Origin of the sequence: Oceanobacter antarcticus, from assembly GCF_044962685.1 — a bacterium.
Lineage (GTDB): Bacteria > Pseudomonadota > Gammaproteobacteria > Pseudomonadales > Oceanobacteraceae > Oceanobacter > Oceanobacter antarcticus.
The window spans coordinates 57,672-172,140 of the sequence record NZ_JBBKTX010000002.1; the positions used below are offsets into that span (position 1 = coordinate 57,672).

The window sequence follows — 114,469 nt, forward strand, 5'->3', positions numbered from 1 at the left end:
TTTGTTGCCGGTGTCGATCGTTCTGGTATGCAATCGTTATGGACACCGAATACTCGCTGGACTGAAGTAACCGAAGAAGGTTTTCAGGGTGGGCCGGTGATTCCGGCTAATTACGACGGCAGCCAAGCCAGTGTCGAGCAAGTACGGCAGAATATTCTTAAATCGGGACAGGTCGGTCGGCTGGTTGCCAATGACTTTTCTTCCACCGTGATTAACGTCCCGCTGGTGGATATCAATCCGGAAACCGGTGAAAAGCTCAGTTACCAGGCGTTGTCACATCAGCTCGAAGACCGGATTCGCGATCAGTACAGCTCTGACAAAATACGCATCTACATCACCGGTACGCCAAAAAAGCTGGGTGATCTGCTGGATGGCGCGGTCTCCATTGGTTACTTCTTTCTGGCGGCGATGCTGATGACGGCGGTATTGCTGTATCTCTACTCTCGTTGTCCGAAAGGCACGCTGGTGCCAATCATTGCATCGCTGATTGCCGTGGTCTGGCAGCTCGGAGCACTGGCACTGCTGGGCTTCAGTATTGACCTTTATTCGGTGCTGGTGCCGTTTCTGGTGTTTGCCATCGGCATCAGTCATGGCGTACAGCTGATTAACGGCATTGCCATTCATTCTGGCCAGGGGCTGGATAAAATGTCTTCGGCGCGTCAGGCGTTTCGTGGCTTGTATGTACCGGGAATGCTGGCCTTGCTCAGTGATGCCATGGGTTTTCTGACATTGCTGTTTATCGATATCGGCGTGATTCAGGAGCTGGCTATTGCGGCCTCGGTCGGGGTTGCCATGATCATCGTGACCAACCTGGTGCTGGTGCCGATTGTCATGTCCTATATCGGCATCAGTCCCTCTGGCGTTGCGCAAGCGCAAAAGGCAGAAAAAGCCAACCCGGTGATCTGGCAGTGGCTCAGTCACTTTACTGAAAAACGCTATGCCGTCGTGGCAATCTCACTGGCGTTAGTGCTGGGAGCCTGCGGCTTTTATTACAGCCAGGATCTGGAAATTGGGGATCTGGACAAGGGCGCACCGGAATTACGTGCCGATTCCCGCTACAACCAGGATAACGATTTTATGGTGGCGAATTATTCCACCAGTTCGGATGTGATGGTAGTGATGGCCGAAACACCGATCGAAATGTGTAATACCTTCAAGGTTATGGATGTACTGGACCGGTTTATGTGGCAAATGGAAAACGTACCCGGCGTGCAATCTACGCTGTCGCTGGTCACGGTCTCCAAGCTGGTTACCAAGGCGATGAATGAAGGCAACCTCAACTGGTATGCCTTGTCACGCAACCAGACCATCCTGAATACCTCTATTCAGCGGGCGCCGAGTGGGCTGTTGAACGCTGACTGCTCCATGGCTCCGGTTATTATCTATCTGAATGATCACAAGGCCGAGACGCTGAAAACGGTGGTGAATGCGGTTGAAGCGTTCAAGGTCGAGTACGATGATCAGGTGGATGAAATCTATTTTGGTATGCGTGCCGATGCTATCGAAAACGCCATTGCCGAAGGCAAAATAGACGCGGTTCCGCTGCGTTTGCAATTGGCTTCCGGTAATGCCGGGATCGAAGCGGCCACTAACCAGGTGATCGCTGACGCCCAGGACACCATGCTGATCTTTGTTTACGTGGTGGTGTTTTGCCTGTGTCTGTTGACCTTCCGCTCGCTCACCGCCGTCGCCTGTATCCTGCTGCCATTAGCGCTGACATCGATACTGGGACAGGCGTTGATGACCTGGCTGGGGATTGGCGTCAAGGTCGCCACACTGCCAGTGATTGCCTTGGGTGTTGGTATTGGCGTTGACTACGGCATTTATATCTACAACCGGCTGGAGGCGCTGTTAATCTCTGGGTTGTCGCTCAAAGATGCCTACCTGGAAACCCTGCGCTCTACCGGCAAGGCGGTCAGCTTTACTGGCGTCACACTGGCCATTGGCGTTGCCACCTGGATGCTGTCACCGATCAAATTCCAGGCAGACATGGGCATTCTGCTGACCTTTATGTTCCTCTGGAACATGCTTGGAGCGCTGGTGCTACTGCCAGCACTGGCCAGAGTCTTGCTCAACCCGGAGCGGATTCGGGAGCGTCATCAGCGTGCTCACCAAGGCGTACCACCAGCGGTGTAACTAACACCCCTGCCTTTAATGATTTTAGACACCCATTATTGGCGTTATATTAGCGCCAGCGCCAATAATGGGTGTCTATGAGTCAAAACGTCAGTCCGTTGCAGTAGGATTGCAGCTCAAAAGACGTTGGTTACCGAAAAGGTTACTCGATTGCTGAAGCCTGTTTGGTATTAGGTCTGGAACCAAGTGTCTTGCGGCGTAGGGAGAAATAACTTGGTCAGGAGCTGACAGGTATTACCCCGCTTCAGAATAATGCAATGACACTGAAGCAAGACCCTATCCATAGATACCGTGGCAACGAATCCTAAAATAGCAAAGACAATGGATCTGCTGCTGGAATACAGCCATTCAAACATGGCGCACAATCTGGAGAGCTAGAACGACAAAAAATAGAACGAAACAAGGTGCTTTTGACGGAGAAACTCTCAAAAACAAGGCACCGTTGATATCTCTGATGAGTATGTCCCTTACAAAATGCGGGCTTCAGAGCGATTGGAAGATAAGAAAGCGGTGCTTCAATTGGTGTTTTCAGAGCCGTTAGGGTACGACCGGGAGGAAGGTTCTCGAACACCCGAATTTCTTTGCTTTTCAAAGCAGCAGAAAAACTTCAGAGTTGAATAATCAAATGGTGCCCAGGGGGAGACTCGAACTCCCACGAGCATAGCTCACTGCGACCTGAACACAGCGTGTCTACCAATTCCACCACCTGGGCATTTTTATTGACTGGTTATGTCCAGTCCCGAGGTTGGCTGCCTCGACCAGTCGTACGATTTATCGTGCTTTACCATTATTACATTAAGGGCAAACGACAGGGTCGTTGCTGATTTTGATAATGGTGCGACTGAGTAGTCAGTACTCGAACTCACTGGCGCGCATACTAATGGATTGGGATGACTTCCTCAAGCAAAATGTTTCAACTTATCAAACGAAGCTATCCGGCCCGGAACCGGGCTGAATTCGTGGCCTGTGAGCAACTCATAAATGGGAATTAAACAGGCCGCCAAAATGGATTGGCGACCTGTATGGTCTGTTCATACTGCCTTTGGAAGGTGAACTGAAGCCAGACGGTTTCTGGCCAAGGTGCAGTAGCCGGGCTCAAGCTCTATACCCAGATAGTCCCTTCCGGACAGTGCCGCTGCTATGGCTGTAGTGCCAGAGCCAGAGAACGGATCAAGCACCAGATCTCCAGGGCGTGAGAATGCCTGAATCAGAGGCTTAATGACCTGTACGGCTTTCTGCGTGGGGTGTGACGCATTCCCGGAGTAGATCCAGCGCTGAACATCGTTCAACGGCTTCTCAGGAAAGTCTGGATAGCCTTTTGCCAGAACGTAAGCGGCTTCATGGGCAAAACGCACATGACCGGCGCGTCTTGCATAGCCTTTCGGCCAGACCAGATGACCGACAATCCGAAGACCGGCCTCCTGCCAGCAGTTTACAAACTGCGCAATGGCTGACCAGCCGTAGAAGCTGATGCAGTAACTCTCAGGTTTCAGTACCCGTGCTATTTCATTGAACACGGGCAGAACCCCATCCGGGTTATCGTCATTACGAACCTTTCTGCCGAATGAATCCTTATAACTGATGAGGTAGGGCGGATCAGTAACCACCAGATCAACAGAGTTTTCTGGCAGCGCAGACAGCAGATGCTGTGATTCACCGCACATGATTTGATTTCTGAACATAGTGTTATCCTTTCTTCCTTGAAACGGGGTTTTACTCGTCATCGTTATTAAACGCATCATCCAACAGCTGAATGATGGCCTCAGGCAGGTACTGGCGGGGGGCGTCGTAGCCGTGATTATGCTTGGACGTATTGGATGGTATGTACTCAACCCCATCTTTCTGGATGGAGGTGATAACGGTATTGTGCAGCCCCCATGTATAAGATTGAACAAGGTATCCAGCTTTGGAGAGCACACTTTCAACTTGCCAGGTTTCGACTTGCCAGGTTTCGACTTGCCCATCACCGTCATTGAAGCCGAATTTGTAAAAAGCCTCTTCCCAGTGCCAGAGGTAAGAAGACCCGCAGTTGTCGCATATTGAAATTGGCATGATGATAATCCTTTCCTTGATATTGCCGGTCGAATCCATTTCGACCTTATGCCAAGCAAAGGTCAGGCAGGGATGAGGGGAAGCGTCCAGCCCTTTTGTGGGGGACCGCTCAGAGAGGCTTGGGCGCAGCCCTTAGACGAACGAGCGGGTAAAAGGGCTTGAAGCGACACGCCTGCCTGACAGCGTGGGCGCTAAGGTACGAAATGAAGGTGATTGGCAGAAAGGACAACGTCTGTAACACGCAGAACGATATGCAGGCGAAGGCTGATTGCATGCATTTGATTGACAATTGCAGTCATTTGGTGTACAAGTATATGAGGTAGTAATGATAAGTATGCAGAGGTTTGATATGGCTACTAACGATACAGTTCAAGCACGCGTTTCCGCAGAGTTGAAAGCAGATGCTGAGGCAATTTTTGCGTCCATAGGCTTAAAAACTTCGGATGCTATTCGGCTGTTTTTACAACAGGCTGTCAATAGTGGTGGGCTGCCGTTCCAGCCGAAAGCTAAAGTTCCCAATGCTGAAACACTGGAAGCGATGAAAGAAGCTGAGAACGGACAAGGTACACGCTATAAAAACACGGATGCCATGTTTGAAGATTTAGACGTCTGATGTACGAATTATTTGCAACGAATAAATTTAAGCGCGACCTTAAGAAGTGCAAGAGACAGAATAAAGACGTACAGAAGCTCCATGTCATATTGGAGCTTTTGATTGCGGAGGAAGCTCTGCCAGTAAGCAATCGAGATCATAATTTAACGGGCAACTATGTTGATCATCGAGAATTCCATATCGAACCTGATTGGTTATTGATTTATCGTGGTAACGAAAGAGAAAAACTAATTGAACTTGTTCGCACCGGTTCGCATTCGGAGTTATTTTCATGAGCAAATGCTTGCAACCTCCCAGTACCAGAGGCAAGAAGACCCGCAGTTGTCATATATTGAAATTGGCACGATGATAATCCTTTCCTTGATATTGCCGGTTAAATCATTTCGACCTTATGCCAAGCAAAGGTCAGGCAGGAATGAGGGGAAGCGTCCAGCCTTTTGTGTGGGGTTGGTATTATGACTTTTCTAAGTTACGAAACCACTCTGATTCTGTGAGTCCAACACGAGAAAGGTCACTTGCCAAACGTTCAACTGCTCTTTGCGCGTGATTATTCTTTAGCTGATCAACCCATCGATAATTGATGCCAGAAATATCAGTAAAAAAATGTGGTCGCCATTATCACCTCTTGCAACTACCTGCTTTTTAACACCCATATTCCTCTCTAAAAACACGCACATACCAATGCATTTAAAAAATAAACTAGGAATAAAATAGAGGCTTGTGCGGAGCATCAAGCTCAAAAATTTTATAGCGAGCAATTAAAAACTGCTTTATTCCCTCAAAGTTTGGGGTCTGCGTTGGAGACGCAGGTTCCAGGTACCAAGTTTTCATTATGCTAATAAAGCTTATTCTTTCCTGCATCTCCAGATCAAAAATTGGCACCTGACCGATATCGAAGTTCTGCAACAGATCATTCATCTCACCATCAAAGATAGAATACATAGCTTTTTGCGTTGCATCAGCAGTCGCTTTATCAACCGGGTTCAAACCCAGCCCTATATGCACGATATGATTACATACTGCATTACAGACGATGACTGAAATATGCCAATCGAGATAACCGTCATTATGCAGTTTCTCCACAAATGATCTGTGATGCTCACTCATCATGATTTTTGGCCATATGATATCCATCATACCAGCTAGACGCTCATACCGATTTTTGGCGTGCTCCCGCCCCTCATCTTCAGAGAAATTAGCCCCAGGACCATTTATCCACGCTAACTGCGCATGCTCTGAATAGCAGAATTCTTTGCCTGCCTCTTTTGCATCCAGCTTCTTTCTAAGTTCTTCATTAAATAAATCTTCCGTGATTATTTCTTTGTATAACTCTGGATATGGCCTACCAAAAAAGGTCTTGCTTGATAGGCCTTTGTTCATAGCTTTTCCCAGCTTAGACTGAAATTCATTTTGGCTAAGCATTGAGCAATACGCCAAAGCAGAAACCGTATAAGCAAAAACCTCATTGGTTCTTTTATCCATAGCGGATTGCTTTTGAGGCTTAAATGGAGGAATAAAAATATCCCACTTCAACTTATCGTTATCTGGCCGCTCTTTTACATCGAACTTACCATCTTTAGATAAAATCGCGTTAATTTCTATCTTAACTGGCAACAGCTGGAAGTCATCTTGCGCAAGATCGACTAGCGCTATTTGCAAAACAGCTACAAACTCCTCTGCAACCCTGGTAATTTCATAGGAGTTATCGAAATGCACTTCCCACTCAATACCCAGCGCTTTCCAAGAAATAATCCGTGTATCACCAATATCCGAAAAAGGAATTCCCGTGAGATTTTCTTCAAACTTTTGCCAAATATCTTCATAGGATGCCGAGTGCCAAAAATTATCTTTAGGCAAATCATCAGTTATCTGTTTGAGTTCTGTTCGCATTTGGTCATCTAATAAAAACTCGTCTAGGCACTGCTCTACGTATTCATAGGCGTCCGGCCAAAAGCGCTTGGATAATGACCTGATAACCACAGTGTAAAAGATGGCCCTTTGCAAGCTATTATGTTCTGTAAGGTCCAAAGGGATGTTATCAAAGTGATGGTGCGTATATAGCCCTAAGCGCATCATCGAAAAATATGAAAACCAATCACCAGCTCCATAAGTAACCTCGGATGCTTGAAAAATACACTTGCTAATTAATGGGTGTAAATCCTCATTATCTGATCGAAATGCCAAAATGAATGATGAAAGCAAGTAATATTTTGCAGCATATTGCATACCCAACTCATCGTAGCACTGAGCAATGAAACGGGATGCCACTATGGTTCCACCAAGTGCCTCAGCAGAAAACCAATTAATTTTTACACGATGAAGGTGTTCGATAGCCTGGATAATTTTCCCATTATCATAAAAAGCCATCGCCCGATCTCGACATTTATCAGCCGCAGCATGCCCACCCATGCGAGCAGCTAGTAAATCATCTAATTTATCGGTAATTTCTAAAAACCGTTCATCATCACCAATCATATTGGTTAATAAAACCATAACATCAGAAAACTGCTCTAAAGGAAATAACGGAGCCTTGTCAATATTATCAGCCAGCTTTCTCCACCATTTAAAAGCTGTATCTAAATCAAAATCTGGATCAACTCCCTTATAAAACTGTAATAGATAGGCCCTCGCCTTGGCTTCAATTAATAAACAGCGCGTATTATCACCAAGGTCACTATCCAAAAAGTGATCAATACGGGACATCAGGCGTTTGGAAAGACCATGCAAGTACTCGGCCTCGACTTCAAACTCACCGAGCATTTTTCCGGTAGAACAAAAACTTAGAAGCACGCACATATCCGGCAATTGCAGCGGGTCATCAATCTCATCTAAATTCGCAAAGTACTCTTCAACAATACTCTTATATTGAGTTAAGTTTTTTTGCCCTCGAAGACCAGCCACGCAGATTTCATACTGTATCTTACGCTTTATTGGATCACCAGTAGTTTCAATCATCATACTAATTGCTGAGATCCAACTAGGAATGTCGACTTTTAATTTTTCATTATAAGTAGCTTCACGCAGACCATATTTTATTTGGCAGAAATCAGAAATATTAATTGGTTGCTCGCCATTCTTTATCCAGCGATCTTTATATTCAGTGTAAGATTCATCATCTGTTCTGGGAGCAGGGTATATATCAGCAGGAATATGCAAAAACTCTTCTGCAATCCAAAAAATATCGGGGTCACTCAAATTCTCTGAAAGAGCCTGACCATCAAAGATTTGCAGCTCAACTCCATAGTTATTATTGCACCATTTTATTAGTTGATTCCGCTTTGCAACCGGGACATCCTCAACACAAAAAAAGAAAACAGGCCTTCTCTCATCTGTTTGGGAAAAAATAGACTTAATATCGGCGCGTATTTTGGCGACAATCTTTTCCTGAAGTGAGCAGGCAAAAAAGATATTTCCCTGTTTAGAGTTACCCTCGAACAGAGTAGTATTTTCAATAGGCGAATCGAGATAGGTTTTGAATGTTTCAAAATCTCTACCCTGGTCGCCGCCTGTCCCTACAGGCCCTGTTGCAGGTAATAGATTTCTGCAAATCCGCTGTCTAGTAAACTCTCGTGTAATATCTTCGAAGCCATGATGTTTGTTTTGCGGTTTTAGTTGTTCCAACGCAAAACGGATTTGTGCTCTGACAGCTTGTATGGACATTAAATATCTCTACTAGGCTCAATCTCGATCAATGGGGTCCGATCAATGGGGTCAGAGTAACCGAATTTGTGTTTTGGCGAGCCCAGCTCATTATTTCGTTACTTACGCTGCTCATGTCATTTATGAGCCCATTGATACATTATTCTGCCACATATACAATAAATGCGACACATCCTTTATATATGTCCGCTTTGGGTCGATGGCAGACAAGCCGCAACTCTCCGATCATTAAGGTAGCTATAAACACCATCACGAGCAATGATGACGGTAAATACAGTCATAAGTTATTCACATTCACCATGAAAATGACAGCTCACTTTGCCGTTTATAGAATGAATGGCATTAAAACTCAGAGCCAATAGGTATGTGATATATTGAGGGCACTTATTTTCTTTTCCCTGTTTATTTTTGCTTACACCGCCAATACCCACCCCGGATCGCACTGTTCCGCTTTTGCCAGCCCGGATGAGTCTCTGAAGGGCTGACCGCCATTGAGTACCTCATGGCCTGCTCGAACTCACTTGTTCCCATATTGGCTAAGGCCAGAGCACAGCCAGCCCAGGCATCAGCGCTCAGCTCTTGCTGCCAGTCAGTCATCCGGTTGTAACTGCTTGTGTTGAAGTCTATGTGATGACCCAGCTCATGAGCAAGGATGGCAAACGGTACGCTCTCCCCGTAAGTACGGGCAAGATAGCCCATCCACTCTGGATCATAGGAGATTTCTGTTTCCTGAGCACGCAGATACTTTGCCTGTGCGTTGTTACGGACACCTTCTGCTGAGATGGTAATGTGCCCACATTTGCTTGGACAGAGCAGTTTGTAGATCTGGCGAATGTCCTGAAGTGCGATATCAATATTGTAATAGCTAGTGCGAGCTATATCACATGGTTGAGCGGCTGCGGTAAAAACCGTCAGGCTCAGCAGCAGTGCTGACAGATATTTGAATGTCATACATTCCCCCCTGGCAAATGCCGGACTGGCCTTGATGATTTCGGATTGTCAGGGAGGGCCAGTCGTAATCTGGGAAACTTGGGGCAGACACAATGTGATTGAGCGGCATCACGCTCACGCGCATCCAAACCGCGCAGGGTTGGTTGATGGGAAGTCCAGAAGGGAGAGCCAACATCTCCCGTCTGGTCATGGGGTCGTCAGGGGAGCAGGAACGCGCCCCTGCTGGTGATCGAACGGCCAGACGTTTGTGCATGGTCTGGTGCAGGTGGAGAGGCAATTCTCCAGATCCTGCGAGTGGTCGGAGCGGCGATACGCTCACTGACACCAATCTGGCTCAATGCCTGAGAGGGTGTCACGGCTGGGGATCAAACGGGGGCGCAGCATCCCCTTTGCAAGCAGTATGGCAATGCCATACACAGCTTGCGTTCGGTGTTAGAGGTTAAAAGCGGAGTGGGTCACAGAAGGTCAGCCAGCGGGTCACGTCCGTACTACAGCAAGCCATGCTCAGCAAAGGAATAAGGCTGACCACTGCCAATGATGAAGTGATCCAGGGTACGGATATCAACAAGGCTGAGTGCCTGCTGCAATCGCTCCGTAATCAGCTTGTCCGCTTGACTGGGTTCAGAAATACCGGATGGGTGGTTATGGGCAAAGATCACCGCCGCCGCATTAAACTGCAGTGCCGCTTTCACGACCTCTCTGGGGTAGACGGAGGCCGCATCAATCGTGCCCCGGAACATCTGAGTCAAATTGATCATCCCGTTCTGGTTATCCAGATAAAGGACGGCAAAAACCTCATGTTCTTTATCCGCCAGATTGAGTCTCAGATAATTCCGGACATCGTGGGGATTCTTAAAAGTGTGCTGAGGCCTGTGCAGCCGTGATTCCAGAATAGTCAGGGCATCATCAATAATGGTTTGTTCGTCCATGTGCAATATCTCCTTGCGTTGTTTATCATGCTTTCTCCTTAGAGCATTCCTTCCTCGTTATTGGGAAATTCCACGCGCTTCTTGCCCGGAAAAAGAAACGGCGACCATGGGCCGCCGTTTTCACGCTGAGATATTGAAGACATCGAATCTAACGGGATCGATCCGGATGATAGATACGGACGTACAGATCCAATAACCTCAACCGGTCAAAGCTGCGGCTCTTTATCATGGGTTGCCGGTCTGTAGTATCGGCTTTCAGGTAATAGCTGAGCCAACGCATCCCCTCATCATTGCCGAAAACGTCATCGACCAGTGGAGTCCGGTAGGGCACACCGGGGGCATACTGAATGGCTCCGCCATAATCCCGCAGCATATCCGACAGTTTTTCCCGCCACTGCCTGCGGGAGTAGTTAAGGTTACGGACAGCTCGCCAGAGCCTGAGGTAGTAGTTTCTGTCCTGGAGTTGCCAGTTAGTGACCAGATAGATCACGGGATGGAGTGTCGTACTCATAGTGTTTCCCTTTCTGATTGAGTTGAACAACAGAAAAGCAACCTAAGGGTGATGTTTTAGTATTTTGGGAAAAAGTCAGATGAATAATCAAAAGGACGAATGTTGAATTCGTAAGTACTTACCCTTATGAAGAGTGGGCTGTTATCTTTTGTATGACAGTAGGCCCAAAGCTGATTTCCATCTGTCTTTGTTGGGGTTTGACTCCGAGGTAGGTATCTAATCGATGAAAAATGGGTGCTAAAGGAACAACCAGCCCTTCGGTAACGGTTTCACTCAGGCGAGAGTAAGAAACTTTTGCTTCGCCCGTCACGACTACTAAGCAAGCAAGTGGATCTACTTCTCGAGGTGACTGAAGTATTTCAAGAAGCAGTCCCAGAATCCCACCTATAGCAACCCGCTTAATGCCGTATCTTTGTTCCATATATGTGATAACGGCAATAGTTAGTAGCTCAACTCGTGTAAACACGCGGCTTCGTCCAGTGCCTTGATCGAGTGTAAAAGAGGGTAAATCACGTAATAGAGCCCGCATTTGGTCTCTCGTATAACCAGATACTGAGCAAGCATCGGCCATCTTCAGAGTTCGAACATCCATTAGATTTGTGGTTCGTTGTGGATACTGCTGCCCATTAAACCAGTTTTTGGGTTATCTTGGCAAATATGTGTGTCCAATAGACGCATGCATGTGCTAAGATGGCATAATTCTAGATGGACGTTCACTCTATTGGTCAATATTGAGTTCCTGTAGGATGTAACACTATTTTTGAATTGATTAAGTAGGGAAAGTCATGGCCACTGCGGATCAGATTAAGTCACTCATTCGCTCGTATTCTGAAGAAGATCGGGAGCGTTTTTACTCGATTGCACTTCAGATGGCGGCTCATGAGGCAAAACAAGGACATGCAACTCTTGCTCATGAGATTCGTGAGCTCGTGGACAATCATCGGAAGAGGACCCGCCAAGGTCTCAAGGTTGTCCCTTTTCCTCAAGATTTGAACGGTCTTGTTGCATCAGAATCTCCAGAAATACCATTCCAGTTTTTAGTTGCCCCTCAGGCCACCTTGGATCGATTCCATCGGGTGATCCAAGAGTACTATCAACGTGGCAAGTTGCAGCAACACGGTTTGTCTAATCGTAGGCGTATTCTGCTTGCTGGACCTCCAGGCACTGGTAAAACTATGTCGGCAAGGGTTTTGGCGCATGAGTTAAAATTACCGCTTTATACCGTTCAGGTAGATCGACTTGTGACGAAGTTCATGGGGGAAACTAGCGCCAAGCTTCGTCAAATATTTGACATCATGGGGCAAAAACAAGGAGTTTACTTCTTCGACGAATTCGATGCCATCGGTGGTGATCGTTCAATGGACAATGATGTTGGGGAGATGCGTCGGGTACTAAATGCTCTGCTGCAATTTATTGAGCAGGATCAATCAGACAGTATTATTGTTGCGGCGACCAATAATCCTAAGCTTTTGGATCAGGCACTGTTTCGTCGATTTGATGATGTACTCTACTACTCTTTGCCGGATGAAGGTGAGCGAAAGCACCTGATTGAACTGATCATGGGGACTTTTCTTGCCAGCCGTTTTGCATGGAAAAAAGTGTTGTCTGGCTGTGAGGGGTTGAGCCAGGCCGAAATTGGCTCAGCATGCCGGGACGCAATTAAAGAAGCGGTACTACATGATCGATCTAAGGTAACTGCCGCTGAGTTAATTGGTACTATAAATCAACGGAGACAGGTCTATTCAGGGCTCTGATACTCTCTTCTATAGCAGAATAAAATAGTTTATGGATAAGCTTCCCCATATCGTTCTACCTGATCAGCCTGAAACCCGCCCTTATACCAGTACCTCTTCTGCTGTCATCCCAAAGACCGTCATTCCCAGAAACCGAGCCCAGCATGGCCAATATTTGCAAGGCCAATTCAAAAAGGCGTGGGATGAATCCCAGAGCAGTCAGCTTGCTTTGGTGGGAACGCGCAATGGCGTGTATCTAGAGTTTGTCAGTGACCCAGATGCGGAGTTAGTGACCAAAAGTCTTGAGGATATGCGATCCAAAGAAATCAGATTGCTGAATGTACGCAAAGAGAAAAATGCGTCCGGTCAATTAGTCACGTTAGCAACTGTATATGTATCCAATCAGAAGAGAAAATATTTTGCCAAGAAATTGGAAGAATACCTGAGCCAGAATACCGATAAAGGAAATCCTAAACATCAGGATTTGGTGGCAAGCATATCGGATATCAGAAACGCCCTGTTAGTTGACTCGTTTTGGACAGATACCAATGCTCCAAAACCTGGGTCGGATAAAAAATGGGTTGAGGTATGGCTGCGAGGGGATTCTGATGAAGACGTAAAAGCCTTTGATAGGTTGCTTGCGCAGCTAAAGCTGGAAGCACGTCAAGGAGTTATAAAGTTCCCCGAACGGATGGTTAAGGTTGTTTTCGCCAGTTCCGCTGACCTGGAAAAGCTGACGCAGGCAAGCGACTTGATTGCGGAATACCGCCTGGCGAAAACGACCACTGCATTTTTTATGGAAATGGATGCAAAAGAGCAAGCTGATTGGGTCGATAACTTGCTGAATCGGATTGATCAACCCGAGAATCCAGTGTCATCGGTGTGTATTCTTGATACGGGTGTCAATAATGGGCACCCCTTGATTCAACCGTTTTTGTCTGTTGACGACTGCCAATCCGTTGACCCTTCTTGGGGTGCGCATGACCATGATCGTCATGGTACTCTCATGGCAGGAACCGCATTGTATGGGGATTTAACGTCATTGCTGGAAAGCAGCGATCCTGTTTCGGTTACTCATGTTTTGGAGTCGGTGAAAATCTTGCCGCATGATGGAGAAAACGAACCCGACCTCTGGGGATATATTACTGCTCAAGGCGTTAGCAGAGCTGAAATACAATCGCCAGACAGAAAACGGGCATACTGCATGGCCGTCACTGCGACGGATACTCGTGATCGAGGGCGTCCCAGCTCCTGGTCTGCGGAAATCGATCAGTTAGCCGCGACATGGGATGAGCAACGGCTATTTATCATCAGTGGCGGTAATTCCCTTCATACGATGGAAGTTAAAGAGGCTGCGCAACAATACCCTGATATTCAGGTGACAGAGTCAGTTCATGACCCAGCTCAGTCATGGAATGCACTGACAGTTGGTGCAATGACCAATCTGGTCGATATCGTGGACTCGAATCTAGCATCGTACAAGCCTGTAGCAGAGGCACAAACACTATCGCCATTTTCTACAACATCGAGTACTTGGGAAGAAAATAAATGGCCGATTAAACCTGAGTTGGTATTAGAGGGTGGCAATTTAGCAATAGACAATTCGGGATTTGCTACTGAGTGCGATGATCTTTCAATTCTTTCCACTACCTATCGACCAGATGCGCAAGGTTACTTTTACCCATTTAATATGACGAGTGCTGCCACAGCCCAGCTGGCGAGAATGGCGGGAGTCATCAGGGCTGAGTACCCTGACTATTGGGAAGAAACCATTCGTGCATTGCTGGTGCACTCAGCCAGCTGGCCGGAACCGCTTAAAAAACAGTTCATGGCTACAGACAAAAAGAGTGAGTATAAAAACTTACTTAAGATTTGCGGTTATGGAGTACCCAGTCTCGACAGAGCACTCTACAGTGCCAGAAATGCATTAACGCTGATTGCCCAAGCAGAGCTCCAGCCATACGATAAAAAATCTGGTGGTGGCATGCGCACTCACGATATGCATTTTTATGATCTTCCCTGGCCAGTGGAAGTGTTGCAGGCGCTTCCTGACGATGTACAGGTAAAAATGAAAGTCACGCTGTCATATTTTATTGAACCGGGGCCTGGTGAGATTGGCTGGAAAGATCGTTATCGTTATGCCTCTCATGCGTTGCGATTTGATATCAATAATCCAGGTGAATCCAAAGAGGAATTTATCAAGCGGATAAACAAGGCTGCCAGGGAAGAAGATGAGCAGCTGACGAGCACACAATCAGCTTCTGGGCATTGGTTGCTTGGTTCAACAGCCAGAGATCGGGGGTCTATTCATTCAGATACATGGACCGGCACATCTGCAGAATTAGCGACGTCCAATTTTATCTCTGTTATGCCTAAAATTGGTTGGTGGAGAGAACGCTCTCACCTAGGCTGTTGGAATCGGAAAACTCGTTATAGCTTAGTAGTTTCTATTGAAACAGAAAGCGCGCAAGCTGACGTTTATACTCCTATTGTTACTAAACTCAAATTGCCTATTTCAATTGAAATTCAATCTTAAGATTGAAATGGTGTTCAGATTATAAAAACACAGGTATCAATATTTGTTGATACAAAGCTGCTTTACTTTCCCACCTCAACTAAACAGCCCGTTCACAATGCCTCACTTCAGTCACTGAGTGAGGCTTTCTTATGCAACCCCAACAAAAACCAACGGCGCTGGAGCGCGCCATCAGCGGCTTTTCGGCCACTGTCGCTATCTTAGGCGCTGTGCTGTTACTGCCGGTTCTTGCCCAATATATCCGTCCGTTTGCGTTCGATTTTCTACGGCCTGATCTTGGTACAGAGCTGGCGCAATTCGGCTCTTGGGCCGTTATCCTGTTGATTTCCGTCAGTGTGTTTTTCGGCGCGTCGGCGCTGCTTCAGGTGCTGATCATGATGCTGTTCCGGCGCGGACATCACCATAACCGGGGGCCGTTCTGATGATCACAGAAGCACATTATCGCCAGTATCTCTACGGCTCTGCCCGACTGGGCACAATGAGGGACGCGCAGTACCTGACCGTAGGTGGCGGCCCGATTGGTGTGTTGGGGAATACCGTTCTCCGGCGACGGCTGGATGAGCCCACGCTGATTATCGGTGGGGCGGGGTCGGGCAAAGGGGCATCGCTGGGGTTGTATCAGCCGGTGCATCCCTCCACCGGCAGTTTTCTGCTGCTGGATATGGGCGGCCAGTATATGAGCACGACTTGGCACTATAACCTCGCTATGCAGCGCGAGGCTTATGCCCTGAATGTTGAGGGGGCAAGCGCCTACCCGGACATCAATCACAAGCTCAACCTCTGGGGCATCTTAAAACCTGACGATCCCTTGCTGCTGGACAATGCCCGGCGGATTGCGGCAATGGCCATTCGCAATGACAGCAAAGGCGATAATGCCTGGGTGGATAAAGGCGCGATGCGCTGGCTGGGCCGTATCCTGGCAGGACTGGTGCTGACCGAAGGACGCGTGACCCCCGCCCGGCTGTGGGCACATCTCAATCAGCTGGAAGTGGATAACGAGTATTTCAAAGCCTGGAGCCAACAGCTTGAGCCGTTCGGCGGCGATCTGTACAGCACTCTGGTCGAGATCTACAGCAAAAAGCACGGCTCAGAAAAAGAGTACGGCGCGATCATGGGCAAACTGCGCGATGATCTGGATTGGCTGTCCTCACCAGTAGTGGCAGAGTCGGTCAGTGGTGATGAGGATTATCTGGCCTATCTGACTGACCCGCGTAAAAAAGTCGGCATCTATTATGTGCTCAAAGGTGGTAGCGGCAAATTTATGGAAAGCCTGACGCGCATGGTGGTCGGGATTGCCAAACTGCACTGTATGCGCATGGTGAGAGGTGTACGCCCGCTGTTCTTTCTGGAAGAGGCTGCGACTTGCGGACGCGCGGACTTTATCAAAGAGCTGGTGAGTGAGTGTCGTAAGTACATTGATGTGGTGCTGGTCTATCAAAGCCAGGGGCAATTGGTGCTGTTGTTTGGTCAGGCCGGTGCACAGGAAATTCAGGAAAGCTGCGGTATGCAGATCATACTGGGCGGCGGTATCCGCGATATTGAAAGTGCCCGCCGTTATGCCGATATGGTCGGCAAGATGACCTTAGAGATGGATGATCCAATGGCGCAGGCCGAGCGTGCTTATCTGGCGGAAAGTGCACGCTATAACGCCCTGTGGCAAGGCGGGAATCCTCTGGATGCGGAGCGGGAATTTCAGCATCAGCAGGCGCAGAGTGAGCGCCGCCGCCAGACCGGGCGCTACGCCATCGACCCGGCAGAGATCATGCGCCTTAATCAACAGGTACTGATCTTTACCCCGGGTGCGGGCGTACCGCCCATTCTGGCGAACAAGCTGCCGCCGTACTGGAAAAACCCGGCCATGGCAGGGCGCTACGGCCCTGATCCTCTGTTCCCGCCACTGGATCGCGTCACGGTACAACACGCGTTCTGGGGCGCGAGACAAAAGCGGTTTATCCGCAAGCCTGTACCACAGAATCTGGCGCATTGGCCCAATCACATCAATGGCGAAATCGCCTATGTCGAAGGTTATAAGACGTGGTGAGTTTCCCACGTCACGTAAAAGACACGCGCACAATACCACCTCACCCCATGGTTAACCGGAGGACACCCCCATGAGTGATGACAAGAAATACCCCTCGCACCGGATCAGCTTCAGTGAAATCCGCGCCGATCAGTACGGCGAAGAAAAACTCGGCAAGCCGGTTGAAATCGCCAGTATATGGCCACGCAGTAACGGCAAGAAAGGCGGCCTGATTGAATGGCATATTGATCCTAAAAACTTGGGCGAAGGCGTGTACTACCACTTTGAGAATGAACGCGGCCAGCAACGTGAGGATCACGCAAAAGGACAGGGCAAGGATCAGGAGAAAGACGCTTTCGCTCAGGCTGAAAACCGCAAGCGGGAACGCGATGATCGTGGTAGCGGACGAGAACGCTAAGTCCTGGCCTGTTCGTAAAAGTGCGCGAACCAAGGCTCAATATTATCGTTGGCCAGCTGGTAGCGCACTTGCAGATAACTGCGGTAATTGCGGTAGATGTAATACATGAACAGCTCACGAAAGGCGGTCTCATGCTCCCAGTCTTCCTGAATCACGCTTTGCTCACTGAGCTGCAGAATATAGCTCAGGATCTCATCCAGACTGGGCGTATCCACCACCAGAAGCGTATACAGCTCCTGCCAGTAGCGCGGCGGGAGTGATAACAGGCGAGCCACGCCATCGGGGCATTCCAGAATACGGGATTCCATATCCCCACCGGCTGCCTCTCGAAGATCATGAATACTGCGCATACCACCAGTATGCGCCATCCGTGTTGGATAAAGCAAAATAATCCCATAACCCATTGATACCCTTGAGGTAATTCCTATGGAAGAACGGAAAGGAGAGGCAAAAAATGCCTTCACGCGCGCCACGAGCGCGCAATCTTACACAGCGGAACAGACAAAAAGCCCCGTACCGGAGATGATCAAGCAGGATGAACCTGTTCCACAGCCAACCCCGCCAGGACTGGGGCAGGATCTCGACAGGCAACGGTTCAATCAGCGCTGGCAAGCGCAAAAAGAACAATCCAAAGCGCTTGATCCGTTTGAAGCGATTGAGGCTAAAAAGCAAGGATTAACCCAAACCTTTAATGGTGAAGTTAAACAGCGCTCATCCGGTCGGGAGCGCGAATAATGGGGCGGGAAGTGCGCTACGTTCCCGTCGGCTGGCAGCATCCACAACGCGATGGGGTCTACACACCGCTCAGCCGTCTGGAGATACCCGCCTGTCAGGATGCTATTGCCCACCTGCAGATGTATGAAACCGACAGCAAAGGCACACCGATCTCACCGGTGATGCAGCATCCACAGATACTGGCGCGCTGGCTGGTAGATAACAACGTACCGGCCTATGGCAAGCAGACCACCAGTTACGAAGCCTGGCTGCTGGTCTGTCAGGGCAAAGCCATCATCCCCAATTACACCCAAACGGATATCATGGCGGATAAGGCTCAAACGCACGATCCGTTTAAAGCCGCCGAGCAGAAGCAACACAACAGAAAGCAAGAGATAGAACGGTAAAGCCCCGATTTCGGGGCTTGTTTTTGATCTCAAAAATTGAATGTTTATGATGCAACCGGAATGACAGAGCGCGGGTTAATCAGCAGAGTATAGGGTGATGGGTTACCACTGTTGATCACCTTTGTAACGTCTGCCCCTCCATTGCCCGAAGCGGCTGGCAGGGTATAGCGGGCCAGATAGGTCTGACCAGACACGGAGATACGGATATCAAACGGAATTCCTTTTGCCCGCTTACCTGCATAATGGTTGACTGCAATGGTCAGCGCATTGAGATCAACGGGTACATTCAACGCCACGGTTTCAAACCCGTTCAAACTAAGGCTGGCGGCATCAGTGTAGTCTTTGTATAGCATCCCTTCAGCCGTCTTGACGTTACGGAAGCTGATCACCTCCCCAGCGTCAGAAGGTCTTACGTGCAAATCCAGATCACAGGCGCAGCGCCAGCGGATATCAATTTCTACATCCTGCGCCCTTGCCAGCTCGTGATTAGACATCGGCTGGGTGGTCACAGGACGTTCAAATAGAGACTGGCGCAATACAGTCGGGCGCAGATAAAAGATCTCCAGCTTGTCAGAGGTCACACCGTCAAAGTTACTTTTAGGGGCTGGTAAGGCTAAGGCATTCTCCTCAATGTTTCTTAACAGCGTACTCAGATCATTGGCCCAACTGTTCAGTGTGCCGCCTTGACGGCTAATGAAGAGTTGCCAGAAGCGTTTCACATATACATCGTGAGGAGTGCCTTCCATGAAGGCACTGTCACCGAAGCCAATATGCACCTTCATGCCTGCCAGAGCATTCTCAGCCGTTGCTGAAAACGGTGAAAGATGACGCGGCGCTTTCAGATACGAGTCCGATGGAAAGTGCCCTTCACGCATGGACAACAGTGGATTGGCGGGGTTGTGATACAACACCGAACCCAGGATGAGAACATCTATTGGGTTGCCGCGGCTGATGTTTTCTCCGATATAGCGCAGCACATTCGGCAGTGAACTGGCAGGTGCATCCACTGCATGTGATTTTTTGGCAAAAGTCATCAAACGATTTGCCAAGGCTTTGTTATACGCGAAGCGAGCCTTTAGTTGACGTGGATCATTAAACGGTTCGACATCTGGGATCGTGAATACGCCCAACTGAACCAAGTCGTCTGCATCCAGAAACGTTGCAGTATCACCGGGCTTCTGCTTGGTCAAAAAGGTGATGGCCTGTTTAACCTGATCTTCAACGACGGATGGACTGGTCTGGCGCGTTAGCGCGAACACATAGTCACGGGCGAAAACCGGTGCGCTCAGGCAGATGAACATAACAAAGACAGATAAGGCTTTCAGATAAGTAGTCATAGGAAATCTCCTTTAATCTTCGGTCAGATGGTTGAGATGGGATTCGTAGTTTGAGAGAAACAGAAACTCGCAAAGCTTTTCTTCAATAACGAACTGGCGTGACACTTCAATAGTTCTAATGCGCCCACGACATACCGATAGCTCAGTCAGGATCGCCTGCTGTTTCTGAAATATGGCTTCAAATGCCATCTCGTTTTTGATGATTTCCGGACTGTCTGCATTACAGTCCGGCTCGTACTTGCGAACAATTTCATCCAGAGCCAGTCCGAGTGAGCTGGCAGTAAAAATTTCGAGCAGCAGCTGGCTTGCAATCATGAAGCTGCTTTTTCCTGTGACCAACGACCCCCAATCAGAAAGTGACGAAGCAGAGCCGTAATTCTGTGCAAACAGAACGGCCCACCCTGCGGCCACAACGCCCGTCGCGGCAAATACCGCGAAGGTGTATTTCCGGCGGGTGCTGTCGAGATCAAACAGCTGATTGATCCTTTCCAGTGCCAGTGATACCAGTGCAGGCACAGACGCCATGAGAACGGCAAGAGTCGGGTTGGTTAAAAAGGCGACATCGCCACTGCCCATGATCGCGGTATAGGCATTGGCAAAACCAATGCCCAGAGAAGTCAGTAATGCGACGATCAGGATAGGAATGCTCACTTTATCCTTGGTATGTAGCTGTCCCCAAAGGCTTGGTTGGTCAGAGCTGACTGTTTTGCGATAACGAGACGTGCCGTCCTTGCGGGTACGGGCTTCATCAATCGGCTTATTTAAGGCCTCATATTCTTTCTCAAGCGCGGACTCCCGCATTTGTAGTTCGGTTAGTTCTTGTATGTGCTCCCTATCAAACTGAGTGCCTGCATGTTCACGGACGACCTGAATCGCAAGCTCTCTATCACCGCACATCCGCATCTTGTGGATGAAGGGATCACCTTGGGTCTTGGAAGGCAGTGATGTTCCAACTTTGTTGGCCTGCACCAGCGATTGACCAACTTCTGGTTTCAATTTTCTACGAGACATAAGAGATCTCCTCTGTGATGAAATGACGTGATTTCATCGCCACGTACAGATGTAGTGAACGAATAACAGTCCGCCTTTTAGCCTCAAACCCTACGCGAGGCTGAGAGATGTTCTGGGAAACTGGATGGGCGTTGAGGTAAACATCAGGAGCTGCGAATGCAGCCCCAGAAGCAAATAGCCCCAGATTACAGATGTGGGCCATTAGCAATCCTCCTCATCGATGTCTACATTCAGCTGGGTTTCACACCAATCCTTGACGAAAGCAGCGTAGATATCGTCCAGATGCTGAAGGCAGAGTGAAAGGTATTGGAGCAAGTCGTATTCACGGATGAAGGATTTGGGCGTTCCGTCATCGTTAGTACGGAGCATGTTCCGAATCGTCCTGGAGTCATCATCGGTCATCTGATCCCAGTCAAGCACGAAGACACAGCCCATAGTTTCAGGCCGATGAATACGAGCCATCGTTTGTGTCATCAGTTCGGGGATCTCCCGACTGGAGCACTCCTGACGCAGTAAGGACGCGTGGAGATAGCTATAGCAGTGACGATCTTTAAAAAAATTCATTGGAAGTACCTTTATGTTCTTCATGTTTTCACCTATCGAGTAAGTGAAAACTGCGCAGTCTTCGTTTCTTAATGTTGAGTGTTTCAGCAATGGCCATAGCTGTTGCTCCCCCGAATTGGGAAGCTGAGCATCAATCTTGATAGCTCACGTTCATCAGAACAGCCGGAAAGAAACGGAAGAATCGGAAAACGAGGAAATATCAATTTTTCCGCCAGTGGGATCTGTAAGTTAATGATTTATAAAGGTTTGATGTGTACGTTAAGGGAGGTAAGGAAACGGATTTCAACAAAATGAAAGGAATATCCATGTCTACGCAAGGAGATAAAGCAAAGTACGAGACCAGTAAAATGGAAATTGAAGTGCCAACGGTTATAAAAGAAGGAATGGAAGAGTGGGCTACTCAGAACCTATTTGGCGATGATGATGAAAACCGCATGGCGAATTTGGTGACGGCTATGTTTGTGGGGTTGCACTGCTGGTTTTATCCGCAAAACCCGCAGGTCGGGTTGAACGAACTGGAGGATGAGTATGGCATTCGTGTTGCAACAGGGACTTATCACGGGAGGATTGTGATTGGGGAGGAGATTACACTGGATGGTTCGGAGCCAACTACACAGCGACCACGCCGGGATCACTCGGGCCCTTTTAATGACCTGTCATAACAGGCGAGCTCCTTGTTGCGGAGCTAGAAGTCTGAGGTTAAGTTTCGTAGTCTAATATCCTAAGACAAGTGAACGGAACCTTAGAGTATGTCGGATACTAGCAAAGGTAAAACTCAGTCATTAGCCGATCAATACAGCAAGCTGCTGGATTCAATGTGCTCTTCGGTTACCACTGGTGCTTACGAGGATGTAGGCAAAAAAAATAAAAAAGATTGGGATGGGCAAGCATTATGGGCGTTTTGTACCTCTAAAGAAAAGGTGGGTATACAAAGCAAACTGGAAGGCGATAGAACCCTTCCAGCGTGGAGTACTATGACCAAAATGGGCTCCAGTGGTGTTACGAAGGAGAATGCTGAAGCGTTTGTTCGAGCCTGTATCGATAAGAATCACGGAAGAAGTGTTAAGGATTTCCTAGATGGTTTTATAGTATTTGTTGAAAGTAGTAACAAATTTCAAATAGAAAAAATAAAATCCTTCGAGGGTTTTGATGACCTTATAGAAAAAGTTATAGCGCGGTGGAAAATAGAAAAAGCGATCGAAGCTCGCGAAAAAAGTGAAGACTTTCCAGAAGAAGATGCTATTGAGCTGAAATCCCCCTTTAAAAGCCTGAACCACTTTGATTTTGATGATGCCGAGCACTTCTTTGGGCGCAGAGAAGAAACCGCAGATATCGTCACAAACATAGATAATGTCGCCTTTTACGCGTTGATGGGGGCTTCGGGGACGGGCAAGTCATCTCTGGCGCTGGCTGGGGTAGCCTATGAGCTGGTAAGAACAAACACATGGAAGTATCTGAGCCTTCGGGTTTCCTCACCCAGTTTGAAAGAAAAAAGACCTTTCTATGCCTTGATTGGGGCATTACTTAAGCTTCATTCGCCTGGATTGCAAGGTGCGGAGTTTGAAGAATCTAAGCAGAAGATGGCGGATATGCTCTCGGGAAAAGAGGGCGCAGCAGCACTTGTTCAGTATATCGATACTGTCTGCCAGAATCTCCAGGGCAAGCGACTTCTTATTATTATTGATCAATTTGAAGAATTGTTTACCAAGGAAGTCGACAATGAGGATCGCAAAGGTTTTCTGGATTTACTGGTTTCAACACAGCAGAAATTGAAGAGTGCAAACCCGGATGGCAAACCTCGGGCTTGCTTCCTGTTAACTATCCGCAGTGACTTTCAGGAACAATTCAACCCTTATAGCGATTTCACCAACCTGATCAGTAACAATCACCATCATAGAATAATCACCCCGATATCCACGAAGGATCAGGTTGCAGATGTCATTTGCCTTCCATTAGAAGATAGTCCAGTCGCATTTGAAGAGGGGCTGTCAGAGCGATTGGTAGAGGATGCTGTGACAGCGATTAAACAAGCTTCTCATAGCAATGTTATTCCCTTGTTACAGTATACACTTGCCCAGCTATGGGAAAATAAAGAAACCATTACGATAACTTTTCAGTCATATCTGAGTATGGGCGGTCTATTTGGTGCATTGCCGAATAAAGCGAATGACTTTATCGAGAAATTGGGAAATGAGGCTGAGAAGGAAACCGTTAAGGATATATTTCTTAGACTAGTTGATTGGATCGAAACCTCTGATAACGGAAAGTTTTCTAGGCAACTAGGTTATAGGGGGAGATTTGGAGACAAAGAATGGGAGATTATCAAAAAACTCGCTGGAGAGAAGTACAGGCTATTAACGATTTCAGGAAATAAAAATATTACGAAAGACGTAGATGATGGTGATGTAACGGTTGAGATATCTCATGAAAGCCTTTTATCAGAATGGGATGTGCTTGCTGGTTGGTTGCAGCCCCTGCCAGAGTTCATTAAGTGGCGAAACCAAATTAAAGATAAAATTAATGACTGGGAAAAAAATGATAGAAGGAGTGACTACCTACTCACCAAGCCTTATTTAGAAGAAGCTCATAGGTGGCGGGGGGAAAGAAAGCTTGCAGACGATGAAAATTATTTCTTGCATGCGAGTTTAGAATATTATGACAAGATTTCTGAAAGAAAAAAAATAATAAAAAAATCTATAACTTTAGGATTTTTATTTCTGGTAGTGGCTCTGTCTGGGTTTGGATTTTATAGCTATTACCTTTCAACTGAAATAGTTGATGAGATGAAAAAATCTTCGATTAATAAAAAACTATATTGGTCTGAAAAAGCAAGGGATTTACTATCCTCTGGAGAGACGAGATTAGCTATTTTGTTAGCACTTAATGTTATAGATGAAACGGAAGAACTAGAAAATTTAGATCGGGCTTATAATAATTCAATTGAGTTGTTAAATGAGGCCATTGGAAATCATGTTGAGTCAGATGTTATAGAATTTAGTGAGCGTATAGATTATTTTGATGTGGCTAGTAGTGGAGAATACTTGGCAGTTGCATCCAAGGATGGCTTTGTTCTGGTTGAAGATGTTAATTCGGGCTATCAAAATTTTTTTGAAATTCCTGAAGTCGGAGAGTTGGTAGGTATTGATTTTTTTAGTAACGGGAATAATCTGCTTTTATCTGTAAGTGATGATGAATATTATTTTGTATATGATGTTAATACTCCTGAGTTGATAAGGATTGATGAAAGAATATTCGACGAGCCGATGATTGGCTATGAGGAGGATCGTGATCGTGGTGTGGTTATTCGAAAAAGCATGTCGGGTAAAATTAATTTGAATGGAATTGATTTTGATGTTTTTTCTGAGGGCGATATAGATGATATAGGCCTCGACTATTATTATGATTCTGAAAATGGTGTTTTTTCTGCTTTTGGAGATAGAGGAATAATCCGTTTAAATTTCAATAACGATAACAATAATAGACTAGAAACTTTTTTTCTTTTTGATAAATATTCGGGGTATAGCTTAAATAAAAATGCAACAGCGCTCTGTGCTAAAAATTTTGATTTAACTGTCGAATGCGGAAGCTTTGTGGGTTCTAAAAGCTCTGCATCCTTTAGCAATATAGATACAGATTTGCCAATCAAACTGAGTGGTTTTAATAAGACTAAAGAGGAATACGAGGAGGCTAGATATTTTTCTGTATTGTCCGTCAGTGATAGTGGAAAGTACGTCGGCGCTGGTAATGGTGGCCATGTTTCAATATTTGATTTACGAACAGGGCGTGAAATTCAAAAGCTTATGGATTCATACTCGGAACTTATGATTCCCAAGGTCTACTTCTCGCATGATGATTCCATGTTTTTAAGTCAAGACTGGGATGGAGGTATGCATTTATGGGATACCGCATATGGCAGCGTATATAATTCTTTTCGCGGAGGCGAAGGATATTCATATTGGACAAATGCTGATGATTATTTTGATCGTTTTGGTTTTTTAGGAAGAACTAAAGATTTTTATTCTTTTTCTAAACCCGATCAGATTAGAATTTATAGGCATATCCGTTTTCCTCAAGGAAGCTCCGTTTTTGATGGGTATGGAAAAACTATTTCATCTTTTGATATTGATCAAAATTTACAGTTGCTGATAATTGGGTATAAAGATGGAACTGTTAAGGTATGGGATGTCGACGATTATAAGTTGATTGATAGTTTTAATTTGGATGGCAATATCATTAGTATACAAATATCTCACGATCAAAGTAAGGTTATTTTTACATTCAGTAATGCCAAAAGCATATTTTGGGACATTGAAAATAGTATGCTATCTAGCTTTATTTCTAGTGATTTGCCATTGCAATTTGTTGGTTTTTCTAATGACGATTCAGTTGTTATGGCTGCTTCTCGGGAGGGAATGTACCATCATCTCTGGGTTTATCTAGTTGATGAAATTGGAAATAGCAACAGCTTTAAATATATTGGTGAGAGTTCGACGCATGATACTTACATTGACTTCTTTTTGAGTAATGGGAGTGATTTTAAAGATCAGATGTGGGATGCAAACTCATTTAAATGTGTTCGTAATGTTACTGATATGATGAAGGGGAACCTTGATATTGAGGGGAAGAGCGTTTCTGTTGGCTGTGAGGCGATGAGTACGAATTTTGAATTATTTTCTGTGTTTTTGACTTATAACACACCAAGTGATGATGGTAAGTATGCAACATTAGACCATTATGAAATATCGTTTAGAAGACTTGCTGACGGTGAGGTTGTTGACACAATTCGTTCTGATGTAGAAATATCGTCAATGGGCTTTAGTTTTGATTCTACTCAGTTCTTTACTCAAACTGAAGGTGAGATTTTGATTTACAATATGGAAGACACCAGTACTCCAGTTGTAAAATGGAAATCCATAGAAAATATAAGAAAAGAATACAGTGAATTTAGTCCGGATGGAAAATTATTTCTTCAAGTCGATTCAGATAGTCGTGTTGTCATTCGGTCAGTAGAGACGGGAAACGTTATGTTCGAGTATGATAATTCCGTAAGCGAAATAGAAGTGATTCTGTTCTCTAGTGATTCGAAGAATATTATCTGGAGTGATGCTTCAGGAAAAATCTCTATATTTCCTATAATATACTTTAGTGATGATGATGTTATTCAGTATTTTAAATCTTTGCGTATCCCTGAGATGACAGAAGAGGAAAAGAAAATTTTTCAGATTCAAGACTAGTTATATTTTAAAAGTTCCTCACAGGTTTTGTTACTAATGTAAAAATCATTGCTCCGTTGTGTAGAGTTCACCAATAGGATTAGAGATGTCTGGATTAAACGTTATTCCGCTCAGATGTGCTTTTTCACAGACCTTTTTTACTTCTTCACTGCAAAAAATACCTTTGTATGTATCAAGCTGAGCTTTGAAGATGGCAATGCCTTTTAATTTTTTTTCATGGAAACTGAAATATTCCAAATTGCCATTGTGATCATGGGTCGTTAGCTCTGTATCGAGAGCGTCCAACTGCTCTACGGTCAACAAAGGGTTAAAGATAAATCCTCGTTCACCTTCGCTATATGTGACAGGTAAAAATTCACCACACTCTGCCAATACGTCTTTTAGCACGGCATGAGCTTTGGTGGACAAAAACAATCTTCCGAAATTCTCTGATATGTCGGGGATGGCTTTGGTTTTGCTGCCAGTGCAGGGGCTAAAATCAATATGAAGCGCTTTCCACACATCCGTATAGGATTTGGGTTCGGCATTAAACGCAAAAACACCATGCTGCTCGCCAAGTTTGGTCATTGCCTCCAGAGGTGGCACCGAGTACATCAGATAGGCTTCATTGTGGTGAATACGATATATCATGGTAATTGATCTGCCCTTAACATCACAAAGCTCGGGAAAGTACAGGTTTCGAGCTTAAACCGTATTTCCCTGAGTGCCAACGCCAGTGATTTATCATCTTTAATACGCGATTGGTCAATAAGTGTACTGAGCCACTGGTAATAACCTTTCCTGTGGATGCGGCTGTGAGGAACAGCATTACTCAGGTGACGGGGCATTTGAGGCTTAGCTGCGGTGTTGTGGGGCAGCCAAGCGCCATTTGCGGGGAAATCGATCCGCATTTTTGCCCATGCCATGATGCCCCGCATCGGTATTGCGCGCGGATCTTTGCCTGCAATAATTGCATGGCAATCACAATGCTGGCTTGGACGAGGATCACCATTAGCGGTCATATGGCGAGCGAGCCGACTGGAATCATGCGCCTCATTGATCAGCTGTTCAAACGTCATGCCTTTTCCCTGAGCCTCATACGTGACTAAGCCTTGCTGTACCTGAGAGAGATTCTTGAGGTGATTAAAATCTAACAAGGTCGGGTTTTCTTTGCCTGCAAACCGGGTAATGGCGTGGTTGACGACATTGTCATAGGGTAAAGACATACAATGATCCTTATTGAGTTATCCAGGGGGCAGAGGGATTTGAGCCTATTGTAACGGAAAGAAGAGGCGCGATTCTGCGGTCATCAGCGCCATTCGCGCACCGTAAGCGCCGAGATTTATTACGCCAATGCCCTAATCAGGGTATGGCGCGAGCAACCATAGGATCGAGCGAGGCCTGCAATGGTCGTACTGGGTTCATGCTCCAGCAGGTAGCGAGCATAAGTGACATCTTTATCACTCAGCTTGCGGGGGCGGCCTAGCGTCTTGCCCCGTTTACGGGCGGCTTCCAGCCCTTGTTTCGTGCGTTCGCGCAGTGTGTCACGCTCGAACTCTGCCAGAGCAGCCAGCAATGTATAAACAAAACGGCCTGCGGGCGTTGACGTGTCCATGTGCAAGGTCACGATATACAGGTGAATTTCTCGCTGGCTGAGAGTTTTTGCCACCGTAATCGCATCCAATGACGAACGAAAAGCGCGGTCTAAATCCCAGACCACCAGAGTATCACCGGACTTCAAATCAGCCAGCAGGCGCTCAAAGACTGGGCGAGACTTCGCGCTGGCAGAGACGCCTTGTTCTATCCGCAGCTCATCACACTCGCTGTCCAGCCCATCAATCTGACGGTCAGGGCATTGCTCTCCTGTGGATACCCGCAGATAACCAATCTTGCGTCCCATATTGCCTCCTTACAGCGAGTTATGTGCCTAAGATGCATAGCATCTGCATGGACAAAAACGAACGTTTTTGATCCATAGGCTCATTTTGCACACTCCTGTATGCAAGTGATTGATTATAGGCAGGCAGATGACCCACAGATGGTCTAAAGTGATTAATATGGAAATAGTATCAATAACGTTCGTTTTCATACAGAAAAGCTATCAGTGACGATAACAATGCTATTGCTTGCGGGAATAGTAAATATGGCGCAGGCAGAGGATTTTACGAATAAAGACTTTCTGATGCTGCAAGAAGCGCATCAGAAATTCTGGATACAAGGAGCGGTAGATGCTCTGTCGCAAGTTGCAGCAGCCAAAGCCAATGAGACTGGCAGGTGTGTTATGGAGTGGTACTATGGCCCGAAGCATGCCGCACGCAATGGCCTCATCCTCGCCAGTATGGAGAAGTACCCTGATGCCCATCCACGAGCTATAGTACTAGCTCTGATTGAAAGGGCTTGTGGTGTTATCAGAAAGTAAATGTCAGGTTTGGAGCAACCTGAGGAGCTTCACGGTTTAGGTCGCTATCGTAGGATACTGTAGCTAAATCAAGAGAGTCATTTATTTTCAATGCTTCTTTTTCCATCGCCTGAATTTCATCAAGAGATAGCGGGCTACTCTTACCCGCCGTCATTTCCTCGCGGATTTCAACAAGGCGGTTGGAATGGCCGTTGATACGGTCAAATTCTTTTTGGGCGGTCGTCAGTGCATCCTGCCTGTGGGTCTGATCTTCCCTTGAAGGATCGTCACCGCGCCAGTCAATCTGCGCCGCTTCGTCTGCCGAGAGCTTGTCTCCGTCTTCGGTGTACACTTCGCCATGCTTGTCTTTAAACACCCGCTGACCATCATCGGTCAAAGCGGCTTTGTCTAATAGGTCTTGGTACTGACTCTGCGCTTCATGCAAAGTATCACTGGCCTGTATCAGGGCATGATATACGGCTTCTTCTGCTTGGTTGACCGCATTCATCGCGTTAGTCCAGGCTTCGCGGTAGACTGGATTCATCATCAACTGCTCAAAGGCAGATTGTTTACGTTTTTTGTCTTCGGTAGCGTCCTGACGAGCCTGATCAAAGCCAAAACGTTTTATGCGTCCGGTATCGCGTCCGGCCATTTCATTATTGAAATCATCTAAATTTTGCGTACGCCGTTGTTCATCAGCGGCTTTGTTAATGGCGTCAAATTCGCTGGTCATTGCGTAACCTCCCAGACGGGAAGTCCTTGCAAATCTACCGCTTTGCTTACGGGATTTTTATCACAGATAAAACTCCCGTAATGTTTATGTTTCCTGCGCATATCACGCCCCATAGCCCTACCATCCTGATTAAATCTATAGTTGTATTCTATAGCGCCAGTATTAAGAAACCGTAAATAGGAACCGCCTTAGCGGTTCCAGAATACATGCACCTCGTCATAAGCGGTTGTGACGGTGTAAACGTCATTGATTTCTAAGTCTCGTCCCATTTTCTCGTAGTCGATGTAATAAGCCAGATTTTCTGGAATGCTTGTACTTTCCTCGGTCAACGCCTGCGCGAAGTCGGGAAGGCTGGTGAAGCAGCCGTGATAATCATCGGACAAGGCCTGCTGTGCTTGGTCTATATCACTGCACCAATGAGATAATACGGCTTTGCCTAACTCACCGTGCTCTTCGAGAAATACGGCGATAGCATGAACATGCTCAAGGCTTTCATACTCACCTAAACCAAGCCCACCAAAACCGTCATAATCATGGATTGCCCATTCTTCACTGAACGGCTCAGGTGAGGCGGCTAACATCGCTTGAATAGCTTCTTGTATGTCGTCCAGCTCTTGGGTGGCATCGATCCACACCCCGTGCAGGATTCCGGCGTTGTAGGCGGCTAAATCGGCAACGTAAATATTGTAATCACTGTTCATGTCTTTGCTCCTTGTAAAAAACACACCCCTTTTGGGGTTGAAAACCCCAGAAAAAATAGGGAGCGGAGCGAGCGTAAAATCGCATGTTTTGACGCAATCCAGACAGGGGGAACCGCCCCATCTGCACAAACGCAGAGCGGAAGATTGGGGGATGTCTTGATGGAGACAAGTTATGTGATATTTTTAGGTCTACCCAAAAGGGGAAGAAATAATCAATGGACGAACACGGATGTGCTCACAGTTAAAGTTATACGGGGCGTTGCGGGGTATCCCCGCTAGAAGGGGTGATGGAAGACACCTCTGGCGGCTGTAATCAGGGGAAGGCTTTCCCCTTTTTATCGCTTATGTCGTCTTTCGGCCAAAAGCGGACATTTAGTTATTATTTCCCCTTAACAGATTACTTATTAAAATGGCTCGTTATTGTCATCTTCGTATTCACTCCAGTCTTCTTCAGGAGCGTAGTATTCAGCAGCATCGTACTCATTCTTATTAATGAATACATCACCCAAGCCAGCTTGGCTTAAATGAGACAACCCAGAAATTTTCAAACCACACGCTATACATTCAAATTTATTTGGTAAATTCTGTTGTTTTTCAATAATGGTGTCATCCTCCAGCGTGGTTGTTGGCGCGTAAATCGGCTCACCTTGAAGAATTGCCAGAGAACCACATGCTGGGCAATCTACTCTATGTCCAACGTGTTTAGTTGCCCAAACTTCAGCTTGTTTTGCAAGCGTCTCTTTATCCGCTTTTTCCTTTTCATCCCAAACTATTTTGTGAGACTTAATTTTTCCAGACACCGCTTTCGCGGCATCATCCAATGCAGCGCTAATAAGTTTAGAAGCCAACTCAGCCGCATCATCACCAATAAGATCAGCCAGTTCCTTTCCCATTGTTTTTAAAAGTACGGAGCATGCTTTGTAAAAATTGGGTAGCCAAGAGGATTGACTTAGCCCCTCATAAGGAGAGTTTCCAGAATGAAGTTCCGCGTTTCGCATTCCTGTATGCGCAAGACAGAAAGCTTCGATTTCACTATTAAATTCTGGATATATGTCTCCTAATCTTGACAGAACATCTGCAACGATAATCGATTTAGGAAGAAACTTTTTTGCGTTTGGCTCAAACCCAAGAGCATGATACAAATTGTGCCAATTTTTCTGATCCGCCAGTAAAACAGGACTTACGTTTGATAAGGCTGACCGAGATAAGAACTCTAATGAAAAACTTGAAAACAGAACAAATTGCCAATCAGTAGGATCATGTTGAAGCATTTGCTCGATATATTTTTGAGCCTTTATCAATAGAGCATCTTTTTCCCAGCTCGTAGGTGTTGTTAGTGACATATTTTATCTTCCAAATAAACGCGTTCAATTATTCGATCTTCATAGCCGTCGGTTATTTTTGACCGACCATGCAGCATTCGCCAATTATCAATTACTAAGGAATCGGCCTTTTGATGTAAATAAACATGTTTTGTATCAGCTTCTTCTATCTTCAATTTGATAGAAAATACTCCATCCTTTCCCGCCGGAGAAGCTGGAATTATGAACGAATTATCCCATCTAAAAAGGCTCGGAGTTCCTGATTGAAACACTCTCATCAACGGGATTTCTCCATTAATTGGTCGTCTGGGCTTAACGAGAGTGCGCTCAAGCCTTCGCTTTCCCAACTCACATACCAGTTCATTTCCATCAAGCAATTTGGTTGAAACAGAGCTACACCCCTTGATGCAACGAAGCAAGATGTACCGGGGAGGCCTAGCCCAGTGCGCAAGATCGGTATGCATCGGAAAATCATTGTAACCGTATTGTCCACTATATGTATTAGGCGTGCTGTCCTTCATTTTTGCGGGAACAAGCTTATGAATATTGGATGCCTGTTCTAGACCTTCACTTTCCTTAAAATGTCGCAGAAATTCTTCCGTGGTAAGATGTTTCATATATTCTCTCAAGAATACATATCCATCCCTTTTTAAAAGACCTTTTAGTGTCATTTTTATTCTCTTTCAAACTAAAGGCCAACAAAAGCCACTCGACCAATAGCGGACATTAAAATAAAACATAGAACCTATGTCTGGATCCAAATGATCTCTACACTTAAAAAGCTGTTCCCTGATAAACTCTAATGCCGTTAAGGGCCTCTATTTTCTTTTTATCAAGCACAAAGCAGACGCTGTATTTAGCTCTTGTCATTGCAACATAAAGACCAGCTCGTGATGTGTCAGCCAGTTTTTTTTCTGAGTTTTCTAACCATTGGATTATTGGATCGGTTGGGTATATTAGCACTCGATCAAACGTAAGCCCCTTTGACTTTCCAAATGTATACACAGGGTAATTTATGTTTACCTTTGTTTTGACTGAATGCCGAAGCTGCACAGGGGTGAATTCATTTAAGTATAATTCGACTTTAGATTTTTCAACTATAAAAACCCCATCGTGACCTGTAACCGCGTTATTGCCAGTTGTCGCTTTTGGTAATGCAGGATAAATACTATTCGAGTAGTCACATATTTGACCGGAGCAACGATGATTCACTGTTAATGAAGTATTATCGGTATCAATTTTAATCGTGTCATCGGAAAAGAAATTTACAATGCTCGCTCTTTTATATTTTGCGTTTTTCTGGGCATTGTTGGTTGAATACGTTGCCTGCCTTGGATCGCCCACAAGTAATATGCTTGTATCGCAATCAAAGAGCAGTTTTAAAAGATCTAAGTCATAACCAGCAAGATCTTGAACTTCGTCAATAAAGATATTGTCGAAGCATTGAGATATTCTATTGATAACTTTCCCGCCAGATTCTTTATTACACCGAACTACAAATTTAGCCAACTTATCTGAGTAAATCTTCCCGCTTTGAGAGAAATAAAACTCACAGGGGTTTTTTGCCTCCCCCCAATAGACTTTTTTACCATCCTCTGTTTCGTACCGTAATCCAGATTTTCCACTCACGAGAATTAAGCCAGTGATGTCTTTATCAGTAACACAGTCTTGATAAGGTCTGACACCGTGCTGAATTAGAAATGAAAACCAAGTTTGAATCGTAATTAGTGTTGGAATGTAGCCGTAACTTTCCTCAATCAGTTTTTCTCTTATTTCCTGCTCACAAGCCTCTGTGAATGTTGTAATAAGCACAGACTCACCAGCATTCGCTTTCTCTAACGCCTTTTCAACTAATTTGGTGGTCTTACCTGATCCAGCGGAAGCAATGATTAGCTCATTGGTCATCACTTATAGCCTCGGTAATATAGTCTGGGTAAATAATATTCTCCGTACTATCGAAGATCTTTAAAGCACATTCAGTCTTGTTTGACTTCATATATTTATGAAGATCATCTATTTCATCATATTCAACGCCAAGTATTTTTTTCGTATTCTTAAAGCCATTTGCTTTAAGAAATTTTGGTTCAAGTGTGTTGTAGTTGAATTTTCTATCGCCAATTTTTAACTCACCAATATCAATATCACTATCGTAATGTATCGTTATATTGGCTTTGGCGTTGTCGCCCAAATAGTCGCTGTATTTCTTCTCCAACGCTTCAATATCACCGTCATTGTCAGTTACTACACAAACCCGTTGAGATAGCTTAACGGCTATTTCAAGGAATCGTAAAAACGATACACCAACAGAGATAACATCAATACGGTCTTCTATTGGTAGCTTGCCGCCATTAGCAGTCATATAGGCTTTTTGTATTACCAACTCGTCCGAATCACCCTCAACTAAGATAGCTTTATCACACAGAATTAACCTCAAAGTGTCGTAGCCCTGTATCTTCTCAAAGAACTTTTTAGTATCTGGTGATAAGCCGTCCATTTTTACAGGCTTTCTATCATTGAGCAGCGTTAAACAGTCCAGCCCCAGTTTGTTTGCAACAAAGCTACTGTGTGTTGTCACAAGTATTTGCTTCTCAGTACAGCTTGCCTTAACTGACTTTATTAGCTCGTTAAGCTTACTATGTGAGAGGTGATTCTCTGGCTCTTCCAGTAGAATAATATTGGCTTCCTGAGCCTTGTTATGAGCCAGGGCGAGGTTTGTTTTTATAATGCTTTGTTCACCTTTTCCTATGTAGTGAAAGGGTATGTCTTCAAGGTAAGTGGTAAGGCTGCTTTCCCAAGCGTGTTTTGATGATAATTCAACAGATATAGAGACAGTTTTTTCACTAACTTTTGAGGCAGTAGTCAGTTTGTCGTTAATAGCTTGTATGGATTTGTTGTCCATAAAATGCTCTTTCATTTCTCGATGTGACCGAGAAATATTGACTATCTCTTCTGGGGTTAAAAGCTCTTTAACAATTCTGCTAATATAAACATCGGAACCATTACTAAATTTTGTGCTTGATGAGTCTATGAATGCTGATTTAAGAGGGATGTTTCTTGCGGTGATAGGATCTCTTGAAAAGCCTTTCCAAACGATACGGTAATATTCGATTGGAAGAGTTTTTAGATCACCAGATTTGATTAGCTCCTCATAAACTGGTTGGTAGGAATCGTCAAATTCAACCTTCAAAAACACTCCACTACAGTCAGCTCCGTCAGTGTTTTTGGTACCCTTTAAAAAAGGTCTTTCTTCTCCTTCAAGGTATAGCTCAATGAGTATGCTTGGTGGTGGAAGAGGGTTGTCTGTTGTTAGGCTATTTAAGTACTCCTCAACAGCCTCGTTGTTAAATAAGTATTGGCTAAGCTCATACTGCAAATATCGCCCATTATAAAGCCCAGTAAGAGCTATGTTTATGGCTTCCAGAATGGTTGATTTTCCAGCCTCATTGTCACCAACAACGATGTTCAAGCCCTTGTTTAGAGATAAGGTGAATCGATCCTTAAATCCCTTGAAGTTTTCAATTACGACTTTATCTATTACCACATCAGTTCCATCATGTGTTGGGATTAATATAATCAGAGCCTTTAATCATTAATGTCCGCTTAGGGTCGAAACGAGCCAAAACCTAACCAGCTATATCAATACAAGATAACCACATAAACCATTACGGGCAAACACAATCATTGATACAGCTTAAGGTTTATCTGAATAACGCAGATATTGCCGTGATCGTCCTCCACTGGCGAAACAGTGGTCGAGGTTAAGCATTCGAAATGCTTACGTCCATCTAATCCGCGTAGGGTTGGTTCAGGTTTCCAAAGGGCTGGAATACGCTCTTTGGTCTCCATGAAATGGTCATAGGGTATCAGGGAATAGTTAAGCGAGGTTTAATGGCGAACCAAAAGAAAAGGCCCGTCAAATAATTGACGGGCCTTTGTATTTAGTTGAGCTCAAGTATAACTCAGTACGGTGAGTTCTTTATGCCTTCTGAGACATGAACGGCATCTGTAGGGAGGCCAAACTTTTCCGCTAACATGGTTGGAGTGACTGATGGGTTGCTTGTAAGCTTAAAGATTCTTTCAAGATCAGTAGAATCCTTAGATTTATCAGTGGCTTGCAATTTTGCTCTTTTGTCAGCAGGACGAAAGGCGTGTGATCGACTATTTGCAGTAGAAGTTGACATGTCCACCTCCATTCTTTCTCAAATCATAATGCTATATGTGGTTGATGTATATGTCAACCTTCCTGCCGGTAAAATAACTCATCTTCGGGAAGCCCTGCTGGTTGGGGGAAGTTGTTCACATATACCCGAAATAATAGCCTCGGCTCGTCAACTGCCTTAAGCGACTTTATTGCCTTTCTGCCGTGTAGGCATCGTCTGTTGTTAAAAACCAGTGTTTCTCCTGGTTTCAGAATGATGTTTTCTCCCAAGTCGATGTTCTCAAGAAGTTTGTAAAGGGTGGTATAAACCTCTGCTCCTTCCAGTGAGCTTGGTAGGCACTTCTCCCACCTCATTAAATCTACACCATTGTTAGAAAAGACAATCGGTTTTGATTTGTATTTCTTGATTGGTTTAACGGAGTCTGGGCTTTGAAATGAGAACCAATTTCTTTTAAGGAAATTGAAAGAGTTTCCCATCTTTTCTTTAATAATATCGATATCTAAAACGAATGTACCAACTTTTTCCGAGTTGCGAATACATGTGAGCGACAAGTAGTCAGGTGCTCTGCATTTGTTGGCATGATTTGTCTCTTCTGAGAATCTTAAATATCCCATATCACTATGATAGGGAAGGTATTTAGCACCTTGGCTGCCAACTTGATCAGTTATCTTGGGGGTAACCTCTCGTAGGTATTCACCACCATTTTCTGTCTTGTAGGCTGTGACATAACCTTTCAGAATATCTCTAATAGCCAAAAGCCTCAATACTGCATTATTTTTGATAGTAAGCTCTCTGTGAGACTGTGAGCTTACTTCTCTGAGGGTTTTTTCATGTAGCGGGTCTTGAGGAAACCGGAAGTAAGATAATTCTCCTTTTAAAAATTCCTGTAGTTCATCCTGATTGTCTCTCGTTAAGGCGTTTGTCATGATTTTCTGTACTATTTTTATATCCTCGTGGGTGTACTCTTCAACATCCATATATTTATCCGCTATTAAATTTTCGGTGATTATATGGGGATATTGTATGTGAGTTGGAAATGGGTTTGTATTCTTACTGAGAGACAAAGTTGCCAATTTATTCTTCTGCTATCGCTATCAGAGTCTATGGCAGGTTCGGTTCTATTGCACTTTAAATGAGATATTTTGCCACTCATTGTGCGTTACAGATCCAAAGATATTATGGGGTGCTGAGATCTATATTTCCTTTTCTGCTCTATCTGCGCAAATACATCCCGCACCGGCTGTTGGCTTTGCTCCGGAACATGAGCGAACAGGGTGTCTTTAAACGCAGCGACCTCCTGTTGTCGTTGCCTGTGCAGGATATCAAGCTTGTTTTGTAAGGCCTGTCGTTCTTGTAGCTGGGCATAGATTAGGTCATCGCGCTGTTGCTGGTCGCGCTTGAGAGCGTCCAGAGTGCTCAGATCGTTTCGTTGTTGCAGTGTCTGATGACGGCCTGTCAATCGTTGCCACAGGCCTTTCAGGCCACGGCTAAGGCGAGCTTGGCGCTGCACCACTTCCTGCTGCCAGCGTTCATCCTGCTTGGCCTTCATTCGGTCACGTTCGCCCTGATGCTGGGCGATCATGTCTTGTCTTTGCTGTTTTAAGGGGACAAGGCGGGGCTGATATTTCTGCTTGATCTGCTCCAGCCCTACGCGGACACTGTTCAACAGGGCTTGTGAATGTCTTGCCTTAACCTCATCCACGGTGGGCAGAGCGGTGCGCTCCCCCAGCCTGGACTGCAAGGTGGGGTTTTTCTGGTTTAACCAGCGTGACAGTGAATACACTCCCCCTTGCCAGTCCACGGCAACATAGCCGCGCCGATCACCTTGTGCCAACGCGTAGCCTTTGCGCTCCAGTGCGGCGGCAAAGTCGGGTTGGTTGTCGGTGGTGGCCCAACATTCCTTTAGGGTGGTTTTGATCTCCTGCGGAGATTGTTTCAGGCGTTTGGCCTGCTGCCATTCGGCCAGCGTAAAATTGAGTGGGTTTCGCTGCTTTCTGTCAATGAGACCATCCGGCATTTGCCAGCCATGCTCCAGATACAGCTCCCGCGACAGGCCGGTCAGCTTGTCTTTATAGAAGGCCATGTTGACGGCTTTCATCTGCTGGCTGTCGATCCTGCTCCAGACCGCGTGGGCGTGACGGCGGCCTTCTTTCTCATGAAACACGATCACGCGGGGATGTCCGCTCAGTTGCAGGCGTTCCTCCGCGCGGGCAATCGCGTCTTCGTACGCAGCGATATCGGCACGCTCATGCGCAGGCGGTGACAAGCTCATTGAGAACAAAAACTGAGAACAGCGTGTGCCTTTGGCGACGGCTTCGGCTTCTTTAAACGCGCCGGGAATATTGTTGGCGATAAATCCGGAGACCTCATGGACTTCAATACGCTCGTTATCATTCGCATTCAGCAGATGAGCGGCTAGCTGGGCAGCGTTGCTGCGCTGTGAGGCTTTTAGGATCATGTCTCTTTCATTCCCAGAGCTTTGAAAATGAGGTTGCGGATCTGGTGAATTTCGGCGCATGCGGCCAATAGCACCAGCTCGGTTTCGCGGGAGGGCATGATTAGCAAACCACTGTTTACCGCTCGGGCGATCTGATTGAGGTTGTTGGCAATGCGTGTGCGGCCCAGTTCGCCAATGATTTGCGACAGGGCCTCATGATCTTTGGCGGGAAACTTGTGCCGTGTACGGCGCGGTGAAATTTGCTCATCCAACACCCGCTCCCGGATGTACTGCGCCAGTGACGTTCCGGCAGCCAAGCGCTCTAGCAGAGCACGTTCTTCTGGTGTAAATCGGATCGACAAGGATTTATCTTTGCGTGGTCGGGTCATGGGGTCTCCTAGGTTGGAGACAGCCTAAACAGAATCGTACTCCGATCCGGGAAATTACACGGTGACATATCAGGAGGGCGAGAAGCACAAGAAGAGCGGTGTTTCCCGCATGGCAGGGGCGTGGATGATACAACCAAGCTCTCACCTGAACCTGAAAGGACCACGCCATGACAGACGATACGCAGTACAGCTTGAATTTTGATCCTGATCTCTACCGTCACCATCTGGAGGGGATGGATATTAGCGAAGAAGAGGCGCAGCAGTTGATGGCAGCGCTTTGGCACATCATGCAAACCTTTGTGGATATTGGCTGGGGTGTCGATGCCGTACAGCAGATCTTTCCCGACCTATTTGAAAATACTTCTACTGAGTTTGAATCCACGCTACAACAGAATAATCAATCAAGATCACAGGACTAGATAGTTCTAAAGACGATGAAAGGCCAACTCATGACACAGTTTCCAACAACAAACTTACCGAATACTCAACGTGGCCAGAAAGCCCTTATATACTGTAGGGTTTCTTCCCTGAAGCAAACTATCGACGGCTCGGGGCTCGATAGTCAGGAGCATCGTTGCCGCCGTTACGCGGAGCAGCACGGCTATGTGGTTGAAAAGGTCTTTACCGACGACGTATCTGGCGGTGGTGATTTCCTGAAGCGTAAAGGCATGGTAGCGCTGCTGGAGTATCTGCGCCGTCGTCGCACCACGGATTACGTGGTGATCTTTGATGATCTCAAACGCTTTGCCCGTGACACGCTGTTCCATTTGCAACTCAGGGCGCAGATGGATCGTTATAACGCTCGGATCGAGTGCCTGAACTTCCGCTTCGAAGATACGCCCGAAGGCAAATTCGTTGAAATCATTCATGCGGCGCAGGGCCAGTTGGAGCGCGAACAGAACGGTCGTCAGGCCGTGCAGAAAATGTGCGCCCGCCTGGAACAGGGCTATTTCGTGTTTCATGCACCGATTGGCTACCGCTATGAGAAGGTCGGGCATCACGGCAAGCTGCTGGTGCTGAACGAACCTTATGCCAGCGTCATTAAAGAGGCCTTGGAAGGCTTTGCCTCTGGGCGTTTTCAGACACAGGCTGAAATGCGTCGCTATCTGGAGGGCTGCGAGTGCATTCCTAAGAATGCCAAAGGCCAGATTGCCAAAAAGCGTACCGCAGATTTGCTGAAGCATCCAGCTTATGCTGGGTATGTCGAACACGAACGCTGGGGTATCAGCTTTCGCAAAGGGCAACACGAACCGCTGATCAGCCTGGAGACCTACCGCAAAAATCAGGAACGCCTGAACGGCAAACCGTTAGTGCCGACCCGCAAAGACCTCAACAAAGAATTTCCGCTGCGTGGCTTTGTCGTGTGCGGTGACTGTGGCCATCCTTATACAGCCAGCTTCACTAAAGGCAAAACCAAGTATCATCCATATTATGTATGTCAGCAGCGCCGCTGCGACAGCTATGGTAAGTCTATACGCCGCGCGGATCTGGAAGGCGCTTTTGAAACCGTACTGAAGCACATGACCCCGTCGAAAGAAGTCTTCGCTTTGGCAATGGCGATGCTCAAGGATCAATGGAATAAGCGCGAGGAAATCCAGAGCACGCAGGAAAAAGAGCACCAGAAAGCACTGGCAGAGATTGAGCAGAAAATAGAAAAAGTCATCGATATGATGATTGATGCAAACAGCGATATCGTGCGTCAGAACCTGACCAAACGGCTGGCACAACTGGAGAAAGAGAAGCTAATTACGGAAGGGCAAATTAATGCCACAGCCCAACCACTGGGCTCACTTGAGAGTATCGCTAGAACTTCGCTGGATTTTCTGGCGAACCCGCGCAAACTCTGGGAATCTGAGCGCCTGGAGGACAAAAGAGCAGTGCTAAAGCTCGCCTTCGCAGAACCTTGGGCCTACCACCGGAATGAGGGTGCTAGAACACCGAATTTCTCTTTGCCTTTCAAGGCTTTAGATGAAATTTCACCACCTCAAAAAGAGATGGTGCCCAGGGGGAGACTCGAACTCCCACGAGCATAGCTCACTGCGACCTGAACACAGCGTGTCTACCAATTCCACCACCTGGGCTTACAGATAAATCCGCCTGACAACTACAAGGATTCTGGTACCAGAGGCCGGACTCGAACCGGCACACCCGCAAAGGCGGGGGATTTTGAATCCCCTGCGTCTACCAATTTCGCCACTCTGGCTTGAATTAGTAGCTGTCAGTGGCCGCGTATACTACAGTCGAAATTTTTCCTGTCAAATATTTTTGAAAGTTATTTCTTAACTTAACGGGACTTGTTGGGTAACCTTGCGGTCATTGTCTGTTGGTACGGCTACTCCGTCTGACTGCCCCTTATTTTCTGCGATCCATAAATATCATGAAAACCAGTGATTTCAGTTTTGAACTTCCGGATGAGCTGATTGCTCGCTATCCGACGCCTCAACGTAGTGGTTCACGCCTCCTCATTCTGGATGGTGTCAGCGGTCAGACTACCGATGCGCGTTTTATGGATTTGTTGGAGCAGGTATCTAGTGGTGACTTGCTGGTCTTTAATAATACGCGTGTGATCCCGGCCCGGCTTTTTGGCGAGAAAAGCTCGGGTGGCAAAGTGGAAATACTGGTCGAGCGTATGCTCGATGGTAATGAAGCCATGGCCCATGTTCGTGCATCGCGTTCCCCAAAACCCGGTCAAACCTTGTCGGTTGCCGGATGTGTTGTGGAAGTGCTGGGCCGGGAAGGCAATCTGTTTCATTTGCGCTTTGTTACCGATGGGACGTTACTGGCGTTGTTGGAGCGAGCGGGCCATATGCCGCTGCCGCCTTATATGGAGCGCGAAGACAGCGATTTTGATCGCCAGCGTTATCAAACGGTGTATGCCGAGAAACCGGGAGCGGTTGCAGCTCCGACGGCGGGGTTGCACTTTGATGAACCCATGCTGGCGGCCTTGCGAAACAAGGGCGTCAATATGGCGTTTGTGACCTTGCATGTTGGTGCGGGAACTTTTCAGCCGGTCAAGGTGGAGAATGTTCTGGAGCACCAGATGCACGCTGAATACATCGAAGTAGATGATACTGTTGTCGCTGCGGTCAAGACTGCTCGTGCGGCTGGCAAGCGGGTGATTGCCGTTGGCACTACGTCGGTGCGCAGTCTTGAAAGTGCCAGTCAGAATGGCGAAATCGCTCCTTTTTACGGCGATAGCCGGATTTTCATTTACCCCGGTTATTCGTTCCGTTCGGTGGATATGATGGTGACCAACTTTCACTTGCCGGAATCCACGCTGATTATGCTGGTTTCGGCGTTTGCCGGGCAGCAGCACACACTGGATGCCTATCGGCACGCGGTAGCTTCCGGTTATCGCTTCTACAGTTATGGTGATGCCATGTTGCTGACGCGTCCGCAAGTGACCGGTCTTTCCGCCGACTTTAATGCCCCACAGGAATCTGAATGACGTCCGAGACCCCAAAGCGCCAATGCGCCATGAGTTTTACCCTGCACACTACTGACGAGACCAGCCATGCGCGTCGCGGTACGGTGTCGTTTCCCCGTGGTGACATCCAGACGCCAGCGTTTATGCCGGTAGGCACCTATGGCTCGGTGAAGGGTTTGAATCCGCAGCAGGTGGAAGCGCTTGGGGCAGAGATTATTCTTGGTAATACCTTTCATTTGATGCTGCGCCCTGGCACTGAGGTGATCAAATTGCACGGGGGGTTACACAATTTTATGGGGTGGGATAAGCCGATCCTGACGGATTCGGGTGGTTTTCAGGTGTTCAGCCTGGGTGAAATGCGCAAAATCACCGAAGAGGGTGTGACCTTTCAGTCCCCTGTCAACGGTGATCGGGTGTTGATGACGCCAGAAAGTTCGATGTCCGTGCAGCGTGATCTGGGCTCTGACATCGTGATGATTTTTGATGAGTGCACACCATACCCGGCCACGGAGCAAGAAGCAGCGGATTCCATGCGTTTGTCATTACGCTGGGCGCAGCGCTCAAAAACGGCGCATGGTGATAATCCGTCCGCGCTGTTCGGTATTATCCAGGGCGGCATGTATGAACCTCTGCGAGATGAGTCCTTGCAAGGTTTGCTTGATATTGAGTTTGATGGTTACGCCATTGGTGGCTTGAGTGTGGGTGAACCGAAACCCGACATGTTGCGAATACTGGCGCATACTGCGCCGCAGATGCCTCGCGACAAACCCCGTTATCTGATGGGGGTGGGCAAACCGGAAGACCTGGTCGAAGGCGTTCGCCGTGGTGTTGATATGTTTGATTGCGTAATGCCAACCCGTAATGCCCGTAACGGTCATCTGTTTACGTCATTCGGCGTGGTGAAGTTGCGAAATGCTGCCAATCGCAGTGATACCGGGCCGGTTGATCCGGAATGCCACTGCTATACCTGTCAGAATTACAGTCGTGCTTACCTCTATCACCTTGATAAATGCAGGGAAATTCTCGGTGCAACGCTGAACAGTATCCACAATCTGCATTACTACCAGACACTGATGGCCGGTTTGCGCCGCTCCCTCGAAGAAGGTACATTTGCGGCCTTTGTTGATAACTTTTACGCCAAACGCGGCGGCACAACACCACCGCTGGAAAATAATACTGACGATCAGACTTGTGCTTAGTGGGTTTTAACTCCATAGCGCAAGCTGGCTGACTGGACTGATATCGGCGGGTATCTTCATGCGCAAACTCAGAGTTGCTTTGGTAACCTGAATTTGTACACCGTAAAAATTATGTCGCTTTACCCTGTTAGGGTGCGTCTGTTGTTTTTGGAGAATGTATTTCATGAAAGCTTTGTTTGCTGTGATGGCGTTGACCTTTTCCGGGTTTGCCATGGCTGAAGGTACTGATGCGCCGATGGGCGTTACTGGCCAGCTGGTGTTTTTGGGTGGTTTTCTGCTGATTTTTTACTTCTTGCTGTGGCGTCCGCAGAGCAAGCGTCAGAAAGAGCACAAAAATTTGATTACCAACCTGTCGAAGGGTGATGAAGTAGTGATGGCTGGCGGCATGCTGGGCAAAGTGACCAAGGTCACTGAAGACTTTGTGGTTATGGAAGTGGCTAACGGTATTGAACTGCCAGTGCAAAAAGTAGCCGTGACCATGGTGCTGCCAAAAGGCACAATCAAAGACGTTCTGGGCTGATCCTTCCTGATGATGCCAGTGCCCGCCCTGCGGTCGCTGGCATATCCGAATCGAGTTTTCATAAGGGCAGATTATGCTCAACAAGTACCCTCTCTGGAAAAACCTGCTGATACTGGTGGTATTGGCGCTTGCGGTTGTGTATGCCGCACCTAACCTGTATCCGCCCGATCCGGCGGTGCAGGTCACGCCTACCCGTGCTGGTGCCGAAATGTCCGCCAGCGTGATGTCACGAGTGCGTACCATTCTGGCCGATAACAATGTCGACTTGCTGGCTGATGAAGTGAACGGCAGCAGTGCGTTGTTCCGGCTTGGCAGTTCTTCCCAGCAGCTGGGTGCCAAGGATCTGGTACAACGCGAGTTGGGTGATGACTATATCGTAGCGCTTAACCTTGCTCCGACAACACCTGACTGGTTGTTGTCGATGGGTGCTGGCCCCATGACACTGGGGCTGGATCTCAGTGGCGGCGTGCATTTCCTGATGGAGGTGGATATGGAAGATTACCTCGCCAGTCGCGTAAAAAATTACCGTGAAGAACTACGTACGCGTCTACGGGAAGAGGGGATCAAGTATCGCCGGGTGCTGATTGACGGCAATCAGGTGGTCTTGCAGTTTGTCGATGCGAAAGTCCGGGATGAGGCAAGCAGCTTTCTGGCTCGCGAGTATTCTGAATTTTTGCGCAAGGAAACCAGAATTTCCGATCAGTACGGTCTGGAACTGACCATTACTGAACAAAAAATCAAGGAAATGGAAGATTATGCCCTCAAGCAAAACCTGACCACCTTGCGTAACCGGGTGAACGAATTGGGTGTTGCCGAGCCATTGGTGCAGCGTCAAGGCAGTAACCGTATTGTGGTGGAATTGCCCGGTGTCCAGGACACGGCAGAAGCGAAAAAGATTCTTGGCAAGGCCGCCAATCTGGAATTCCGCCTTGAAGCTGATCCGGGGGCCAATCGTTTTACGACTGAGGAATACCCATTCCGCAGTGATGAATTCCGTACCGCTCGGCTGGAAAAGACCATTATTACGACCGGCGACAGCGTGACCAATGCACAGCCTTCCTTTGATGAAAACGGCTTTCCTCAAGTCAATATCGACCTCGACTCCAAAGGGGGGGCGGTGATGACCCAGGTTACCCGCAAGTCGATCAAGCGTCGTATGGCTGTGCTGTTTGTCGAGCGCAAGCCGAAAACCACGTATGAAGTCGTCGACGGTGTGGAAACACCAAAAACCATTCAGGTGGTGGAAAAATCGATTATTTCCCTCGCCACGATCCAGAGCACTCTGGGTTCCAGTTTCCGTATTACCGGTCTGGAGTCTGCTGAGGCGTCCGAGCTGGCCTTGTTGCTGCGCGCAGGGGCATTGGCGGCACCCATGTACTTTGTTGAAGAGCGCACGGTTGGCCCGAGCCTGGGTAAAGAAAATATCGAAATGGGTATTAACTCAGTGATCCTGGGGCTGGGGCTGGTACTGGTGTTGATGCTGGTTTACTACCGGACATTTGGCTTGATCGCCAATGTTGCCTTGCTGGCCAATATCGTCTTGCTGATTGCCATGATGAGTATCGTCGGGGCAACACTGACCTTGCCCGGGATTGCCGGTATCGTGCTGACTGTTGGTATGGCGGTGGACGCCAACGTACTGATTTTTTCCCGTATCCGTGAAGAGATGCGTGCCGGGCGTTCACCGCAGCAGGCAATTCACGAAGGCTACAACCGGGCGTTTGTTACTATCCTTGATGCCAACCTGACCACCCTGATTGTGGCGGTGATTCTGTTTGCGGCAGGCACCGGGCCAGTGAAAGGGTTTGCGGTGACTCTGTCGTTCGGCATTATCACCTCCATGTTTACCGCCATTATGCTGACCCGTGCACTGACCAATGCACTTTATGGTGGCCGTCGTCTCGAATCCCTGTCTATCGGAGGTAAGGTCTGATGAATAATACCTTCGACTTTATGCGCTTGCGTCTGGGTGCCATGTGGTTATCTGGCCTGTTGTTGCTGGTGTCGATTGGCTCACTGGCGGTGCAGGGGCTGAATCTGGGACTGGATTTTACTGGCGGCACGCTGCTGGAGGTTCAATACGCCACACCTCAACCACTGGATGATATTTCTGCAGCGCTGGAAAATGCTGGCTACAAGGATGTGACGGTGCAGAACTTTGGTTCTGAAACCGACATTCTGGTACGGATGTCGGAAGCCTTCCGCGATAATCTCGGCAATGAGGTACTGATGGTGCTGCAAGCTGCGGCTGAAGACAATCCGTTGACGCTGATGCGCAGTGAGTTTGTTGGTGCCAACGTTGGTGAAGAATTGCGCGACCAGGGCGGTTTGGCGTTGCTGCTGGCGCTGGCGGTGGTAATGATTTATGTCGCGGCCCGTTTCCAGTTCAAATTTTCAGTTGGAGCCGTGGTTGCACTGTTCCACGATGTGGTGATTATTCTCGGGCTGTTCTCACTGTTCCAGTGGGAATTCGACCTGACGGTGCTGGCTGCTGTGCTGGCGGTGATCGGTTACTCGCTGAACGACACCATTGTGGTGGCGGATCGGATTCGGGAAAACTTTCGTATTTTGCGCCGTAGTGATCCCATTGGCATTATGAATGAATCGCTGAACCAGACGCTGGATCGTACGCTGATGACTTCGATAACTACGGCGCTGGTGCTGTTGGCTTTGTTGGTGGTGGGCGGTGAGCTGATCCACAACTTTGCCTTGGCATTGATGGTCGGGGTGGTTGTTGGTACCTATTCGTCGATTTATGTGGCGGCGAATATTCTGTTGTTGATGAACCTCAGTCGTGAGGATCTGATTCCACCAGAAACCGAAGAAGAGGTCGACGATCGCCCTTGACTGGCCGTTGTTTGATCTGACATGCCGCTGTTTCCTGTTCGGAAGCAGCGGCATTATTGTTTATGGCTCCGGTGCCTTTTCTCCGCTCATGGGGATTCGCTGGTGTTATCGTTAATAGACCGGAGTGCTTATGCTCAGTTATCGCCATTCTTTCCATGCGGGCAATTTTGCCGATGTACTCAAACATCTGATTCAGGTGGAGGTACTGGAGTATCTGCAGCGCAAGGACAAGCCCTTTGTTTATATCGATACCCATGCGGGTGCTGGTATCTACTTGCTGGAATCGGCTGAATCTTCAAAAAATAACGAATATCTCACCGGTATTGGTCGATTATCGGCGGCCGATTGGCCGGAGTTGAAGGTCTATCTTCATGCTGTTGAACAGTGCCAGAAGGGTGCTGGAGAGCCGGTGTATCCGGGTTCTCCCTGGTTAGGGCAATTTTATTTGCGTGAGCAGGATCGGGCTTTTTTGTATGAACTGCATCCTCAGGATCTGGCCATACTGGAGCAGATGACGCACCGAGATCGCCGAGTGCAGGTCAGAGGCGAAGACGGTTTTGCTGGCTTGATTGCGCTGCTGCCGACGACCATCAAGCGCGGCCTGGTAGTGATGGATCCGCCGTATGAAATCAAAACCGATTATCAGACCGCCGTCACCACACTGATTGCAGCACATCGACGGATGGCGACAGCGACTTATGCGCTCTGGTATCCGGTGGTTGAACGCCGTCGTATCGACCAGATGGAACGGCAATTCCGCTTGTCTGGGCTACGTAATATCCAGCTGTTTGAACTGGGTGTCACGGCGGACACCGATGCTCGTGGCATGACGGCATCGGGGATGATTCTGATTAATCCGCCTTATACCCTGAAGGCACGTATGGAAGCCGTGTTACCCCGTCTGGCTCAGGCTCTGGGTAATGGCTCTGCGAACTGGCGGGCTGAAGTGCTGGTGGCCGAGTAGCCGGTCTGCTCCGGGCATCAGTTGATCTCGCCGAGCGGTGTTTGACGGGTGATGGCTGCTACTGCTTGGTGACTGATGCGTCGCTCTGCCGAGATGGCATAAAATTCCTGCATCAATTCATGCACCGTCCCCACGCACTGCACCTGGTATTTTGCGCAAATCTCCTCGCGGATGACGTCGGGGGCAAAAAAATAGCCATGTCCCTGGCTGCCAAAGGCCTTTAGCAGGGCTGAGTCGTCAAACTCACCGGCGATTCTTACCGCAATGCCGGTACGGTTAAACCAGCTCAGCAGGTCGGTTCGTAATCCGGATGCCGTGTCGGTTGGTAGCAGTACCGGGGCTTCATTCAGAACATCGGGAAATTGCAGGTTGCCCTGTTGCTGTTGTATTAATCCGGAGGATGCAAAGCAGGCCAGCCGGCTGCGTCCCAGTAGGTGGTTAAAGCAGCGAATATTCATCCCTGGTGGAATCGGGCTGTCTGCCAGTACCAGATCGAGCCGGTGGACAGCGAGCTCTCCCAGCAACGCTGACATTTGCTCTTCGTGGCAAACGATTCGCATGGTGCCTGGCAGCGACATTGCCGGACTCAGTAGACGATGGGCTATCGATTTGGGCAGGGCGTCGACGATACCGACCCGAAATTCAGTGGGCCTTTCGGTAATGCCCAGGTTCATCACTTCCTGTAATTCATCACCGAGCTGAAAAATTTGCCGACTGTAGTCCAGTGCTACCCGACCGGCATCGGTCAGCTCCAGGCCACGTCCTGACTTGGCGAACAGAGCGATACCCAGATCCTCTTCCAACATTTTTAACTGGCCACTGATGGTTTGTGGCGTGACGTTGAGTCGTATTGCCGCCAGCTGGATGCTGCCTTCAATCGCAACGCTATGAAAGTACTGTAGATGTTTGTAATTAATACGGTGCATGGATCGAAAAAACCGAGCAATGAATATAAGATAATTCGAATATTATTTTTTATTGCGGCTCCGTACAATGCTTTTCACAATGCACAACTGCTCTAAATAGTATTCATCAGGAGAAACTGTATGAGTCGTCCAGATTATCTCAATTCCAAACCATCGCAAGCCGACGTGACGTCGTTGCCGATGGGATCAGCTCAGGATCAAACGGTCTCTGTGGACGGCCGTAAGGTTCTGCGCAATACCTATATGCTGCTATCCATGACGCTGTTATTCAGCGCAGCGGTGGCCGGTACGTCAATGTCCATGGGCTGGCCACATCCCGGTTTTATTCTGACATTGGTCGGTTATTTTGGTTTGCTGTTCCTGGTGCACAAAACCAAGGAAAGCGCGCTGGGGATTTTGTCGGTTTTCGCCCTGACCGGTTTTATGGGTTATACCCTGGGGCCGATCCTGTCGATGTACGCCAGTCTTCCTGGTGGCGCCAGCATCATTATGAGTGCTCTGGGTACAACCGGTCTGATTTTCTTCGGTATGTCTGGCTGGGTGCTGTCGACCGGTAAGGATCTGTCTGGTTGGGGCAAGACGCTGATGGTCGGCATCATTATGGCGTTTGTATTATCGATTGGTGCGGTCATTTTTGAGTTGCCAGCCTTGTCGTTAGCAGTATCCGGTATGTTTGTCATTCTGATGAGCGGCCTGATTGCTTACGAAACCAGTAATATTCTTCATGGTGGCGAAACTAACTACATCATGGCGACCGTGTCGCTGTATGTATCGCTTTACAACCTGTTTATCAGCCTGCTGCAAATCTTTGGCGTGCTGGGTTCTGACGAATAGGGTTACGAATCTTCTGTGCTCAGGAAGATTGCCCCGGTTGGATTTGGCCCAACCGGGGCTTTTTTGTGTCTTTTTGCCCTTGCCTTTGCCCTGTTTGGGGTTCAGTTCTATTCCCTGTTTGAGCCACCTTTCTTTCCAGTCTCCTGCTTAATTGAATCTCTGTTTCCAGCGTGTGGCTGGTTTGGCAAAACACAAGCAACCTGTATTGGTATAACGGTAGCGGGCATCTGATCCTGGTGATTGACGTCATGGTTGGCCACTTGACGGTAATGGCTGTGCTCGCATTCATCATGGGCTGGCTCTATGCTCAACAGGTAAACAAAAGGATGGAGAGCGTATGTTTGAGGTTGCTGAACTGGGGCAGTCGTTGTCTCGTGAGGAATTTGATCAACAGGTTCCGTCGCTACGTACCCGGTTACTGGAGATGCAGCAGACGCTCTTAGATGCATCCTTTCCGGTTATTGTACTGGTGTCTGGCAGTGATGGTGCGGGTAAGGCCGTGCTGGTCAATCGCCTGAACGAATGGTTTGACCCTCGTTACCTGCGCACGCTGGCGTTTGACGACAAAACCCAGGATGAGCGTGAGCGTCCGGATTATTGGCGCTTCTGGCAAGCCTTGCCACAGAAAGGCCATATCGGTCTGTACATCGGCTCCTGGTACAGTGATCCGATTGCCAAGCGGGTTGCAAAGACGCTGAATGACATTGAGCTGGACGGCTACCTTGCCCATATTCGTATTTTTGAACGCATGTTGGTAGAAGATGGCGCACTGGTGATCAAGCTTTGGCTGCATCTCTCCAAAGCACAACAGCAGTTGCGGTTGCAGCAGCTTGAAGCGGATCCGGCAACCGCCTGGCGGGTGACGGAAAAAGACAAGCGTCATCTGGCGCTGTACGACAGTTTCCGCTCAATTGCTGAACATACTTTGCGCCAGACCAGTACCGCAGAAGCGCCTTGGGTGGTGATTGAAAGTGCCGATCCGCACTATCGTGACATCACGGTTGCCGAACATTTGCTTGAGCGTATACAGCACCACCAGGCGTTACATACCTGTTCAGATACCCCGCTGGAAGATGAAAATGCTGAAGCTGTAGCGCTGATTCATCGTCAGAAAACCCTGTTGGGCAATCTGGATCTGACTTTGGCACTCGACAAGACAAGTTATCAGCAGCAGCTGGAACACTGGCAAGGACAGCTGTCGCTGCTGGCACGTCGCGCCTACCAGCAACGGGTTTCCATGGTGATCGTTCTGGAAGGGTGGGATGCCGGAGGGAAGGGCGGCCTGATTCGGCGCATCGTCCCCGCGCTGGATGCGCGTAACTATCAGATTATTCCAATTGCGGTGCCAACCGATGAAGAAGCCGCACATCATTACCTGTGGCGGTTTTGGCGCCATATTCCCCGCGATGGGCGGGTGACCATCTACGATCGTAGTTGGTACGGGCGGGTGTTGGTAGAGCGGGTGGAGGGGTTTGCCAGCCGCGCACAATGGTTACGGGCTTACAGTGAAATCAATGATTTTGAATCACAGCTGGTTGCGCACGGTACGGTGGTGGTGAAGTTCTGGCTGCATATCGACAAGGATGAGCAGCTCAAGCGTTTTAAAGAAAGAGAAAAAATCAGCTACAAGCGCCACAAGATTACCGATGATGACTACCGTAATCGCGAGCGCTGGGCCGATTATGAGCAAGCCGTCAATGATATGGTCGAGCGTACCAGTACTGAGGTGGCTCCCTGGCATCTGATTGAAGCCAACAATAAACGCTTCGCCAGAATCAAGGCGCTGAAGACGCTTTGCCAGCAGCTGGAGCAGCAGCTAGGAGGTTAAGTTCCGCCGCGAAGAGGATTTCGGGGCGGCTAGGGCATGCTCAATTATTGGAGTGGCCCTGCCGGGTGCTCTCAGAGCAAGCCCACACAACAGGCTGCGCTCTATCATTGAGAACGCCCGCTAGCGATTATCTTCTTCAATGATTTCCAGCAAGCGGCGCGCAATAGCCTCAAACAGCTGGGCCTGCTCATTATTGGTGGCAGCAGTCAGGCTGTACATCAGGCTCTCGATTTCGGAACGAGACATATAGCGGACAGTGACAGGGTTGGTCATAAAATTCCCAAGGTAACAGCGTTCAAATGAAAGCACTCACAAGTTAAAAGCGATAGCTGATCAGGGCGCTGGTGAGCCAGACATTCGGGCGTTGCCCGGCAGCGCCGCTCCGGCGGTTTTGATTACGATAATCCTGATCGTCCCGGAAGGTGCCCGCAATATCGAGGGTGACAGCACCGAGTTGGTAACCGGTACCAATCTGCCAGCCCCAGCCATTAAACACACCAACCTGGCGGCCGCTGCTGCCTTGCAGAACGATTTTTTCGCGGTGCCAAGCCGGGCCGGTGTAAAGCCGGAAACCGGGCTGAGACAATCCCCAGCCCCACATTAATTGGGTTTCAAAACCGGTGACGTCCTTGCCGTCCTGATGTATGCGGTACATCAGGAAGCGAGATGCCGCGTGATTCGTTTGTGGAAACTCCGCAAACAGAGAAACGCCGGTGTCGTCGGAGCTGGGAAAGTAATCTGCTCCGGGATCGATATCCAGGGTGGTGGCCGCAATACCAAGCCGGAAATTGGTAAAGTCATCCTTGCTGGTGTCTGCCGCAAAGGCCAGTTGACTGGAAGCAAGTAGCGCTAGCGTACAGACCGGGCGAAAAACGATGGCCTTCATGGCATGACGTCCTGGATACATGGATAGTGCCGGGAAGGCTAAACCACGGGGCGCTGGATGGCAAGAGTGTGCGAATATTGTGCTGGATATTAATACAGTATTTTTCAGAGATCAGTAATAATACAACACTCGGTCAGGAAAGCCTCGATGGCGGCTCCTCTGTCTGAATCTGAGCGCTATACTGTCAGGCTCGGCTGCAGTACGGTCGGTTACATTGAACCGGCTTTGGTTACTTATTTATACCTGTTTGAGGAGGTTGCCAGTGGAATGCCGTCTTGGTTGTGGAGCCTGTTGTATCGCACCGTCGATCAGCTCGCCGATTCCGGGTATGCCTAATGGCAAGTTGGCAGGAGAACGCTGCGCCCAACTGTCGGCGGATAATCACTGTTGTATCTTTGGCTCACCAGAGCGGCCAGCGGTATGTGACCGCTTCAAGGCTGAAGCCGATTTTTGTGGTGATAGCCGTGAGCAGGCACTGCTTATTCTTAATGGACTGGAGCAGCTTACCGCTCAGTGAATGGGGGTGTGTGATCAACTTGTTGAGGCATTATGATGATGTACAAATTAGGCTTTTATGTACCTGTAAGCCATCTGGAACAGGTCAAACAGGCGGTCTTTGCGGCGGGAGGCGGTCAGATTGGCGAGTACTGTCAGTGTTGTTGGCAAGTGCTGGGGAGTGGACAGTTTTGTCCCTCGGCAGCCGCGAATCCTTATCTGGGTCAGCCTGAAACGTTAGAAACGGTTACAGAGTATCGTGTTGAGCTGGTGTCAGCGGATGATCATATTCGGGCTGTGCTGGCGGCGTTGCGGCTGGCGCATCCCTATGAAGAGCCAGCGTTTGATCTGGTGCGGCTGGTGGATGAAGCGGAATTGCCCTGAGAATTGCCCTGAAAAGAACCAGGGTATTTGGAGGTATTCACCGGGCCAGCGATCGTCGCAATTTATTCGCTACTCAGTTGGTTACGGCTGATGTTGAAAATGTGCGGCTGAGGTGGATTCGGGTTGTCGAGATAGCGTCGTAATGTCTGTTCGACCGTTGCAAACGCCAGGGATTGCCAGGGAATGTCGGCGGGGGCGAATAGTTCAACTTGCAGACTTTCCGGGCCGGATGCAAACTCGGGTCGAGGCAGATCGGCCAGAAAAAACACATGTACCTGGCTGATGTGAGTCACTGAAATCATGCTGAACAACGACGTAATGGTCACCTCAGCATGCGCCTCTTCCCAGGTTTCTCGCAGTGCCGCCTGCTCGGTACCTTCGTCATTTTCCATAAAACCGCCCGGCAGCGTCCAGTACCCCAGGCGTGGCTCAATAGCGCGTTTGCACAGCAGTATTTTGCCCTGATACACGGGTAATGTACCCGCGACAATCCGGGGATTGCTATAGAATATGGTGTTGCAAACACTACAAATGTCGCGTTCGCGGTTGTCCCCTTCAGGGATGCGCCGTTCTATGATGCTGGCACATTGGCTGCAGTATTTCATCCCGTCCTCAATTGTTGCTGCGATCACACAATGGGCAGTCGGTATGGCTGCCACGGGATGAGTATACCTTGTTAGTTATTGGCAAGCTGCGGAAACGGAACCACCGTGCTGCTATTCGGGTTGATTGTTGTCTTGACGCTGGTTGCTTCCATGATTGCCTGGTTGCTGGGTAATGCGCTGGTGAAGCCAGCAAGGGCCGAGCGGGTATCGACTTCTGCGCCGTTGATGGTTTGGCGCATTTGGTACAGGTGATCGTGCATCATTTTTGAGACGCGGATGCAGGAATCCATCGGGTTTCTGGCGCGGCGGCGTTCCATATCGACCTGAAACTGAAGCCCACGCAGACGCCGCTGAAAAGCTGGCGGAGCGTTGTTGATGGTTTCTTCGATCATTTGCTGTCTTAAGGCTTCCAGTTGTTCCGGGTTGCTGTCGGCGAGTTTTCTCAGTTCGTCGAAGGATGGCATCTTCACAGCACTGGCCTCTTGAAAATTTTTGGGAACTTGCTTGCACTTTGTGAAATCTAGTCTACCTCAGTAACAGGATGTAAAGAATCTTGTCGCTTTGTTTTTTAACCTGTCTAACCTGTTGAATTTACTTTAAAAATATTTTTGACAGTATTGTCACTCAGGTTTGGGCAAAAAAAATCTATTTGGCCGATAATCTGCTTCAACCTATAAACCTGCTCTGAAATCCTGTCTTGAGCTTTTTCTGGTGATCGAAAGGTCTCCCTACTAGACTGTTAATTATGAATCAATCCGATCTTTTTTTACGCTTGTCCGGGGAATGGCAAGGCCATCAACCCAGGCGCTTTTCCCGTGCCGGTTTGCGCGAAGCCGCCGTGTTGGTAGCGGTTACCGATCATCCGTATCAGCCATCACTGTTGCTGACCCGACGAGCTGCTGATATGCCCACTCATCAGGGGGAGGTCGCCTTTCCAGGCGGCAAACGCGACGATACCGACCATGATCTGGTGGCAACGGCATTACGTGAAGCCCATGAAGAAGTCGGTTTGTCTCCCGAGTATGTTCAGGTGGTGGGCATGCTGGATCAGGTGGTGTCCAAATTCGGTTTTCTGGTGACGCCGGTATTGGCGGTGATTCCCCATGAGGTGGCGTTAACGGCCGATCCGAGGGAGCTGGACTGCCTGTTTCATGTGCCGCTGGCATTTTTTGATCAGCCGCCATCCGGGTATTTCCAGCGGGATGGTATTCGTATGCCGACCTGGATATTTGAACGTTTTCGGATTTGGGGGCTGACGGCCTACATTACTGCGGAGATGCTGAATCGTTATTTTGCCGCTGAGATTGCGCTGGGTACGGTGGTACCCGCTACCGCAGAAGACCCTGAAGACGTGTAATCGACACTGTCTTGTTCTGATCAGACCCAACGGGTAGCATTCCCCCCTTCGCTTACTGCTGCTGGAGGCCGCTCTTGTCTACGGATACGACGCCATCTGCCGGAACTGAATTGCCGGTAAAATCCCCTTGTGTTCATGTCTGTGTGCTGGATAACCAGGACATTTGCCAGGGGTGTTATCGCTCCGGTATGGAAATCAGCCAGTGGGGCCGGATGTCGAACAGTGACAAGCGCGATGTACTGACGCGGTGTCATCAGCGGGAGCTGGTATCAGGAAATGTGTTTGTTATAGCCCCCTCTTCCTGAGTCGGTATTTTTTGTTGTTATTCATTTTTATTGGCGTTAGGCGGATGATACGGCCCGGTGCTGATTTGCTTGCCAGAGAGTCTGATTATGTCTGATGTTGCTGCTGTCCTGAATGCCCCGGTTATCGGTACCCCTTTTTCAGCTACCGCGACTCGAGTGCTGTTGTGTGGCTCTGGAGAGCTGGGCAAAGAGGTGGTCATTGAGTTGCAGCGCCTGGGGTGTGAGGTGATTGCGGTGGATCGCTACGCCAACGCTCCGGCGATGCAGGTCGCAGATCGTTGTCATGTGATCAATATGCTTGACGGTCAGGCCTTGCGTGCGGTGATTCAGCAAGAGCAACCAGCCTTGATCGTGCCGGAAATTGAAGCCATTGCGACGGCGACATTGGCAGAGCTGGAAAGTGAAGGGTTTCGGGTTGTGCCAACTGCCCGTGCAACTCAGTTGACGATGAATCGTGAAGGCATTCGTTGTCTGGCGGCAGAGACACTTGGAGTACCCACGTCGAGTTATCGTTTTGCGGCCTCAGAAAGTGATTTTTACGCGGCTGTTGAGACGATCGGTTTGCCGTGTCTGGTCAAGCCGATCATGAGTTCGTCTGGTAAAGGACAAAGCTTTGTGCGAACGGCTGCGGAGCTGGCTCCGGCCTGGCGTTATGCGCAAGAAGGTGGTCGTGCAGGGCAGGGGAAAGTGATTGTCGAAGGGTTTGTGGATTTTGACTTTGAAATCACATTATTGACTGTCCGTCACAGTGATGGGTGCGGTGGCACGGTGACGAGTTTTTGTGATCCGATTGGCCATCGCCAGCAAGACGGTGATTATCAGGAATCCTGGCAACCGCAGCAAATGACCGCAGCGGCCTTGCTACGGGCGCAGGAGATTGCCACCACCGTGACCACTGAACTCGGTGGCTGGGGGTTGTACGGCGTTGAACTGTTTGTGCGCGGGGATGAGGTTATTTTCAGTGAAGTCTCTCCACGACCACACGATACCGGGCTGGTCACGCTGATTTCGCAAGACCTGTCGGAGTTTGCCTTGCACGCACGGGCGATTCTGGGATTACCAATCCCGTCCATTCGTCAGTTCGGGGCTTCTGCGTCAGCGGTGATCCTGGTAGAAGGACGTTCAGCGACGATGCAATACGGCAATCTGTTTACTGCCATGATGGAGCCGGACACCCAGCTGCGCCTGTTTGGCAAGCCGGAGGTGCAGGGCAAGCGGCGTCTGGGGGTCGCTCTGGCAAGAGCTGAGTCTGAAGCGCTGGCGCGTGACAAGGCAAAGCGCAGTGCCGATGCGGTAACTGTGACGTTGTAAACCAGTCAGCAGTACACAACAGGGTTTGGTGTTCCAGGCAGGCGATTCTTTCTAGCTATTCTGGCCAGGATGTTGACTGTCGGCTCGCAAAACCCAGGTCAGCAGTATTGCCGTCGGCCAAATCGCCATCGGCTGAATCGCTACCTGCCGCAGGTCGCAGCGAGGCAACATCAATCACCCGATATTGGTTACGGCCGTTATTTTTGGCCAGGTACAGTGCTTGGTCTGCGAGTTGTAACCACTCTTCGGCGGAGATAAACCCTAGCCATGGCCCACCATGGTGAATCCAGGCGGCTCCCATACTGATGGTCAACCGGTGGCTGACATCGGAATCCGGGTGGGGTATCGCCAGGATTCTGATGGCATTGGTTATCTGAGTACATAACTGCTCAAGCTCTTCTCGGCTGTCGGCATAAACCAGCAAGACAAACTCCTCACCGCCAAAGCGGGCAATTTCCTCATCGGTTCGCCGAGCCAGTTTCGACAGTGCCGTCGCGACCTGCTGCAACGCCTGGTCTCCCTGCTGATGACCGTAGCGGTCGTTATAAAGCTTGAAATAGTCGATATCGATCATGATCAGTGCCATGGATAACGGATTGCGGCAGAGTCGATACCAGGCTCTTTCCTGCATACGGTCAAATCCACGTCGGTTGCGCACTCCGGTCAGGGCGTCGGTGTGACTGAGCACTTCAAGGCGCTGGTTCTGATCCCGAATAGTAGCTACCAACTGGTTGTGTGAGTTGGCTAGCTGGGCTATCTCGGTGATGTAGAACGATTGGGTGAGCGGCAATTCTTTTATATGTCCCAATTTCAGGTTACGTAACAAATGGCTATTGGCGACTTTAAGGGGTGTGATAATCAGGTGTAGAATGATTGAGAATAAGGATACGGGAATTGCACCAATGATGAGCATTTCCTGCAGGGTATTCATATTTAAGAGATGCGGCAGGCTAAGATCCGGGTCGGTGATTTTCAGGCAGTAGACGGGTTGCTCAAACGGGTCTAGCAAACAGCGTATGACACTGATCATCGCGATGCTGACCGGCTCATCAAATCCCTGGGCAGGGTTGGTGATGGCAACGGCGGCAATGTTCAGACGGGTAATGCGTTCAAAGTCGCCCAGCATGGAGTTGTTCAGGTGTTTCATAAACACCATCCAGCCAACACCTTCGCCTGTGCCATCGGAACGGGAGATTGGATTAGCCGCAATCATGGTGGGGAACCCATCGATCAGTGTCATGGCGGTGGCTGGAGTGCTGCCAAGTAGAACGGTTTGTAGAATCGGTGGCAGTAAGCGGTCGGTTGTGCCCGAATAGTGCTCCAGCTGTCCGTTGGCGTTGCTGTAGCGATAGCCAGCCCGCAGAGTCTGGTTGTGATCCAGAATCATCACACCATTGAGTGATAATGAGGCAAAAGTCGACACGATAAAATTGGAACTCAGATAACCGTTTTTATCGCGACCATTACGGATGAAATCCCAGCTGTCATCCCACTGGGCATGGTCGTTGGTCATTATCTGGAGCTGTTCCTGAGCAAGCGACAAGGCTTGGGCCAGGCTTTCGATGCCGCGTTGTTGCTGGGCTGCGGCAGTGGCCATATCGGCAGGGTAGCTGACCCAGTAGCGAAACCCGGTCAGCCAGACAAACAGGAGTGTCAAATAGCTGATGACCAGGAGTGTATAAAGCGTTTTTACCGAAAGCTGTTGTGGAGATACCTTTTTCGGCATGGATAAATCCGGTTTGGATGTGGGTGATGTAAGGATAGTCGGGTTGGGCGAAGTTGTCGGGTCTTGCTGCGTTATTTCGGCAAGCTAGGTGGATGAGAATATTTGGCATTGATTTGCAGGGGGCGGTGAGACGCAATATGAGTGAATCTGGAAGTTGTTGCGGTGGGGACCGCTCGCCGCTCGTTGCTGAGCCTGATGTAAAAGCGGATGTGGCGATGAAAAGCTGCTGCGGCAATGCAACGGTTGTCAGTACGCCGGTGGCTGCCAGCTGTTGTGGCGGAGACTCGACAGCAGACGACACTGGTTGCTGCGGGCCAGCCAAAACATTTGACTGGGTATTATGGGGCAGTGGCAGCTTTGTGGTAACAGGCTACCTGGGCTGGCTGCTATTGGGGCAGGTTGGCCCGAGCTGGCTGGCGACCCTGTTGCACACCTCGTTCGAAATGGTGAACGCCATGTGGTGGGGGGTTATCTCGGCGTCCTTGTTTGTTGGTTTGCTGGGGCGTATTCCTCGTGAACTGGTGATGTCGGTGCTGGGACAGGCAGGTTCGCGGCAGGGGATTTTTCGTGCCACCCTGGCGGGACTGATGCTGGATTTGTGTAATCACGGCATTCTGATGATTGGTATGAAGTTGTATGAGCGTGGTGCCAGTATTGGTCAGGTGATGGCTTTTCTGATTGCCAGTCCGTGGAATTCATTAACGCTGACGCTGATTTTGATTGGGCTGATCGGTTTGCAATGGACGCTGGTATTTATCGTTGCTTCGCTGGCCATTGCCTGGGTCAGTGGGCTGATTTTTGACCGTTTGGTGGTCGCCGGTGTGCTACCCGCCAATCCTAATCATCAACAGCCCCAGAAGGTTCATGTCAGAGTAACGCTGAAGCAAGTCTGGCAAGATGAAGACTGGACGTTATCCGGGTTGGCAATGATGTTCTGGCAAGGGTTGAAAGAATCCAAAACTGTACTGCGTTGGGTTTTTCTTGGTGTGGTGCTGGTAGCGCTGGTGCGGGCTTTTGTACCAGAAGACAGTTTCGGTGTCTGGTTTGGTGCCAGTGCCGGAGGCTTGTTGCTGACCCTGCTGGCGGCGACGGTGATTGAGGTTTGCTCGGAGGGATCCAGCCCGATTGCCGCCGACCTGGTTACCCGTGCGGCGGCGCCGGGCAACGGCTTTACCTTCCTGATGGCCGGCGCAGCGACGGATTACACCGAGATCATGTCGCTTAAAGACACCACCCGCAGCTGGAAAATTGCGCTGTTCCTGCCGCTGGTGACCGTGCCGCAGGTATTACTGCTGGGATGGCTGATGAATAGCATGGCGGCCGGGTGATGTCAGTCACTGAGCGGGTGCAGTTGTTGGGGTTGTATCTCGATACTGCCCTGGTCATTACCCAGCCAAAGTGTGCCATCCTGGATATTGGCCTGTAAGCGCATGGTACGATCGTAAAGCGACTCCAGCTGTTCTATGGCATCGGCGTCGAGGTTGTAGACGCTGAGGTTGTTGAAGCGTGTGCAGCTGTTTTTGAGGCTGTCCCACCACGGTAATGCGGTGCGGCCATGATATTCGTAGATGCGTACTTGTTGGGCTTTTTGGCAGGCTTTGCGAATGCGTTTTTCATCCGGCTGGCCCAGCTCAATCCAGAGCAGGGTCTGGTCGCTGTAGTCTCTTACCCACAGTTCCGGTTCGTCATCGGTACTGAGTCCACGGGTAAATTCCAGGGTGTCACTTGCATTCAAGGCAAACACCGCAATTCGGGTCATTAATCGCAGCAGAGTTTCTGAAGGGTGTTGCGCCAGTGTCAGGTTATACGTTTGATAGTGGTGGCGATCCATGTCTGATACGGCCAGTTCGATTTTACAAATGGTTGCCTTGATGGCCATGGGAATTCCAACGACTGAATATCGGGCCGCGAGTGTACCTTGAGGTTTACTCAATAGCACGGGTTGCGGTGTGCTGGGTTTTTCTGGTGAACGTCTGTTTTTCAGCTATACCTACAGAGACCGGTTGGTCAGGCTAATCGGCAGGTTGCTTGACGTTGAACTCTGTATTGACCGGCTATTCAGGGGGACAGTGAACCCAAACACCACGGCTATAAAAATAGTGAGCCTTGTTATGAGCTATCAAGAATTGAGTGTGCCAGGGCTGTTGGCTGAAGTCGGTTTGCGGGTACGAGCTGCGCGGCTGGTGGCGAATCTTAGCCAGGAGCAGTTGGCTCGTGAGGCGGGTGTTAGCCGCTCGACAATCAAGCGTCTGGAAGCAGGAACCGATAGCGTCAGCTTGTCCAATCTGTTGGCGGTATTACAAGTTCTGGGCTGTATTGACGCTGTTGTTGCCTCCTTGCCTGAACCGGAACGTTCAGTCGATGCCCGTCAGCGTGCATCCCGTACCAGTCACTGAGTCATCGCAGTATGTTTGAATCGTTATCTTGCCGATGGCTCTAAGTTGCTTGGAGCGGCGGCTTAAAGTTTTGACAAGCCGTGCGTTCAGCGCTAGATTGCAGCCCTCTCTTGGGGGAGTAGTCTGACGAGCGTTGGTTCTTTTTATGTTGTAAAAACAACGTTCGTATCCTGTGTCAACACACTTGGGCCTCATGCTCATGGTGCAGGAAATACCTTGGTATTGGACAAGACCTGAGACGAATACTGGTTCCATGGGTGGCTGCCAGCATTCGTCTTTGGTGTCTGCCGCCCGGTAACGATAAATGATGGATTCTCCTGACTCGCTGTTCTCTTCCGCTTTTTTTTCTTCTGCTGTTGCGGTCACGCTGGCTGAAATGGGTGATAAAACCCAGCTGCTGACGTTGTTTCTGACGCTCAAATTCCGTAATAGATGGGCGATTGTGCTGGCGATTGTGTTGGCGACGCTGGTCAATCACGGCCTGTCTGCCTGGTTCGGAGTGTGGCTCGGTGATCGCCTTGAGCTATGGCTGAGTGATGGCTGGATTGATTGGCTATTGGCTGGCAGTTTTATGGCGATGGGGTTATGGGTGCTGATTCCGGACAAGGACGATGGCGGCGAATCCCGGTTTCTGGCGTTCGGTGCGTTTTTTGCCACTCTGGTGCTGTTCTCACTGGCTGAGCTGGGTGATAAAACCCAGGTTGCGACGGTCTTACTGGCTGCAGAGTGGCAACAGCCCATGCTGGTGACGCTCGGTACGACGCTTGGGATGTTGATTGCGAATGTGCCGGTGATCTGGTTTGGCCAGGCATTGCTACAGCGGACTCCGCTGGATCGTGTGCGTTATGTTACGTCGATATGCTTTTTTGCTGGCGGTGTATGGATCTTGCTGATGTAGGCCGGACGCTGGGATAATGGCGATAAAAACGCGGCCAATGTTCCGTTGGGTTTTTTATTTGCTCTGTATGGTTATTGTTTGGCCGCCAGTACGCACTACACTGGGCGTAACGATAATAATCAGAGCATGCACCCATGAGCCGCTATACCCATCTGTTCCAGCCCCTTGATCTTGGTTTTACGCAACTCAAAAACCGGGTGGTGATGGGCTCCATGCATACCGGTTTGGAAGACCGTCCCTGGCACTTTAATGAACTGGCGGCTTATTTTGAGGAGCGGGCCAAAGGCGGGGTAGGCTTGATCGTGACCGGTGGTTTTGCACCGAATCGGGTCGGCGACCTGTTGCCATTTGGTTCCAAGCTGATCAGTTCATGGCAAGTGCCGTTTCATCGCAAGGTAACGGACGCGGTGCACCGTCATGATGGCAAGATCCTGATGCAAATCCTGCATGCTGGCCGTTATGGCTATACGCCCTTAAACGTCGCGCCTAGTGCGATTCAGTCGCCGATTACGCCATTCAAGCCACGGGAGCTGACTGCCGGGCAGATTCGTACCACCATCAAGCATTTTGGTCGTGCGGCAAGACTGGCGCAAAAAGCCGGTTATGACGGCGTCGAGGTTATGGGCTCGGAAGGGTATTTTATTACCCAGATGCTGAATACACGTACCAACCAGCGCACCGACGAATGGGGTGGCAGCTATCGCAATCGAATGCGGTTTGCTATTGAAGTGATCCGCGAGATTCGTGCTCGAGCCGGTGAGCATTTTATTGTGATGTTTCGTCTTTCGATGCTGGATCTGGTTGATGGTGGTTCTACCGCCGAGGAGATCATCGAGTTGGCACATGAGCTGGAAAAAGCCGGTGTTACTCTGTTGAACACCGGCATCGGTTGGCACGAAGCTCGAGTGCCGACTATTGTGACCTCGGTGCCTCGGGGAGCTTTTGTGGCGGCGACGGCGCAAGTGAAACAGGCGGTATCGATTCCTGTTATCGCCTCCAACCGCATTAATATGCCCGAAACCGCAGAAGCCATTCTGGCTCAAGGCCAGGCGGACATGGTTGCCATGGCGCGCCCGTTTCTGGCAGACCCGGAATGGGTGCTGAAAGCCGAACAAGGTCGCGAAGACGAGATCAACACCTGTATTGCCTGTAATCAGGCTTGTCTTGACCATACCTTTGAAAACAAACGCGCCAGCTGCCTGGTGAACCCGCGTGCTTGTCATGAAACCGAGCTGGTATGGCAACCGACCACGCAGCCGAAACGGGTTGCAGTGGTGGGAGCGGGTCCTGCCGGGCTGGCCTGCGCTGTTGTGGCTGCCCAGCGTGGCCACCAGGTCTCTCTGTTTGAGGGGCGGGATTTTATCGGTGGCCAGTTTAATCTGGCATCCCGTATTCCGGGGAAGGAAGAGTTTCGCGAAACCATTCGCTATTACCAGGCCATGATTCAGAAGCTGGGGATCGACCTGCGCTTGTCGACGCGAGTGGAGGCAGACAGCTTGAGCCAGTCCGGCTTTGATGACGTGGTGATCGCCACTGGTGTTGAGCCGCGTATCCCGCAGGTGGCAGGGCTGGACAATGCCAAGGTAATTACTTATCAACAATTGTTGAGTGAACCACTGGCGCTGGGTTCAAGAGTAGCCATTATGGGTGCTGGTGGTATTGGCTTCGATGTTGCCGAGTATCTTACTCAGGAAGGGCAATCCACCACACTGAATGCGAAGCACTGGCGTGTTGAGTGGGGTGTGGATGTCACCAGTCAGACACGGGGCGGATTAGTTGCTCCGATCGTGGACGCCTCGCCCCGCAAGGTGTATCTGCTGCAGCGAAAAGCGTCGGCTCTGGGTAAAGGGCTGAATAAAACCACCGGTTGGGTGCATCGTGCCACCATGAAGATGAAGCAGGTCGAAATGATCGCAGGGGTACAATACGACCGTATCGATGATCAGGGCTTGCATATCCGTATCGTACGTGGAGATGAGACCGAAGAGCGTCTGCTGGAAGTCGATCACATTGTGGTGTGTACCGGGCAGGAGTCCGTGAATCGGCTTTACCACGATCTAAAAGCGCTGATGACAGACGGTGTAACCGGTATTCATCTGGTGGGAGGGGCTGAATTTGCCGGTGAACTGGACGCCAAACGAGCCATTCGACAGGCCAGTGTGCTGGCTGCTTCTCTGTAGCCGTTCGATTTGATCTGACTGCCGCTGGTTTTTTGATCAGACGGTAGTCTTCACGCTTCATCCCTCTTTTATTACCAGGGGATTCTCCCCACCTCTCCCCCTATCTTGTAATTTTGGTAAGCATTAAAACCCCTATTTTTTGTACATGTATTGCATCGTTTTTTTGATTTTTATCATTAAAAATGGTTTTTTTATGACTTTTTGGTTCTTAATTGTATGAAATGACCACGATTTTTTAAACTCCTAGCGCTATTTCTTGATTTTGTCGATACATGGCTTGTTGAATTTATTGATGTATATCAGATTTTATATATATTTTGAGGTGTTTCTGACAAGTCGTGCTACATTTTTAATGTACGGTTTCTATTTAATATTATATAAAACCTATACAATAGTTGCGTCAGAGTTTTTCGAAATGATGTCTGGCATTTGATTTGGCGGTTTTTTCGTCGTGTTTTTTTACTCAGAAAGTGGAACGGTTATCCGATTCTGACGCTTTCTGAACTGTGAGGTGGCTATGGCTTCTGAGTACAATTTGGCGCTGGTCGCACTTTCGTACTGTATTTCTGTACTGGGTTCGTATACCGCCCTGAAACTTGCCAAAGGTATGGCCACATCGCGCCCGGAAAATCTGTGGTTCTGGGTGGTTGGATCGGCTTTTGCCTTGGGTGGGGGTGGTGTATGGGCGATGCATTTTGTCGGCATGCTGGCATTTGATACTCCGGTTGATTTTGGTTACGACCTGGGAATGACACTGGCATCATTGGTGTTGGCCGTCGTGGTTGTCGGATTGGGCTTGTATGTTGTAGGGCGTAACCCGGATAGCCTGATGCGGTTATTGAGTGCCGGTCTTATCACCGGGCTTGGTGTGGCTTCCATGCACTACACGGGAATGGAAGCGATGGTGATGCCGGGTGAAATGATTTACGACCCGGCTCTGGTCGGGGCGTCCATCCTGATTGCGGTGGGTGCTTCGATCTGTGCGTTATGGTTGGCATTTAATGTCCATACGCTGATGCTGAGAATACTCAGTGCCATGGTGATGGGAGTTGCTGTATGTGGCATGCACTATACCGGTATGGCGGCAATGCATATGAACTATAGCCATTCCCCTGCGGATAGCCTGTCGCTTTTGCAGTACAAGGCGACGCTTGACCCCGGCGTATTGGCAGTCTTGATTGCTGTGGTGGTAGTGGCATTACTGTTGTCGCTGCTGGTGGGAACCATGGAAGGCTTGAAGGAGCAGGAACGTCGGGTTTCACTGCGTATTGATCGGTAAGTGCTGGAACATTGTCGGGGGCGCGTGTCCCCCGGCATAAAGTGGAACTGTCGTGGTTAGCGTGGCGTTAAAAAATGGCAGTAAGGCGGTTAAATTAGCCCAACCGACTTGCTGCCACCTTCTTGTGTACCCATCCTCTGCTCTGTACCTGCACTGTGAATTTTGCCTGGCTCTGGCTGTCTGCACTCATACCCATTCGCTGTGAAAGCCATCACTTACTATAACCTGCTAGGCTGTAAAGCAACTTTCTGATGACTGTACAGTGGTTGCTGTTATGTGGCTTGTTCGTTCTTTCTGTCTTGGTATGGTGATGATCATTGCGGTTGGTGTTGCGCACGCTGAACTCGAATGCAACGATCGTGATGCCGTGGTCGCCAGTGACACCTTGGCAAAGAAGTTATTCAAGGCCGCTGTCGTTTTTCACCCCGCGCTGGTGTTGAAGCGCCACTGGCCCAGTCGGCAAAAAGAAGTTGCCAGTTATATTCAGACTGGCGAAAAGAAGTACAGTATCTATTCGCTGGTTTCTCCTGATTGCCAGGCGCATTTTATCAAGCGTACCCGCCAGAACGACTGAGTTTCATTGTAGCGGCTTTCCCCTTTTGCAGACGGCTTTGCAGATTCCTGATTTTGTTGTTGTATAATACTGTATAGGTTTTTTGGTCTTGATTGTGGTGTATCAATCACCGAATGACAGCAGCGCTTTAAGGGAGTGTTTTATGAAACCGGTTATTTTTATGGTTGTTCTTACCACTGCCTCTGTGGGGCTTCTCGGGTGCAGCAGCATCACCGTTCAGGAGTACGTTGCCAACACGCCGACATTGATACCCAAGACATTTTTTAATGGGCGGCTATGCGCGGATGGTATCGTAAAAGATTATCGCGGCAGGGTGACCCGCCATTTTAATGCCCGCATCTTGGCCAGTTGGGATTCAGCGGGCATCGGTACCCTGGATGAAGTTTTTCAGTTTGCTGATCGGCATCTGGGGGATTATGAAAAACGCATCTGGACCCTCGTGCCAGATCGTGATGGAGCCTATATGGCGACGGCTAATGACGTGGTGGAGCCAGCTCGCATGACCTTTGCTGGTAACAGTTTGCATATGAACTACCTGTTGAACTACGGTGCGGATGACGATCAGATCACGCTGCGGATGGATGACTGGATGTTTCTGGTGAACGAGAAAACCATCGTCAACGAAACCCGTATGAGTAAATGGGGATTGACGCTTGGCCATGTGCTGCTGACTATTCGCAAGGCACATCCTGCCGATTTGTGTCTCGCAGGAGGTTCTGCTGCGGCTGCAACCGAGCGGGTGTCGATGTAACGGACGGTGGCCGTGATTGGATCACACGTTATCCGGGGGACAAGGTGACTGGATAGTCTTGCAGAAGTACTATTGGTTTGTTCATTGTTGCTCTGAATTAATATTTCTCAATATAAGTTCAATTTATTTCGTTTTTTCTCATAAATAAATCCTGCCAGAATCAGTATTAATTTCATGATTCAGAGAAAAAACATGACGAAGTTTCATATTCCTGGTTTCCCTCGTATTGGTGAACAACGCCAGCTTAAACGTGGATTGGAAGGTTATTGGGCTGGTGACGTCAGTCAGCCAGAGTTGCTGTCGATAGCAACCCGCATCCGTGAGTCCAATTGGCAACGTCAGCTTGCCGCTGGCGTTGATTGGCTCACGGTCGGGGATTTTGCTCTCTACGATCACGTACTGAATACGTCGGTACTGCTGGGACATTTACCAGAACGGGTAAAAACCACGGATAATCGGATTGATCAGATGTTTCTGACGGCCAGGGGACGGGCACCGTCAGGAACACCCTGCCACGCTGCGGAAATGACCAAATGGTTTGATACCAATTACCATTATCTGGTGCCTGAGTGTCGCGCTGACGATACCTTCCAGTTGCAGCCTGAGTGGTTGCTGGATGAGATCCGCGCCGCCCAGGCGCTGACTGATCAGGTTAAACCGGTCATTCTTGGTCCGATGACGTATCTCTTTCTGGCTAAAAGTGCAGAGGGTGTTGATCGATTGAGCCTGTTGCCACGACTTTTACCGATTTACAGTGAGCTGTTCTGTTTGTTGAAAGAACAAGGTATCGACTGGGTGCAGCTGGATGAGCCTGTACTGGCGCTGGATCTGCCAGATGACTGGCAGCAAGCATTTGAACCGGCTTATCACAGCCTGCGTTTTGGCGGTCTGAATATCCTTCTGGCCAGTTATTTTGGCAGTCTGGAACGTAATCAGTCTGTGGCGCTGGCGTTACCGGTGCAGGGGCTTCATATCGATCAGGTGGCAGGAACCGATGATCTTGGCGCGCTGGTGGATAAGCTGGGGCCTTACAAGGTGCTGTCTGTTGGCGCTATCTCGGGGCGCAATATCTGGCGTACGGATCTGGATGCCTGTTACCGCTTGTTGAAGCCGGTCGCTGAACAACTTGGCGATCGTCTCTGGGTTTCGACCTCCTGTTCGTTACTGCATGTACCCTATGATGTTGATAATGAAGCCGCAACGGACGGGCGTATGACTCCGGCGGTATTACCCTGGTTGGCATTTGCACAGCAAAAACTGGAAGAGGGCAGTTTATTACGTGACGGGCTCAACACCGCAGCGACATTAAACTGCCAGGCCTGGCAGCAGCAAGCAGACTGTATTACTGATCGCCACGAGTCGCTCATGGTTCACAAACCTGCGGTCAAGTTGGTGGCACAAACGGCGGCCAGCCAGCAGTGGCAACGTAGCCTGCCGTATGAGCAGCGAGCTGAGTGCCAGCAAGCGCGCTGGCAGTTGCCGTTATTGCCGACAACAACGATTGGCTCATTTCCTCAAACGGCTGAGATTCGTCAGTTGCGCCAACGGTTTCGCCAGGGCGATATCAACCCATCGGTCTATCATCAGGGCTTGCTGACGGAAATAGAACACTGCATCCGAGTTCAGGAGGACATCGGCCTGGACGTGCTGGTGCATGGCGAAGCCGAACGTAACGACATGGTGGAATATTTTGGTGAGTTGCTGGAGGGTATTGCTGTATCGAGCCATGGCTGGGTGCAAAGTTATGGCTCCCGTTGTGTCAAACCGCCGCTGATTTTTGGGGATATTGAGCGACTGCAACCCATGACGGTGGAATGGAGTCGTTATGCGGCCAGCCTGAGTGAGCGTCCGGTGAAAGGAATGTTGACCGGTCCAGTGACCTTGCTGAAATGGGCGTTTGTTCGTGATGACCAACCCTGGTCTCAAACCGCCTATCAGCTTGCGGCTGCCCTGAGAGTCGAAATTGCCGAGCTGGAAGCTGCTGGAATCGGCATGATCCAGGTGGATGAACCGGCATTACGTGAGGCATTACCATTAAAGCAGGCCGCACGGGCGGATTATCTGGCCTGGGCCGTCAATAGCTTCCGTTATGCAACCACTGCTGTTGCTGCTGAGACCCAGATTCACACGCACATGTGTTACGCCGATTTTGACGATATTCTGCCAGCGATCGAAGCTATGGATGCCGATGTTATTACGCTGGAGACCGCGCGTTCAGCGAGTAAATTGCTGGACGGCCTGGCCAGTCGGCCTTATCACAATGGTATTGGCCCAGGTGTTTATGATATTCACAGCCCGAATGTACCGGATACTGAGGCGATGGCTTCGATATTGAGAGCAGCGGCTGCCGTTGTGCCGCTACGCAACCTTTGGGTGAACCCGGATTGCGGCTTGAAAACCCGTCGTTGGGAAGAGGTGAAACCTGCACTCAAGGCGATGGTACAGGTTGCGCAGACGTTGCGGGCGCAAGGGCTGGATACGATCAGTCATGCCGGGCTTGGCGGCGAAGCAGCTTCCCGGCAAGTTCATGAAAGTCTGATCGGTCATACAGAGGATGATCCTTGTCCCTCTCACGCACGCTGCGTGCCGTAGTCGCAAGTTGTTCGTCTGGACAGGTGCTGGGCTGCCCTGGTCAGTCCTGCTCCAGATCCTGTTCGGGTAGTTTGTCAGTGAGTCCATGCTGTTTGGCCCACAGCTGTAGCATGATCAGTACGCGTTCATCGCAGGTCAGTTGGTGATGAAACAGCTGGTCTGTGGCTTCTGCCAGTGCTGGTTGGTCGGTGATTTCTTCACTATGGTTGCCGAGTTCGATGCTGAGTTCGCGATTGCAAGCCTCATAGATTTTGGTCAGCAGAGGTTCGATGCGCTCGGGATCATCGGTCATTAACCAGGTTTGTTCCAGGTCATTCTCAAGCTCACGCACAATTGCCCAGGTAGTTTCCCCGCGCTGATAGAGGGTATCTTGACTGATGCCATGTATATCTTCGAGAGCATAGTCCCAGTCATTCCAGCCATCATCGGGTTGGATGAGTGTTGTCTTGATCAAGCCATCCGCCATTGACCAGGCAATGGCAATGGGGTGCGCTTCTTCCTCGTAGGAGCTGGCGTCAACAGCAATAAAATGTGGATAGGCCACAGCTACCTCTTATCTGAAAACCGGGAAGTGGAATGTACGGTTTGCAGCGACTGGCAGCAACCGAATTTATTACCAAAATACCTCTATCTCCGGCTTGCAGACCGCTTGATTGACTTTACGAGGGGCGAATATCAGGTTCTTGTCGCAGTAGCGTATCCAGGGTATCGATCACTTCCGACCAGTCGGCATCCTCGTTGAGTGATTCGCGCAGGAACTGCTGTTGCGACGTTGTAAAAAAGGACAATTCTGAAAGCTGGGAATGTTGGCCAATAGGTTTGTGGCGATCAATAAAAGTACTGATTTCCGTTTTGCTGTGCGGTAAGCCAAGCTGGCGAAACAAATCCGCCAGCGTATGAATGGGCGTGTGCATGCGGGCCACCTTATCGTTGTATTGATGGCTCAGTGAGACCAAAAATTACCGGTGAAGTTCATGTTTGGGGCCAGACTGCAGTGCTTGGCGTAATGCTCTGGGGGATTGACCGAACCAGCGTCGGCAGGCACGGCCAAAGTTTGCCGGGTTATCATAACCCAGTTGTTGTGCCAGTAATCGCAGTGGCAGATCTGTTTGCTCGATACCCTGAAGTGCCAGCGAGCTGCGGTGCAATTCCTGTAATGACTGATAACGTGTGCCCAGGTTGGCGAGTTTGCGATTGAGGGTGCGGCTGCTGATCTGTAATGCTTTGGCACAGGCTTCGATGCCAGGCGCGCCAGATTCTCTTTGTAACCATTGCCAGACCTGAACTCCGGTATCGTCGTTGCTGGCAGGCTGGTTGGACAGGCGTTGCAGGCATTGACGGCGCGCCTTTATTGACGGAATCGTTGACGGACGTTGGTCAGAGGAAGGCAAGGTCAGTGTCAGAGTCTGGCGGAGCGTATTCAGGGAGGTCAGCTGGCTATCAACCAGGCCAAGGTTGATCATGCCTCTGAGCAGCCGGGCGTTGATATACCCCAACATGTATTGATGCAGGTCGTTTTTGACTCTGGCTGGTAGTTCATCCGAAAGCTCTGGAGCAATGCTGATCGTAAGATTGAGGGTGCTTGCTGTTGCTGCCATTTTGATGTCGAGCCATGGTATTGACAGCCGGGTATAGCGCATCCACCAGGACGCCATTTCCAGTCCGTCAATACTGGCCTGAAGAATCTGGAAGAGCATTTCCTGATCGGCTGGCTCCAGCTGATCTCCATGCTGTGTGCTCATCGCGGCTATATCAACGTGTTCAAGCAGCTGTTGTAGTGAGCCTGATAATAAGGTCGACACCGGAGTGGCCAGGGCTGGGTTGCCGATCGGGTGTGCCCGATTGAGAAGACGCAAGACTTCCCAGGGAGCACGGCTAGGCATGAGTGCTGCAATGTAGGGTGTGGAAAACGCGCATCGCTAGAGATCTTCCAGATTTAACTTGATGGTGGCGGTGAAGCAGGATGAATCATCGGTCCAGAGAATATGGCCGTTGATCTCCATATCGACAATTTCTTCGCAGATTCCTTGCAAGAGTAGAGGCCAGGGTGCGTGCGGTGGCGGTTGGGTTCCAGCGCGCAACGCAACGGTCATGCTCAGCGTCTGATTGTGCAGTGCGAGTGCGAGTGCTGGTGTGGCATCACTTTTTCTGGATGGTTTTATCAGTAAATGTTCAAGCAGAAATTCAATCAATGCCAGTTTGACATCAATAATCAGAGATAGTGGTGTCGTCAGAGCAGCCGTTGATTTCGCCCGAGTCAGGTAGCGTTGGATAAATTGCACCAGGTCGACAGATTGCTTCGCTGGGCCTGTGAGCACATTAAACGCGTGAATGGTCACATTTAGTGGCGCCGCGAGGGTCGGTTCTGCAGCCTTCGCGGCAGTTTCAAGCGAAGGGGTGACCAGTGACAACAGTGAAGGACGTTGTCGGTTGGCCATCTGGTGGCGCAGGTGGTCACACTCTCGCCGCAAACGATCGAGATCGCTGCTTTGCACTAGGCCCAGATGCTGGAATTCGTCCTGTTGCTGGCGTAATGCCGTTTCCATTCGAAGATTCAATTCTTGCAGCTGTTTGCGGGCATAATATTCAGCGGTATGGTCAACACTGCAAATCAGTACTTCTTCCGGGCGATTATTGTGAAAGCGGATAGCCTGGAAACTGATATCAAACACACCTTCCTGGCCGTTGAACTTGAGTAATGAAAACTTGCCCTGCACTCGTTTGATACGTCCTTGCAGCAGCTGGTAAACGCGCTCTCGCTGTTCAACACCAGTATCAGAGTTCAAGCGTTCCAATATTGCATGCAACGGATTGTCGATACGGTTCAGCGCTTCCTGGTCTGTGCGTAACTGATAACAAAAATTGCGGTTGGTTTCCATCCGGTCTTCTCGAACCAGATAACGGCAGAAGCCCATTGTTGTGTTTTCAATTGCCATATTGAGATGATTATGAGTATCTTCCAGCTCGATTCTGGCCTGATCACGCAACTGCATGTCACTGAGTAATGATTGGCGCATTTGTTCGATGGCAAAGGCAAGGGCATCCAGCTCATCCCGTTTTTCCGGAGCAACGCGGGAACGATGCTGAAGTGCAACAGGGTGGTCGGGGGTTTGAATCGAAAAGGTTCTGGCCCAGTCTGACAGTGAGCGTATATGACGGGTAATCAGATGATGGATCAATAACAGCAAAATCAGTGAGATGGCGATGGTTTGGCACAACTGTACCAATAACATGTTAAACGCACGGGTTTCGAGTTGTTGGCGCAGCTGCTCATAACTGCCGAGAATGGTCAGAGTTGCAAGAAAAGTCTGATTCCCCTTCTCTTCATAATAGACTTCAAACTGGTGGCGGATATCGATTTCGCCGGGTTTGAGCCCCGTTTCTATGTAGCCGAAGTCAGCGCTGTCGATGGCAATGTACTCAACGCCGTCAAAATTGAGCATCCCTTCAAGTTGAGTGCGCAACTGTTCGGCATCAAAATTCCAGAGGCTGATTGCGAGGCTGTTTTCATAGCTGGCTTCCAGCTTTACCAAATTGTTTTGCAGTCGCTGGGTGCCTCGCTGATAGTCGTCAATCAGTATCCAGCCATAGGAAAGCATGGCAATCAGGAAATTTGCCAGCAGCAGATATGAGAGCAGTTGTCTTCCTATCCGCGTGCCAAATGCCGCAGAAAATTGCTCAATCAAATGTCAACTCCATGATTTTCTCCAGATGTTGCTCAGAATAATGCTCTGGGAGTACCGATAGCTATTTGGCCAGTTTCCAGGTCTGGGTCAAATAGCGATTTGCTTGTCGGTCGTTGGTATAAAAATTTCCTGGTCGAGCCAAATTGCCAGTACAAGCCGCCATTACAAGCAGTCATTGGTGGGAACCCCTTGTCAGTATTTTCAGCAGGGCCACGTCCTGATGGGTTTTGCAGACCGATTTGGCACTTTTTTGATGCTGTTCAACGTAATGGGACAAAGCCTCCGCACCAGCGCCAAGCTGAAACCGGCCAGCCAGCAGGAGCGGTTGGTAATAGTATCAGGGATTACCCAACTGTAGCCCAGCTAACGTTTTTTTGTTGTCTGGCGATGAAAGAAGCGTGCCATACCGGCATCGACAAATCAGGGTGACTGGCCCAACTTGACCTGCCACAAGTTTGTTAAATGTCTTTTTTTTGGGGCGTTGAATGCTTGATTTGCATCAAAATTGTGCACCAGAAGGTAGGTACTCTGCACTCATCTATCAAGCGCACGGAATCAAGGAGTGCAAAATGAAACTGATCAAAACTTTGCTGGCCACTGTTGTTGCGGTATCTGCTATCCCGGCCATGGCTTATGAAGCAGGTGACATTATCGTCAAGGCGGGTCTGGTTCAGGTCAAACCTAAGGATGATCCCATTGAAGGTACTAACTATCAGATTGAGGATGACACTCAGCTGGGTCTGACTCTGACCTATATGGCGACCCCGCAGGTCGGTGTGGAACTGTTGGCGGCGACTCCTTTTGAACACGAAGTCACTTCCAATGGCAACAAGGTTGCGACAACCAAACAGTTGCCACCGACGATTTCTGTCCAGTATTACCCGTTATCTCCGGAATCAGCACTTCAGCCCTATGTTGGTCTGGGTTTGAACCACACATTCTTCTTTGATGAAGATATGGCGGCAAAGCACTTGGATAAGAGCACCGGTTTGGCTTATTCTTTGGGCGTTAACTATGATATAGATGCTAGCTGGTTAGCGAATATTGCTTTATACAAAATTGATATTGATTCCAAACTTAATGATGCTCTGGACGTAGAGGTTGATCCTCTGGTCATATTAGTGACTGCTGGCTATAAATTCTGACCGCAGTAATTATGTGGTTTTTTAAAAAAGCGGCTATTGCCGCTTTTTTAATGCTCAGATGAATGGGAATTACCCTTAAGGAACAAGCATCAAATCGGTTGATGATAAGCCTACAAAACGGTTGCCGCTATGCTGGAGTCGGGTTGAGGAGTTCGTGCTTGCAGCATCTGGGTGTCCAGGGGAGCCTTTGTTGTTATGGATGCCAGGGCCAAGGCATTGAACCAGTCACGACCTTGAATAATACCCATATATTCATTTTTGACAATAACTTCAGAGCCGCGCCCTGGCGTATATTCGATCACAATTGAATCGCCTTGCTGAAGGCGGGTATCCAGCATTTTTACCAAGGCATTCAGTCGACTTTCCAGTTTTTCCAAATGTTCCCACTCAGTGGCTATTGTGATGGCGTCATAAAGAGATATTCCCACTCCTCGGCCACTGATAAGATCTGATTTAACCGTCAGTTCCAGGCGCTGTATACCGGCGCTGGACTGGTCATTATAAATAGAGCTGGTATACGCATCCGTGATATAAAAATAATCACGTGATGATGAGTTTTCCAGTTGCAGGATATGGTTGCCATCTAATGAGGTAACCGGGGTGTTTTCGGCCAGACAGGTTGCTGAAAGAAAAGGCAGTATGGCAATTGCCACTAGGTGATTTTTCATATTCCATTACCTCTCATTGTTTATTGTTTTCTCCTTTCTCACATCTGAATCTACGCTCTGTGATGATTAATCGCAATTACAATTTTTTTTACAATGGCTTTGTTTCCGATTGTTACCTTAGGTGACAAGTAGAATATAAGATGGATGGTGGCATCCGGGGGGATGTGTTTCGTACAGTAGCAATGACGTGTTTTTCGAGATTTTTCTGATAATAAATATGATTGTTTTCCTGCGGCTGTAAAAAGTACACACCAATCATCTTGTTGCTGGCTGAGCCTATCTGTCAGTTGTCTGGCGTATCTCCTGACAAGTCTGTGCTCATTCTGCGTGAGCATTACGGCCATGTACGGCGAGTTCAGACTTGCTCAGAAGTTTGTCAGGATTTGTTATAAGACCTGCCACATTATTGATATGTGGGGTGGCTACTGCCGGTCATGTGATGGGTGATGCAGGATTACATTCCAACCAGACGCATAAACTCGCTGCGGGTGGCGGCATTGTTGCGGAAGTCACCTTTCATAACGGAAGTGCGCATCATGGAGTTCTGTTTTTGCACCCCTCGCATCATCATGCACATATGCTGCGCTTCCATGATGACCCCCACACCTCGACAACCGGTGACTTCTTCGATGGCTTCAGCGATTTGCTTGGTCATGTTTTCCTGGATTTGCAGGCGGCGAGCAAACAGGTCGACGATGCGGGCAAATTTTGATAACCCGAGCACCTTGCCGTTGGGCAGATAACCAATATGGCAACGCCCGATAAAGGGCAGCACATGATGTTCACACAAAGAGTAAAACTCGATGCCCTGCACCGCGACCATCTCGTCATTGTCACTGGTAAAAACGGCACCATTGACGACCTCTTCGAGATTGGCGTCATAGCCACTGGTCAGGAACTGCATGGCTTTGGCGGCACGCTTGGGTGTATCCAGCAAGCCTTCACGGGTGATGTCTTCCCCCAGTTCGGTCAGAACCTCACTGTAAAGGATTTCGAGTTTTGACATGTTTTATCCAGATTTCCGAAATACCTGAGCACTATACTCAATGAATAAATACTTATACAAGATAGTTTTTTGTATAAGTTGTGTTTGCTGTATTGCCAGTAATTTTCGGCAAATCCAGTGCGATCCAGTCCGAATTGATACTCTCTGGCGGGTGACCAGCAGACCAAAACTGGTTCAGGTGTGTTGCATCTGCGACCCCATGGGTTTGATACAAATAGAGATGACCGATAGCTGCTTTGGTGTCGGTCTGCAGTGCCGCTCCCAGTAAGTGGTTTACCCTGCGAGCAATCGCCGCGCCGGAGTCTACCCAGCTGATCGACGGCCAGAGTAAGGTCAAATATGGCCGTAGCAGTGGAAAATGGGTGCAACCCAGCACAATGTGGCTGGGGCAAGGCGATTGTTCCACCCAGGGAGACAGGTGCTGTCTGATGCGTTCTGCCATTACGTCGTGAATGCTGTCGGGTGAGCGGATCAGGGTTTCGGCCCACTCAACCAGTGGCCGGCTACCTAGCCTTCTTACTTCACAATGCCCGGCAAAGTCCTTCACCAGTTGATCGGTATAAGAGCGACCAATAGTCGCCGGCGTTGCCAACAGTCCGATAACGCCGTTCGCTGATTGTTCTGCGGCCGTTTTGATAGCGGGAACGACGCCCACGACAGGAATATCCAGTACCTGGCGGAGTGAGTCCAGTGCCAGTGTACTGGCAGTGTTGCAAGCAATAACCAGCAGTTTTACCGGCAGCGCACGAACTGCTTGCTGACACAAGCATACAATCCGTCGGGTCAGGGCCAGATCCTCGTGAGTACCATAAGGAAAGGCGGCTGTATCCATTAGATAGTGGACTGTCAGATCGGGACGTAATTGATGTATTTCCCTGACGATACTAAGGCCACCAACACCGGAGTCAAAAACCAGAATCAAAGACAGTTACCAGGCGAGATTTAAACAGAGTGACGGGCAGTTTAACAAATTTCATCCGATGTGGCTGCGTGTTTGGGTGATGAGCCGTTACCTGATGGACGGGACAGCGCGCGCAATCGGGACGTTGTGCGCGCTGGATCTGACGAGCCGGATTACTCTGGATTCAGTATCAGGGTGAATTCCACTGGTACAACTTGACTGATGGATGCTAGGCTGGCGACGTTTCGTAGCGCCTCGATACCGCCTTCAAGCCCAAAATCAGCGGCATTAACAAGAATGGGGGCCAGGCTGCTGACGACCATGGAATCATCGGCAGCCGGGGTGGCCAATACTTCTGTACTGACCGGGACGCGCTTGCCATGTAACGACAGTGAGCCAGACAGAGTAAAGCGAGTGGGCTGGCCTTGCTCCAGTGAGGTCATAACGGAGTCGGGAATCATGGCCTGAAGCATGGCAGTCGCAAACTTATCGGTATCAAACAGCATGGATTTCATCCGGCTGTTGCGGATCTCGATACCGGTTTCAACGCTGGTCAGATCGATAGTGATCATGGCAGCGCCGCTGCTGTTGACGGAACCATAAACGTGTTTGAACTGGTGACTTTCAACCTTGTTAATGTTCTTGGTGGTCTGGAAGGCGACGATCGAATCATTATTAACCTGCCAGTCCGCCAGGGCGGGCAGACAGGCAAACACAAGCGGGGCCATTAGTGTGGTGCGAAAAGTCATACAGACTCCTTAGCGGATTGTTGGAACCTCTTAGCTGGCTTTGCGGGATGACTGTCCTGGTACTGTTGTCGTAGACACTTGGTGTTCTAGCAGGTTGTTGATTTTCTATCTGCGTGGCCACTGCGTTGTTAAAAACAGGCTCAAATCGGTCATTTATCTCGTATAAACTCCCTCTTTTCGCCGGTTTTTGCCTTGCATTGACTGTCTCGAAAACAAAAATCAACAGCCTGCTAGTGTAGCAGGACAAGATCCGGAAACGTGCATTCGACCAGCCATCCCAATGCGTGTTCAATAGAAGCCTTGTATTCCTCTTCCAGATGAATGCGCCGCGTGTCGATAGCAAACTGCTGTTTGGGTGCGAGTTTTTTATAGGCATCAAGGATAGGCATCTCGGCGACTTGCTCATGGAAGGTGCGTAAAACAGTTAATTTGTCATGTTGCCAGACTAATGGATCAAGACCGCTGATAATGTGATGCAGTCGTAATACCCCTTCGGTGATATCACATTGATCACTCAGGATCGCCCGGGCCAAAAAACGTACATCCTGAACCAGACTTTGCTGATGGCGGCGCAGCTGCTGTTCTGCGGCGGCAGCTTGCGCCTGTTGTTCTGCCTCGACCTGTCTGACCTTATGGGTCAGGTGCCAGGCGTAGAGAGAAAGAAAGGTTATAACTGTGATGCCAATGACAGCGGTCAGGATAAGCATGGGAATAGCCACCAAAAAAGTTTGCTGGGATGATAAACATTTCAGCGCAAAAGTTAAGGAATGCGTTTAAAAGAGCATATTCTGTGGGTGGCTTACACGTTTGGTGCCGGTGGGCAGAAGACACAGCCACCTTGAGGATGACTACTTTCACGGTATCGAAGCCGAAAACGAGGGCCTGAGCGATGGCCGGATACTGCATAGGTCGGGCGTTCGGAATCCACCCGTTTTGAGGGCAAGGACTGAGGCGTTGCCTGGTTCTGCGGGTTTTGTCCGGTGCAGGAATGGTCGGGGCAGCAGAAGGGGTGACGGTCAGACATGACCCAGTTCTCTGAGGGCGTCACTGGCGGTAAAAAAGACCTGCCCTGGCTTGATGCGCTCCAGCCAGTCGGTGCTTTCCAGTCTGTCCATGACAGGCCCCTTGAATTCAGCCATGTGCAGTAGAATATTGAGTTGTTGTAACTGCTGGTGTAATTCCAGCAATCCTTCGTAGCCATTAAAGTCGATATGGTTGATCGCACTGCCGACCAAGACCACGTGGCGGATACCGTCAGCCTGTTCAAGGCGATGAATAATATACTCGTTCAAATAATGGGTATTGGCGAAATAGAGGTTTTCGTCGACCCGGATCATCAGTACTTGAGGTGAGGTGCTGACTTGGTGACGTTGGACGTTGCGGAAATGATCACTGTTTTTATAACGACCGATTTCGGCGATATGCGGTTCACTGGAACGGCGCAGGTACAGGACTAAGGACAGCAAAATACCGAGTGAAATACCCAATTCGGCATTGCTTGCCAATACCGCCATAAAAGTGACCAGCCATACCAGTCCATCGCTTTTCTGGAAGCGCCAGGCGTGCAGGCCATCCTGAAAATTGATCAGTGGAATGACCGCCACCACAATAATGGCGCCGAGTAATGCCTTGGGCAGGACGGTGAACCAGCTGGTGGCAACGACCAGTACCAGAATGATGCCTGCCAGAGTGAACAGACCTGCCAGTTGACTGCGTGCTCCGGCCGCTTGGTTAACCATACTGCGGCCAAATCCGCCAGCAACCGGATAGGCTTGCGAAACCGCCGCACCGAGGTTGGCAATGCCCAACGCCAGCAATTCACGATTAGGGTTCAGTCCAGAGGTTTTCGCCCGCCTGGCCATCGCGGTTGCTACGGACAGGCTTTCCAGATAACCAATCAGTGCGATCAGCAACGCGGAAGGGAGCAGGGATTGCCATTGCTCACTGTTCAGGTGTGGAAGTGCCAGCTGAGGTAACCCAGAGGGAATATCACCAACAATTTCGGCGGGTAAATTCAGCGCTGGCACCAGCGTAATTCCTAGCACAATCAAGACCAGTGGGCCGCTTCGGCCCAATAATTCGCTCATCATTTTCCAGCGATGGGTAATCAGCATGCGGCATAAACTCGGCCATGCCTTGAGTAGCAGAATCGCCGCAGCAGACAGCAGCATGACTGCCGGTAACGCTTGTTCCAGATGTTGCAGTACGTACCACAAGGTATCGGCCAGGCTTTCCTGCCGGGGTACTGACATGCCGGTCAGTGATTTACTCTGGTTAATAATAATGACAATAGCGGCAGCGCTGGAGAAACCAGAAATGACGGAATGGCTGATAAACGTTGTCCAGCGGCCTAGACCGATCAAATAAAAGAGCAGCAGAAACAGCCCGGTCAATACTGCCAAGGCCGCCGCCAGCTGGCTGAATTCGGCACTGCCAGGGGTAGCCAGTTGTTGCAGGGACTCCAGCGTCATTAATGACACGATGGCAGCAGGGCCAACAGCAAGGCTGGGGCTGGTGCCGAGCATGGCATAAATAAACAAGGGTAACAGCGCGGCATACAGTCCCGCCTGGGGCGGCAGGCCAGCCAGAAAGGCGTAGGCAATACCTTGGGGAACCAGCAGAATCGCTACAACCAGGCCCGCTGCCAGGTCGGCAGACAGCCACTCGCGCTGATAATTACGCAGGGTATTAAACATGAGGGGTATCGTCTCCGTACAATTCATTCAGCAGCCGGATAACACGCACAGCCTTGTCATCGACGAGGCAGTAGAATACGCATTGTGCTTCTCTGCGGCTGGCTACCAGATGCTCTCCCCGTAGCCAGGCGAGGTGCTGCGACAGCGCAGATTGACTGAGTGGAAGCTGACGGCCCAGTTCGGTAACGGATATTTCTCCACTTCTGAGCAGGCAGAGTATGGCTAACCGGTGTTCGTTGGCGAGGGCCTTGAGCAGACGCACGGCGGGCTGGCGTTGGGTGTCGAAAGAAGAGGGTGACATAACCGCAATCTCATCAGGCTGCTGGAAGGAACCAGTGACAGTGTATATCAAGTATTGCTAAATAAGAATATTCTAATATAGTTGTTTTTGAGTTCAAGAATACGGAGGCTGACATGCGAATCCAGAGTTTTTATCATCAGGATACATCCACTTACACCCATTGGCTGGAAGACACAGAGCATCACCTGTCGCTGATTGTCGATCCGGTGCTGGATTTTGATCAGAAATCCGGGCGCACCAGCACCGGGTTCATTGACGCCATTCTTGGGCAATTGGCGCAGCAAGACAGCCGTCTGGTGTATGTGCTGGAAACCCATGCGCACGCTGACCACCTGACAGCGGCTGACTATCTGCGCCGCAAGTTCGGCGCGGATATTGTGATTGGGCAACCGATCAAGAAAGTGCAGGGGATCTTCAGGGAAGTGTTTAATGAGCCGCAATCGTTTGTCGCAGACGGCCACCAGTTTGATGTGCTGGTCGCAGAAGGCGACAGCCTGATCCTGGGCAATCATCAGATTCGGGTTTTGGCTACCCCTGGTCATACCCCGGCGTGTGTCAGTTATGTGGTGGATGATCAGTTGGCGTTTATTGGCGACACTTTGTTTGCGCCGGATACTGGTACTGCGCGATGTGACTTTCCCGGTGGCGATGCCAATACCCTCTATGACTCAATACAGAAACTGTTTGCACTGGGCGACGAGGCGCAGCTGTATTTGTGTCACGATTATCCACCAGCCGGGCGGGAATTGATCAGTTCGGTGATGGTTGCCGAGCAGCGGCATCAGAATATCCACGTTCGGGACAGTATTAGCCGGGAAGAGTTTGTTGCCTTGCGCACCGAGAGAGATCGCGGTCTGGAGATGCCTAGACTGATCCTGCCTTCGTTGCAGGTCAATATCCGCGCCGGGGCGTTGCCTGAAGCCGAGGATAACGGGATCGCTTATCTCAAGTTACCGCTCAACCATTTTTAACCAAGTGTGTTAGCCAGGAACAGTAACCAACAATGACGCCCCAGCCCGGCAGAGTCTGCCGGGTTATGGATTTTCCGAGGCGTCAGAGCCGGGTTCTCGCGGTCGCCGATGGCGTTGTTCCAACAAGCGTCGTTGTTCTTCCAATCGGGCTTGTTCTTCAAGTTGGCGTGCTTCAATCTCGGCCAGCTCTGCGGCAATCATATCCGGTGTTTCGAGAGAAATACGGCCAAGTTTGCCAGAGCGCAACTCGTGCAGCACCAGTTCCGCAGCCTTGTGTAAATCAATGACTCCGCCTGGTCGCAAGCATCCCCGTTTGCGACCGATACTTGCCAGTGCCTCTGCCGCCGATGCCGGCTTTTCCTTGAGTTTGTAGCGCTGTATCAGCAGGTCAGGGTATTGCACCAGCAAAAAAGCCAGCGTGTGGCTGGCGATGTCTTGATACTCGATTGCCGTGTCCTTGACGGCACCACTGGCCGCCAGGCGATAACCGCTGTGCTCATTTTCAAACTTGGGCCAGAGAATCCCCGGCGTGTCGGATAACACCATGCCGTTTTTCAGGTCGATCAGCTGATTGGACTTGGTCACCGCTGGCTCATTGCCGGTGCGGGCGATATAGCGTCCAGCCAAACCATTGATCAGGGTTGATTTACCCACATTGGGAATGCCCATCACCATCAGCCGCATGGCCTGTTTACGATCAGTACGAACGCTGCCCATCTTCTGGCACAGGGTCAGCAGTCGTTTCAGTTGTGATTTGTCTTCGGCGACCAGGGGTAATGCCTGGGTGTTGGTTTGCTGGCTGAAGTACTCGACCCAGGCCTGGGTGATTTTGGGGTCGGCCAGATCCTGTTTGTTCAGCAGCTTGATAACGGGTTTATTGCGGCGCAGTTCATCGACCATGGGGTTGGTACTGGAAAACGGCAGGCGCGCATCCATCACCTCAATCACCAGATCGATATCCGGCATGGCTTCACTGATCTTCTTGCGGGCCTTATTCATATGCCCTGGGAACCATTGGACTGCCATTGTGTGTAATCCGGTTGACCTGAATAAATTAGGGCGGCACATTGTATCGATCGGCCCGGTGAGAGCAACCGCCCGTGAGCAATTGGACGTTATTTGAATGTCATATTTGCTCGATAACCTGACCGTGGTCGAAAAATTCCTGTGGAATTGGTCAAGTTGGAGACAATTGTATGGATGTCTTGCAAGAAGATTTCGCTCGAAGTGCCAAGCGTCAGGGCCGTCAGGCCTCGGCAACGGTATCCGGTCGGCGTCGCGCCGGTTTCCTGGTTGGCAACAAATTTGTTTTTTCGGATCAGGCTGAAGTGCTGTGGATGGAAGCCGGACCCGGTGAATTCCGCGAACTGCGTCTTTGGCGCAAGTAAACCTTCGTTCGGGTAGTCGAATCGACGCTGAGTAAATTCGTCGCTTTGTCCGGGTAACCAGACAAAGCGACATGCCGGAGCGCGAGCAAACAAGCATCGCTCGGGCATGTTTAGCCTGCTGAAAACACCGATGTCGCTTCGGCTTCATTGGAGGGTTTTATACCCTCTGCAGAAAGTTCTTCCGATTCATCCGCTGGATCTGTATCCGTAGCGGCGGTCACTTTGCTGGTGACTGCACTGGTCGCTGTTTGATCCAGCACTTTTTGCGCGCTGGCCAGTAATTCTTGCTGTTTTTCCTGTTCTCTGGCGCGCTTACGTTCCAGTTTGACGATGCTTTTTTCATGCGTCGTCCACTGGCCCTGTCTGATATCGACATCCGTCACGCCATTTTCTTCCGCAATTTCTTCTGCCAGTTGGCGTGTAGCTTCATCGGCATCACGGGCCAGCAGCTTGCGCTCGCCGGATTCAAGGCGGCTGAACAGGTCGATCAGTGCGGTTGACATGACATCTCGGGTGATTTCATCACGGCTTTTGCTAAATCGGCGCGCAATCATATTCAGCATGGCGAGATCGGCAGGTTCTATTTTTACACTGATTTCAGCCTGGGTTTTTTCCTGCAGGCGGCGTTCCTGCTCTTCCTGATAATATTTGTCGATCAGGCTTTGGGTACTGTTGCTCTCGGTATCTTGCATGTAGTGCTCCGGGTCACTCTGGGGAGGATTGGACTTGAGTTACGGCTCGGGGCGGCGGATTATACGCATACATCACAGGGGTAGTAACCGGAGTTTGTATGAACGCGGAAGAGTATATTGCTGAACAGATGACGTCGTTGTCACCGGTTCATCTTGAGTTGATTAATGAGAGCCACATGCACGCTGGCCCAGCGCTGGACTCGCACTATAAATTGATCCTGGTTTCCGAGGCATTTACCGGCAAGCGTCTGGTGGCCCGACATCAGCAGGTGTACAGCCTGGTGGCGGATGTATTGCAAAAGCCGGTTCATGCCCTGGCGTTGCATTTGTATTCGCCGCAGGAGTGGCGGGAGCAGTCGACAGTGCCTGAGTCACCGCAATGCGCGGGGCAGCACTAAGCCCCGCAGGTTCCCTGGGGGCGTTCACAATGATAAAACGAAGCCTGTTGTAGATGAAAAATTCACCAGGCAATGATGTTCCTTATGCCTTGTTCTGAGAGCCACTGGCACTCAGCAGGTTGATCCAGGCATTGAGAACTCCTCCTTACGGGCTGGGATAGTGAAACAGGACTCAATATATTGTCTCGGCGGCGTTCATCAAATTGACTTCTTGGTATATTAACCTTATGAAATGAAAGGGATTTTATCCAAAATGCCGGATCGTTAAACAAACTGCTAATCTGGCAACTTTGTAACTAAAGTGTCATTGAATATTCATACAATCGCGCCGAACTTTCGACCTGAAGCCAGAATTATGACTCCGATTCGTACTTGTTTGGCTCTGCTTGCCATGCTGTGTTTTACAACTGTCAACGCAGGGATTTTGCCACCTTTCACTGGCTTGCCCGCTAATGGCGAAGTCCGTCTGTTTACTATTCATGGTTCCAACACCATTGGTGCCGAACTGGGGCCTAATCTGGTCAGGCAATACCTCGAAGAGAAAGGTGCTAAAGACGTCCAGGTTCGTAGTACGCTTGTCAGTAACGAGCAGATTGTCAGCGGATTCTTGCCCGATACCGGTACCCGCCTGACAGTCGCTATTGCTGCGCACGGTTCCAGTACTGGCTTTAAAGGGATTGCCAATGGTGCTTCGGATATAGCGGCGGCTTCTCGTCCAATCAAGGACAAGGAAGCCGATTTGCTGCGAAGCATTGCCGATATGCGCAGTCCATCCGCTGAGCACATCATTGGTATTGACGGTCTGGCCATTGTTGTCAACCCGTCTAATCCTGTCGGCGAGCTCAGTGTGGAAGAGATTTCCGAGATTTTCTCCGGCGGCTATTCAGACTGGTCGCAAGTCGGTGGTCGTCCCGGTGCTATTCATGTGTATGCCCGTGACGAGAACTCCGGTACTTGGGATAGTTTCCAGGGCATGGTGCTGGGTAAAAAACCCTTGATTGAATCCGCCAAACGCTTTGAATCGAACGCGGTGCTATCGGATGAGGTGGCGGCCGATAAAGGTGGTATCGGTTTTGTCGGATTATCGTCGGTACGGAAATCAAAATTACTGGCGGTTTCTGACGGCAGTGCCAAGGCGCTGAAACCGAACAAGTTGACCGTGGCCACGGAAGACTACGCTCTGGCTCGGCGTCTTTTTATGTATACGGACGATGCTCCGGAAAATCCGTATGTGGTTGAATTTATGGATTTTGTGCAGAAGAACGAAGGCCAGCAGGTGGTTGCGGATTCCGGTTTTATCTCGCAGGAATTAAAAGAAGTGGTACCTGAGTTTTACGGTGAGTTACCACAGGATTTTCGTGAAATCACCAATGATGCCAAGCGTCTGACCATTAACTTCCGTTTTCGTGAAGGCAGCGCATCGCTGGATAACAAGGCGATGAAAGATATTGAACGCCTGGTGGACTACTTGCAAAACCAGGGTCGTAACGATGCGGAAGTGGTGTTGATCGGCTTTGGTGACAAGAAGCGAACTGAAAAACGCTCCAAATTGTTGTCCAAATTACGTGCGATGGCAGTACGTCGTGAGCTGGTGCGAAACGGTATTTACCCCAAATTATCGGTGGGATATGGCGAATATCTGCCGGTTGCCTCGGTTAACCGGGCAGAAGGGAAGATGAAAAATCGTCGTGTCGAGGTGTGGGTCAGGGATAATACCTGAGCTGTCTAGGTATGAACGGCGAAGAAAAACCCGGAACCCTGCAAGGGGTCCGGGTTTTTTTGTGTTATTACAAGCTAATACTGTTCTGTTGCCATTGCTGAGATAGCGTTAACCTTGGCTATGGAAAAACAGGTAGAGATCAATGACTGCCGCTGGAATACCACCACAGACCTGATCGGACAATTCGATGTCGTCATCAATATCGGCCATTTCTTCTTCGTCGGCGAACAGGCCAGATGCATACATGATTGGGAACAGACTTTCGGCGACATTTTCTTCATCGCGGTTGTACCAGTCTTCCTCTTGCAGCATAACGCCAGTCATAAAGCCGATGGCCCAGCTTTCGATGGGGGGTTCGTCTTCTTCATCTGCCAGAGTCAGTTCGCTTGGCACGGGGAAATCTTGGCCAGAATCGAGCCAGGCCCGGATTTCACGAATCATTTTGCCCAGTAACTCGGTAACAGTGGCTTTTTCGACACTGGTGAAGCCCAGTTTTTCGTCAAACGCACAATCCCATACCCGTTGGATATCGAACTCGACTGGACCTGTCAGCAAGGCGGTAATCAGACCGTGGACAGCAAAAAAATCGAAGCTGTCCTGGCGTTCCGCTTCGTCTTCCAGCAAAACCCCGAGGGTTTCCAGTTCGTTCTCGGTCATGGCTGGGATATCATTTAGATCATTCATTTCGGCGCTCCTGAAGTCGGAGCCAATGCTAGCAGGCTTATGAAAGGCTACAAACAACAATTGCTTGTCCCGCTGGATGGAGAGGAAGTTGTTCTCCATATTCAGGCGATGAAACGCAAAAGTTTGCGACTGGTGCTGAACCCGGCGGGTGAAATCGATCTGCGTATTCCGCTGGGTTCCAACAAGACCCAGGTGAACCGCTTTCTGGAAAGTCACGAACAGTGGCTGGTGCAGCGTCGTCGTGAGTGGAAGGCAAACAAGAGTCGCAGCAAAAGCGCGCTGAGATTCCTGGGGCGCACCTTGGCGCTGGTTGAAGATGATGTTGTTTTTCCTGAAATCGGAGGTGAGCTGTTAGGTGATGAGCTGCTAAAAGTCCCAAGGGTCGCAGAAGTACAACGCCAAGCTGTCCTGGAGCAATGGCTCAGGCAACAGGCTCGAGCCAAATTTGAATCCTTGCTGGATTTCTGGTGGCCACGGTTTCAACAGTATGGCGTCGCCAGACCGGTGCTGCGGGTCAAAAAAATGCGTACTCGCTGGGGCAGCTTGTCACGCAAGGGTTACATCAATTTGAATCTGGCATTGATCCATATGCCAGAAAACCTGATTGAACTGGTCGTAGTCCATGAACTTTGCCATATCCGCCATTTTGACCATGGCCCCGGCTTTCGGCGTTTGTTGGCGTTGCACCTGTCAGATTGTCAGCTGCGGGAGCGGGAACTGGATCGTTTTCATCTCAACGGTTTTCCACGCTCGTGTTGATCCACAACTGAGAATACCAGTAAAAATAACCAGATTTACTGATGCTTGGCGCAGTGCAGTTGTAACGACTGCGACCTTGGGTAATCGGGTGGAGAGCTCGGGTTTGCAAGGTAATGGTCTTGCCTGACACGCTGGTCTGATGGCTGATCTGGCCTTCGCCACCAGCGAAGCAGCGCAAACTGTCGGGTTTGATATCCGTTGATTCGATCGTCAGCACCAGTGTCGGCGGGTTTTCGCGGCCCAGTGCCGGATCGACCAGTGACGAGTTGCTCACTGGCATGGCCAGGGTTCGCAGCTTGTCGTTCAGTGTATCCGGGTCGGAGTAGTCTCCGGCTGCCGGAAAACGCGGAATCGCCTGCCAGAACGATGCCTTGGAGACCGCTCCGGAATGCTGGCCAAAGGCCAGATAATCATGGGCTTCGAGCCACTGGGTGATCTCCAGCGAATACTCGCCATAGGGATAAGCCAGCAATCGGTCGGAATGACCCATTTCCTGTTTGATACGCTGCTCGGCGGTTTCGACCTGCTGGGTCAGCCATTGATCCAAGCTGAGATTCTTGGGACGCTGAATCAGATAGGGATGATCCATGCTGTGGTTCGCAATGGTGGCACCTTGTTGTTGCATCTCGCGCAACTGGTGCCAGCGGATGACGCCAGCGTATTCGGCGTCCACGGCACCCGGATTAACAAAAATGGTAAAAGGCCAGTGGCGTCGGGCCAGTTTCGGGAAGGCGTTGCGATAAATGGATTCATAGGCATCGTCGAAGGTAATGGCGACGGCGTTGTCGGGTAGCGACTTGCCCAGGCGTAATGCGGCCATCGCTTGCGGCAGATCAACGATGGTCTTGTTGAGGGACGCCAGCAGCTGCAGGTGGCGCTCAAAATCAGCTGGGCTGATACTGGTGGTGGCGGGCGTTGCTGTGTCTACATGGTGATATTGCAAAATGACCAGGTCGGATCTGGCTGAGGCAGCCAGCAGCAGTCCGAGGAGCAAGGCGAGATACTTCATAAAACGCTCATCGTGTTGGAGAAAAAGAGAGTGAATGACAACAAGTTGTTATTCGAGTGGGTTATTCAAGTGCAAACGATTAGTACAATTGTTGGTACTCTCCTGAGTCGTATCTTGTAAATTGTCAGAGTGTCAGGCGTTGATACGCCGCTAGCAGCGCCTGGAAGTGGCTGACGTTACCGCCACGATCCGGGTGATGACGCATCGCCAGGCGTCGATACTGACGTCGAATATCCGCTTCGTTGGCCCCTTCTTCCAGCTCCAGCAAGCGCAGGTCGTTGCGGCGCTGGTCGGGTGTCAGGGTTTGTTGCCAGATGCCACGCAAGAGTTTGTCGACGGTTTCACGGTCGGTACTGAGGTGAGTCAGATCCAGGTAATAGCGTGCCAGCGAATCGGCTTCGCAGACCTGCTGGTTATCGCTCGCCTGGCGGGTATCCCAGGGCAGTAACTGCACCCCCAGAGGTTCGATACTCAGCCAGCCGGCCTGCTGGGCGAGCCATTCCAGCCGCAGTCGATACAAACAATGCATCACCAGAAAGTGACAACGAAACAGGGTCAGCGAGTCGGACAGGGCGTCGTGCTGGAAAACGCCGGGAACCGGCTGCTTGAGCCACTGGATCAGCTGGTATTCGGTATGACACTGGCCATCCTGCAATTGACTGGAGAGCAGCTGCTGCAGGGTATCCAGGCTTTCGTCAGGTGGATTGATCTGTTCGCGTTTGAGGTTCAGCATGGCGGCAGAATATCACAGCTGTGGTCTGGCTGCCGCGTCAGGGGCGCTCAGGATCCGTGTCTTCAATCAGTTTGCGGGCAAAGCGTGGCAGCTTGCCTTTGATGGCATTAAGCTGGCCGGAAAACTCTTGATAACGATGCCGTTGCCGCCGTAGCCATTCCCGTACCCTTGGAACCGTACTAACCAGCAGCGACAGTCCGATAAATACCATGATAAGGCCAAAGGGGATAGGCAGTGGCGTGACAATAATGCCGACGATGATCAGCAAAATTCCAAGCATGATTTTGACACTGCGTTTAACCATAGAGAAGTCAGCCATCGATAGTCGTAACCTGCTAAAGTGTCATGTCGATGTTGCTCCATCATGACGGCCACGATAAATCTGTCGCCAGTGGCGGCCCTTGGCATGGTAGCACCGATTTATTCACTTTTATCCGCTTGAACCACTTTGATAGCAGCCAATCGTTTCGTATGAAAGCACCTTCCAAGTCCCCGTCGTCAGCCTCTTTGGGCAAACAACCCCTGCCGCAGCGCAGTCTGCTGTCTACTCCAGAGGGAGAGCAGGCGTTACGAGCAGAATACGAGTATTTGTGGCGTATCGAACGCCCGAAAGTGACTCAGGAAGTCTCCGATGCTGCCAAACTGGGCGATCGCTCAGAAAATGCCGAATATATTTACGGTAAGCGGCGCTTGCGCCAAATCGACAGTCGGGTACGTTTTTTATTGAAACGCCTCGAAGCTTTGACCGTGATTGATCGCCCGCCCGCAGATCTCAACCGGGTGTATTTTGGTGCCTGGGTTGAACTGGAGGCTGAGGACGAAGCGATTTATCGTTATCGCCTGGTTGGAGAAGATGAAATCGATCTCAAACATGGCTATATCAGTATGGATGCGCCGCTGGCCCGTGGTTTGGCTGGCAAGTACGTGGATGATGAAGTGATTGTGCGTTTGCCAAAGGGAGAACAGACCTATGCCATTCTCTCAGTGACTTATTCACGACCGGCGTGGGACAACAAGCCCGACGAGGTCACTCATCGCTGGCTGACCTGATTTAGCTGCTAGTCTGATGGTCAGGGAGGATTTATGAACAGATCAGGCAGTGTACAAAGATCCGTGTCGGCGATAGTGGCTTGCTGGTGCTGGAGTGTCGCAATAGCGGTTGTCGCGGAAACACCCTTTGGCCCTGGCGATTTTGCCGGGATCTACCGGCTACCGGTGATGATTGATACCGTGGTCAGTGTTTGTCCGTGGAAATCGGCGTCTGGCAGTGGCTATGTCCGGGTGATCCGTACACGTGGCCCAACCGGTCACGGCCTGTATTTACAGTGGATACGATTTGGGGTGGCAGGCAGTGAAGCTGAGGTGATTTCGACCCGGAGCATTGAGGAATTGGCAACGGAGTTTGACGTTGCTGTGGAGATGCCAGTGGCACAGCTCGAAAAAGACCATTGTCTGTTGCAAGGCCAGGCAGAGGATAGTGTCAACGGACGACGTTACCGACTTGATATTCGTGTTGGTGCGCCCGGAGATTACCAATTCGCAGTTACCCGGCATCTGAGTGGTGGTTTACCCTAGCAGGCTGTTTTTTACCCATTCAAGTCGTGGCCGCACTCTCAGACGGGTGATTGGTGTATGTGCAATGGCTGACGCTATTCGATCGTTACAATATCCAGCCGCGTGGCCAGGTGTGACTGGTCTTGCTGCTTTTGCAGGTTAACAAAGTCGAACAGGTTAAGATCTCCCAGTTGTGAGGGGGCTATGTTACAGATGGCTGCGAAGATGTTGTCACTGCGGCCTGGTTGGATTTTTTCCCACTCCTGCAGCATGTTTTTGACGTTTTGACGTTGCATGTTTTCCTGCGACCCACAGAGGTTGCAAGGAATGATCGGAAATTCCCGCGCTGCTGCAAACGCCTCGATATCCTTTTCCTTGCAGTAGGCCAGCGGACGGATCAGTACGTGCTTCTTGTCGTCGCTGAGTAATTTGGGTGGCATGGCTTTGAGCTTGCCGCCATAAAACATATTCAGGAACAGAGTTTCGATAATATCGTCGCGGTGATGTCCGAGGGCAATTTTGTTGGCACCAATGTGTTCGGCAAAGCCGTACAGGGTACCGCGCCGCAAGCGTGAGCACAGACCGCAAGTGGTTTTGCCTTCCGGAATAATATCCATGACGACGCTGTAGGTGTCTTTTTCGACAATATGGAAGGGCACATCCAGCTTGCTCAGGTAATCCGGCAGAACATGCTCAGGAAAGCCCGGCTGTTTCTGATCCATATTGACTGCGATCAGTTCAAAGTTAACCGGGGCGCTTTTCTGCAAGCTCATCAATATGTCGAGCATGGTGTAGGAGTCTTTGCCTCCCGACAGACACACCATGATCTTGTCGCCTTCCTCGATCATGCAATAGTCTTCGATGGCCTTGCCGACATGACGGCGCAAACGTTTTTGCAGTTTGTTGAATTCGAGTCGTTCTTTGCGATCGATGACGTCGGCAGTCATGCTGGGAAACTCCTGGATGTTCTGATATGGAACACGGACTAAAAATCAGGCGGCGAATTCTAGCGAATAGATTGGCTGTCGTCAGCAAGAGTTGCTGTGCTGAATATCCGATTCAGCCGAGCTATGGCTGACAGGGAAGGTTGTTAAAGGTCAGCGTGTGGGATACTGCGGAGCAGTAGCAGCCACATATGTCCGGTGTTTTGCCGAACGGTTGCGGGCTGCCTGCTGCTACTCGGTTTATTCTGTGGTGGCCGTGTCGTCGCATTCGAGATGAGCACTTAGGCCCGCCATCTCATAAAGACTGTTCATGTCCAACACAATGATTTCCTTGCCCTGGGTTTCGATCAGCGCATTTTTCTGGAAGCGGGTAAATACCCGGCTAATGGTTTCAACCGCGAGACCAAGATAATTGCTGATGTCGACCCTGGACATGGGCAGCCGGAAGTGGGTCGCGCTGAAACCGCGGCGGGCGTAGCGGTTGGAAATATCCAGTAAAAAGGAGGCCACACGTTCTTCAGCGTTCTTTTTGCTTAACAGCAGCATCATGTTCTGGTCGTGGCGAATCTCATTACCCATGGTACGCATCAGCTGTTTACGCAGATCGGGTAATTCGTCGGTGAGATTTTCCAACTGGTGCACCGGAATTTCACATACGGTGGTTGTTTCCAGTGCCTTGGCAGTGAGTGGGTAATCACCGGCATCGTAACCCGCTAACCCAATCAGTTCGCTGGCGAGGTGAAAGCCGGTGATCTGTTCTTCGCCATTACTGGCCAGGGTATAGGTTTTCAGGGCACCAGTACGTACTGCAAATACCGACTGGAAGTCATCCCCTTGCTGGAATAACAGCTGGCCTTTCTGAATGGGTCGGCCACGGCGAATGATATCGTCAAGTCGCTCCATATCACTGTCGCTGAGCGATAGTGGCAGACACAGAGCGTTCAGGGAGCAAGTCTGGCAGTGGGGCTGATTGCCGCGCAAGGGGGGATGTGCAACTTGGTTTGTTTTCATTGAGCTCACCGTGTCTGGTTTTCCGTGACAAACGGAACAACTGTTTTCCATTAGTTTTCGTATGGTCTTAGCTCACAGGGTGACTGTCAAGACATTGGTCAAGGTATTACAGTTGGCTGACTATAGCCAGATGGCCGCTGCGGTCCACAATCCATAACTGATGAGCAAAAGTCCGGCGATGCGACGGCTGATGTTGTGATTGAGTAATCGATTGAGGCTGCTGGCGGCGAGGCCGCTGGCAAACAGGGCTGGCAGTGTGCCCAGTCCGAAACAGGCCATGGCCAGTGCCCCCTTGAGTGGATCGCCATTAGCGGCCACCCAGCTTAATGTACTGTAGACCAGGCCACAGGGAAGCCATCCCCACAGCAATCCGAGACGAAATCGGCTGCTGACTGATTGTTGTGCCAGTAATGGTTTGGTGGCGGGCTGTAGCAGACGCCACAGGTGCTGACCGAGCTGTTCAATCCGGGTCAGCCAGCTTGCCCAGCGCGCGATGTAGAGTCCCATCAGCATTAGCATCACGGCAGCCAGTGTGCGTAATACCAGCGTCAGCAGGTCATTCAGTTGCTGCAGCCATAAGCCAAGTACAGAGACTATCAGCCCAGCCACTACGTAGCTGGTGATTCGTCCGCCATTAAAAGCCAAGGCGGTTAGTAGTGGTTGATGCTGTGAGCGACTGCCAATGGCTGCCGCAATACCGCCACACATGACCAGGCAATGACTGGAACCAAACAAGCCCAGCAGTAATGCGGTGAGCAGTGACAGTGGTTCAATCACGACAATTTGTCAGGTGATGTGGCGTCTGCAGCTGCAGGCGGTGGGGTGATTGTTGTTGACGGCGGTTTGTCAGCGCTGGCCGTCGTTTCCTCGGGGTCGTCATCAAAGAGAATTTTGTGGGCTGGCGACTCCAGATCATCAAACTGACCGCTACGTACTGCCCAGAAAAAAATCAGGGTGGCGATACTGATCAGGACGATCGAGAGTGGAACAAGTATGTAGATAATATCCATGTTATGTCCGTTATGCTGGGCAAGTGGCTGCCGTTATAACCCGGCATTATACCTGCGGGGGGCCATCGGCTGCATCCGGTTTGGATACCCGGGACAGCCTTAGGGCGTTACTGACCACCAACAGGGAACTGAACGACATGCCGATGGCTGCTGCCCAGGGGGGAATGTAACCTGCGGCCGCTACTGGCAGGGCAAGCAGGTTGTAAAGCAGTGCCCAGCCAATATTCTGGTATATCACTTTCCGGGTGCAGCTGGCGGTGTCCAGAGCCTGCAGCAGGCTGTCCAGGCGTCCGCTGGTCACCAGCGCATCCGCACTGGTTTTGGCCAGGTCGCTGGCATCGCTGACGGCAATCGCAATATCAGCACCAGCGAGTACCGGCACATCGTTAATGCCATCTCCGACCATCAAAACGCGTTCTCCCTGCTGTTGCCACAGGCGCACCTGTTGCAACTTTTGCTCGGGAGACAAACCGATCCATACGTCGTTGATACCCAGTTGTGTGGCCAGCAGTTGGCCAGAAGTACCGGGGTCGCCGGTGAGCAGCGCCGTTTTTATCTGGCGTTGGTGCAAACCTCTGACCAGGCTGGTCGCGGATTTTCTGACGCTGTCGCCCAGTCGAATCCAGGCAACGGCTTGCTCATTGACGCTGAGCAACAGCCATTGCCCCTCCTGCTGATTCAGATGACTGGTATCGGGTTTGGCCGTGGCTGGCACAGCAAAATCGGGCCGACCCAATCGAACGGGCAGGGACTGTTTTGCCGTTGGATGCCAGAAGCCACAGATACCGGCACCGGTCTGTTGCTGGACATCGCTCACTGTGGCGGGACGAATACGGCGAAAGGCGCGTGCAATCGGGTGGCTGCTGGACTTTTCCAGACCGGCAGCAACGGCGAGGATGCTTTCTCTATCCAGGTCGCCTGTCAATACCACTTCTTCAATGGTGAGTTTGCCCTGGGTGAGGGTGCCGGTCTTGTCGAAGACAACCCGATCTATGGTCGGCAGGGATTCCAGTACATGGCCCTTGCTGATCAGCAAACCGGCTTCCCGCAGGGCGCCGGTCGCGGCGGTCAGGGCGGTGGGCGTTGCCAGCGACAGGGCACAAGGACAGGTGACAACCAGCACAGACAAGGCAATAAAAAACGCGTGATCATTACCTTGCCACCACCAAAACAGCAACACACCCGAAGCAATCAGCAAAACGGCGGCAACAAAGTGGCTGGCAATACGGTCGGCGATCAGGGCAATCTTGGGCTTTTCCTGCTGTGCCCTGTCCATTAGGCGCACAATGGTCGACAGTTGGGCTTCTGCACCGGTTGCGGTTACTTTCATGGTGATCGGGCTTTCGATATTGATAGTGCCGCCAATCAGATGATCCTGACGGCGTTTGGTAACCGGCAGGTATTCTCCGGTCAGTGCTGCTTCGTCGACGGAACTCTGGCCATTGACAACAATGCCATCGGCCGGAATCGCCTGTCCCGGTTTGATCAGCAACAAATCCCCTGGCTTGACCTCTTCACTGGCGATCACCGTTTCGGTGGCTGTCGGGGTATCGTCGCTCAGCCGCAAGGCGACATTGGGCAGCAAGGTCAGCAGATTGTTGCCGGACTTCCCCATGCGGTGGCGGGCACGCATTTCCAGATAACGCCCCAGCAGCAAAAAGAATGTGAACATGCAAACCGAGTCGAAGTAGACCTCCTTCCCCTGGTTGAATGTGCTCCAGATACTGGCGCAGAAGGCCAGAATAATGGCCAGGGATACGGGTACATCCATGGTCAGATGGCGAACCTTCAGATCGCGAATGGCCGCTTCAAAAAACGGCAGAGCAGCGTATAGCACAACCGGCAGCGTCAGCACCATGGAGGCCAGACGCATAAAAATTTCGTATTGCTGGGCCATACCAACGTAGAGCGGCACCGCCAGCATCATCACTTGCATCATGCCGATACCCGCGACGGCGAGACGGCGGATGCTGCGTTTACCTTCGTCAGTACGTTGCTGTTCGGCGACGGTGGCAGAAAAAGGCGAGGCGCGGTAGCCGAGGCGGTAGATTTGTTCGATCAGACTGGAGACTGGCAGTTGCTCCGCTATCCAGCGTACAACCAGGCGGTGATTGGAGAGGTTGAGAACGGCCTGATCGACACCCGGTAACGCATTAAGGCGATGTTCTATTAACCAGGCACAGGCCGCACAGCTGATGCCATCGATCACCAAGGTTGCCTCTGCCATGCCGTTGCCCAGCTGCGCAACAAAACGCCGCTGCATCGCCTCGCTGTCGTACAAGGTCAGCGAATCCCGGGCTTGCAGTGCATCATCATCGAGCTCAGCCGGAGACAGTTCCGGTAGTGCGGTGCGGTGCTTGTAATAGTCTTTCAGACCACTGGCGACGATGGTTTCGGCAATGGCCTTGCAACCCGGACAGCACATCGGTTGTGACTGGCCGTCGATCAGGGTTGACCAGCGTTCTGCTGCGGACTGGCTGACATGTTCACCGCAATGAAAACACTGGCTGGTATCGGAATGCCGTGTCATTGGGCGTTTAATTGCACAACCTTGCTGTCTTCCAGCAGTTCTTTCGAGCGCACGCGCCAGCCCTGATCAGGACTTTGTAACCACAAGTAGCGGCGGGCAGGTAGTTTTATTTCGGCAGCACCGACGTAGAGACCTGGCTCTACCCGCTGTAGTATGACGTCGAGATCCTGATCCTGCAGAGTCGGGTGAATCAGTTTTAGTAACAGCGCATCCGGTTCTTTATCCAGCTGTCCTTCCAGTGTCAGGCGCGCTTCGTGGTTGGTAAATACCAGGCTGCTGCGAATGTGCAAACGCACGGCCTGGTGATCCATTTCGACATTTTCGGTATAGCTGACGCCATCCTTGTAATAACTGTCGCTTACCAGCGAATCCTTGGTGCTGACTGCGAGGGTTATCATGACCATACCCCAGCAAACGGTGACGGCAGGAATGCCGACAATTAGCCACATTAAGGGTTCTTTGTACCAGGGTTGGGCAGGCTGCTGGGTATCTGATTTCATAGTGCTCTCTGGGATCTCGACTGCTGGCAGGGCCTGTTGGGGCCTATTATTGCTCCAAGGTTCCGCTGCCCGAAAAAAATGCCGCCCAAGTGTAACCACTTGGGCGGCGAGTCTCTAGAGTCCTCGGCAAGTCATCGTCGGCAGACTTGATGCAGAGCAGAGCGCGGGGCGCACTGAAATCTAGCCCTGCTAGCCCACATTGAGCAACAGCAGGGATGAGGCTCGCTAGTTTTTTGGGGCGATAAAGCGGCTCTCTTCGCGGGCAACTTCTTTGCCATCCTGCTGATCCACCACGACAAATTCGATGTCGGTTTTACTGGAGGGAAGCTTGGCAATCGCCGGGTCAATTTCAAGGTTAACGGTAATCTCGCGCAGTTCATTCACCCTTATTTCATGGATCTCGGGCGCATCCATATTGACGGCTGGAAGTCCTTCAACCCTGAGCTGGTAGGTTCGGGGCTGTTGCGACATATTCATCATTTTCAGGGTATAGCTGTTGGTGACGGTATCGTTGGGAGTGACCCGGTAGAGGCTGCCACGATCCCGTTCGATATCCAACTCGAAAGGCACCCGGCTGGCAATGGCATAAACAAAAGCAGACATCATAACCAGCAGCATAAAGGCGTAGCCCAGCAGTCTGGGGCGCATCAGGTGGGTGGGTTTGCCTTCCAGTTCGTTTTCCGTGGTGTAACGGATCAATCCCTTGGGCTTGTTCAGCTTATCCATAATGGAGTCACAGGCATCGATACAGAGGGCGCAGCCGATACACTGATATTGCAGCCCATCCCGAATATCAATGCCGGTTGGACATACCTGAACACACAATGAGCAGTCGACACAGTCGCCCAGCTGGGTGGTATCGGTTTCCTGTTTGGCTTTTTTGCTGCGTTTTCCGCGCGGCTCACCGCGATTAATGTCGTAGGAAACCGCTAACGTGTCAGCATCGTACATTACCGATTGGAAACGGGCATAAGGGCACATGTAAATACACACTTGCTCACGCATCCAGCCAGCATTGATGTAAGTCGCCAGGGTGAAAAAAGCAATCCAGAATATTTCCCAGCCATTCAGTGCAGCCGAAAACATATCCGGGATCAACTCACGAATGGGAGAGAAGTAGCCAACAAAGGTGACCCCGGTTGCGAGTGCGACAAATAGCCACAGGGTATGTTTGAGGGCTTTTTTGCGCAGCGTGCTGGTGGACATGTTTTCCTTGTCCATCTTGATGCGTTGATTGCGGCTGCCTTCCACGCGTTCTTCGATCCACATAAACAGGAATGACCAGGCTGATTGGGGGCAGGTGTAACCACACCAGACCCGGCCTGCAAGGTTGGTAATCGTGAACAGTCCAAAGGCGGCAATAATCAGCGCGAATGACAGCAGAATAAAATCCTGAGGCCAGAAAGTGACACCAAAAATATTGAACTGGCGCGCCGGTAGATCAAAATAGACGGCCTGGCGACCACCCCAGTTAATCCATACCGTGCCGTAGTAACCCAGCATGAGTGCCCACAATGAATAGGTTCTCAGTTTCTGAAAGAAACCGATAATTTCTCGTACATATATTTTTTCACGCTTGGCGTACATGCTCTCGGACTTGGGTGTGACGTCTTTGACAGGGATGTTACTCATGACAGCTAATCACCTTGTTTGCTTGTGTTGGCTGGCGTAGCAGGTGGGGGCCCAAAAGGCACCTTCGGATCGTCAGCAGATCTATATAATGCTGTGATTATATAGTTCGTACGCAGTTGATATATCGAAAAAAAGCGGCCATTGGCCGCTTTTTCCCCGTTCATTGCCGCAGCTCAACATTGTGGTTATGCGAGCGGTTGGCTGAGGCAATCATGACATCACTTGTTGGACAATGAGTAAACGTACGTGGCCAGCAGGTGAATCTTGGCGTCAGCATTAGCACCAAGGATTTCCTTATGGGCAGGCATTTTACCGCTGCGGCCATAACGCAGAGTCATTTCGATCTGCTTGCTGGAGCCGCCGTACAACCAGGTTTCATCGGTCATGTTAGGGGCGCCCATCATCTGGTTACCCTTGCCGTTGGCACCGTGACAAATGGCACAGTTTTGCAAGAACTTGGGCGCTGCTTCCTCTGCCAGAGTGGCATCGTGCTTCAGGCCAGACAAGCTGCGAACATAGTTCACCATCTGGTTAATGCCTTCATCACCCAGAATGGCACCCCAAGCCGGCATGGCACCCTGACGGCCGTTGGCGATGGTCTGGACGATCTGTGCCGGAGCACCGCCATACAACCAGTCTTTGTCCGTCAGATTAGGGAAGCCAAGCGCACCTTTGGCACCGCTGCCGTGGCAGACCGAGCAGTTACTTTTGAACAGGCGCTGACCAGTTTGTAACGCATCATCGTTATGAATCAGCTCAGCAACCGGAGTTGAGGAGTACTGGGCATAAAGAGGTGCGATTTCCTGGTCGAACGCCTGGACTTCCGCTTTCCACTGATTGGTCTGGCTCCAGGGAACTTCCTTGCCGTCTACGGTAACGGTCAGGAATCCCTGGTAGTTGCCCAGACCAAAAGAAGCCAGATAGCCGAGGCCAAAAATAATGGTGCCCCAGAACATGAACACCCACCAGCGTGGTAGCGGGTTGTCAATTTCTTCAATGCCATCATAGCTGTGACCGGTGGTCTGGTCGGTTTCTTCTTTGCGCATACCGCGACTGGTGTACATGATCAGCACACCACAGCCAATAATGGATCCCAGTACAATGACGGAAACCCATACTTGCCAGAAAGTACTTAACATAATTACTTGCTCCGATCTTTATCGCCGTGCTTGGGGAGGCCATCATCGTCATCAAGAAATGGAATATCCCCATCGTCTTCGAAACGTTTCCTGCGACTGGAGCCATAGGCCCACCAGAAGATTGCCAGCATCGCTATCAGAGCGAAGATCGAACCCAGCCCGCGCACGTCGTTAATATCCATGGGATTACCGTTTAGTGATCACTGTGCCCAACTGTTGCAGGTACGCAACCAGGGCTTCGATTTCGGGTTTGCCATCAACGGCTGCTTTAGCACCTTCGATGTCGTCATCTGTGTATGGCACGCCTACCATGCGCAGGGCTTCCATCTTTTTCGGTGTATCACGCCCATCTACCTTGTCTTCAAACAACCAGGGGTAGGACGGCATGATGGACTCGGGTACAACGTCACGCGGGTTGTACAGGTGCGCACGGTGCCATTCGTTGGAGTAACGGCCACCGACGCGAGCCAGGTCCGGGCCAGTACGCTTGGAGCCCCACAAGAACGGGTGTTCGTACACGGATTCGCCCGCCACAGAGTAGGGTCCGTAACGTTCGGTCTCGGCACGGAATGGGCGTACCATCTGGGTGTGACATACATGGCAGCCTTCGCGGATGTAGATGTCACGACCTTCCAGTTGTACCGCGTTCAAGGGTTTTAGGCCTTCAACTGGCGTGTTGGTGTCCTTGGCGAAGAAGAGCGGCACAATTTCTACCAGCCCACCCCAGCTAAGAGCGATGACGATCAGTACCACCATTAATGGCATACTTTTTTCGATAGTGTCGTGCTTAATCATCTCAATAACTCCTTACGCCTGAGCGGTTGCCGTGGCGGCAATGTCTTTCTTGGCCGCACGCACGGTCATGTAGACGTTGTAAGCCATGATCAGCATGCCCGCCAGGAACAGTGCGCCGCCGATAACACGACCAACATATCCGGGATGTGAGGCCGAGACGGATTCAACAAAGCTGTAGGTCAGGGTGCCGTCCGGATTGACCGCGCGCCACATCAGGCCCTGCATGATGCCGTTAACCCACATTGCAACGATGTAGAATACGGTGCCGATAGTGGCCAGCCAGAAGTGCGTATTAATTAACGCAATAGAGTGCATTTCGCCCGCTTTGCGGCCGAACATAATCGGAATCAGGTGGTACATGGCACCGATAGAGACCATGGCAACCCAGCCCAGTGCACCGGAGTGTACGTGGCCAATAGTCCAGTCAGTATCGTGGGAGAGGGCGTTAACGGTCTTGATGGCCATCATCGGGCCTTCAAAAGTCGACATGCCGTAGAACGACAGGGAAACCACCAGGAAGCGCAAAATCGGGTCGGTACGCAGTTTGTGCCAGGCACCAGACAGCGTCATCATACCGTTAATCATACCGCCCCAGCTGGGGGCCAGCAGAATCAGCGACATTACCATGCCGGAGGTTTGTGCCCAGTCTGGCAGAGCAGAGTAATGCAGATGGTGAGCACCAGCCCAGACGTAGATCGAAATCAGTGCCCAGAAATGCACGATGGACAGACGGTAGGAATACACCGGGCGGCCAGCTTGCTTGGGAACGAAGTAGTACATGATGCCGAGAAAGCCTGCTGTAAGGAAGAAACCGACGGCGTTATGACCCCACCACCACTGCACCATGGCGTCAATGGTGCCCGCGTAGATGGAGTAGGATTTGGTCAGGGAAACCGGGATCGCCAGGTTGTTACCAATATACAGAATCGCGATCATGATCATGAAGGCGGCAAAGAACCAGTTGGCCACGTAGATGTGCGTTTCCTTGCGGATCGCCAGCGTGCCAAGGAAGTTTACCACATAGGCCACCCAGACAATGGCGACCAGAATATCAATTGGCCATTCCAGTTCGGCGTATTCCTTGGTGGAGGTCAGGCCCATTGGCAGGGTAATGGCTGCCAGCACAATGACCGTGTTCCAGCCCCAGAAGGTAAAACTGGCCAGTGTGTCTGAGAACAGGCGGGTACGGCAGGTGCGCTGCACAATGTAGTAGGAGCTTGCAAACAGGGCGCTACCGCCGAATGCAAAAATAACCGCGTTGGTATGCAGCGGGCGCAAGCGTCCGAAAGACAGCCATGGGGTATCAAAGTTGAGTGCGGGCCATGCCAGCTGGGCAGCGATGAATACACCGGCTGTCATGCCAACTATGCCCCACACAACTGTCATGATGGCAAATTGTCTTACCACCTTGTAGTTGTATTCGGGATGGTCGATTGCTGTGCTCATGATTGGATTCCAATAACAGCGTGGGATTGAGGGTTCTAAATTTTGGCGACACATTATCGGGCGGTTATTGCCGCTTTGCAAATAAACGTCCGGCAACTGCCTGATATTTCAGGGATATAGCACTCGTGGAATGCATCCTGTTTGCCCATTGTAATTGAGAATTAATATCAATAAATGATATGGCCTTACTCGACTGTTATTCGGGCGGTTTTCCGTTATAAATACCGGTAATCCGGTGTTTGTAGCGGTGCCAGTTATCATAAGGCTGACGTCTTTGTTGACCTTGACCTAACGCAATGAAGCCAAAAACGACATAAATCGAGCGCTTGAAAAGCGGAAATTACGACCAAAGTGGTAACACCAAATGACAGAGAAAATTTGTTTTCAGGCAGAAGCCAGTCATCAGGATCCTGACGTTATACTGGTTCACGGTGCCGGCGCCGGTCTCGAGTCGGATTTTCTGGTCGCGGCAAGAGTGGGATTCGAGGCCCGGGGCGTTACCGTAACCGGGGTGGAATTTCATTATATGGCCCAGTCGCGGGCATCTGGAAAACGCCGTCCGCCACCACCAGTTAAGCGTTTGGTCGAGGAATTAGGTGATGTTGTTCGTGTGATGGAGAAGCCGGTGGTGATCGTTGGCAAGTCGATGGGCGGACGTGTTGCTTCGATGCTGGCATTGCCGGGTATGGCTCCGGCTAATTTGTCCGGGGTTATTGTATTGGGCTACCCCTTTCATCCACCCGGCAAGGAGCACACGCTCAGAGTCGAGCATTTTGACCGTATCTCTGTGCCATTGATGATTTTACAGGGCAGCAGGGATCCATTTGGCAAGCAGGCTGAGATCACGGCATTATTTGGCGAGAGGCACTGGCCTGATGAGATTGAATTGCTCTGGCTGGACAGCGGTGATCACGACTTTCAACCGGCAAAACGTTCTGGTAAAACCCGTGAATCGTTGCTGGATGAAGCTCTGGATGCTGCGGTGACGTGGCTGCAGCATCGTCGGCTGGGCAGTGTCTGAGCCTGAATCAGGCGGTCAGTATACTGATACGTTCTTCACGCATCAGAATTGGCTGGATTGCGGCAATGACTTCGCGGCGTTCGCTGGATACTGCCCAGCGTTCCCAGTCCTGCAAGCTTTGCCAATTGGTAATAATAATGCGGTGATGGTGATCTCTGGCGTCTTTATAGGAGGCTCCGGAAACGTAACCAGGCGCTTCAAGAATCGCCCGCAGGGTGTGTTTGATGGCATCTTCATAGGTCGATTCCATATCGTCTGCGATACGACGATCGATAATAACCTTGATCATGTGGTGCTATTCCTGAGTCGGTTGGTTGTGCAGACACTAGTGCGCTGGATTATACAAATCAAGCCCGTCCCATGTCTCTTTAGTCGAGCAGGCTGCGTAACGCAGTGACTGCGTTGGTGGTATTCAGCAGTACCTGGCCGAGATTGGCAGACGGTGTGGTCGAAACGGCAAGCACCGCATCCTGACCGATATGCGTCAGTAGCATAACGCCTTGGCTACCCATGACCATCACCTGATTCAGTTCGCCGATATCTACCTCTTGGGAAGCACGCTCGGCCAGTACCAGCAAGGAAGCGCTCATGGCTGCAAAAATATCGCTATCAATACCGTCTCCCAGTGCTGAGGCAATAATCAGACCATCGGTTGTCATGGTGGCAGTGGCCAGTATTGCCCCTTCGGAGTTTGAAATCATGCTGCGTAATATGTCAAAAATCCGCGTCGCTTCGGGATGTGTAGAGGTTTCATTCATTACTTGGTTTCCTTTTGGAACAGGCGTCGTGCAATCGGGTCTGGATGCCCGGCAAGGCTGATTTGCCACGTAGCGCCATTACTTCAACCATTATCAACCATGACTGCTGTTAATCATTGCTGCTACTTCAAGCCCAGCTCTAGAATAGAGAGCAAGCTCATCAGCATGACTTCGACGTCTTCAGCCTTGCGGGCATCCACTTCATATACCGGTGCATTGATGCCCATTTCTTGCAGCTTACTGATGTAGACTGCCAGCGGCGGATTGGTCGATAGATCCATACGTGTAATACCAACAACCAACGCATTGTTGTCAATGAATTTACGAAATGCCTCAACATAGGTGACCATATCGTCAACTGGATTGGCTGCGGCATTGTCGATCAGCAGCACCAATCCCAGGCCACCTACGGTCAGGACGTCCCACATAAAGCTGAAGCGGGTCTGGCCCGGAGTGCCAAACAGGTGGACTTTCTCGCCACCAGGAAGATTGATCAGACCATAGTCCATTGCCACAGTGGTGGTGTCTTTACGCAAGGCAACGTCGTCACTGGCTCTGGCTTCCGTTTTGACTACCGGTACATCGCTGATAGCGGCAATTGCGGTCGTTTTACCAGCGCCTACTTGCCCGCCGAAGATAATCTTGTATTCCATGTTTTCCTTGGCCCGAGTGGGTGAATCGATCTGATAGTCTACTGATCATTTACTTCCAGCAATGAGGTTTCAGCCGCAAATTCGTCAGTTCCTGAGTGATTTGCCCGTGCTTTGGACGCGCGCTGCCTGGAGATCCTCTGAGCTTGGCTGGTGATAGCAAGCGAGTAAAGCTCAGAAGTGTCAATGCCAACAGCGACAGACAAATACCCAGGTAACCGCAGGGGTGACCTGACCCAGGCTGGCCTTAAACTTAAAGCGGAACAGCCTGATCCCACCCTGAAATACGAATTTCCTGGTCGCTGATGGTCAGATCGGCAGGTTCCAGCACACTTTCACCAAAGTGATAGCGTGGGCGGGTTGTTCCTGCGGTGGCGTCGCTGTCGTACTGGTGTGCAGTTTCTGCCACCGTTTCATTACGATCCTGGTAGTGACTGAGCTCGCTTGTACTGTAACGCTGTGCGATCAGCTGGCGGGTTTTGGCCGGTGAAATAATCATGGCGGAGGCATTATTGCCGCCAAAGCCTTTGGCATTAATAAAGGCAACCGGGAGTTCGGCCGGGTCGATCTGCTTGTCCTGCAGGACAAATGCCAGCTGTTGCTGGTGCACATCATCCGCAATCTTGTGGGTTGTTTTGATGCCGGGGATAAACCCTTCGGCCCAAGTTCCCAGTGTGGCGCTGAGTTGATCGGCAGAGGCGGCCGACAGGGAATGTCCGACATACGCCTTGACGGCCGTGACCGGCCAGTTTTCCAGTTTGAAGGCACTGGCCAGTTGCTGATAGATATGGGATTCGGTCACCCGGTTCTGGGGCGTGCTGCTGCCATGGGCATGGACAAAGGTACCGTGACGCAAGACATCCTCACCAAGCAGGCGGCGGGCGCTACCAACGACCTTGCCCATGGTGAGGTAATTGCCGATACCAGGGTTGGAGATAGACTTCTTGTAGCCGTCGGCATTGACCTGAACATCGCCAACGCTGCCGTGGATGGTCAGCCCCAGCTCCAGCGCCAGTTTGTCATCCGTCAGAATAAAAAACTGCGCCGATTCTGCAATGGTAAAGCCACAGTTGTCACCGAATGGTCGGCTGGCGCGACGGAGATCCGCCGCTGCAGTGGCGGGAATATTGTCCAGATCCCGTAGTTTCTGTTCCGACGCCAGCGCCGTCATGGCGTTGTAACCTTCGACGATTTCCGGCACCAAGGGGGCTTCAGAATTGCCCACTACGACCACACGGCGCTTGCCGTTTTCTATGTCTTCTCTGGCGAGGCGCAAATTGTACAAAAAGGTGGCGCAAGCCGCAGACATACAGCCAGTTGTACCAACGTTGCCAAGCACATAGGCGTTAATAAAATCGGCCGGCATCTGGTTCATGCTCATGGCGCATTGCTTGGATGAGGTGCGCTTGCCCAGTAAGGCCGACTGCATCATGCCACCGTTACCATTGCTGTCTTGCTGACCCATGGAAGAGCCAGCATAAACGGCTATTTCATCCGGGCCGACGTGCTGGCACAGGGTTTCCCAGTCGATTCCCAGCGAGCCGAGGGCATCCGATGCGGCATAGACGGCCATTTGCAAACCACGCGGGTGGTGCAGTGAGCGATACAGGGTTGCCGGGTCAAAACCCGCAGGCAGCTGACCGGCGCTTTGTACGGCAAGGCGACGGTGCGTCAGGCGCCAGCAGGGGTTGCCGTCTTCATCCTTGAACGGTTTGTGAAAAGGCACTGCCTTGGCGTCCCATGGCACATTGTCCCACTCGCGTACCAGAGTGCCATTCAGAATGGCATCTTCATCGGTGGTTGCCATCAGACTGGCAAGACTGGCAAGTGTCTGTTCGCGTTTGACGCCGGTGAGTGAGTCCAGAATCATACGGCGAAACGCATGATGGCCCGAACTGCGGCCTGCGGCATTGATTCCACCAAAACCGGTTATTACTGCCAGATTTTTCATAATCGAGGCCCCAAAAGTATTTTCGCTATCTTACGGGCATCAAATTTCCACCTAGTAGGTTGATATGGACAAAAGATAAAATGATAGTGTCGTTATGTGACGCATAGGAGAGACACTTTGTTGCAACATGTGACGGTATTACTGGTTGAGCAAATGCTGACTTCCAGTATTGCAATCCCGGTCGAAATGCTGGAAGCAGTACGTGCCCGATTAAAAGTAGCGCGGCAGGGGAATGTGAGCTTCAACATTGAAACCGGAGTGGCGGAGCCGGGAGACATATCCAGTCTCGGGGGGCTGAGACTTTGCCCGGATCGAACCCTGGCTGAAATTGAATCCACCAGCCTGGTGGTCGTACCGGCCCTCTGGCGCAACCCTCGGCGAGTGTTGCAGACCCATGCCAGCGTTATTGGCTGGATTGCTGAACAATATCGGCAAGGAGCCAGTGTGATCTCGGTGGGTACCGGAGTCTGTTTGTTGGCCGCCAGCGGTATTCTTAACGGCAAGCCAGCAACGACGCATTGGCATTATCAGGATCGTTTTACCGCAGATTACCCACAGGTGCTGTTACAGCGCCAGCACTTGTTGACCCAGGCCGGGCGTATTTATTGTGCTGCCAGCGTTAACTCCGGGGCCGATATGGTGATTCATTTTATTGGTCAAACCTGGGGGCGGGACATGGCATTGCAAATTGAGCAGCAGTTCTCTCCAGAGGTACGGCAACCGTTCGAAAACAAGGTGTATTCTATTGGTGAGGGTGCACGACACGCGGATGAAGAGATTGCGCTGGTGCAGGCTTGGATGCGCCAGTATTTGCGGGAACCTTTTTCACTCGGTCTGCTCGCAGAAAGGGCCGGGTTGAGTGAACGACAGTTTATGCGCCGCTTCAGACAGGTCGTGGGAGTAACGCCACTGGTGTATCAGCAGACCATTCGCTGTCAGGCCGCCCGTGAATTGTTGCAGCACAGTAACTTGTCTGTTGCGGATGTTGCACAAGAAACGGGTTTTGGCGACAGCAGCTACTTTATCAAGATCTTTCGTCGGTTGCAGGGGCAGTCGCCGGGTGAATTCCGGAAAAAGGTACGCGGTAAATTATTTACCAGTGGCTAGGCAAAACGTGCCTGATATTTCCATCGAAAATCGATACTGGCATTAAAATCATCCATAGTTTTCAGTGATTCTGGTTATTCTCAATGCTTATAGTTCAGTGGGAATAGGGTGTGGAGGGCGATATTTGGCTTTTCATTTCTTTGCGTGTTTGACGGTAAGTAACGTTGCCTGGTTGTAAAAAAACTACGGGGAGGCGTTGTTTTCTTGTTTGGGACGCGGCAGACTGTCGCCCGTCGTCTGGGCCTGCTACTCCTGACCCTCGGAGTATTACGACCAGAGACCAAGAATTTTTAGCCTATAAAACGGGGTCAGATATTGTCGATTATCGTAAAAGGGATAATCAACAAGACCAGATTTTAGGGGTTACCAGGCTCACAAGGCCTTCACCCGCGCCTGATCCGGGCGCATGTATAAGAAGACTGGGAGTTCCGTATGACACAAGATGTCGATATCTACGAAACACAAGAATGGCTCGATTCACTCCACGCTACCATTCGCCACTCAGGCCCCGAGCGTGCTGCCTTCTTGCTGAAAGCACTGTTTGATCACGCTCTGTCGAAAGGCGTCGACCTGCCCGCCGCCATTACTACACCATATCGCAATACCATCGCTGTCGATAAGGAACGGCGTATGCCGGGCGACCTGTTTATGGAGCGCCGCATTCGCTCGCTGATTCGCTGGAATGCCTTGGCCATGGTGATGCGCGCTAACGACAATGATGAAGGCCTTGGTGGTCACATTGCATCGTTCTCTTCTGCGGCTACCCTGTATGACATCGGTTTTAACTACTTCTTCCGTGGCAACGATGATGGCCATCTTGGCGATCTGATTTACTTCCAGGGTCACTCTTCACCCGGTATCTACGCCCGTTCCTATCTGGAAGGCCGTTTTGACGAATCCGAACTGGACAACTTCCGGCGTGAAGTTGATGGCGGTGGTCTGTCTTCTTACCCACATCCGTGGTTGATGCCGGACTACTGGCAGTTCCCGACCGTTTCTATGGGCCTTGGCCCGATCCAGGCGATTTATCAGGCGCACGTGATGCGTTACCTGTCCGCCCGTGATCTGGTCGCTCGTGGTGATCGTAAAGTGTGGGCATTCCTCGGTGACGGCGAGTGTGATGAGCCGGAAACACTGGGCGCTATCTCGTTGGCAGGCCGTGAGCAGCTGGAAAACCTGGTCTTCGTGATTAACTGTAACCTTCAGCGTCTGGATGGTCCTGTGCGTGGTAACGGCAAGATCATGCAAGAGCTGGAAGGTGTCTTCCGTGGTGCTGGCTGGAACACCATCAAGGTGGTCTGGGGTCGTCATTGGGATGTACTGCTGGAAAAAGACAAGTCCGGTCTGCTGCAGAAGCGTATGGACGAGGTGTGTGACGGCGAGTTGCAGAACTACAAGGCCAACGGTGGCGCTTACACCCGTGAGCACTTCTTTGGCAAATATCCAGAACTGCTGGAACTGGTCAAGGATATGTCGGACGACGACATCTTTAATCTGAACCGTGGTGGCCATGACCCATTCAAGGTCTACGCTGCTTACTCGGAAGCCATGGAGAACAAGGGATCACCAACCGTGATTCTGGCTCAGACGGTGAAAGGTTATGGTCTGGGTGAAGCAGGTGAGGCGGTAAACCCGACGCACTCGGTGAAGAAACTGGATAAAGCCGCACTGCGTAAATTCCGTGACCGTTTTGGTATCCCGCTGAGCGACGACGAACTGGAAACGGTTCCTTATTACCGTCCAGCGCCTGACAGCCCTGAAATGCGTTACATGAAGGAACGTCGTGACAAGCTGAACGGCGTTGTGCCTTCCCGTCGTGCCGATTTTGAAGCGTTGAAAACTCCGGCTCTGGAAGCCTTCAAAGGCCAGCTGACCGGTTCCGGTGATCGCGAGCAGTCGTCGACCATGGCATTTGTCCGGGTACTGTCGCAGCTGGTGAAAGACAAAGAAGTCGGCAAGCGTATTGTGCCTATCGTGCCTGACGAAGCCCGTACGTTCGGTATGGAAGGTATGTTCCGCCAACTGGGTATTTACTCCTCAGCCGGTCAGAAATATACCCCGCATGACTCTAATCAGATCATGTACTACAAGGAAGACAAGAAAGGCCAGATCATGGAGGAAGGCATCAACGAAGCCGGTGCCATGTCTGCCTGGGTAGCGTTGGCAACAGCTTACAGTAACAGTGCCTGCCCGATGGTACCGTTCTATGTTTTCTACTCAATGTTTGGTTTCCAGCGTATTGGTGACCTTGCCTGGCTGGCCGGTGATATCCAGGCCCGTGGCTTCCTGATTGGTGCCACTGCCGGTCGTACCACATTAAACGGCGAAGGTCTGCAGCACCAGGATGGCCATAGCCACCTGATGGCGCATACCATTCCAAACTGCCGGTCGTATGACCCTACCTATGGCTTCGAACTGGCGGTGATCATCCAGGATGGTCTCAAGCGTATGTACGAAGACAAGGAAAACTGCTTCTACTACATCACCACCATGAATGAGAACTACGTTCATCCGGAAATGCCAGTAGCTGCTGAAGAGGGCATTATCAAAGGTATGTACTTGCTGAAAGAAGGCAAGAAATCCAGCGGGCCTCGTGTTCAGTTGATGGGTGCCGGTACGATTCTGCGTGAAGTGGAAGCCGCTGCGGTTATGTTGCGTGAAGACTATGGTGTTGAATCCGATGTCTGGAGTCTGACCAGTGTTAACGAACTGGCGCGTGATGGACAGGCCTGTGAGCGCTGGAACCTGATCAACTCTGAAGCAGTACAGAAAGTGCCGTACATCACCCAGTGTCTGAGTGAGCAGGACGGCCCGGTTATTCTGTCTACCGACTACATCAAGACCTATGGTGAACAACTGCGCGCCTATGTGCCGGGTGATTTCAAAGTGCTGGGCACCGATGGTTTCGGACGTTCGGATACCCGCAAAAAACTGCGTCACTTCTTTGAAGTCGACCGCAGCTTTGTGGTTCTGGCGGCACTGACCAGCCTGGCCAAGCAGGGCAAGTTCGACACAGCAGAGTTGCCAAAAGTGCGGCAGAAGCTGGGCATCGATGCCAACAAAGCTGATCCGACCACAGTTTGACAGGAGACTGATATGAGCAAAATGACTGTAGAAGTGCCCGATATTGGTGGTGCGGAAAACGTTGATGTAATTGAAGTCTCGGTTGCTGTTGGCGACATGGTGGAAGTCGATCAGGATCTGATTGTGCTGGAAACCGACAAGGCCTCGATGGAAGTACCTTCTCCGGCGGCTGGCAAGGTGATTGAACTGCTGATCAGCGTCGGTGACAAGATCAACGAAGGCGCGCCGATTCTGGTATTGGAAACCGCTGCGGGTGAAACCGCAGTGGTTGCGACACCGGTTGAAGCGCCTGCGCCTGCACCAACTGCTGCGCCTGCTCCTGTAGTAGCTCCTGCAGCTACTGCCAGTGGTGGCAGCAAACAGATAGAACTGATCATTCCAGACCTGGGTGGTGCCGACGAAGTTACCCTGATCGAACTGTGTGTCGAGCCTGGTACTACAGTTGCCGCAGAGGACTCACTGCTGGTACTTGAAACTGACAAGGCATCGATGGATGTTCCTGCCCCTGAAGCCGGTAAAATTATCGAGTTCAAGGTTGCGGTTGACAGTAAAGTCAAAGAAGGAGATGTCTACGCCATCATGGAAGTTGCTGGTGCAGCTGACGTTGCGGCATCGGTTGTAGAGCCAGCAGCAGCCCCTGTTGCTGCAGCTCCAGCGGCTGTTGCTACGCCCGCCGCAGCGCCTGCTGCCGAAATGGAACTGGCCTTGCCGGATCTGGGCGGTGCTGATGGTGTGACCGTGATTGAATTGTGTGTGGCTCCGGGCACCGCAGTAAAAGCAGAAGATTCACTGATTGTACTGGAAACCGACAAGGCGTCCATGGATGTCCCGGCACCGGAAGACGGTATTCTGGTGGGCTTCAAGGTGAAAGAAGGCGATACCGTCAGCGAAGGTGATCTGTACGCCATCTTCAAACCTGCAAGCGCAGCAGTAGCAGCGCCTGCGGCTGTTGCGGCTCCGGTAGCGCCTGTTGCGGCGGCTCCTGTTGCGGCTCCAGCCCCAGCCCAGGCACCTGTTGCAAAGGCCGGTACTTTGGCCGAAACAGAAGCCAAGCCTACCGACGTATACGCGGGTCCTTCTTCCCGTCGCCTGGCGCGCCAGCTGGGTGTGAATCTGGGCAAGGTGAAAGGCAGCGGTATTCGCGGTCGTATTACCAAGGATGATATTCGCAACTACGTCAAGGAAGCACTGAAGCGGGCCGAGCAAGTACCCGTTGCCAAGGCTGCCGTGACCGGCGGGACTGGTATTCCACCGATCCCGGCAGTCGATTTCAGCCAGTTTGGCGAAATCGAAATGGTCAAGATGAGCAAAATCAAGAAGGTGACGGCGGTTAATATGTCGCGTTCCTGGTTGAACGTGCCTCATGTGACCCAGTTTGACGAAGCTGATATCACCGATCTGGAAGAATTCCGCAAGTCAATGAAAGCGGAATCAGAAAAGGCGGGTGTCAAACTGACGCCGATGCCATTCCTGATCAAGGCGGCAGCGATGGCGCTGCGTGCAGAGCCAAGCTTTAACGTATCGCTGCACCACGACGGTGAGCATATGGTGCACAAGAACTACGTGCACATCGGTATTGCCTGCGATACACCAAACGGCCTGATGGTACCGGTACTGCGTGATGCTGATAAAAAGGGTATCTACCAGATTGCCAAGGAAACCAACGACCTGATCAAGGCCGCTCGAGATGGCAAGCTGAAACCTCGCGATATGCAGGGTGGCTGCTTCACCATCTCCAGTCTGGGTGCCATTGGTGGTACCGGCTTTACACCGATCGTGAATGCGCCAGAAGTGGCCATTCTGGGTGTTTCCAAGGCACAGATGAAACCGGTCTGGAATGGCAAGGAATTTGTTCCGCGCAATTTGCTGCCGCTGGCTGTGTCGTACGATCACCGTGCGATCAACGGTGCTGACTGTGGCCGCTTCTTTACCACGCTGGTGGCGATGATTGCGGATATCCGTCGAGTACTGTTGTAAGTCCTTCACCTCGTGTGTGAAGTAAAAGAGCCAACAATTTGGGGGTTGGCTCTTTTGTGTTCCCGCAGTCAGACGATTGCAGGGAACTGCTTGTTTACCGGCCTTTTGGCCGGTTTTTTGTGTCTCCGATTCACTGCTTTGAACATCTGTTCGTCGCACTTTCCAACGCTTTTCTGCGTTATCTGACACCCTCTTACGTGCGTTAGCGGCACAATGACGGTTCAAAAAAGATTGTTATTCCAGGATGAATCGATGAATAAATTGGCGGGTGTTGTACTGCTGTTGTGTACGATTAGCGGTTTGGCAATGGCGGATGATAGGGACGGAGAGCGTGGCCAGCATGGTCAGCGACCACCGGCATTCGCTGATCTGGATAGTAACTCGGATGGTGTGATCTCTAGGGGGCGTTCTCAATTGGTCAATCGGACCTGCTGAGAGCCCGTTGGCTTCAGAACAAGGCATGAGGAGTGTGGTTTGGCGTGCTAAATAAGCGACGAATAACACCGTTCTGGAGTCAACTGGCCTCAGCCCGAAGGGTTATGGTTAAAAATCCATCATGCGGTGTTGTTGAACTTGAAAAGGGCCCACCATTCTCTGCGTTCAACGCCTTGCCTGATGGAATTTTTCTCCATAACAGGACGCGTTAACTAATTGAGAACGCCCCCTAGTGATGAAGCTGCCAGTATTCCACCGCTGGCTGAGCACTTCAGTGAGATGGATACCGATGGTGACGGTGTGCTGACAGAAGAGGAAATGTCGGCTCATATGCCGCGCCCACCTAAAGCTGACAGCAACGACCGTTAACCTTGCGATGGTCTGGAGTGATGGTCTGGGGTGATGGTCTGGGGTGATGGAGAGGAGCAGATCACGTTCCCCGTGTTAGCATCGGGTTTCATTGATGAAAACCGAGGTCAGGATGCAAATACCTTTTAATATTCCCGTAGATGCGGATGCGGAATGGGCAATACTGGAAAATATTATCCGTACGATATTATCCGAGCGTGACGCTCAAACAGCACTTCAGGACGAAGTGGTCGCACGGATGCAGCAGGTCTGGGTTGATCATCAATTCAGTCATACCGTGACGATACCGGATGATGAGCAAGGGCAAGGGATGCAGGCCGTGCTGGAATTACATTCCGCAATGAAGGCCCATGTAACCAAACTGATCTTTGGACGCTTGTTACTGGAAGTCGAACTGGCGCAAGCCAAGGGCTTGAATTGAGACCAGTGCTACGACTGCACTTTCTGGCAAGGATGCTTTCACCAGCTCTTACACCAGCAGACTGACGTTGGTCAGGTGACTTTATCAGGGTGACTTTGCGGGAACTTTCACGGCTTAATGGCGTTTACAGGTTCTTATTCTTCAGGAAGTTGCTTTTATGACCCAGCCTAATGATCCAACCCATGATGTTCGCTTGCTGATGCGCAGTCTGCGCCAAAAAGATTACGCCGACATCAAGTCGATTATGGATAAGGTGTATCCCGGTCTGGGCGGTGGCTGGCCGTTAAAAAACTATCAGTCAATGCTCAACCGTTTCCCGGAAGGGCAAATTTGTATTGAAGACGGTGGCCGTGTTGTGGCGGCTGCATTTGCCGTCATTGTGGACTACGCCAATTTTGGTGACGACCACACCTACGAAGAAATCACCGGTAATGAAACGTTGGCATCACATGATCCAGATGGTGATGTGTTATACGGTGTTGACGTCTTTGTTGACCCGGATTACCGCAACCTGCGTCTCGGACGTCGGCTGTACGAAGCGCGCAAGGAGCTGTGTCAGAACCTCAATTTACGCGCCATATTTGCCGGCGGCCGGATTCCTGGTTACCAGGATCATTCACGCGAGATGACGCCCCAACAATATATCCAGGCGGTGAAACGTAAGGAGCTTTACGATCCGATTCTGACATTCCAGTTGGCCAACGATTTTGATGTTAAACGAGTGATCAAGGGCTATTTACCCGACGACAAGGAATCTCATGGCTATGCGACCCTGCTGGAATGGTCGAATATCTATTATGAAGCGCGCGAAGCCAAACTGTTTGGTGCCCAGAAAACCTCGGCCCGGATTGGCTGTGTGCAGTGGCAAATGCGAGAAATGCACAGCGTTCAGGAAGTCCTGCAACAGGTTGAGTATTTTATTGATGCCCTGGCTGACTATCGTTGTGATGTGGCGTTGTTTCCGGAATTTTTTAATGCCCCGCTGATGGGGATGGCACCGGATAAAAATTACGTTGAGTCAATCCGCTACCTGGCCAGTTTCAGTGAACAAATCAAGGACGAAATATCCCGCCTGGCGGTGTCGTACAATATCAACGTTGTTGCCGGTTCCATGCCGGTGATCGAAAATGATGAGTTGTATAACGTAGCCTATCTGATGCGCCGCGATGGCTCGGTGGAAGAACAGAAAAAAATCCATATTACCCCGCACGAAAAACGCGACTGGATCATGCAGGGCGGCAATCAACTGCAATTGTTCCAGACTGACTTTGGCAAGGTCGGTATTCTGATCTGTTATGACGTCGAATTCCCCGAGCTGGCACGTATCCTCAGTGAACAGGAAATGCAGATTTTGCTGGTGCCATTCTGGACCGATACCAAAAATGGCTATTTGCGTGTCC

Annotated in this window: 112 protein-coding genes, 3 tRNA genes and 1 pseudogene (2 of these 116 only partly in view); 51 read left to right on the plus strand and 65 right to left on the minus strand. The window is 50.3% G+C overall.

Going from position 1 to position 114,469, the window contains the following annotated elements; genetic code table 11:
• On the plus strand, positions 1-2,136 hold the 3' portion of the coding sequence (locus tag WG929_RS01835; RefSeq protein WP_416204648.1) for an efflux RND transporter permease subunit. The gene continues 345 nt to the left of window position 1, outside the view; only the last 2,136 of its 2,481 coding nucleotides appear in the window; its start codon lies off the left edge, out of view; it ends in the stop codon at positions 2,134-2,136.
• Between the two features lie 626 nt (positions 2,137-2,762).
• Here the strand turns inward: WG929_RS01835 and WG929_RS01840 are convergent.
• From WG929_RS01840 to WG929_RS01850, 3 genes are all read right to left on the minus strand, one after another.
• A tRNA-Leu gene (locus WG929_RS01840) sits at positions 2,763-2,848 on the minus strand.
• A gap of 319 nt (positions 2,849-3,167) precedes the next feature.
• Positions 3,168-3,818 carry a DNA methyltransferase gene (locus WG929_RS01845; RefSeq protein WP_416204649.1) on the minus strand — a complete coding sequence of 217 codons (651 nt, stop codon included), beginning with the start codon at positions 3,816-3,818 and terminating at the stop codon, positions 3,168-3,170.
• A gap of 31 nt (positions 3,819-3,849) precedes the next feature.
• Positions 3,850-4,188, minus strand: a complete 339-nt coding sequence (locus tag WG929_RS01850) for a hypothetical protein (protein WP_416204650.1) — start codon at positions 4,186-4,188, stop codon at positions 3,850-3,852.
• Positions 4,189-4,537: 349 nt separating this feature from the next.
• Here WG929_RS01850 and WG929_RS01855 point away from each other — a divergent pair, with 349 nt between their 5' ends.
• Together WG929_RS01855 and WG929_RS01860 are read left to right on the plus strand one after the other, a co-directional pair.
• Positions 4,538-4,801, plus strand: a complete 264-nt coding sequence (locus WG929_RS01855) for a type II toxin-antitoxin system RelB/DinJ family antitoxin (protein WP_416204651.1) — start codon at positions 4,538-4,540, stop codon at positions 4,799-4,801.
• Positions 4,801-5,010 (plus strand): annotated as a pseudogene (locus tag WG929_RS01860) (type II toxin-antitoxin system RelE/ParE family toxin); the annotation flags it as partial. The gene WG929_RS01855 and the pseudogene WG929_RS01860, both read left to right, overlap by 1 nt.
• A 490-nt stretch (positions 5,011-5,500) precedes the next feature.
• On the opposite strand, the gene WG929_RS01865 reads toward WG929_RS01860, so the two are convergent.
• The 5 genes from WG929_RS01865 to WG929_RS01885 all read right to left on the minus strand — a co-directional run bounded on the left by WG929_RS01865 (position 5,501) and on the right by WG929_RS01885 (position 11,381).
• Positions 5,501-8,461: a hypothetical protein gene (locus tag WG929_RS01865; protein WP_416204652.1), complete on the minus strand. Its 2,961-nt coding sequence runs from the start codon at positions 8,459-8,461 to the stop codon at positions 5,501-5,503.
• 402 nt (positions 8,462-8,863) lie between these two features.
• Positions 8,864-9,412 carry a M48 family metalloprotease gene (locus WG929_RS01870; RefSeq protein ID WP_416204653.1) on the minus strand — a complete coding sequence of 183 codons (549 nt, stop codon included), beginning with the start codon at positions 9,410-9,412 and terminating at the stop codon, positions 8,864-8,866.
• Positions 9,413-9,900: 488 nt separating this feature from the next.
• The gene (gene radC / locus WG929_RS01875; RefSeq protein ID WP_416204654.1) at positions 9,901-10,341 is read right to left on the minus strand and encodes a RadC family protein; all 441 of its coding nucleotides are present in this window, start codon (positions 10,339-10,341) and stop codon (positions 9,901-9,903) included.
• Between the two features lie 148 nt (positions 10,342-10,489).
• Positions 10,490-10,852 (minus strand): hypothetical protein, encoded by a 363-nt coding sequence (locus tag WG929_RS01880; RefSeq protein WP_416204655.1) that lies wholly within the window; start codon positions 10,850-10,852, stop codon positions 10,490-10,492.
• A 124-nt stretch (positions 10,853-10,976) separates the two neighbouring features.
• Positions 10,977-11,381, minus strand: a complete 405-nt coding sequence (locus tag WG929_RS01885; RefSeq protein WP_416204656.1) for a hypothetical protein — start codon at positions 11,379-11,381, stop codon at positions 10,977-10,979.
• Between the two features lie 256 nt (positions 11,382-11,637).
• Between WG929_RS01885 and WG929_RS01890 the strand changes: the two genes are divergently transcribed.
• The 5 genes from WG929_RS01890 to WG929_RS01910 all read left to right on the plus strand — a co-directional run bounded on the left by WG929_RS01890 (position 11,638) and on the right by WG929_RS01910 (position 17,559).
• Positions 11,638-12,606 carry an AAA family ATPase gene (locus WG929_RS01890; protein ID WP_416204657.1) on the plus strand — a complete coding sequence of 323 codons (969 nt, stop codon included), beginning with the start codon at positions 11,638-11,640 and terminating at the stop codon, positions 12,604-12,606.
• Positions 12,607-12,637: 31 nt separating this feature from the next.
• Positions 12,638-15,121 (plus strand): S8 family peptidase, encoded by a 2,484-nt coding sequence (locus tag WG929_RS01895; RefSeq protein WP_416204658.1) that lies wholly within the window; start codon positions 12,638-12,640, stop codon positions 15,119-15,121.
• A 131-nt stretch (positions 15,122-15,252) separates the two neighbouring features.
• A complete protein-coding gene (locus WG929_RS01900; RefSeq protein WP_416204659.1) occupies positions 15,253-15,543 on the plus strand; it encodes a hypothetical protein in 291 nt (96 codons plus the stop codon).
• A complete protein-coding gene (locus WG929_RS01905; protein WP_416204660.1) occupies positions 15,543-17,162 on the plus strand; it encodes a type IV secretory system conjugative DNA transfer family protein in 1,620 nt (539 codons plus the stop codon). Before WG929_RS01900 ends, WG929_RS01905 begins: the two co-directional genes overlap by 1 nt.
• Before the next feature lie 70 nt (positions 17,163-17,232).
• Positions 17,233-17,559 (plus strand): hypothetical protein, encoded by a 327-nt coding sequence (locus WG929_RS01910; RefSeq protein ID WP_416204661.1) that lies wholly within the window; start codon positions 17,233-17,235, stop codon positions 17,557-17,559.
• Here the strand turns inward: WG929_RS01910 and WG929_RS01915 are convergent.
• A complete protein-coding gene (locus WG929_RS01915) occupies positions 17,556-17,909 on the minus strand; it encodes a hypothetical protein (RefSeq protein ID WP_416204662.1) in 354 nt (117 codons plus the stop codon). The two genes, WG929_RS01910 and WG929_RS01915, sit on opposite strands and share 4 nt — an antisense overlap.
• Before the next feature lie 76 nt (positions 17,910-17,985).
• Between WG929_RS01915 and WG929_RS01920 the strand changes: the two genes are divergently transcribed.
• Positions 17,986-18,294 carry a hypothetical protein gene (locus WG929_RS01920; RefSeq protein WP_416204663.1) on the plus strand — a complete coding sequence of 103 codons (309 nt, stop codon included), beginning with the start codon at positions 17,986-17,988 and terminating at the stop codon, positions 18,292-18,294.
• Positions 18,294-18,680 (plus strand): hypothetical protein, encoded by a 387-nt coding sequence (locus WG929_RS01925; protein WP_416204664.1) that lies wholly within the window; start codon positions 18,294-18,296, stop codon positions 18,678-18,680. Before WG929_RS01920 ends, WG929_RS01925 begins: the two co-directional genes overlap by 1 nt.
• 44 nt (positions 18,681-18,724) lie before the next feature.
• On the opposite strand, the gene WG929_RS01930 is transcribed toward WG929_RS01925, so the two are convergent.
• The 3 genes from WG929_RS01930 to WG929_RS01940 all read right to left on the minus strand — a co-directional run bounded on the left by WG929_RS01930 (position 18,725) and on the right by WG929_RS01940 (position 21,616).
• Complete coding sequence (locus WG929_RS01930; RefSeq protein WP_416204665.1) at positions 18,725-20,017, minus strand: hypothetical protein; 1,293 nt, start codon at positions 20,015-20,017, stop codon at positions 18,725-18,727.
• A 12-nt stretch (positions 20,018-20,029) separates the two neighbouring features.
• A complete protein-coding gene (locus WG929_RS01935; RefSeq protein WP_416204666.1) occupies positions 20,030-21,028 on the minus strand; it encodes a hypothetical protein in 999 nt (332 codons plus the stop codon).
• Positions 21,029-21,229: 201 nt separating this feature from the next.
• Positions 21,230-21,616: a hypothetical protein gene (locus WG929_RS01940; RefSeq protein WP_416204667.1), complete on the minus strand. Its 387-nt coding sequence runs from the start codon at positions 21,614-21,616 to the stop codon at positions 21,230-21,232.
• A 281-nt stretch (positions 21,617-21,897) separates the two neighbouring features.
• On the opposite strand from WG929_RS01940, the gene WG929_RS01945 reads away from it, so the two are divergent.
• The gene (locus tag WG929_RS01945; protein ID WP_416204668.1) at positions 21,898-22,254 is read left to right on the plus strand and encodes a hypothetical protein; all 357 of its coding nucleotides are present in this window, start codon (positions 21,898-21,900) and stop codon (positions 22,252-22,254) included.
• Between the two features lie 87 nt (positions 22,255-22,341).
• Positions 22,342-26,826 (plus strand): nSTAND1 domain-containing NTPase, encoded by a 4,485-nt coding sequence (locus WG929_RS01950; protein ID WP_416204669.1) that lies wholly within the window; start codon positions 22,342-22,344, stop codon positions 26,824-26,826.
• Between the two features lie 45 nt (positions 26,827-26,871).
• Here the strand turns inward: WG929_RS01950 and WG929_RS01955 are convergent, their stop codons facing one another.
• The 3 genes from WG929_RS01955 to WG929_RS01965 form a co-directional block, all read right to left on the minus strand.
• Positions 26,872-27,456 (minus strand): imm11 family protein, encoded by a 585-nt coding sequence (locus WG929_RS01955; protein ID WP_416204670.1) that lies wholly within the window; start codon positions 27,454-27,456, stop codon positions 26,872-26,874.
• Positions 27,453-28,031 (minus strand): AHH domain-containing protein, encoded by a 579-nt coding sequence (locus tag WG929_RS01960; protein WP_416204671.1) that lies wholly within the window; start codon positions 28,029-28,031, stop codon positions 27,453-27,455. The genes WG929_RS01955 and WG929_RS01960 overlap by 4 nt, the downstream gene beginning before the upstream one ends.
• Positions 28,032-28,150: 119 nt before the next feature.
• A complete protein-coding gene (locus tag WG929_RS01965) occupies positions 28,151-28,705 on the minus strand; it encodes a recombinase family protein (RefSeq protein WP_416204672.1) in 555 nt (184 codons plus the stop codon).
• Between the two features lie 243 nt (positions 28,706-28,948).
• Between WG929_RS01965 and WG929_RS01970 the strand changes: the two genes are divergently transcribed.
• Positions 28,949-29,224 (plus strand): hypothetical protein, encoded by a 276-nt coding sequence (locus tag WG929_RS01970; RefSeq protein ID WP_416204673.1) that lies wholly within the window; start codon positions 28,949-28,951, stop codon positions 29,222-29,224.
• Here WG929_RS01970 and WG929_RS01975 read toward each other — a convergent pair.
• The 9 genes from WG929_RS01975 to WG929_RS02015 form a co-directional block, all read right to left on the minus strand.
• Entirely contained in the window at positions 29,214-29,936 is a 723-nt protein-coding gene (locus tag WG929_RS01975; protein ID WP_416204674.1) for a hypothetical protein, read from the minus strand. The genes WG929_RS01970 and WG929_RS01975 overlap by 11 nt on opposite strands.
• 188 nt (positions 29,937-30,124) lie before the next feature.
• On the minus strand, positions 30,125-30,637 hold the full coding sequence (locus tag WG929_RS01980) for an antirestriction protein ArdA (RefSeq protein ID WP_416204675.1): 513 nt from the start codon (positions 30,635-30,637) through the stop codon (positions 30,125-30,127).
• 404 nt (positions 30,638-31,041) lie between these two features.
• Positions 31,042-31,980, minus strand: coding sequence for a hypothetical protein (locus tag WG929_RS01985; RefSeq protein ID WP_416204676.1), 939 nt, complete (start codon positions 31,978-31,980; stop codon positions 31,042-31,044).
• Positions 31,971-32,630: a TauD/TfdA family dioxygenase gene (locus WG929_RS01990; protein WP_416204677.1), complete on the minus strand. Its 660-nt coding sequence runs from the start codon at positions 32,628-32,630 to the stop codon at positions 31,971-31,973. The genes WG929_RS01985 and WG929_RS01990 overlap by 10 nt, the downstream gene beginning before the upstream one ends.
• A 103-nt stretch (positions 32,631-32,733) precedes the next feature.
• A complete protein-coding gene (locus tag WG929_RS01995; RefSeq protein WP_416204807.1) occupies positions 32,734-33,864 on the minus strand; it encodes a UvrD-helicase domain-containing protein in 1,131 nt (376 codons plus the stop codon).
• Positions 33,854-35,500, minus strand: coding sequence for an ATP-dependent nuclease (locus tag WG929_RS02000; protein WP_416204678.1), 1,647 nt, complete (start codon positions 35,498-35,500; stop codon positions 33,854-33,856). The genes WG929_RS01995 and WG929_RS02000 overlap by 11 nt, the downstream gene beginning before the upstream one ends.
• 693 nt (positions 35,501-36,193) lie before the next feature.
• Complete coding sequence (locus tag WG929_RS02005) at positions 36,194-37,096, minus strand: Fe(II)-2OG oxygenase family protein (protein WP_416204679.1); 903 nt, start codon at positions 37,094-37,096, stop codon at positions 36,194-36,196.
• 182 nt (positions 37,097-37,278) lie between these two features.
• Positions 37,279-38,577: a relaxase/mobilization nuclease domain-containing protein gene (locus tag WG929_RS02010; RefSeq protein ID WP_416204680.1), complete on the minus strand. Its 1,299-nt coding sequence runs from the start codon at positions 38,575-38,577 to the stop codon at positions 37,279-37,281.
• Positions 38,574-38,945, minus strand: coding sequence for a plasmid mobilization protein (locus WG929_RS02015; RefSeq protein ID WP_416204681.1), 372 nt, complete (start codon positions 38,943-38,945; stop codon positions 38,574-38,576). The genes WG929_RS02010 and WG929_RS02015 overlap by 4 nt, the downstream gene beginning before the upstream one ends.
• A gap of 167 nt (positions 38,946-39,112) precedes the next feature.
• Between WG929_RS02015 and WG929_RS02020 the strand changes: the two genes are divergently transcribed.
• Together WG929_RS02020 and WG929_RS02025 are read left to right on the plus strand one after the other, a co-directional pair.
• On the plus strand, positions 39,113-39,364 hold the full coding sequence (locus tag WG929_RS02020; RefSeq protein WP_416204682.1) for a hypothetical protein: 252 nt from the start codon (positions 39,113-39,115) through the stop codon (positions 39,362-39,364).
• A 30-nt stretch (positions 39,365-39,394) separates the two neighbouring features.
• Positions 39,395-40,978 carry a recombinase family protein gene (locus WG929_RS02025; RefSeq protein ID WP_416204683.1) on the plus strand — a complete coding sequence of 528 codons (1,584 nt, stop codon included), beginning with the start codon at positions 39,395-39,397 and terminating at the stop codon, positions 40,976-40,978.
• Here the strand turns inward: WG929_RS02025 and WG929_RS02030 are convergent.
• Positions 40,941-41,026, minus strand: a tRNA-Leu gene (locus WG929_RS02030). The genes WG929_RS02025 and WG929_RS02030 overlap by 38 nt on opposite strands.
• Positions 41,027-41,061: 35 nt before the next feature.
• Positions 41,062-41,148, minus strand: a tRNA-Leu gene (locus WG929_RS02035).
• Between the two features lie 174 nt (positions 41,149-41,322).
• Here WG929_RS02035 and queA point away from each other — a divergent pair.
• From queA to WG929_RS02065, 6 genes are all read left to right on the plus strand, one after another.
• A complete protein-coding gene (gene queA, locus WG929_RS02040; protein ID WP_416204684.1) occupies positions 41,323-42,393 on the plus strand; it encodes a tRNA preQ1(34) S-adenosylmethionine ribosyltransferase-isomerase QueA in 1,071 nt (356 codons plus the stop codon).
• Positions 42,394-42,422: 29 nt separating this feature from the next.
• Entirely contained in the window at positions 42,423-43,571 is a 1,149-nt protein-coding gene (gene tgt / locus WG929_RS02045; protein ID WP_435873309.1) for a tRNA guanosine(34) transglycosylase Tgt, read from the plus strand.
• Positions 43,572-43,755: 184 nt separating this feature from the next.
• Positions 43,756-44,091 (plus strand): preprotein translocase subunit YajC, encoded by a 336-nt coding sequence (gene yajC, locus WG929_RS02050; protein WP_369858046.1) that lies wholly within the window; start codon positions 43,756-43,758, stop codon positions 44,089-44,091.
• Positions 44,092-44,164: 73 nt separating this feature from the next.
• Positions 44,165-46,024: a protein translocase subunit SecD gene (gene secD / locus WG929_RS02055; protein ID WP_416204686.1), complete on the plus strand. Its 1,860-nt coding sequence runs from the start codon at positions 44,165-44,167 to the stop codon at positions 46,022-46,024.
• A complete protein-coding gene (gene secF, locus WG929_RS02060) occupies positions 46,024-46,938 on the plus strand; it encodes a protein translocase subunit SecF (protein ID WP_416204687.1) in 915 nt (304 codons plus the stop codon). The genes secD and secF overlap by 1 nt, the downstream gene beginning before the upstream one ends.
• A 130-nt stretch (positions 46,939-47,068) precedes the next feature.
• On the plus strand, positions 47,069-47,902 hold the full coding sequence (locus WG929_RS02065; protein ID WP_416204688.1) for a 23S rRNA (adenine(2030)-N(6))-methyltransferase RlmJ: 834 nt from the start codon (positions 47,069-47,071) through the stop codon (positions 47,900-47,902).
• Between the two features lie 17 nt (positions 47,903-47,919).
• On the opposite strand, the gene nhaR is transcribed toward WG929_RS02065, so the two are convergent.
• Positions 47,920-48,828 (minus strand): transcriptional activator NhaR, encoded by a 909-nt coding sequence (nhaR, locus tag WG929_RS02070; RefSeq protein WP_416204689.1) that lies wholly within the window; start codon positions 48,826-48,828, stop codon positions 47,920-47,922.
• A gap of 120 nt (positions 48,829-48,948) precedes the next feature.
• On the opposite strand from nhaR, the gene WG929_RS02075 reads away from it, so the two are divergent.
• Together WG929_RS02075 and pap are read left to right on the plus strand one after the other, a co-directional pair.
• Positions 48,949-49,662, plus strand: coding sequence for a Bax inhibitor-1/YccA family protein (locus WG929_RS02075; protein WP_416204690.1), 714 nt, complete (start codon positions 48,949-48,951; stop codon positions 49,660-49,662).
• A gap of 337 nt (positions 49,663-49,999) precedes the next feature.
• Positions 50,000-51,490, plus strand: coding sequence for a polyphosphate:AMP phosphotransferase (gene pap, locus WG929_RS02080; protein WP_416204691.1), 1,491 nt, complete (start codon positions 50,000-50,002; stop codon positions 51,488-51,490).
• Between the two features lie 120 nt (positions 51,491-51,610).
• Here the strand turns inward: pap and WG929_RS02085 are convergent, their stop codons facing one another.
• Positions 51,611-51,763, minus strand: coding sequence for a cell developmental protein SirA (locus WG929_RS02085; RefSeq protein WP_369857538.1), 153 nt, complete (start codon positions 51,761-51,763; stop codon positions 51,611-51,613).
• Positions 51,764-51,806: 43 nt separating this feature from the next.
• Positions 51,807-52,376 (minus strand): hypothetical protein, encoded by a 570-nt coding sequence (locus WG929_RS02090; protein ID WP_416204692.1) that lies wholly within the window; start codon positions 52,374-52,376, stop codon positions 51,807-51,809.
• A 262-nt stretch (positions 52,377-52,638) separates the two neighbouring features.
• Here WG929_RS02090 and WG929_RS02095 point away from each other — a divergent pair, with 262 nt between their 5' ends.
• The gene (locus WG929_RS02095; protein WP_416204693.1) at positions 52,639-52,893 is read left to right on the plus strand and encodes a YkgJ family cysteine cluster protein; all 255 of its coding nucleotides are present in this window, start codon (positions 52,639-52,641) and stop codon (positions 52,891-52,893) included.
• Between the two features lie 32 nt (positions 52,894-52,925).
• Positions 52,926-53,255, plus strand: a complete 330-nt coding sequence (locus WG929_RS02100) for a YqfO family protein (RefSeq protein ID WP_369857541.1) — start codon at positions 52,926-52,928, stop codon at positions 53,253-53,255.
• 62 nt (positions 53,256-53,317) lie between these two features.
• On the opposite strand, the gene WG929_RS02105 is transcribed toward WG929_RS02100, so the two are convergent.
• Both WG929_RS02105 and WG929_RS02110 read right to left on the minus strand, forming a co-directional pair.
• Positions 53,318-53,860, minus strand: a complete 543-nt coding sequence (locus WG929_RS02105) for an NUDIX hydrolase (RefSeq protein WP_416204694.1) — start codon at positions 53,858-53,860, stop codon at positions 53,318-53,320.
• A gap of 71 nt (positions 53,861-53,931) precedes the next feature.
• A complete protein-coding gene (locus WG929_RS02110) occupies positions 53,932-54,324 on the minus strand; it encodes a DUF3135 domain-containing protein (RefSeq protein ID WP_416204808.1) in 393 nt (130 codons plus the stop codon).
• 281 nt (positions 54,325-54,605) lie between these two features.
• Here WG929_RS02110 and WG929_RS02115 point away from each other — a divergent pair, with 281 nt between their 5' ends.
• From WG929_RS02115 to purT, 3 genes are all read left to right on the plus strand, one after another.
• Positions 54,606-55,217, plus strand: coding sequence for a CoA pyrophosphatase (locus WG929_RS02115; protein ID WP_416204695.1), 612 nt, complete (start codon positions 54,606-54,608; stop codon positions 55,215-55,217).
• A gap of 74 nt (positions 55,218-55,291) precedes the next feature.
• Positions 55,292-55,522, plus strand: coding sequence for a DUF1289 domain-containing protein (locus WG929_RS02120; protein WP_369857544.1), 231 nt, complete (start codon positions 55,292-55,294; stop codon positions 55,520-55,522).
• A gap of 87 nt (positions 55,523-55,609) precedes the next feature.
• Entirely contained in the window at positions 55,610-56,833 is a 1,224-nt protein-coding gene (gene purT / locus WG929_RS02125; protein WP_416204696.1) for a formate-dependent phosphoribosylglycinamide formyltransferase, read from the plus strand.
• A 55-nt stretch (positions 56,834-56,888) separates the two neighbouring features.
• Here purT and WG929_RS02130 read toward each other — a convergent pair whose 3' ends face one another.
• On the minus strand, positions 56,889-58,559 hold the full coding sequence (locus WG929_RS02130; protein ID WP_416204697.1) for a diguanylate cyclase: 1,671 nt from the start codon (positions 58,557-58,559) through the stop codon (positions 56,889-56,891).
• A gap of 215 nt (positions 58,560-58,774) precedes the next feature.
• Here WG929_RS02130 and WG929_RS02135 point away from each other — a divergent pair, with 215 nt between their 5' ends.
• The gene (locus WG929_RS02135; protein ID WP_416204698.1) at positions 58,775-59,887 is read left to right on the plus strand and encodes a permease; all 1,113 of its coding nucleotides are present in this window, start codon (positions 58,775-58,777) and stop codon (positions 59,885-59,887) included.
• Between the two features lie 2 nt (positions 59,888-59,889).
• Here the strand turns inward: WG929_RS02135 and WG929_RS02140 are convergent, their stop codons facing one another.
• On the minus strand, positions 59,890-60,438 hold the full coding sequence (locus WG929_RS02140) for a YaeQ family protein (protein ID WP_369857548.1): 549 nt from the start codon (positions 60,436-60,438) through the stop codon (positions 59,890-59,892).
• Between the two features lie 232 nt (positions 60,439-60,670).
• Here WG929_RS02140 and WG929_RS02145 point away from each other — a divergent pair, with 232 nt between their 5' ends.
• From WG929_RS02145 to metE, 7 genes are all read left to right on the plus strand, one after another.
• Entirely contained in the window at positions 60,671-60,955 is a 285-nt protein-coding gene (locus tag WG929_RS02145; RefSeq protein ID WP_416204699.1) for a helix-turn-helix transcriptional regulator, read from the plus strand.
• A 304-nt stretch (positions 60,956-61,259) separates the two neighbouring features.
• Complete coding sequence (locus WG929_RS02150; RefSeq protein WP_416204700.1) at positions 61,260-61,853, plus strand: TMEM165/GDT1 family protein; 594 nt, start codon at positions 61,260-61,262, stop codon at positions 61,851-61,853.
• Between the two features lie 134 nt (positions 61,854-61,987).
• Complete coding sequence (locus tag WG929_RS02155) at positions 61,988-64,033, plus strand: oxidoreductase (RefSeq protein WP_416204701.1); 2,046 nt, start codon at positions 61,988-61,990, stop codon at positions 64,031-64,033.
• Positions 64,034-64,550: 517 nt separating this feature from the next.
• Entirely contained in the window at positions 64,551-65,312 is a 762-nt protein-coding gene (locus tag WG929_RS02160) for an MHYT domain-containing protein (protein WP_416204702.1), read from the plus strand.
• A gap of 274 nt (positions 65,313-65,586) precedes the next feature.
• Entirely contained in the window at positions 65,587-65,886 is a 300-nt protein-coding gene (locus WG929_RS02165) for a hypothetical protein (RefSeq protein ID WP_416204703.1), read from the plus strand.
• A 142-nt stretch (positions 65,887-66,028) separates the two neighbouring features.
• Positions 66,029-66,637 (plus strand): DUF3833 domain-containing protein, encoded by a 609-nt coding sequence (locus tag WG929_RS02170; protein WP_369857554.1) that lies wholly within the window; start codon positions 66,029-66,031, stop codon positions 66,635-66,637.
• A gap of 192 nt (positions 66,638-66,829) precedes the next feature.
• Entirely contained in the window at positions 66,830-69,229 is a 2,400-nt protein-coding gene (gene metE / locus WG929_RS02175; protein ID WP_416204704.1) for a 5-methyltetrahydropteroyltriglutamate--homocysteine S-methyltransferase, read from the plus strand.
• A 40-nt stretch (positions 69,230-69,269) separates the two neighbouring features.
• Here metE and WG929_RS02180 read toward each other — a convergent pair whose 3' ends face one another.
• The 4 genes from WG929_RS02180 to WG929_RS02195 all read right to left on the minus strand — a co-directional run bounded on the left by WG929_RS02180 (position 69,270) and on the right by WG929_RS02195 (position 72,915).
• Positions 69,270-69,773 (minus strand): hypothetical protein, encoded by a 504-nt coding sequence (locus tag WG929_RS02180; RefSeq protein ID WP_369857556.1) that lies wholly within the window; start codon positions 69,771-69,773, stop codon positions 69,270-69,272.
• Positions 69,774-69,888: 115 nt separating this feature from the next.
• Positions 69,889-70,143 carry a DUF2789 family protein gene (locus tag WG929_RS02185; protein ID WP_416204705.1) on the minus strand — a complete coding sequence of 85 codons (255 nt, stop codon included), beginning with the start codon at positions 70,141-70,143 and terminating at the stop codon, positions 69,889-69,891.
• A 45-nt stretch (positions 70,144-70,188) separates the two neighbouring features.
• On the minus strand, positions 70,189-71,112 hold the full coding sequence (locus tag WG929_RS02190; RefSeq protein WP_416204706.1) for a helix-turn-helix domain-containing protein: 924 nt from the start codon (positions 71,110-71,112) through the stop codon (positions 70,189-70,191).
• Positions 71,113-71,148: 36 nt separating this feature from the next.
• Entirely contained in the window at positions 71,149-72,915 is a 1,767-nt protein-coding gene (locus WG929_RS02195) for a hypothetical protein (protein WP_416204707.1), read from the minus strand.
• 569 nt (positions 72,916-73,484) lie between these two features.
• Between WG929_RS02195 and WG929_RS02200 the strand changes: the two genes are divergently transcribed.
• Positions 73,485-74,060: an OmpW/AlkL family protein gene (locus WG929_RS02200; RefSeq protein ID WP_416204708.1), complete on the plus strand. Its 576-nt coding sequence runs from the start codon at positions 73,485-73,487 to the stop codon at positions 74,058-74,060.
• Positions 74,061-74,170: 110 nt separating this feature from the next.
• Here the strand turns inward: WG929_RS02200 and WG929_RS02205 are convergent, their stop codons facing one another.
• The 7 genes from WG929_RS02205 to WG929_RS02235 all read right to left on the minus strand — a co-directional run bounded on the left by WG929_RS02205 (position 74,171) and on the right by WG929_RS02235 (position 80,381).
• Positions 74,171-74,728, minus strand: coding sequence for a chalcone isomerase family protein (locus tag WG929_RS02205; RefSeq protein ID WP_416204709.1), 558 nt, complete (start codon positions 74,726-74,728; stop codon positions 74,171-74,173).
• Positions 74,729-75,182: 454 nt separating this feature from the next.
• Entirely contained in the window at positions 75,183-75,734 is a 552-nt protein-coding gene (folE, locus tag WG929_RS02210; protein ID WP_416204710.1) for a GTP cyclohydrolase I FolE, read from the minus strand.
• A 52-nt stretch (positions 75,735-75,786) separates the two neighbouring features.
• On the minus strand, positions 75,787-76,656 hold the full coding sequence (gene murI, locus WG929_RS02215) for a glutamate racemase (RefSeq protein WP_416204711.1): 870 nt from the start codon (positions 76,654-76,656) through the stop codon (positions 75,787-75,789).
• Between the two features lie 152 nt (positions 76,657-76,808).
• The gene (locus tag WG929_RS02220; RefSeq protein WP_416204712.1) at positions 76,809-77,384 is read right to left on the minus strand and encodes a YceI family protein; all 576 of its coding nucleotides are present in this window, start codon (positions 77,382-77,384) and stop codon (positions 76,809-76,811) included.
• 230 nt (positions 77,385-77,614) lie between these two features.
• Positions 77,615-78,091 carry a DUF2489 domain-containing protein gene (locus tag WG929_RS02225; protein WP_416204713.1) on the minus strand — a complete coding sequence of 159 codons (477 nt, stop codon included), beginning with the start codon at positions 78,089-78,091 and terminating at the stop codon, positions 77,615-77,617.
• Positions 78,092-78,400: 309 nt separating this feature from the next.
• Positions 78,401-80,080 (minus strand): SulP family inorganic anion transporter, encoded by a 1,680-nt coding sequence (locus WG929_RS02230; protein ID WP_416204714.1) that lies wholly within the window; start codon positions 80,078-80,080, stop codon positions 78,401-78,403.
• Positions 80,073-80,381, minus strand: coding sequence for an ArsR/SmtB family transcription factor (locus tag WG929_RS02235; protein ID WP_416204715.1), 309 nt, complete (start codon positions 80,379-80,381; stop codon positions 80,073-80,075). The genes WG929_RS02230 and WG929_RS02235 overlap by 8 nt, the downstream gene beginning before the upstream one ends.
• Positions 80,382-80,494: 113 nt before the next feature.
• On the opposite strand from WG929_RS02235, the gene WG929_RS02240 reads away from it, so the two are divergent.
• A complete protein-coding gene (locus WG929_RS02240) occupies positions 80,495-81,352 on the plus strand; it encodes an MBL fold metallo-hydrolase (protein WP_416204716.1) in 858 nt (285 codons plus the stop codon).
• A 63-nt stretch (positions 81,353-81,415) separates the two neighbouring features.
• Here WG929_RS02240 and ylqF read toward each other — a convergent pair whose 3' ends face one another.
• Positions 81,416-82,378: a ribosome biogenesis GTPase YlqF gene (gene ylqF / locus WG929_RS02245; protein WP_416204717.1), complete on the minus strand. Its 963-nt coding sequence runs from the start codon at positions 82,376-82,378 to the stop codon at positions 81,416-81,418.
• Positions 82,379-82,548: 170 nt separating this feature from the next.
• Between ylqF and WG929_RS02250 the strand changes: the two genes are divergently transcribed.
• A complete protein-coding gene (locus WG929_RS02250; protein ID WP_303434601.1) occupies positions 82,549-82,740 on the plus strand; it encodes a hypothetical protein in 192 nt (63 codons plus the stop codon).
• A 110-nt stretch (positions 82,741-82,850) separates the two neighbouring features.
• Here WG929_RS02250 and WG929_RS02255 read toward each other — a convergent pair whose 3' ends face one another.
• Positions 82,851-83,432 (minus strand): hypothetical protein, encoded by a 582-nt coding sequence (locus WG929_RS02255; RefSeq protein ID WP_416204718.1) that lies wholly within the window; start codon positions 83,430-83,432, stop codon positions 82,851-82,853.
• Between the two features lie 98 nt (positions 83,433-83,530).
• Between WG929_RS02255 and WG929_RS02260 the strand changes: the two genes are divergently transcribed.
• Entirely contained in the window at positions 83,531-83,830 is a 300-nt protein-coding gene (locus tag WG929_RS02260; protein ID WP_416204719.1) for a BolA family protein, read from the plus strand.
• A 424-nt stretch (positions 83,831-84,254) separates the two neighbouring features.
• Positions 84,255-85,550, plus strand: coding sequence for a substrate-binding domain-containing protein (locus tag WG929_RS02265; protein ID WP_416204720.1), 1,296 nt, complete (start codon positions 84,255-84,257; stop codon positions 85,548-85,550).
• 108 nt (positions 85,551-85,658) lie between these two features.
• Here the strand turns inward: WG929_RS02265 and WG929_RS02270 are convergent, their stop codons facing one another.
• A complete protein-coding gene (locus WG929_RS02270) occupies positions 85,659-86,234 on the minus strand; it encodes a YecA/YgfB family protein (RefSeq protein ID WP_416204721.1) in 576 nt (191 codons plus the stop codon).
• A 39-nt stretch (positions 86,235-86,273) separates the two neighbouring features.
• On the opposite strand from WG929_RS02270, the gene WG929_RS02275 reads away from it, so the two are divergent.
• Positions 86,274-86,993 (plus strand): M48 family metallopeptidase, encoded by a 720-nt coding sequence (locus WG929_RS02275; RefSeq protein WP_416204722.1) that lies wholly within the window; start codon positions 86,274-86,276, stop codon positions 86,991-86,993.
• Here WG929_RS02275 and WG929_RS02280 read toward each other — a convergent pair.
• From WG929_RS02280 to WG929_RS02290, 3 genes are all read right to left on the minus strand, one after another.
• The gene (locus WG929_RS02280; RefSeq protein WP_416204723.1) at positions 86,968-88,002 is read right to left on the minus strand and encodes a polysaccharide deacetylase family protein; all 1,035 of its coding nucleotides are present in this window, start codon (positions 88,000-88,002) and stop codon (positions 86,968-86,970) included. The genes WG929_RS02275 and WG929_RS02280 overlap by 26 nt on opposite strands.
• Positions 88,003-88,126: 124 nt before the next feature.
• Positions 88,127-88,735 carry a DNA-J related domain-containing protein gene (locus tag WG929_RS02285; protein WP_416204724.1) on the minus strand — a complete coding sequence of 203 codons (609 nt, stop codon included), beginning with the start codon at positions 88,733-88,735 and terminating at the stop codon, positions 88,127-88,129.
• 37 nt (positions 88,736-88,772) lie between these two features.
• A complete protein-coding gene (locus tag WG929_RS02290) occupies positions 88,773-89,054 on the minus strand; it encodes a PGPGW domain-containing protein (RefSeq protein ID WP_416204725.1) in 282 nt (93 codons plus the stop codon).
• 32 nt (positions 89,055-89,086) lie between these two features.
• On the opposite strand from WG929_RS02290, the gene greB reads away from it, so the two are divergent.
• Together greB and WG929_RS02300 are read left to right on the plus strand one after the other, a co-directional pair.
• Complete coding sequence (gene greB / locus WG929_RS02295) at positions 89,087-89,785, plus strand: transcription elongation factor GreB (protein ID WP_416204726.1); 699 nt, start codon at positions 89,087-89,089, stop codon at positions 89,783-89,785.
• Positions 89,786-89,818: 33 nt separating this feature from the next.
• Entirely contained in the window at positions 89,819-90,310 is a 492-nt protein-coding gene (locus WG929_RS02300; RefSeq protein ID WP_416204727.1) for a hypothetical protein, read from the plus strand.
• Between the two features lie 74 nt (positions 90,311-90,384).
• Here WG929_RS02300 and ttcA read toward each other — a convergent pair whose 3' ends face one another.
• The 11 genes from ttcA to ccoN form a co-directional block, all read right to left on the minus strand.
• Positions 90,385-91,236 (minus strand): tRNA 2-thiocytidine(32) synthetase TtcA, encoded by an 852-nt coding sequence (gene ttcA, locus WG929_RS02305; RefSeq protein ID WP_416204728.1) that lies wholly within the window; start codon positions 91,234-91,236, stop codon positions 90,385-90,387.
• Positions 91,237-91,473: 237 nt separating this feature from the next.
• Positions 91,474-92,244, minus strand: a complete 771-nt coding sequence (fnr, locus tag WG929_RS02310) for a fumarate/nitrate reduction transcriptional regulator Fnr (RefSeq protein ID WP_416204729.1) — start codon at positions 92,242-92,244, stop codon at positions 91,474-91,476.
• A gap of 120 nt (positions 92,245-92,364) precedes the next feature.
• Positions 92,365-93,021, minus strand: coding sequence for a sulfite exporter TauE/SafE family protein (locus WG929_RS02315; RefSeq protein ID WP_416204730.1), 657 nt, complete (start codon positions 93,019-93,021; stop codon positions 92,365-92,367).
• The gene (gene ccoS / locus WG929_RS02320; protein ID WP_416204731.1) at positions 93,018-93,254 is read right to left on the minus strand and encodes a cbb3-type cytochrome oxidase assembly protein CcoS; all 237 of its coding nucleotides are present in this window, start codon (positions 93,252-93,254) and stop codon (positions 93,018-93,020) included. The genes WG929_RS02315 and ccoS overlap by 4 nt, the downstream gene beginning before the upstream one ends.
• A 46-nt stretch (positions 93,255-93,300) precedes the next feature.
• Entirely contained in the window at positions 93,301-95,784 is a 2,484-nt protein-coding gene (locus WG929_RS02325; RefSeq protein WP_416204732.1) for a heavy metal translocating P-type ATPase, read from the minus strand.
• Positions 95,781-96,284 (minus strand): FixH family protein, encoded by a 504-nt coding sequence (locus WG929_RS02330; protein WP_416204733.1) that lies wholly within the window; start codon positions 96,282-96,284, stop codon positions 95,781-95,783. Before WG929_RS02330 ends, WG929_RS02325 begins: the two co-directional genes overlap by 4 nt.
• A 225-nt stretch (positions 96,285-96,509) precedes the next feature.
• Positions 96,510-97,916 (minus strand): cytochrome c oxidase accessory protein CcoG, encoded by a 1,407-nt coding sequence (gene ccoG, locus WG929_RS02335; protein WP_416204734.1) that lies wholly within the window; start codon positions 97,914-97,916, stop codon positions 96,510-96,512.
• Between the two features lie 218 nt (positions 97,917-98,134).
• Positions 98,135-99,055 (minus strand): cytochrome-c oxidase, cbb3-type subunit III, encoded by a 921-nt coding sequence (gene ccoP, locus WG929_RS02340; RefSeq protein WP_416204735.1) that lies wholly within the window; start codon positions 99,053-99,055, stop codon positions 98,135-98,137.
• A 2-nt stretch (positions 99,056-99,057) separates the two neighbouring features.
• Positions 99,058-99,237, minus strand: a complete 180-nt coding sequence (locus WG929_RS02345) for a cbb3-type cytochrome oxidase subunit 3 (RefSeq protein ID WP_369857588.1) — start codon at positions 99,235-99,237, stop codon at positions 99,058-99,060.
• A gap of 4 nt (positions 99,238-99,241) precedes the next feature.
• Positions 99,242-99,847: a cytochrome-c oxidase, cbb3-type subunit II gene (ccoO, locus tag WG929_RS02350; protein WP_416204809.1), complete on the minus strand. Its 606-nt coding sequence runs from the start codon at positions 99,845-99,847 to the stop codon at positions 99,242-99,244.
• A gap of 15 nt (positions 99,848-99,862) precedes the next feature.
• The gene (gene ccoN / locus WG929_RS02355; protein WP_416204736.1) at positions 99,863-101,296 is read right to left on the minus strand and encodes a cytochrome-c oxidase, cbb3-type subunit I; all 1,434 of its coding nucleotides are present in this window, start codon (positions 101,294-101,296) and stop codon (positions 99,863-99,865) included.
• Between the two features lie 364 nt (positions 101,297-101,660).
• Between ccoN and WG929_RS02360 the strand changes: the two genes are divergently transcribed.
• Positions 101,661-102,317, plus strand: coding sequence for an alpha/beta family hydrolase (locus WG929_RS02360; protein ID WP_416204737.1), 657 nt, complete (start codon positions 101,661-101,663; stop codon positions 102,315-102,317).
• 7 nt (positions 102,318-102,324) lie between these two features.
• On the opposite strand, the gene WG929_RS02365 is transcribed toward WG929_RS02360, so the two are convergent.
• From WG929_RS02365 to WG929_RS02380, 4 genes are all read right to left on the minus strand, one after another.
• The gene (locus WG929_RS02365; RefSeq protein ID WP_369857591.1) at positions 102,325-102,606 is read right to left on the minus strand and encodes an antibiotic biosynthesis monooxygenase family protein; all 282 of its coding nucleotides are present in this window, start codon (positions 102,604-102,606) and stop codon (positions 102,325-102,327) included.
• A 79-nt stretch (positions 102,607-102,685) separates the two neighbouring features.
• Positions 102,686-103,075, minus strand: a complete 390-nt coding sequence (locus WG929_RS02370) for a roadblock/LC7 domain-containing protein (protein ID WP_416204738.1) — start codon at positions 103,073-103,075, stop codon at positions 102,686-102,688.
• 122 nt (positions 103,076-103,197) lie between these two features.
• On the minus strand, positions 103,198-103,728 hold the full coding sequence (locus WG929_RS02375; protein ID WP_416204739.1) for a GTP-binding protein: 531 nt from the start codon (positions 103,726-103,728) through the stop codon (positions 103,198-103,200).
• Positions 103,729-103,978: 250 nt separating this feature from the next.
• On the minus strand, positions 103,979-105,676 hold the full coding sequence (locus WG929_RS02380; RefSeq protein WP_416204740.1) for a beta-ketoacyl synthase: 1,698 nt from the start codon (positions 105,674-105,676) through the stop codon (positions 103,979-103,981).
• 117 nt (positions 105,677-105,793) lie between these two features.
• Between WG929_RS02380 and WG929_RS02385 the strand changes: the two genes are divergently transcribed.
• The 6 genes from WG929_RS02385 to WG929_RS02410 form a co-directional block, all read left to right on the plus strand.
• Positions 105,794-106,783, plus strand: a complete 990-nt coding sequence (locus tag WG929_RS02385) for a GlxA family transcriptional regulator (protein WP_416204741.1) — start codon at positions 105,794-105,796, stop codon at positions 106,781-106,783.
• A 432-nt stretch (positions 106,784-107,215) separates the two neighbouring features.
• On the plus strand, positions 107,216-109,867 hold the full coding sequence (gene aceE, locus WG929_RS02390) for a pyruvate dehydrogenase (acetyl-transferring), homodimeric type (protein WP_416204742.1): 2,652 nt from the start codon (positions 107,216-107,218) through the stop codon (positions 109,865-109,867).
• 12 nt (positions 109,868-109,879) lie between these two features.
• Positions 109,880-111,844 (plus strand): pyruvate dehydrogenase complex dihydrolipoyllysine-residue acetyltransferase, encoded by a 1,965-nt coding sequence (aceF, locus tag WG929_RS02395; RefSeq protein ID WP_416204743.1) that lies wholly within the window; start codon positions 109,880-109,882, stop codon positions 111,842-111,844.
• 651 nt (positions 111,845-112,495) lie between these two features.
• On the plus strand, positions 112,496-112,648 hold the full coding sequence (locus WG929_RS02400; RefSeq protein ID WP_369857598.1) for a hypothetical protein: 153 nt from the start codon (positions 112,496-112,498) through the stop codon (positions 112,646-112,648).
• A 112-nt stretch (positions 112,649-112,760) separates the two neighbouring features.
• Complete coding sequence (locus WG929_RS02405) at positions 112,761-113,069, plus strand: hypothetical protein (RefSeq protein ID WP_369857599.1); 309 nt, start codon at positions 112,761-112,763, stop codon at positions 113,067-113,069.
• Positions 113,070-113,226: 157 nt separating this feature from the next.
• On the plus strand, positions 113,227-114,469 hold the 5' portion of the coding sequence (locus WG929_RS02410) for a carbon-nitrogen hydrolase family protein (RefSeq protein WP_369857600.1). The gene runs 311 nt beyond the window's last position; only the first 1,243 of its 1,554 coding nucleotides appear in the window; it begins with the start codon at positions 113,227-113,229; the stop codon falls past the right edge of the window.

Bases quoted from the DNA above. Each gene is read 5' to 3' on its own strand.
- WG929_RS02200 (WP_416204708.1), top strand. From the start codon at position 73,485: ATGAAACTGATCAAAACTTTGCTGGCCACTGTTGTTGCGGTATCTGCT.
- WG929_RS01855 (WP_416204651.1), top strand. From the start codon at position 4,538: ATGGCTACTAACGATACAGTTCAAGCACGCGTTTCCGCAGAGTTGAAA.
- WG929_RS02255 (WP_416204718.1), bottom strand. From the start codon at position 83,432: ATGCAAGATACCGAGAGCAACAGTACCCAAAGCCTGATCGACAAATAT.
- WG929_RS01865 (WP_416204652.1), bottom strand. From the start codon at position 8,461: ATGTCCATACAAGCTGTCAGAGCACAAATCCGTTTTGCGTTGGAACAA.
- WG929_RS01900 (WP_416204659.1), top strand. From the start codon at position 15,253: ATGCAACCCCAACAAAAACCAACGGCGCTGGAGCGCGCCATCAGCGGC.
- WG929_RS02220 (WP_416204712.1), bottom strand. From the start codon at position 77,384: ATGACTTTTCGCACCACACTAATGGCCCCGCTTGTGTTTGCCTGTCTG.
- fnr (WP_416204729.1), bottom strand. From the start codon at position 92,244: ATGAAAACAAACCAAGTTGCACATCCCCCCTTGCGCGGCAATCAGCCC.
- WG929_RS02260 (WP_416204719.1), top strand. From the start codon at position 83,531: ATGAACGCGGAAGAGTATATTGCTGAACAGATGACGTCGTTGTCACCG.
- WG929_RS02005 (WP_416204679.1), bottom strand. From the start codon at position 37,096: ATGGATGTTGAAGAGTACACCCACGAGGATATAAAAATAGTACAGAAA.
- WG929_RS02240 (WP_416204716.1), top strand. From the start codon at position 80,495: ATGCGAATCCAGAGTTTTTATCATCAGGATACATCCACTTACACCCAT.
- WG929_RS02290 (WP_416204725.1), bottom strand. From the start codon at position 89,054: ATGGCTGACTTCTCTATGGTTAAACGCAGTGTCAAAATCATGCTTGGA.
- WG929_RS02370 (WP_416204738.1), bottom strand. From the start codon at position 103,075: ATGAATGAAACCTCTACACATCCCGAAGCGACGCGGATTTTTGACATA.
- WG929_RS02360 (WP_416204737.1), top strand. From the start codon at position 101,661: ATGACAGAGAAAATTTGTTTTCAGGCAGAAGCCAGTCATCAGGATCCT.
- WG929_RS02250 (WP_303434601.1), top strand. From the start codon at position 82,549: ATGGATGTCTTGCAAGAAGATTTCGCTCGAAGTGCCAAGCGTCAGGGC.
- WG929_RS02110 (WP_416204808.1), bottom strand. From the start codon at position 54,324: ATGCCATCCTTCGACGAACTGAGAAAACTCGCCGACAGCAACCCGGAA.
- WG929_RS02380 (WP_416204740.1), bottom strand. From the start codon at position 105,676: ATGAAAAATCTGGCAGTAATAACCGGTTTTGGTGGAATCAATGCCGCA.
- nhaR (WP_416204689.1), bottom strand. From the start codon at position 48,828: ATGCACCGTATTAATTACAAACATCTACAGTACTTTCATAGCGTTGCG.
- WG929_RS02105 (WP_416204694.1), bottom strand. From the start codon at position 53,860: ATGAAATACTGCAGCCAATGTGCCAGCATCATAGAACGGCGCATCCCT.
- WG929_RS02275 (WP_416204722.1), top strand. From the start codon at position 86,274: ATGAAAGGCTACAAACAACAATTGCTTGTCCCGCTGGATGGAGAGGAA.
- WG929_RS01930 (WP_416204665.1), bottom strand. From the start codon at position 20,017: ATGACTACTTATCTGAAAGCCTTATCTGTCTTTGTTATGTTCATCTGC.
- WG929_RS01880 (WP_416204655.1), bottom strand. From the start codon at position 10,852: ATGAGTACGACACTCCATCCCGTGATCTATCTGGTCACTAACTGGCAA.
- WG929_RS02075 (WP_416204690.1), top strand. From the start codon at position 48,949: ATGAGTCGTCCAGATTATCTCAATTCCAAACCATCGCAAGCCGACGTG.
- WG929_RS02270 (WP_416204721.1), bottom strand. From the start codon at position 86,234: ATGAATGATCTAAATGATATCCCAGCCATGACCGAGAACGAACTGGAA.
- WG929_RS01960 (WP_416204671.1), bottom strand. From the start codon at position 28,031: ATGTCTTTACCCTATGACAATGTCGTCAACCACGCCATTACCCGGTTT.
- WG929_RS01985 (WP_416204676.1), bottom strand. From the start codon at position 31,980: ATGTCACTAACAACACCTACGAGCTGGGAAAAAGATGCTCTATTGATA.
- WG929_RS01915 (WP_416204662.1), bottom strand. From the start codon at position 17,909: ATGCGCAGTATTCATGATCTTCGAGAGGCAGCCGGTGGGGATATGGAA.
- queA (WP_416204684.1), top strand. From the start codon at position 41,323: ATGAAAACCAGTGATTTCAGTTTTGAACTTCCGGATGAGCTGATTGCT.
- WG929_RS02140 (WP_369857548.1), bottom strand. From the start codon at position 60,438: ATGGCCATCAAGGCAACCATTTGTAAAATCGAACTGGCCGTATCAGAC.
- WG929_RS01890 (WP_416204657.1), top strand. From the start codon at position 11,638: ATGGCCACTGCGGATCAGATTAAGTCACTCATTCGCTCGTATTCTGAA.
- pap (WP_416204691.1), top strand. From the start codon at position 50,000: ATGTTTGAGGTTGCTGAACTGGGGCAGTCGTTGTCTCGTGAGGAATTT.
- WG929_RS01905 (WP_416204660.1), top strand. From the start codon at position 15,543: ATGATCACAGAAGCACATTATCGCCAGTATCTCTACGGCTCTGCCCGA.
- WG929_RS02065 (WP_416204688.1), top strand. From the start codon at position 47,069: ATGCTCAGTTATCGCCATTCTTTCCATGCGGGCAATTTTGCCGATGTA.
- WG929_RS02145 (WP_416204699.1), top strand. From the start codon at position 60,671: ATGAGCTATCAAGAATTGAGTGTGCCAGGGCTGTTGGCTGAAGTCGGT.
- WG929_RS02325 (WP_416204732.1), bottom strand. From the start codon at position 95,784: ATGACACGGCATTCCGATACCAGCCAGTGTTTTCATTGCGGTGAACAT.
- ccoG (WP_416204734.1), bottom strand. From the start codon at position 97,916: ATGAGTAACATCCCTGTCAAAGACGTCACACCCAAGTCCGAGAGCATG.
- secF (WP_416204687.1), top strand. From the start codon at position 46,024: ATGAATAATACCTTCGACTTTATGCGCTTGCGTCTGGGTGCCATGTGG.
- folE (WP_416204710.1), bottom strand. From the start codon at position 75,734: ATGTCAAAACTCGAAATCCTTTACAGTGAGGTTCTGACCGAACTGGGG.
- metE (WP_416204704.1), top strand. From the start codon at position 66,830: ATGACGAAGTTTCATATTCCTGGTTTCCCTCGTATTGGTGAACAACGC.
- WG929_RS02130 (WP_416204697.1), bottom strand. From the start codon at position 58,559: ATGCCGAAAAAGGTATCTCCACAACAGCTTTCGGTAAAAACGCTTTAT.
- aceF (WP_416204743.1), top strand. From the start codon at position 109,880: ATGAGCAAAATGACTGTAGAAGTGCCCGATATTGGTGGTGCGGAAAAC.
- WG929_RS01885 (WP_416204656.1), bottom strand. From the start codon at position 11,381: ATGCGGGCTCTATTACGTGATTTACCCTCTTTTACACTCGATCAAGGC.
- WG929_RS02135 (WP_416204698.1), top strand. From the start codon at position 58,775: ATGAAAAGCTGCTGCGGCAATGCAACGGTTGTCAGTACGCCGGTGGCT.
- WG929_RS02115 (WP_416204695.1), top strand. From the start codon at position 54,606: ATGAATCAATCCGATCTTTTTTTACGCTTGTCCGGGGAATGGCAAGGC.
- WG929_RS02280 (WP_416204723.1), bottom strand. From the start codon at position 88,002: ATGAAGTATCTCGCCTTGCTCCTCGGACTGCTGCTGGCTGCCTCAGCC.
- WG929_RS02345 (WP_369857588.1), bottom strand. From the start codon at position 99,237: ATGGATATTAACGACGTGCGCGGGCTGGGTTCGATCTTCGCTCTGATA.
- WG929_RS02375 (WP_416204739.1), bottom strand. From the start codon at position 103,728: ATGGAATACAAGATTATCTTCGGCGGGCAAGTAGGCGCTGGTAAAACG.
- WG929_RS01970 (WP_416204673.1), top strand. From the start codon at position 28,949: ATGGCGCAGGCAGAGGATTTTACGAATAAAGACTTTCTGATGCTGCAA.
- WG929_RS02085 (WP_369857538.1), bottom strand. From the start codon at position 51,763: ATGACCAACCCTGTCACTGTCCGCTATATGTCTCGTTCCGAAATCGAG.
- WG929_RS01955 (WP_416204670.1), bottom strand. From the start codon at position 27,456: ATGATATATCGTATTCACCACAATGAAGCCTATCTGATGTACTCGGTG.
- WG929_RS02010 (WP_416204680.1), bottom strand. From the start codon at position 38,577: ATGATCCTAAAAGCCTCACAGCGCAGCAACGCTGCCCAGCTAGCCGCT.
- ccoN (WP_416204736.1), bottom strand. From the start codon at position 101,296: ATGAGCACAGCAATCGACCATCCCGAATACAACTACAAGGTGGTAAGA.
- WG929_RS02235 (WP_416204715.1), bottom strand. From the start codon at position 80,381: ATGTCACCCTCTTCTTTCGACACCCAACGCCAGCCCGCCGTGCGTCTG.
- WG929_RS02300 (WP_416204727.1), top strand. From the start codon at position 89,819: ATGAACAGATCAGGCAGTGTACAAAGATCCGTGTCGGCGATAGTGGCT.
- WG929_RS01910 (WP_416204661.1), top strand. From the start codon at position 17,233: ATGAGTGATGACAAGAAATACCCCTCGCACCGGATCAGCTTCAGTGAA.
- WG929_RS02025 (WP_416204683.1), top strand. From the start codon at position 39,395: ATGACACAGTTTCCAACAACAAACTTACCGAATACTCAACGTGGCCAG.
- tgt (WP_435873309.1), top strand. From the start codon at position 42,423: ATGAGTTTTACCCTGCACACTACTGACGAGACCAGCCATGCGCGTCGC.
- ccoS (WP_416204731.1), bottom strand. From the start codon at position 93,254: ATGGATATTATCTACATACTTGTTCCACTCTCGATCGTCCTGATCAGT.
- WG929_RS01870 (WP_416204653.1), bottom strand. From the start codon at position 9,412: ATGACATTCAAATATCTGTCAGCACTGCTGCTGAGCCTGACGGTTTTT.
- WG929_RS01975 (WP_416204674.1), bottom strand. From the start codon at position 29,936: ATGACCAGCGAATTTGACGCCATTAACAAAGCCGCTGATGAACAACGG.
- WG929_RS01965 (WP_416204672.1), bottom strand. From the start codon at position 28,705: ATGGGACGCAAGATTGGTTATCTGCGGGTATCCACAGGAGAGCAATGC.
- WG929_RS01990 (WP_416204677.1), bottom strand. From the start codon at position 32,630: ATGACACTAAAAGGTCTTTTAAAAAGGGATGGATATGTATTCTTGAGA.
- WG929_RS02225 (WP_416204713.1), bottom strand. From the start codon at position 78,091: ATGCTTATCCTGACCGCTGTCATTGGCATCACAGTTATAACCTTTCTT.
- secD (WP_416204686.1), top strand. From the start codon at position 44,165: ATGCTCAACAAGTACCCTCTCTGGAAAAACCTGCTGATACTGGTGGTA.
- radC (WP_416204654.1), bottom strand. From the start codon at position 10,341: ATGGACGAACAAACCATTATTGATGATGCCCTGACTATTCTGGAATCA.
- WG929_RS02155 (WP_416204701.1), top strand. From the start codon at position 61,988: ATGAGCCGCTATACCCATCTGTTCCAGCCCCTTGATCTTGGTTTTACG.
- greB (WP_416204726.1), top strand. From the start codon at position 89,087: ATGTTGCTCCATCATGACGGCCACGATAAATCTGTCGCCAGTGGCGGC.
- WG929_RS01935 (WP_416204666.1), bottom strand. From the start codon at position 21,028: ATGTCTCGTAGAAAATTGAAACCAGAAGTTGGTCAATCGCTGGTGCAG.
- WG929_RS02100 (WP_369857541.1), top strand. From the start codon at position 52,926: ATGATGATGTACAAATTAGGCTTTTATGTACCTGTAAGCCATCTGGAA.
- WG929_RS02185 (WP_416204705.1), bottom strand. From the start codon at position 70,143: ATGCACACGCCCATTCATACGCTGGCGGATTTGTTTCGCCAGCTTGGC.
- WG929_RS02015 (WP_416204681.1), bottom strand. From the start codon at position 38,945: ATGACCCGACCACGCAAAGATAAATCCTTGTCGATCCGATTTACACCA.
- WG929_RS01950 (WP_416204669.1), top strand. From the start codon at position 22,342: ATGTCGGATACTAGCAAAGGTAAAACTCAGTCATTAGCCGATCAATAC.
- WG929_RS02365 (WP_369857591.1), bottom strand. From the start codon at position 102,606: ATGATCAAGGTTATTATCGATCGTCGTATCGCAGACGATATGGAATCG.
- WG929_RS01945 (WP_416204668.1), top strand. From the start codon at position 21,898: ATGTCTACGCAAGGAGATAAAGCAAAGTACGAGACCAGTAAAATGGAA.
- WG929_RS02090 (WP_416204692.1), bottom strand. From the start codon at position 52,376: ATGAAGGCCATCGTTTTTCGCCCGGTCTGTACGCTAGCGCTACTTGCT.
- WG929_RS02230 (WP_416204714.1), bottom strand. From the start codon at position 80,080: ATGTTTAATACCCTGCGTAATTATCAGCGCGAGTGGCTGTCTGCCGAC.
- WG929_RS02170 (WP_369857554.1), top strand. From the start codon at position 66,029: ATGAAACCGGTTATTTTTATGGTTGTTCTTACCACTGCCTCTGTGGGG.
- WG929_RS01845 (WP_416204649.1), bottom strand. From the start codon at position 3,818: ATGTTCAGAAATCAAATCATGTGCGGTGAATCACAGCATCTGCTGTCT.
- WG929_RS01895 (WP_416204658.1), top strand. From the start codon at position 12,638: ATGGATAAGCTTCCCCATATCGTTCTACCTGATCAGCCTGAAACCCGC.
- WG929_RS02405 (WP_369857599.1), top strand. From the start codon at position 112,761: ATGCAAATACCTTTTAATATTCCCGTAGATGCGGATGCGGAATGGGCA.
- WG929_RS02020 (WP_416204682.1), top strand. From the start codon at position 39,113: ATGACAGACGATACGCAGTACAGCTTGAATTTTGATCCTGATCTCTAC.
- purT (WP_416204696.1), top strand. From the start codon at position 55,610: ATGTCTGATGTTGCTGCTGTCCTGAATGCCCCGGTTATCGGTACCCCT.
- yajC (WP_369858046.1), top strand. From the start codon at position 43,756: ATGGCGTTGACCTTTTCCGGGTTTGCCATGGCTGAAGGTACTGATGCG.
- WG929_RS02190 (WP_416204706.1), bottom strand. From the start codon at position 71,112: ATGCCTAGCCGTGCTCCCTGGGAAGTCTTGCGTCTTCTCAATCGGGCA.
- WG929_RS01995 (WP_416204807.1), bottom strand. From the start codon at position 33,864: ATGACCAATGAGCTAATCATTGCTTCCGCTGGATCAGGTAAGACCACC.
- WG929_RS02205 (WP_416204709.1), bottom strand. From the start codon at position 74,728: ATGAAAAATCACCTAGTGGCAATTGCCATACTGCCTTTTCTTTCAGCA.
- ccoP (WP_416204735.1), bottom strand. From the start codon at position 99,055: ATGTTAAGTACTTTCTGGCAAGTATGGGTTTCCGTCATTGTACTGGGA.
- WG929_RS02285 (WP_416204724.1), bottom strand. From the start codon at position 88,735: ATGCTGAACCTCAAACGCGAACAGATCAATCCACCTGACGAAAGCCTG.
- WG929_RS02160 (WP_416204702.1), top strand. From the start codon at position 64,551: ATGGCTTCTGAGTACAATTTGGCGCTGGTCGCACTTTCGTACTGTATT.
- aceE (WP_416204742.1), top strand. From the start codon at position 107,216: ATGACACAAGATGTCGATATCTACGAAACACAAGAATGGCTCGATTCA.
- WG929_RS01980 (WP_416204675.1), bottom strand. From the start codon at position 30,637: ATGAACAGTGATTACAATATTTACGTTGCCGATTTAGCCGCCTACAAC.
- WG929_RS01920 (WP_416204663.1), top strand. From the start codon at position 17,986: ATGGAAGAACGGAAAGGAGAGGCAAAAAATGCCTTCACGCGCGCCACG.
- WG929_RS01850 (WP_416204650.1), bottom strand. From the start codon at position 4,188: ATGCCAATTTCAATATGCGACAACTGCGGGTCTTCTTACCTCTGGCAC.
- WG929_RS02330 (WP_416204733.1), bottom strand. From the start codon at position 96,284: ATGAAATCAGATACCCAGCAGCCTGCCCAACCCTGGTACAAAGAACCC.
- WG929_RS02150 (WP_416204700.1), top strand. From the start codon at position 61,260: ATGATGGATTCTCCTGACTCGCTGTTCTCTTCCGCTTTTTTTTCTTCT.
- WG929_RS01925 (WP_416204664.1), top strand. From the start codon at position 18,294: ATGGGGCGGGAAGTGCGCTACGTTCCCGTCGGCTGGCAGCATCCACAA.
- WG929_RS01940 (WP_416204667.1), bottom strand. From the start codon at position 21,616: ATGAAGAACATAAAGGTACTTCCAATGAATTTTTTTAAAGATCGTCAC.
- ttcA (WP_416204728.1), bottom strand. From the start codon at position 91,236: ATGACTGCCGACGTCATCGATCGCAAAGAACGACTCGAATTCAACAAA.
- WG929_RS02165 (WP_416204703.1), top strand. From the start codon at position 65,587: ATGTGGCTTGTTCGTTCTTTCTGTCTTGGTATGGTGATGATCATTGCG.
- ylqF (WP_416204717.1), bottom strand. From the start codon at position 82,378: ATGGCAGTCCAATGGTTCCCAGGGCATATGAATAAGGCCCGCAAGAAG.